The 112,987-nt window shown below is 72.8% G+C and carries 99 protein-coding genes (1 of these 99 cut by a window edge); 47 read left to right on the top strand and 52 right to left on the bottom strand.

Annotated elements, in window-relative coordinates; genetic code table 11:
- From ACIHAR_RS24820 to ACIHAR_RS24810, 3 genes are all read right to left on the bottom strand, one after another.
- Window positions 1-726: the 5' portion of an aromatase/cyclase gene (locus ACIHAR_RS24820; RefSeq protein ID WP_365462235.1), read on the bottom strand. It extends 234 nt beyond the left edge of the window; 726 of the gene's 960 nt are visible here — the first part of the coding sequence; the start codon lies at window positions 724-726; its stop codon lies off the left edge, out of view.
- 428 nt (window positions 727-1,154) lie between these two features.
- Window positions 1,155-2,636: an FAD-dependent monooxygenase gene (locus ACIHAR_RS24815; RefSeq protein ID WP_365462233.1), complete on the bottom strand. Its 1,482-nt coding sequence runs from the start codon at window positions 2,634-2,636 to the stop codon at window positions 1,155-1,157.
- 154 nt (window positions 2,637-2,790) lie between these two features.
- On the bottom strand, window positions 2,791-3,819 hold the full coding sequence (locus ACIHAR_RS24810; RefSeq protein ID WP_365462231.1) for a methyltransferase: 1,029 nt from the start codon (window positions 3,817-3,819) through the stop codon (window positions 2,791-2,793).
- A 219-nt stretch (window positions 3,820-4,038) separates the two neighbouring features.
- On the opposite strand from ACIHAR_RS24810, the gene fabG reads away from it, so the two are divergent.
- Window positions 4,039-4,824, top strand: a complete 786-nt coding sequence (fabG, locus tag ACIHAR_RS24805) for a 3-oxoacyl-ACP reductase FabG (RefSeq protein WP_365462229.1) — start codon at window positions 4,039-4,041, stop codon at window positions 4,822-4,824.
- A 32-nt stretch (window positions 4,825-4,856) separates the two neighbouring features.
- On the top strand, window positions 4,857-5,474 hold the full coding sequence (locus ACIHAR_RS24800) for a DsbA family protein (protein ID WP_365462227.1): 618 nt from the start codon (window positions 4,857-4,859) through the stop codon (window positions 5,472-5,474).
- 9 nt (window positions 5,475-5,483) lie between these two features.
- Here ACIHAR_RS24800 and ACIHAR_RS24795 read toward each other — a convergent pair whose 3' ends face one another.
- From ACIHAR_RS24795 to ACIHAR_RS24785, 3 genes are all read right to left on the bottom strand, one after another.
- Window positions 5,484-6,362, bottom strand: coding sequence for an NmrA/HSCARG family protein (locus ACIHAR_RS24795; protein WP_365462225.1), 879 nt, complete (start codon window positions 6,360-6,362; stop codon window positions 5,484-5,486).
- Between the two features lie 90 nt (window positions 6,363-6,452).
- Complete coding sequence (locus ACIHAR_RS24790; RefSeq protein ID WP_365462223.1) at window positions 6,453-6,722, bottom strand: acyl carrier protein; 270 nt, start codon at window positions 6,720-6,722, stop codon at window positions 6,453-6,455.
- A gap of 34 nt (window positions 6,723-6,756) precedes the next feature.
- Window positions 6,757-7,503, bottom strand: a complete 747-nt coding sequence (locus ACIHAR_RS24785; protein ID WP_400021897.1) for an SDR family oxidoreductase — start codon at window positions 7,501-7,503, stop codon at window positions 6,757-6,759.
- 245 nt (window positions 7,504-7,748) lie between these two features.
- On the opposite strand from ACIHAR_RS24785, the gene ACIHAR_RS24780 reads away from it, so the two are divergent.
- The 3 genes from ACIHAR_RS24780 (at window position 7,749) to hemG (ending at window position 12,339) form a co-directional block, all read left to right on the top strand.
- Complete coding sequence (locus ACIHAR_RS24780; protein WP_365462353.1) at window positions 7,749-9,233, top strand: FAD-dependent monooxygenase; 1,485 nt, start codon at window positions 7,749-7,751, stop codon at window positions 9,231-9,233.
- A gap of 41 nt (window positions 9,234-9,274) precedes the next feature.
- Window positions 9,275-10,741, top strand: coding sequence for an FAD-dependent monooxygenase (locus ACIHAR_RS24775; RefSeq protein WP_400021895.1), 1,467 nt, complete (start codon window positions 9,275-9,277; stop codon window positions 10,739-10,741).
- 119 nt (window positions 10,742-10,860) lie between these two features.
- Window positions 10,861-12,339, top strand: coding sequence for a protoporphyrinogen oxidase (hemG, locus tag ACIHAR_RS24770; protein WP_365462217.1), 1,479 nt, complete (start codon window positions 10,861-10,863; stop codon window positions 12,337-12,339).
- 185 nt (window positions 12,340-12,524) lie between these two features.
- On the opposite strand, the gene ACIHAR_RS24765 is transcribed toward hemG, so the two are convergent.
- The 9 genes from ACIHAR_RS24765 to ACIHAR_RS24725 form a co-directional block, all read right to left on the bottom strand.
- Entirely contained in the window at window positions 12,525-14,276 is a 1,752-nt protein-coding gene (locus ACIHAR_RS24765; RefSeq protein WP_400021893.1) for an FAD-dependent monooxygenase, read from the bottom strand.
- Between the two features lie 152 nt (window positions 14,277-14,428).
- A complete protein-coding gene (locus tag ACIHAR_RS24760; protein ID WP_365462212.1) occupies window positions 14,429-14,884 on the bottom strand; it encodes a pyridoxamine 5'-phosphate oxidase family protein in 456 nt (151 codons plus the stop codon).
- Window positions 14,885-14,900: 16 nt separating this feature from the next.
- Complete coding sequence (locus tag ACIHAR_RS24755) at window positions 14,901-16,001, bottom strand: threonine aldolase family protein (protein WP_400021890.1); 1,101 nt, start codon at window positions 15,999-16,001, stop codon at window positions 14,901-14,903.
- Between the two features lie 6 nt (window positions 16,002-16,007).
- Window positions 16,008-17,987, bottom strand: a complete 1,980-nt coding sequence (locus tag ACIHAR_RS24750) for an aldehyde dehydrogenase family protein (protein ID WP_400021888.1) — start codon at window positions 17,985-17,987, stop codon at window positions 16,008-16,010.
- Window positions 17,984-19,084 (bottom strand): hypothetical protein, encoded by a 1,101-nt coding sequence (locus tag ACIHAR_RS24745; protein ID WP_400021886.1) that lies wholly within the window; start codon window positions 19,082-19,084, stop codon window positions 17,984-17,986. Before ACIHAR_RS24745 ends, ACIHAR_RS24750 begins: the two co-directional genes overlap by 4 nt.
- A complete protein-coding gene (locus ACIHAR_RS24740; protein WP_365462204.1) occupies window positions 19,023-20,867 on the bottom strand; it encodes an asparagine synthase-related protein in 1,845 nt (614 codons plus the stop codon). Before ACIHAR_RS24740 ends, ACIHAR_RS24745 begins: the two co-directional genes overlap by 62 nt.
- On the bottom strand, window positions 20,855-21,868 hold the full coding sequence (locus ACIHAR_RS24735) for an alpha/beta hydrolase-fold protein (RefSeq protein WP_400021884.1): 1,014 nt from the start codon (window positions 21,866-21,868) through the stop codon (window positions 20,855-20,857). Before ACIHAR_RS24735 ends, ACIHAR_RS24740 begins: the two co-directional genes overlap by 13 nt.
- Window positions 21,865-23,271 carry an MBL fold metallo-hydrolase gene (locus ACIHAR_RS24730; protein WP_365462200.1) on the bottom strand — a complete coding sequence of 469 codons (1,407 nt, stop codon included), beginning with the start codon at window positions 23,269-23,271 and terminating at the stop codon, window positions 21,865-21,867. Before ACIHAR_RS24730 ends, ACIHAR_RS24735 begins: the two co-directional genes overlap by 4 nt.
- Window positions 23,271-24,593, bottom strand: coding sequence for a formylglycine-generating enzyme family protein (locus ACIHAR_RS24725; RefSeq protein WP_400021881.1), 1,323 nt, complete (start codon window positions 24,591-24,593; stop codon window positions 23,271-23,273). The genes ACIHAR_RS24730 and ACIHAR_RS24725 overlap by 1 nt, the downstream gene beginning before the upstream one ends.
- A gap of 371 nt (window positions 24,594-24,964) precedes the next feature.
- Between ACIHAR_RS24725 and ACIHAR_RS24720 the strand changes: the two genes are divergently transcribed.
- Entirely contained in the window at window positions 24,965-25,762 is a 798-nt protein-coding gene (locus ACIHAR_RS24720) for a phytanoyl-CoA dioxygenase family protein (protein WP_400021880.1), read from the top strand.
- A gap of 37 nt (window positions 25,763-25,799) precedes the next feature.
- Here ACIHAR_RS24720 and ACIHAR_RS24715 read toward each other — a convergent pair whose 3' ends face one another.
- Entirely contained in the window at window positions 25,800-27,041 is a 1,242-nt protein-coding gene (locus ACIHAR_RS24715; RefSeq protein ID WP_400021976.1) for an ATP-grasp domain-containing protein, read from the bottom strand.
- Window positions 27,042-27,077: 36 nt separating this feature from the next.
- On the opposite strand from ACIHAR_RS24715, the gene ACIHAR_RS24710 reads away from it, so the two are divergent.
- Together ACIHAR_RS24710 and ACIHAR_RS24705 are read left to right on the top strand one after the other, a co-directional pair.
- Window positions 27,078-28,355, top strand: a complete 1,278-nt coding sequence (locus ACIHAR_RS24710) for an MFS transporter (protein WP_400021878.1) — start codon at window positions 27,078-27,080, stop codon at window positions 28,353-28,355.
- A gap of 74 nt (window positions 28,356-28,429) precedes the next feature.
- Window positions 28,430-29,749, top strand: a complete 1,320-nt coding sequence (locus ACIHAR_RS24705; RefSeq protein ID WP_400021876.1) for a nucleotide disphospho-sugar-binding domain-containing protein — start codon at window positions 28,430-28,432, stop codon at window positions 29,747-29,749.
- Window positions 29,750-29,803: 54 nt separating this feature from the next.
- Here ACIHAR_RS24705 and ACIHAR_RS24700 read toward each other — a convergent pair whose 3' ends face one another.
- Window positions 29,804-31,345, bottom strand: coding sequence for an alpha/beta fold hydrolase (locus ACIHAR_RS24700; protein ID WP_400021874.1), 1,542 nt, complete (start codon window positions 31,343-31,345; stop codon window positions 29,804-29,806).
- 162 nt (window positions 31,346-31,507) lie between these two features.
- On the opposite strand from ACIHAR_RS24700, the gene ACIHAR_RS24695 reads away from it, so the two are divergent.
- From ACIHAR_RS24695 to ACIHAR_RS24680, 4 genes are all read left to right on the top strand, one after another.
- Window positions 31,508-31,864, top strand: coding sequence for a VOC family protein (locus tag ACIHAR_RS24695; protein WP_365462186.1), 357 nt, complete (start codon window positions 31,508-31,510; stop codon window positions 31,862-31,864).
- 205 nt (window positions 31,865-32,069) lie between these two features.
- Window positions 32,070-34,469: an ATP-binding cassette domain-containing protein gene (locus ACIHAR_RS24690; protein ID WP_400021872.1), complete on the top strand. Its 2,400-nt coding sequence runs from the start codon at window positions 32,070-32,072 to the stop codon at window positions 34,467-34,469.
- Between the two features lie 191 nt (window positions 34,470-34,660).
- A complete protein-coding gene (gene rfbB, locus ACIHAR_RS24685; protein WP_400021870.1) occupies window positions 34,661-35,641 on the top strand; it encodes a dTDP-glucose 4,6-dehydratase in 981 nt (326 codons plus the stop codon).
- Complete coding sequence (locus ACIHAR_RS24680; protein ID WP_365462180.1) at window positions 35,638-37,026, top strand: NDP-hexose 2,3-dehydratase family protein; 1,389 nt, start codon at window positions 35,638-35,640, stop codon at window positions 37,024-37,026. Before rfbB ends, ACIHAR_RS24680 begins: the two co-directional genes overlap by 4 nt.
- A gap of 157 nt (window positions 37,027-37,183) precedes the next feature.
- Here the strand turns inward: ACIHAR_RS24680 and ACIHAR_RS24675 are convergent, their stop codons facing one another.
- Window positions 37,184-37,636 (bottom strand): carboxymuconolactone decarboxylase family protein, encoded by a 453-nt coding sequence (locus ACIHAR_RS24675; protein WP_365462179.1) that lies wholly within the window; start codon window positions 37,634-37,636, stop codon window positions 37,184-37,186.
- Between the two features lie 112 nt (window positions 37,637-37,748).
- Window positions 37,749-38,516, bottom strand: coding sequence for a gamma-glutamyl-gamma-aminobutyrate hydrolase family protein (locus ACIHAR_RS24670; RefSeq protein ID WP_365462177.1), 768 nt, complete (start codon window positions 38,514-38,516; stop codon window positions 37,749-37,751).
- A gap of 227 nt (window positions 38,517-38,743) precedes the next feature.
- Here ACIHAR_RS24670 and ACIHAR_RS24665 point away from each other — a divergent pair, with 227 nt between their 5' ends.
- The 3 genes from ACIHAR_RS24665 (at window position 38,744) to ACIHAR_RS24655 (ending at window position 41,841) form a co-directional block, all read left to right on the top strand.
- Window positions 38,744-39,670 (top strand): ATP-binding cassette domain-containing protein, encoded by a 927-nt coding sequence (locus ACIHAR_RS24665; protein ID WP_365462175.1) that lies wholly within the window; start codon window positions 38,744-38,746, stop codon window positions 39,668-39,670.
- Complete coding sequence (locus ACIHAR_RS24660) at window positions 39,667-40,506, top strand: ABC transporter permease (protein ID WP_365462173.1); 840 nt, start codon at window positions 39,667-39,669, stop codon at window positions 40,504-40,506. Before ACIHAR_RS24665 ends, ACIHAR_RS24660 begins: the two co-directional genes overlap by 4 nt.
- Before the next feature lie 147 nt (window positions 40,507-40,653).
- Window positions 40,654-41,841, top strand: a complete 1,188-nt coding sequence (locus ACIHAR_RS24655) for a nuclease (protein ID WP_365462171.1) — start codon at window positions 40,654-40,656, stop codon at window positions 41,839-41,841.
- Between the two features lie 10 nt (window positions 41,842-41,851).
- On the opposite strand, the gene ACIHAR_RS24650 is transcribed toward ACIHAR_RS24655, so the two are convergent.
- Together ACIHAR_RS24650 and ACIHAR_RS24645 are read right to left on the bottom strand one after the other, a co-directional pair.
- Window positions 41,852-42,709, bottom strand: coding sequence for a helix-turn-helix domain-containing protein (locus ACIHAR_RS24650; protein ID WP_365462169.1), 858 nt, complete (start codon window positions 42,707-42,709; stop codon window positions 41,852-41,854).
- 191 nt (window positions 42,710-42,900) lie between these two features.
- Window positions 42,901-43,656 carry a 4'-phosphopantetheinyl transferase family protein gene (locus tag ACIHAR_RS24645; protein WP_400021866.1) on the bottom strand — a complete coding sequence of 252 codons (756 nt, stop codon included), beginning with the start codon at window positions 43,654-43,656 and terminating at the stop codon, window positions 42,901-42,903.
- A gap of 106 nt (window positions 43,657-43,762) precedes the next feature.
- Here ACIHAR_RS24645 and ACIHAR_RS24640 point away from each other — a divergent pair, with 106 nt between their 5' ends.
- Complete coding sequence (locus tag ACIHAR_RS24640; protein WP_365462165.1) at window positions 43,763-44,605, top strand: alpha/beta hydrolase; 843 nt, start codon at window positions 43,763-43,765, stop codon at window positions 44,603-44,605.
- Window positions 44,606-44,647: 42 nt separating this feature from the next.
- Here the strand turns inward: ACIHAR_RS24640 and ACIHAR_RS24635 are convergent, their stop codons facing one another.
- Window positions 44,648-45,028 (bottom strand): S-adenosylmethionine decarboxylase, encoded by a 381-nt coding sequence (locus ACIHAR_RS24635; RefSeq protein WP_365462163.1) that lies wholly within the window; start codon window positions 45,026-45,028, stop codon window positions 44,648-44,650.
- A 483-nt stretch (window positions 45,029-45,511) separates the two neighbouring features.
- On the opposite strand from ACIHAR_RS24635, the gene ACIHAR_RS24630 reads away from it, so the two are divergent.
- The 4 genes from ACIHAR_RS24630 (at window position 45,512) to ACIHAR_RS24615 (ending at window position 49,297) form a co-directional block, all read left to right on the top strand.
- The gene (locus ACIHAR_RS24630) at window positions 45,512-47,344 is read left to right on the top strand and encodes a GNAT family N-acetyltransferase (RefSeq protein WP_400021862.1); all 1,833 of its coding nucleotides are present in this window, start codon (window positions 45,512-45,514) and stop codon (window positions 47,342-47,344) included.
- Window positions 47,341-48,522, top strand: a complete 1,182-nt coding sequence (locus ACIHAR_RS24625) for an HAD-IIIC family phosphatase (protein WP_400021860.1) — start codon at window positions 47,341-47,343, stop codon at window positions 48,520-48,522. Before ACIHAR_RS24630 ends, ACIHAR_RS24625 begins: the two co-directional genes overlap by 4 nt.
- Window positions 48,519-48,824 carry an acyl carrier protein gene (locus tag ACIHAR_RS24620; protein ID WP_384655717.1) on the top strand — a complete coding sequence of 102 codons (306 nt, stop codon included), beginning with the start codon at window positions 48,519-48,521 and terminating at the stop codon, window positions 48,822-48,824. Before ACIHAR_RS24625 ends, ACIHAR_RS24620 begins: the two co-directional genes overlap by 4 nt.
- A 137-nt stretch (window positions 48,825-48,961) precedes the next feature.
- On the top strand, window positions 48,962-49,297 hold the full coding sequence (locus ACIHAR_RS24615) for a chaplin (RefSeq protein ID WP_400021858.1): 336 nt from the start codon (window positions 48,962-48,964) through the stop codon (window positions 49,295-49,297).
- A 111-nt stretch (window positions 49,298-49,408) separates the two neighbouring features.
- Here the strand turns inward: ACIHAR_RS24615 and ACIHAR_RS24610 are convergent, their stop codons facing one another.
- From ACIHAR_RS24610 to ACIHAR_RS24575, 8 genes are all read right to left on the bottom strand, one after another.
- Window positions 49,409-50,275 (bottom strand): tyrosinase family protein, encoded by an 867-nt coding sequence (locus ACIHAR_RS24610; protein ID WP_400021856.1) that lies wholly within the window; start codon window positions 50,273-50,275, stop codon window positions 49,409-49,411.
- Window positions 50,259-50,723: a tyrosinase cofactor gene (locus ACIHAR_RS24605; protein WP_400021854.1), complete on the bottom strand. Its 465-nt coding sequence runs from the start codon at window positions 50,721-50,723 to the stop codon at window positions 50,259-50,261. Before ACIHAR_RS24605 ends, ACIHAR_RS24610 begins: the two co-directional genes overlap by 17 nt.
- A 118-nt stretch (window positions 50,724-50,841) precedes the next feature.
- On the bottom strand, window positions 50,842-51,363 hold the full coding sequence (locus ACIHAR_RS24600) for a hypothetical protein (protein WP_400021852.1): 522 nt from the start codon (window positions 51,361-51,363) through the stop codon (window positions 50,842-50,844).
- A 126-nt stretch (window positions 51,364-51,489) separates the two neighbouring features.
- Window positions 51,490-52,074, bottom strand: coding sequence for a vitamin K epoxide reductase family protein (locus tag ACIHAR_RS24595; protein WP_400021850.1), 585 nt, complete (start codon window positions 52,072-52,074; stop codon window positions 51,490-51,492).
- Window positions 52,074-52,574, bottom strand: a complete 501-nt coding sequence (locus ACIHAR_RS24590; protein ID WP_400021849.1) for a DUF5949 family protein — start codon at window positions 52,572-52,574, stop codon at window positions 52,074-52,076. The genes ACIHAR_RS24595 and ACIHAR_RS24590 overlap by 1 nt, the downstream gene beginning before the upstream one ends.
- Window positions 52,575-52,751: 177 nt before the next feature.
- Window positions 52,752-53,042: a hypothetical protein gene (locus ACIHAR_RS24585; RefSeq protein ID WP_400021847.1), complete on the bottom strand. Its 291-nt coding sequence runs from the start codon at window positions 53,040-53,042 to the stop codon at window positions 52,752-52,754.
- 205 nt (window positions 53,043-53,247) lie between these two features.
- A complete protein-coding gene (locus tag ACIHAR_RS24580; protein ID WP_400021845.1) occupies window positions 53,248-54,120 on the bottom strand; it encodes a hypothetical protein in 873 nt (290 codons plus the stop codon).
- Window positions 54,121-54,366: 246 nt separating this feature from the next.
- Window positions 54,367-54,606 carry a chaplin gene (locus ACIHAR_RS24575; protein ID WP_388759082.1) on the bottom strand — a complete coding sequence of 80 codons (240 nt, stop codon included), beginning with the start codon at window positions 54,604-54,606 and terminating at the stop codon, window positions 54,367-54,369.
- A gap of 539 nt (window positions 54,607-55,145) precedes the next feature.
- Between ACIHAR_RS24575 and ACIHAR_RS24570 the strand changes: the two genes are divergently transcribed.
- From ACIHAR_RS24570 to ACIHAR_RS24535, 8 genes are read left to right on the top strand one after another with little or no spacing between them, the layout of a single operon-like run.
- Window positions 55,146-56,336 (top strand): glycosyltransferase, encoded by a 1,191-nt coding sequence (locus ACIHAR_RS24570; protein ID WP_400021843.1) that lies wholly within the window; start codon window positions 55,146-55,148, stop codon window positions 56,334-56,336.
- Window positions 56,333-57,757, top strand: a complete 1,425-nt coding sequence (locus ACIHAR_RS24565; RefSeq protein WP_400021841.1) for an exopolysaccharide biosynthesis polyprenyl glycosylphosphotransferase — start codon at window positions 56,333-56,335, stop codon at window positions 57,755-57,757. The genes ACIHAR_RS24570 and ACIHAR_RS24565 overlap by 4 nt, the downstream gene beginning before the upstream one ends.
- An 8-nt stretch (window positions 57,758-57,765) precedes the next feature.
- The gene (locus ACIHAR_RS24560) at window positions 57,766-59,079 is read left to right on the top strand and encodes an O-antigen ligase family protein (protein ID WP_400021839.1); all 1,314 of its coding nucleotides are present in this window, start codon (window positions 57,766-57,768) and stop codon (window positions 59,077-59,079) included.
- Entirely contained in the window at window positions 59,076-60,869 is a 1,794-nt protein-coding gene (gene murJ, locus ACIHAR_RS24555; RefSeq protein ID WP_400021837.1) for a murein biosynthesis integral membrane protein MurJ, read from the top strand. Before ACIHAR_RS24560 ends, murJ begins: the two co-directional genes overlap by 4 nt.
- Complete coding sequence (locus tag ACIHAR_RS24550; protein ID WP_400021835.1) at window positions 60,853-61,593, top strand: polysaccharide deacetylase family protein; 741 nt, start codon at window positions 60,853-60,855, stop codon at window positions 61,591-61,593. Before murJ ends, ACIHAR_RS24550 begins: the two co-directional genes overlap by 17 nt.
- Window positions 61,590-62,756, top strand: coding sequence for a glycosyltransferase (locus ACIHAR_RS24545; protein WP_400021833.1), 1,167 nt, complete (start codon window positions 61,590-61,592; stop codon window positions 62,754-62,756). The genes ACIHAR_RS24550 and ACIHAR_RS24545 overlap by 4 nt, the downstream gene beginning before the upstream one ends.
- Window positions 62,753-63,409, top strand: a complete 657-nt coding sequence (locus tag ACIHAR_RS24540) for a lipopolysaccharide biosynthesis protein (RefSeq protein WP_400021831.1) — start codon at window positions 62,753-62,755, stop codon at window positions 63,407-63,409. The genes ACIHAR_RS24545 and ACIHAR_RS24540 overlap by 4 nt, the downstream gene beginning before the upstream one ends.
- Window positions 63,406-64,557, top strand: a complete 1,152-nt coding sequence (locus ACIHAR_RS24535; RefSeq protein ID WP_400021829.1) for a GNAT family N-acetyltransferase — start codon at window positions 63,406-63,408, stop codon at window positions 64,555-64,557. Before ACIHAR_RS24540 ends, ACIHAR_RS24535 begins: the two co-directional genes overlap by 4 nt.
- A 40-nt stretch (window positions 64,558-64,597) precedes the next feature.
- Here the strand turns inward: ACIHAR_RS24535 and ACIHAR_RS24530 are convergent, their stop codons facing one another.
- The gene (locus tag ACIHAR_RS24530) at window positions 64,598-65,800 is read right to left on the bottom strand and encodes a glycoside hydrolase family 26 protein (protein ID WP_400021827.1); all 1,203 of its coding nucleotides are present in this window, start codon (window positions 65,798-65,800) and stop codon (window positions 64,598-64,600) included.
- A gap of 197 nt (window positions 65,801-65,997) precedes the next feature.
- Between ACIHAR_RS24530 and ACIHAR_RS24525 the strand changes: the two genes are divergently transcribed.
- Window positions 65,998-67,281 carry an ATP-grasp domain-containing protein gene (locus tag ACIHAR_RS24525; protein WP_400021825.1) on the top strand — a complete coding sequence of 428 codons (1,284 nt, stop codon included), beginning with the start codon at window positions 65,998-66,000 and terminating at the stop codon, window positions 67,279-67,281.
- Window positions 67,282-67,341: 60 nt separating this feature from the next.
- Here ACIHAR_RS24525 and ACIHAR_RS24520 read toward each other — a convergent pair whose 3' ends face one another.
- On the bottom strand, window positions 67,342-68,271 hold the full coding sequence (locus ACIHAR_RS24520; RefSeq protein WP_400021823.1) for a chaplin family protein: 930 nt from the start codon (window positions 68,269-68,271) through the stop codon (window positions 67,342-67,344).
- 345 nt (window positions 68,272-68,616) lie between these two features.
- Window positions 68,617-69,027 carry a rodlin gene (locus tag ACIHAR_RS24515; RefSeq protein ID WP_400021821.1) on the bottom strand — a complete coding sequence of 137 codons (411 nt, stop codon included), beginning with the start codon at window positions 69,025-69,027 and terminating at the stop codon, window positions 68,617-68,619.
- Between the two features lie 226 nt (window positions 69,028-69,253).
- Between ACIHAR_RS24515 and ACIHAR_RS24510 the strand changes: the two genes are divergently transcribed.
- Window positions 69,254-69,655 (top strand): rodlin, encoded by a 402-nt coding sequence (locus ACIHAR_RS24510; RefSeq protein ID WP_400021819.1) that lies wholly within the window; start codon window positions 69,254-69,256, stop codon window positions 69,653-69,655.
- A gap of 201 nt (window positions 69,656-69,856) precedes the next feature.
- Window positions 69,857-70,267: a rodlin gene (locus ACIHAR_RS24505; RefSeq protein ID WP_400021817.1), complete on the top strand. Its 411-nt coding sequence runs from the start codon at window positions 69,857-69,859 to the stop codon at window positions 70,265-70,267.
- Between the two features lie 45 nt (window positions 70,268-70,312).
- Here the strand turns inward: ACIHAR_RS24505 and ACIHAR_RS24500 are convergent, their stop codons facing one another.
- The 5 genes from ACIHAR_RS24500 to ACIHAR_RS24480 all read right to left on the bottom strand — a co-directional run bounded on the left by ACIHAR_RS24500 (window position 70,313) and on the right by ACIHAR_RS24480 (window position 78,993).
- Window positions 70,313-72,235 carry an AMP-dependent synthetase/ligase gene (locus ACIHAR_RS24500; RefSeq protein WP_400021815.1) on the bottom strand — a complete coding sequence of 641 codons (1,923 nt, stop codon included), beginning with the start codon at window positions 72,233-72,235 and terminating at the stop codon, window positions 70,313-70,315.
- Window positions 72,236-72,304: 69 nt separating this feature from the next.
- Window positions 72,305-73,819, bottom strand: a complete 1,515-nt coding sequence (locus tag ACIHAR_RS24495; RefSeq protein WP_400021813.1) for a von Willebrand factor type A domain-containing protein — start codon at window positions 73,817-73,819, stop codon at window positions 72,305-72,307.
- A gap of 147 nt (window positions 73,820-73,966) precedes the next feature.
- Window positions 73,967-74,839 (bottom strand): ABC transporter permease, encoded by an 873-nt coding sequence (locus tag ACIHAR_RS24490; protein WP_365467957.1) that lies wholly within the window; start codon window positions 74,837-74,839, stop codon window positions 73,967-73,969.
- Window positions 74,836-77,481, bottom strand: a complete 2,646-nt coding sequence (locus ACIHAR_RS24485; RefSeq protein ID WP_365467960.1) for a CocE/NonD family hydrolase — start codon at window positions 77,479-77,481, stop codon at window positions 74,836-74,838. The genes ACIHAR_RS24490 and ACIHAR_RS24485 overlap by 4 nt, the downstream gene beginning before the upstream one ends.
- 111 nt (window positions 77,482-77,592) lie before the next feature.
- A complete protein-coding gene (locus ACIHAR_RS24480; RefSeq protein ID WP_400021810.1) occupies window positions 77,593-78,993 on the bottom strand; it encodes an APC family permease in 1,401 nt (466 codons plus the stop codon).
- Window positions 78,994-79,328: 335 nt separating this feature from the next.
- Here ACIHAR_RS24480 and ACIHAR_RS24475 point away from each other — a divergent pair, with 335 nt between their 5' ends.
- On the top strand, window positions 79,329-79,637 hold the full coding sequence (locus ACIHAR_RS24475; RefSeq protein ID WP_365467969.1) for a hypothetical protein: 309 nt from the start codon (window positions 79,329-79,331) through the stop codon (window positions 79,635-79,637).
- Between the two features lie 35 nt (window positions 79,638-79,672).
- Window positions 79,673-80,185: a hypothetical protein gene (locus tag ACIHAR_RS24470; RefSeq protein WP_400021808.1), complete on the top strand. Its 513-nt coding sequence runs from the start codon at window positions 79,673-79,675 to the stop codon at window positions 80,183-80,185.
- Between the two features lie 54 nt (window positions 80,186-80,239).
- Here ACIHAR_RS24470 and mmsA read toward each other — a convergent pair whose 3' ends face one another.
- Genes mmsA through iolC form a run of 5 tightly spaced genes read right to left on the bottom strand, consistent with a single transcriptional unit; the run spans window position 80,240 to window position 86,330 of the window.
- Window positions 80,240-81,742, bottom strand: a complete 1,503-nt coding sequence (mmsA, locus tag ACIHAR_RS24465; RefSeq protein ID WP_400021806.1) for a CoA-acylating methylmalonate-semialdehyde dehydrogenase — start codon at window positions 81,740-81,742, stop codon at window positions 80,240-80,242.
- Window positions 81,743-81,756: 14 nt separating this feature from the next.
- Window positions 81,757-83,640: a 3D-(3,5/4)-trihydroxycyclohexane-1,2-dione acylhydrolase (decyclizing) gene (gene iolD / locus ACIHAR_RS24460; RefSeq protein ID WP_400021804.1), complete on the bottom strand. Its 1,884-nt coding sequence runs from the start codon at window positions 83,638-83,640 to the stop codon at window positions 81,757-81,759.
- Complete coding sequence (iolB, locus tag ACIHAR_RS24455) at window positions 83,637-84,476, bottom strand: 5-deoxy-glucuronate isomerase (protein WP_400021802.1); 840 nt, start codon at window positions 84,474-84,476, stop codon at window positions 83,637-83,639. Before iolB ends, iolD begins: the two co-directional genes overlap by 4 nt.
- 7 nt (window positions 84,477-84,483) lie before the next feature.
- Window positions 84,484-85,365 carry a deoxyribose-phosphate aldolase gene (locus ACIHAR_RS24450; RefSeq protein ID WP_365467983.1) on the bottom strand — a complete coding sequence of 294 codons (882 nt, stop codon included), beginning with the start codon at window positions 85,363-85,365 and terminating at the stop codon, window positions 84,484-84,486.
- Window positions 85,362-86,330: a 5-dehydro-2-deoxygluconokinase gene (gene iolC / locus ACIHAR_RS24445; protein ID WP_400021799.1), complete on the bottom strand. Its 969-nt coding sequence runs from the start codon at window positions 86,328-86,330 to the stop codon at window positions 85,362-85,364. Before iolC ends, ACIHAR_RS24450 begins: the two co-directional genes overlap by 4 nt.
- 157 nt (window positions 86,331-86,487) lie before the next feature.
- Here iolC and ACIHAR_RS24440 point away from each other — a divergent pair, with 157 nt between their 5' ends.
- The 3 genes from ACIHAR_RS24440 (at window position 86,488) to ACIHAR_RS24430 (ending at window position 89,019) form a co-directional block, all read left to right on the top strand.
- Window positions 86,488-87,414: a sugar phosphate isomerase/epimerase gene (locus tag ACIHAR_RS24440; RefSeq protein ID WP_365467989.1), complete on the top strand. Its 927-nt coding sequence runs from the start codon at window positions 86,488-86,490 to the stop codon at window positions 87,412-87,414.
- 766 nt (window positions 87,415-88,180) lie between these two features.
- Entirely contained in the window at window positions 88,181-88,381 is a 201-nt protein-coding gene (locus ACIHAR_RS24435) for a helix-turn-helix transcriptional regulator (protein ID WP_400021797.1), read from the top strand.
- A 74-nt stretch (window positions 88,382-88,455) separates the two neighbouring features.
- Window positions 88,456-89,019, top strand: coding sequence for a GNAT family N-acetyltransferase (locus ACIHAR_RS24430; RefSeq protein WP_400021795.1), 564 nt, complete (start codon window positions 88,456-88,458; stop codon window positions 89,017-89,019).
- Here the strand turns inward: ACIHAR_RS24430 and ACIHAR_RS24425 are convergent.
- Window positions 89,000-90,043: a zinc-dependent alcohol dehydrogenase family protein gene (locus ACIHAR_RS24425; RefSeq protein ID WP_365467998.1), complete on the bottom strand. Its 1,044-nt coding sequence runs from the start codon at window positions 90,041-90,043 to the stop codon at window positions 89,000-89,002. The two genes, ACIHAR_RS24430 and ACIHAR_RS24425, sit on opposite strands and share 20 nt — an antisense overlap.
- A 50-nt stretch (window positions 90,044-90,093) precedes the next feature.
- Window positions 90,094-92,397 (bottom strand): MMPL family transporter, encoded by a 2,304-nt coding sequence (locus ACIHAR_RS24420; protein ID WP_365468001.1) that lies wholly within the window; start codon window positions 92,395-92,397, stop codon window positions 90,094-90,096.
- A 169-nt stretch (window positions 92,398-92,566) separates the two neighbouring features.
- On the opposite strand from ACIHAR_RS24420, the gene ACIHAR_RS24415 reads away from it, so the two are divergent.
- The 3 genes from ACIHAR_RS24415 to ACIHAR_RS24405 all read left to right on the top strand — a co-directional run bounded on the left by ACIHAR_RS24415 (window position 92,567) and on the right by ACIHAR_RS24405 (window position 95,899).
- Window positions 92,567-93,235, top strand: a complete 669-nt coding sequence (locus ACIHAR_RS24415; protein WP_400021792.1) for a TetR family transcriptional regulator — start codon at window positions 92,567-92,569, stop codon at window positions 93,233-93,235.
- Window positions 93,236-93,322: 87 nt separating this feature from the next.
- Window positions 93,323-93,562, top strand: a complete 240-nt coding sequence (locus tag ACIHAR_RS24410) for a heavy-metal-associated domain-containing protein (protein WP_400021790.1) — start codon at window positions 93,323-93,325, stop codon at window positions 93,560-93,562.
- 90 nt (window positions 93,563-93,652) lie between these two features.
- On the top strand, window positions 93,653-95,899 hold the full coding sequence (locus ACIHAR_RS24405) for a heavy metal translocating P-type ATPase (protein WP_400021788.1): 2,247 nt from the start codon (window positions 93,653-93,655) through the stop codon (window positions 95,897-95,899).
- Window positions 95,900-96,557: 658 nt separating this feature from the next.
- Here the strand turns inward: ACIHAR_RS24405 and ACIHAR_RS24400 are convergent.
- The 3 genes from ACIHAR_RS24400 to ACIHAR_RS24390 all read right to left on the bottom strand — a co-directional run bounded on the left by ACIHAR_RS24400 (window position 96,558) and on the right by ACIHAR_RS24390 (window position 100,714).
- Window positions 96,558-97,847: a citrate synthase gene (locus ACIHAR_RS24400; RefSeq protein WP_365468012.1), complete on the bottom strand. Its 1,290-nt coding sequence runs from the start codon at window positions 97,845-97,847 to the stop codon at window positions 96,558-96,560.
- Between the two features lie 241 nt (window positions 97,848-98,088).
- Complete coding sequence (locus tag ACIHAR_RS24395; protein WP_365468015.1) at window positions 98,089-100,329, bottom strand: ATP-dependent RecD-like DNA helicase; 2,241 nt, start codon at window positions 100,327-100,329, stop codon at window positions 98,089-98,091.
- Between the two features lie 61 nt (window positions 100,330-100,390).
- Window positions 100,391-100,714: a hypothetical protein gene (locus tag ACIHAR_RS24390; RefSeq protein ID WP_365468018.1), complete on the bottom strand. Its 324-nt coding sequence runs from the start codon at window positions 100,712-100,714 to the stop codon at window positions 100,391-100,393.
- Window positions 100,715-101,003: 289 nt separating this feature from the next.
- Between ACIHAR_RS24390 and ACIHAR_RS24385 the strand changes: the two genes are divergently transcribed.
- The 5 genes from ACIHAR_RS24385 to rbsD all read left to right on the top strand — a co-directional run bounded on the left by ACIHAR_RS24385 (window position 101,004) and on the right by rbsD (window position 106,916).
- The gene (locus tag ACIHAR_RS24385) at window positions 101,004-102,020 is read left to right on the top strand and encodes a LacI family DNA-binding transcriptional regulator (protein WP_400021784.1); all 1,017 of its coding nucleotides are present in this window, start codon (window positions 101,004-101,006) and stop codon (window positions 102,018-102,020) included.
- On the top strand, window positions 102,017-103,588 hold the full coding sequence (locus ACIHAR_RS24380) for a sugar ABC transporter ATP-binding protein (protein WP_400021782.1): 1,572 nt from the start codon (window positions 102,017-102,019) through the stop codon (window positions 103,586-103,588). The genes ACIHAR_RS24385 and ACIHAR_RS24380 overlap by 4 nt, the downstream gene beginning before the upstream one ends.
- Complete coding sequence (locus tag ACIHAR_RS24375) at window positions 103,578-105,524, top strand: substrate-binding domain-containing protein (protein ID WP_400021780.1); 1,947 nt, start codon at window positions 103,578-103,580, stop codon at window positions 105,522-105,524. Before ACIHAR_RS24380 ends, ACIHAR_RS24375 begins: the two co-directional genes overlap by 11 nt.
- Before the next feature lie 103 nt (window positions 105,525-105,627).
- A complete protein-coding gene (locus ACIHAR_RS24370; protein ID WP_400021778.1) occupies window positions 105,628-106,530 on the top strand; it encodes a ribokinase in 903 nt (300 codons plus the stop codon).
- On the top strand, window positions 106,527-106,916 hold the full coding sequence (gene rbsD, locus ACIHAR_RS24365) for a D-ribose pyranase (protein WP_400021776.1): 390 nt from the start codon (window positions 106,527-106,529) through the stop codon (window positions 106,914-106,916). Before ACIHAR_RS24370 ends, rbsD begins: the two co-directional genes overlap by 4 nt.
- 185 nt (window positions 106,917-107,101) lie before the next feature.
- Here rbsD and ACIHAR_RS24360 read toward each other — a convergent pair whose 3' ends face one another.
- Window positions 107,102-107,383: a GntR family transcriptional regulator gene (locus tag ACIHAR_RS24360; protein WP_400021774.1), complete on the bottom strand. Its 282-nt coding sequence runs from the start codon at window positions 107,381-107,383 to the stop codon at window positions 107,102-107,104.
- A gap of 156 nt (window positions 107,384-107,539) precedes the next feature.
- Between ACIHAR_RS24360 and ACIHAR_RS24355 the strand changes: the two genes are divergently transcribed.
- Complete coding sequence (locus ACIHAR_RS24355) at window positions 107,540-107,854, top strand: hypothetical protein (protein WP_365468038.1); 315 nt, start codon at window positions 107,540-107,542, stop codon at window positions 107,852-107,854.
- The gene (locus ACIHAR_RS24350) at window positions 107,851-108,111 is read left to right on the top strand and encodes a hypothetical protein (RefSeq protein WP_365468041.1); all 261 of its coding nucleotides are present in this window, start codon (window positions 107,851-107,853) and stop codon (window positions 108,109-108,111) included. The genes ACIHAR_RS24355 and ACIHAR_RS24350 overlap by 4 nt, the downstream gene beginning before the upstream one ends.
- 65 nt (window positions 108,112-108,176) lie before the next feature.
- Here ACIHAR_RS24350 and ACIHAR_RS24345 read toward each other — a convergent pair whose 3' ends face one another.
- Genes ACIHAR_RS24345 through ACIHAR_RS24335 form a run of 3 tightly spaced genes read right to left on the bottom strand, consistent with a single transcriptional unit; the run spans window position 108,177 to window position 111,309 of the window.
- On the bottom strand, window positions 108,177-108,974 hold the full coding sequence (locus ACIHAR_RS24345; protein ID WP_400021974.1) for a sugar phosphate isomerase/epimerase family protein: 798 nt from the start codon (window positions 108,972-108,974) through the stop codon (window positions 108,177-108,179).
- A gap of 35 nt (window positions 108,975-109,009) precedes the next feature.
- Window positions 109,010-110,161, bottom strand: coding sequence for a dihydrodipicolinate synthase family protein (locus ACIHAR_RS24340; RefSeq protein ID WP_365468044.1), 1,152 nt, complete (start codon window positions 110,159-110,161; stop codon window positions 109,010-109,012).
- On the bottom strand, window positions 110,158-111,309 hold the full coding sequence (locus ACIHAR_RS24335) for a Gfo/Idh/MocA family protein (protein ID WP_400021770.1): 1,152 nt from the start codon (window positions 111,307-111,309) through the stop codon (window positions 110,158-110,160). The genes ACIHAR_RS24340 and ACIHAR_RS24335 overlap by 4 nt, the downstream gene beginning before the upstream one ends.
- A gap of 329 nt (window positions 111,310-111,638) precedes the next feature.
- On the opposite strand from ACIHAR_RS24335, the gene ACIHAR_RS24330 reads away from it, so the two are divergent.
- The gene (locus tag ACIHAR_RS24330) at window positions 111,639-112,685 is read left to right on the top strand and encodes a LacI family DNA-binding transcriptional regulator (protein ID WP_365468050.1); all 1,047 of its coding nucleotides are present in this window, start codon (window positions 111,639-111,641) and stop codon (window positions 112,683-112,685) included.
- The last annotated feature ends 302 nt before the right edge of the window (window positions 112,686-112,987 follow it).

The following is a 112,987-nucleotide window of genomic DNA, read 5'->3' as shown; positions in this document are numbered from 1 at the left end:
CGTCATCAGCGCGGGCAGGACGATCTGCTTGTAGACGATGGCCGACGCCGACCGGCACACGCGCACGGACCGTGTGGTGTGGGTGCTGCCGTCCTTCGTGCGGGTGTCCATCTCCAGGATCTGGAGACCGGGCTCGTCCTCCTCCAGCGACACCCGGGCGACGTGCGGCAGCCGCTCCTGCCAGAGGTGCGCCTCGTTGAGGAAGTCGTAGACGTCCTTGCCGCTTCCGTCGACCGTCACCGTGTCCTCGAAGGTGATGAGCTCGTCGGGGCCGGACGCCTCGGCGCTCGTCTTCAGCGCCCGGAGCTCGGACGTGCTGTTGCGGTCGACCGCCTCGCTGATCCAGTCGAGGTCGGCGGGGTCGCCGGTGGCCGCGTGGAACTCGTGCAGCAGCCGCACCCGGCACGAGGTCGCGGAGACGGGCTCCACCACCCACGCGCCCCACATGCCGCCGACCGGGTGCTGCGACCGCTCCTGGCGGAACGTGACGCTCATGCGCTCCGGTTCGTGCCTGCGCCGGGAGGTCCAGGTCTTGGCGGTGCCGTTCGCGGTGGCCCAGAGCCGGATCACCTCCGTGTCGCCGTCCTCCTCGACGACCTCGGCGTGCACGGTCGGCGGGAAGATCTCCGGCCATCTGGTGACGTCCGTGATCAGCGCGTACACCAGCTCGGCGGGGGCGGAGACATCGATCTCGTGTTCGGTTTCACGGACCGCGTTGTCGGTCACGTTCTTCTCCTCTCGAATACGGCAGCACCGGTGCGTGCCAGGGGACGGAGCCCGCAGGGGGCAGGGCCCGCAGGGGGCAGGGCCCGCAGGGGGCCGGAGCCCGCAGGGGGCCGGAGCCCACAGGGGCCGGAGCCCACAGGGGCCGGAGCCCACAGGGGCCGGAGCCCGCAGGGGGCCGGAGCCCACAGGGGCCGGAGCCCACAGGGGGCCGGAGCCCACAGGGGCCGGAGCCCACAGGAACCAGGGCCCGCAGGGGGCCGGAGCCCACAGGAACCAGGCCCCGCAGGGGGCCGGAGCCCACAGGAACCAGGCCCCACAGAGGACCAGGCCCCGCAGGGGACCACGGCCCGCAGGGGCGCGGGGAACTGCGCGACCAGCCACGACGGCGCCGCGGCCGAACGACAACCCATCGGCGCCAGGCAGAGCGCCTAGCGTTCCTCGCCGAACCAGCGCCGCAGCGCGTCGACCAGGTCGCCGCCGTGCGGCGCCACCCAGGCGACGTAGCCGTCGGGGCGGACGAGCACGGACTCCGTCGCGGCGCCGCCCTCCTCCGGTCCGGCGGGGAAGTCCCTGACCCGGACGAGGTCGACGCGGTCGGACCAGCCTGCGGCCGTCCGGCTCGTCGCGTCGGAGGCGTCGGCGGTGATCAGGACGCCCCGTGCCGCGTGCAGCAGCCGCGCGATCCGGTCGTGGCCGCCGTCGGCGAGTTCCAGCTCGCGGTCGGCCATCCGGGTGCCGAGCAGGGGGTGCGCCGGCCCGTCCGGGTCGGGACCGCCCAGGTCGTAGCGGATGTCGAAGCCGCTCACCATGCCGGACAGGTGCCGTGCCACCGCCGGGATCGCGATGAGCTCCGCCATGACGGTCCGCAGCGGCTCGACCGACCTGCCGGTGAGGTTGAGCGTCCCCTGGGCGAGCGTGTTGCGCAGGACGCGCGCCCCCACCGGGTGGCGCTCGGCGTGGTAGGTGTCGAGCAGGCCCTCGGGGGCCCGGCCCTTCACCGTCGCCGCCAGCTTCCAGCCGAGGTTGAAGGCGTCCTGCACGCCGACGCTCAGCCCCTGCCCGCCGGCGGGGAGGTGGATGTGCGCGGCGTCCCCGGCCAGCAGCACCCGGCCGCGCCGGTACTCCGTGGCCTGGCGGGTGGCGTCGGTGAACGCGCTCACCCAGCGCGCCTCGCCGTCGTGGATCGAGTCGCCGGTCAACCGCTGCCAGGCGTCGGCGACCTGAGCGAACGTCACCTCGCGGCCGCGGTCCGGCGGCGTCCCGTTCTCGCAGACGATGATGCGGGTGTACCCCTGCTCCAGCGGCGCCGCCATGACCATGCCGTTCGGCAGCAGTTCACCGATCATCCGCGGCTTGATGTCGCAGCCCCTGACGTCCGCGAGGTACATCTCGCGGGTGGCGTCGGAGCCGGCGAACTCGAAGCCCGCCAGGGGCCGGACGGTGCTCCGCCCGCCGTCGCAGCCCACCAGGTAGCGGGCGGAGCACTCCTCGGGGCCTTCCGGTCCCCGCACGATCGCGGTGACCTGGTCCCCGGTGTCGGTCAGGCCGGTGAGCTCGTAGCCGCGGCGCACGGACACGCCCAGCTCCAGCGCCCAGTCCTCGAGCATTTCCTCGATCTTGTACTGGGGGGCGCCGCGCACTCCGAAGTGCGAACCCTCCAGCACCCCGTAGTCGATGGGGATGCCGCCGAAGTGCCCCTGCCGGGTGACCTCGATGTTGTGCAGGCGGTCGAGGATCCCGCGCTGGTGGAACATCTCGGTGGCGCGCGCGGTGAAGCCGATGCCGCGCGACTCCCAGCTCCGCTCCGCCCGCTGCTCGAAGACGATGACGTCGGCGCCGCCGAGGCGGAGCTCGGCCGCGAGCGTCAGTCCCGCGGGACCCGCCCCGATAACAATGACATCGGTATCCATGTGTTTCCTGTCCTGAGCCTCGACTTCTGCGTGGGGACCGGCGGCACCCCGCCGGGAATCGGACCGGCGGCACCCGCCGGGAATCGGACCGGCGTCGTGCGCCGGACAAGGCACCGGCGGCACCGCCGCCGGGAAGCGGACCGGCTCCGCCGGATCAGACCGGGATCGCCTCGATGATCGAGATCGGCGCGCTGGTGGGGACGGCCCTGGTGACCTTGAAGCCGGCCTTGGCGAACAGCTCGGTGTACTCAGCCAGCGTGCGGTCCTGGGCGCCGAGCATGAGCATCAGCCAGAGGTCGATGGTGTGGCCGAGGTGGCGCTCGTTGTTCTCGGGCAGCACGTATTCGATGACGAGCAGCTTGCCGTCGGGGCTGATCGCCTCGCGCGCGTTGCGCAGGGCCGTCACGGCGTCGGCCTCGGAGAAGTCGTGGATGATGTGCTTGAACAGGTAGGCGTCACCGCCCGAGGGCAGCTTGTCGAGGTAGCCGCCGTGCTCGATCGTGAGCCGGTCCGCGACGCCGGCCGCCTCGAAGAGCGCGGGCGAGTCCACGGTCGCGACCTCGGAGTCGTACAGCACGCCCTTGACGTTCGGCGACTGCTTGAGGATGCCCGCGAGGAGATGGCCGCGGCCGGCGACGACGTCCACGACCGTCTGGAACCCGGAGAAGTCGTAGGCGGCCAGGATCGGGTCGGTCTCCGACTCGGAGATCTTGCCGAACGCGTGGAAGAACACGGCCGCGTACTCGGGGTTGGCGTGGAAGAAGTCCAGCGCGCCCATGCCGCGCAGCTTCGGCAGGTTGGGCTCGCCGGTCTCCACGGTGGTGAGCAGGTGGCCCCACTCCTCGTGCAGCAGGGGGTGGCTCATCAGCAGGGCGAAGCCGCGCATCGAGTCCGGCGCGTCGTCGCGGAGCTTGTCGGACAGCGGCGTGTGCTCGTACCGGCCGTCCGGGCGGACCGCGAACACCCCGTGGCCGCAGAGCAGGCGCAGGATCCGGTGGGTCGCCCTGGGGTCGGATCCGACCCGCTCGGCGATGTCCTCCGCGGACAGCGGGCCGCCGGCGAGGACGTCCGCGATGCCGAGCCTGGCCGCGACGGAAATCGCCTGGGTGATCACGGCACCCTGAATAAGATCGAGCAGCGCATATGCGTCGGACTGGTCACGGACCTCGGGCAATGCGGACATGACTTTCCTCTCGGAGCGCCTTTTGTCGTGGATTCCAGACGATAGGTGGGCGCTTCTCGGACCCGCAACTCCCGAATTTTTGGAATTGTTGACCTGAACGTTCGACCGAAGAATCGGTGCGGTTGAACGGATGCACCTCCACCGGCGCTCGACCGGGAATCCGGCCCCTCTTGTCAGGTTGTTCCGGCCTCAGATACACCCCGAGAAGGAGCAGGCGGAATGGCGGACAAGGGACAGCAGGTGGCGCTGATCACCGGCGGAACGAGCGGAATCGGCCTGGCCATCGCCGAGAACCTCGCGGGCCAGGGTCTCAGAGTATTCCTCTGCGCGCGGAACCCCGAGACCGTCCGGGAGACGGTCGAAAAGCTCCGGGCGGACGGCCACGACGTCGACGGCCTGGCCGCCGACGTCCGGAAGCCGGACGACGTCGACCGCCTCGTCGGCACGGTCGTCGAGCGGTACGGGCGGGTGGACGTTCTGGTCAACAACGCCGGCCGCAGCGGTGGCGGTACGACCGCGGAGATCGCGGACGAGCTCTGGTACGACGTGATCGACACCAACCTCAACAGCGTCTTCCTGATGACCCGCGCGGTGCTCAGGGCGGGGAAGCCGGTCGAGCGCGGCTGGGGCCGGATCATCAACATCGCCTCCACCGGCGGCAAGCAGGGCGTGGTGCTCGGCGCCCCCTACTCGGCGTCCAAGCACGGTGTCGTCGGCTTCACCAAGGCGCTCGGGCTGGAGCTCGCGAAGACGGGCGTCACGGTCAACGCCGTCTGCCCCGGCTATGTGGAGACCCCGATGGCGCAGCGGGTGCGGCAGGGTTACGCCGCCCACTTCGACACGACCGAGGCGGAGATCCTCGAGCGTTTCGAGGCCAAGATCCCGCTCGGCCGCTACTCCACCCCCGAGGAGGTGGCCGGCCTCGTCGCCTACCTGGTCTCCGACGCGGCGGCGCCCGTGACCGCGCAGGCGATCAACGTCTGCGGTGGCCTCGGGAACTACTGACCGCACCCCACGGACACGCGAGGAGACCGACGTTGCCGCACGACACCCCCGCCCCGGTGGATTTCTGGTTCGACCCGACCTGCCCCTGGGCGTGGCTGACCTCCCGCTGGATCCTCGAGGTCGCGCGGCGACGGCCCCTCGAGATCCGCTGGCATCTGATGAGCCTGACCGTGCTCAACGAGGGGCGCGCCGACCTGCCCGAGCGCTGGCACCGGGACCTGGCCCTGCGTCTGGAGCCGGTGCGGGTCTGCGCCGCCGCCGAGGAGGCGTACGGATCCGGGGTGCTGGGCCGGCTCTACACCGAGCTCGGCACCCGGTTCCACCTCGGGAAGGCGCCCAAGGAGCGGTCCACCTACGAGGCGGCCCTGGCCGCCTCGGGCCTCGATCCCGCCCTGGCCGACGCGGCCGGGTCCGACGCGTTCGACGCCGCGGTGCGCGCGTCGCACGACGACGGCATCGGCCGCGTCGGCACCGATGTGGGCACTCCCGTCCTCGCGGTGGGCGACGTCGCGTTCTTCGGTCCCGTGGTGACACCGACCCCGCGCGGCGAGGCCGCGGTGAGGCTCTGGGACGGTGTTCTCGCCGTGGCCGGGACCGACGGGTTCTTCGAACTCAAGCGCACCCGTACCCGCGATCCGCTCTTCACCTGAGATCCGCGGTCAACGTCGTGACGCGACCACGGGGGCGGTCCAGTTGTCGCTCAGCCAGGTCTCCAGGGAGACGAGGTCCGGCCTGCTCCGGCGGAGTTCCGGCAGGTCGGCGTGGTAACCGTCCCGCTCGAACCAGTCGAACATGTTGGCGAGGTCCGGACGGGCCGCGCGCAGCGGCTCGATGGGCAGTTGCTGGAAGCGGGTCGGGACGCCGGACACCGCCTCGAACGCGGCGGCCATCTGCGGTCCGGTCAGGTCGTCGCCGGCGATCTCGACCACCCTGCCGATCCAGGCGTCCGGGTGGTCGAAGGCGTCCGCGGCGAACGCGCCGATGTCGCTGGTCGCGATGAGCTGCACCGAGGTCCGAGGGTCCAGCCACATGGACAGGACGAGCTCGCCCTCCACCGGGCGCGGGGCGATGTCGAGGAGGATGTCGTGGAACATGACCGGCCGCAGCACCGTCGTCGGCAGATCGAGCGTCCGCAGATGCCGCTCGACCCTCAGCTTGCTCTCGAAGTGCGGGACACGGGTGTCCCGGTCCGCGCCGCCGACCGAGCTGTAGACGAAGTGCCCCACCCCGGCCCGGACCGCGGCGTCGGCCACCGCCCTGCCCTGCCGTTCCTCGGCCTCGACCCCGCCGGGGCCCCGGAACGTCTGGACGCTGAACACGCCGTGGACGTCCTTCATCGCCGCCAGGAGCGAGGCCTCGTCGTCCATGTCACCGCGGACCAGGACCGCGCCCGCCTCCTCGAGCGCCCGCGCCTCCTCCTTGCCCGGGTCGCGGACCAGGGCGTGCACGGTCCGCCCGCGCCTGAGCAGTTCGCGGGCCACCGCCCCGCCCTGCCGGCCGGTGCCGCCCAGCACCAGGATCGTTCCTTCAACCGCCACTGTCTGTCTCCCTGTCTTGTGCCCGCCGGGTTCCCGCCCGGCACGGCGATCGGATGTGATGGCCGCGACCGGCCGCGGTGCGCGTCGGAGTCAGGCCGCCGTCATCACCTTGAGCTGGAGCAGCGAGTTGACGAAGTCGACGAGCTCCCGGGCGGTGTTGATCCCGCCGACCTCCTCCTCGCAGAGCTCGATGCCGTAGTCCCGCTCGATCCTGCTGTGCGTCTCGAGCAGCGCGAGGGAGTCGTACCCCAGCTCCTCGAAGGGACGGTCGGGCGCCTGCTCGAGCGGCAGCGCGTCCTCGGCCTCGCCCGCGCACTGGCGCATGATGGTCTGGAGGTCGCTGATCGTTATCTGCAACAAGGCCGTTCCTCTTCCTCTGTTGTGGCGTTCCGCGCTACCACGGAACGGGTCCGTCGTCCGCCAGGCACGCGCCCGACGGGCCGGCCTCGTCCAGCAGGGCGAGCCGGACCGCGATCACCGCTCCTTCGGCGGGTGTCCGGTGACCGCGGTGGTGGTTGATGTCCGTGGCCACCACTCCGGGGAGGGCGGCGTTGACCTTGATGGGGGTCCCGCGCAGCTCTTTCGCGTACGCGACCGTGACCGCGTTCAGGGCGGTCTTCGAGGACTGGTAGGCGATCATGTTGACGCCCGCCAGCGGGGAGCCCGGATCCGAGTTCAGGGTCAGCGAGCCCACGTGGCTGGACAGGTTGACGACGCGGCCGGCCGGGGAGCGGCGCAGCAGCGGCAGCATCGCGTGGGTCACGGTGACCACGCCGAAGACGTTGGTCTCGTAGACCTCCCGCAGGTCGGCGGCGGTCGCCTCACCGGGCGCCCCGGTGAAGCGGCCCGCGATGCCGGCGTTGTTCACCAGGATGTCCAGGCGTCCGTAGCGCCGTTCGATCTCTCGGGCGGCCTCGGCGACGCAGGCCGGGTCGGTCACGTCGAGCCGCAGCGGCAGCGCCGTGACGCCGCCGGCGGCCAGGGCGTCGGCGGCCTGCTTGCCGAGGACCTCGTCCCGCGCGCCGACGAGGACGACGATCCCCCGCTCGCCGAGCTGGCGCGCGACGGCGAATCCGATGCCCTTGTTGGCGCCCGTGACGAGCGCGATCCTCTCCATCGGCACGTCTTTTCCTTTCGTCATGGGCGTTCCGATTCCGGCGCGCCGACGAATTACTCACGTATTCAAAGTAGTAAGACCCGAACTCCGGAGGCACCTCCTACATTGCCGTGCATTGCTCCGCGTTCAAGCGTTCAAATGCGCGTTCAAGCGGGCTCGATCCACAGTTGAACGCCCGACCGGCGCGCGCATTCCCGCGCATTGCCGTCGAACATGGCGCTGGGTAGCTTCACAACGGCCAACCATTGCCACAGCGCAGAGGCCTGATGATGAAAACCAATGACGTCATAGTGGTCGGAGCCGGGCCCGTCGGCCTGATGCTGGCCGGAGAACTCCGCCTGCACGGCGTGGACGTGATCGTCTACGACAGGCTGCCCGCACCGACCGGGGAATCCCGTGCCCTCGGCTTCAACAGACGGGCCGCCGAGACCCTGGGACAGCGCGGGCTGCTCCCCCGGCTGGGCGAGTTCCGGTGGGGCCCGATGGGGCACTTCGGCGGGATCCGCTTCGACCTCGGCATGCTCGACGAGGATCACAGCGGCGTGCTGGGCCTGTCCCAGGCCAGGACCGAGGAGGCGCTGAGCGGCTGGCTGGCCGGGCTCGGGGTCCCGGTGCGCCGCGGCCACGAGGTGACCGCGCTGCGCGAGACCCCCGAGGGCGTCGTGGTCTCCTTCGCCGGCCCCGACGGCCCCGGCGAGGAGACCGCGGCCTACGTGGTCGGCTGCGACGGCGCGGGGAGCACCGTGCGCGCGCTGGCCGGCATACCGGCTCCCGGCTGGGAGGCGACCCGGGGCATGTACACCGCGGAGATCACCGGCGTCGCCCCGCGGCCCCGGCCCATCGGGGAGCGCCTTCCCGGCGGCAGCATGGTGGTGTGCACGCCCCTGGGCGGCGGCCGCTTCCGCATCGTCATCCACGACCCGGCCCTGCCCGCGCGCCCGGACCCGGGGTCCCTGACGTTCGATCAGGTCGCCGCCGCGTGGCGGCGGTTGACCGGTGAGTCCATCGACACGGCGGAGCCCCACTGGCTGTGGGCCTGCGGCAACTCGGCCGCGCTGGCCGAGGAGTACCGGCGCGGCCGGGTGCTCCTGGCCGGCGACGCCGCGCACGAGATACCCCCGCTGGCGGCGTGGGGGCTCAGCGCCGGGCTCCAGGACGCCGCGAACCTGGGCTGGAAGCTGGCGGCGACCGTCAAGGGGTGGGCGCCGGAGGGCCTGCTGGACACGTACCACGCCGAACGCCACCCGGTCGGCCGCGCGTTGATCCGCAACGCCCGGGCGGCGGCGAAGATCTACCTCGGCGAGGCGGCCATGGACCCGGTCCGCGAGGTCATGGGCGAGTTGCTGGCCCACAAGGCGGCGGCGGAGCAGGTCGCCGGGATCGTGAGCGGCCTCGGCATCCGCTACGACGTCGGCAAGGGCGACCACCCGCTCCTCGGTCTGCGCATGCCGCCCCACCACGAACTCACCCTCACCGACGGCACCCGCACCCGCGTCGCCGACCTCCTCCACACCGGACACGGCCTGCTCATCACCACCGACCCCGCCCTCGCACACCCCGCCCACGACCTCACCGACCGCCTCCACATCGCCACCGGCACCTGGACCACCGACCCCGACCCCGCACTCCACGCGGTCCTCGTCCGCCCCGACGGCTACGTCGCCTGGACCTCACCCGGCACCACCGACGACCTCACCACAGCCCTCGACCGCTGGTTCGGCACCGCGAACGCCCCCCAGCCCGCCGGCCGGTGACCGGCCACATCGACGGAACCCATCGGAAGAGGAGCATGCACATGGCCAGGGATGTGATCGTCGTCGGCGCGGGCCCGGTCGGCCTGATGACGGCGGGCGAACTCAAGCTCCGCGGCGTGGACGTCGTCGTCTACGAGCGGCTTCCCGCCCCGCCGCGGGAGTCGCGCGGCGCCAGCTTCACCCGACGCACCGCCGAGTGCTTCGACCAGCGGGGCCTGCTCGGACGCCTCGGTGAGACCGAGCCCGCCGACAGCCACTTCGGCGGGGTGCCGATCGATCTCGGCATGCTGGCGGAGAACCACTACGGGCACCGGGGGATCTCCCAGTTCCGCACCGAGCGGATGCTGGAGGGCTGGGTGACCGAACTCGGTGTGCCGATCCTGCGCGGCTACGAGGTGACCGGCTACGACGAGAGCCCCGACGGCGTCGTGGTGACCCTCGACGGACCCGACGGACCCGGCGAGGACAGCGCCGGCTACCTGGTCGGCTGCGACGGCGGCCGCAGCTCCGTCCGCAAACTCGCCGGGATCGGCTTCCCCGGCTCCGAGGGCCGGCGCGGCTTCCTCACCGCCGACGTCACCGGGATCGACACCCGTAAGCGGCGCATCGGCGAGAACCTGCCGGGCGGCAGCATGGTCATGGCGATGGACCTGGAGAACGGCGTCACCCGGGTCGTCGTCCACGAGGCCGGGACCCCGCCGCGCGACCGCGACTCCCTCACCTACACCGACCTCGCCGACGCCTGGCAGCGGCTCACTGGCGAGTCCATCCACCACGGGCAGTGCCGCTGGATCAGCTGTTTCACCGACGCCTCACGGGCCGCAGCCGCCTACCGGCGCGGCCGGGTGTTCCTGGCCGGCGACGCCGCGCACGTGCAGCCCCCGGCCATGGCACAGGGACTGAGCGTGGGCGTCCAGGACGCGGTGAACCTCGGCTGGAAGCTGGCCGCGACGGTCAACGGGTGGGCGCCCGAGGGTTTGCTGGACACCTACCACGCCGAACGCCACCCCATCGGCAGGCAGTTGGCGCGCAACGCCCGCGCGGCGATCGAACTGCGGCTCACCGGCGAGGACATGGACCCGGTCCGCGCCGTCATGGCCGAGCTGGTCTCCCACCAGGACGCCGCCGAGCACCTGGCCGGCATGCTGAGCGGCCTCGGCATCCGCTACGACGTCGGCAAGGGCGACCACCCGCTCCTCGGTCTGCGCATGCCGCCCCACCACGAACTCACCCTCACCGACGGCACCCGCACCCGCGTCGCCGACCTCCTCCACACCGGACACGGCCTGCTCATCACCACCGACCCCGCCCTCGCACACCCCGCCCACGACCTCACCGACCGCCTCCACATCGCCACCGGCACCTGGACCACCGACCCCGACCCCGCACTCCACGCGGTCCTCGTCCGCCCCGACGGCTACGTCGCCTGGACCTCACCCGGCACCACCGACGACCTCACCACAGCCCTCGACCGCTGGTTCGGCACCGCGAACGCCCGCCCCTCCTGAGATCCAGCCGCCCTCGACCGGGGTTCCGGGGCGCCCCGGCAGACTGCCGGAGCCTGTCCCCGTGCCGACCCGGCGCCGGGCGGGATCTACGACACCGTAACCATGAAGGAGCTGGTGGAATGGCTGGCAGTGAACGGGATCAGGTGAGCGGCAAGCCCCATGTGGTCGTCGTCGGGGGCGGGGTCGCGGGACTGGCGGCGGCGTTCCATCTGCGGAACGAGCCGGTCCGGGTGACGCTCCTGGAGGGATCGTCCCGGGTCGGCGGGAAGCTGTCGGTCTCCGAGGTGGCGGGTGTCGCGGTCGACGAGGGCGCCGAGTCGCTGTACGCCAACCGCCGCAAGACCACCGGGCTGATCAAGGACGCCGGGCTCGGTGACCGGATCATGCCGGCGGGCGTCACCGCGTCGGCGATCTGGACCAGGGCCGAGATCCGGCAGCAGCCCGACCGCCAGTTCATGGGCGTGCCCTGCGACATGGACGACCTCGCCAGGTCCGGCGTGCTGTCCGCGGCAGGGCTCGACCGGGCGCGGCAGGACCTCACGCTGCCCTCGTTCGACCGGGACGGCGACGTCTCGGTCGCGGCGTACGTCGGAGGGCGGCTCGGCCAGGAGGTCGTGGACCGCCTCGTCGACCCGTTCCTCGCCGGTGTGTTCTCCGGCCGCGCCGAGGACCTGTCGTTCGAGGCCACGCTGACCCCGCTGGCCATGGCGTCCCGCGACCACGTCTCGCTGGCGGACGCGGCGGGCTCGCTGACGCCGCGGCTCGCGGAGGGGGAGAAGCCGCCGCCCGTGAGCGTCGCGACCCTCGAGGGCGGGTTCGGTTCGCTGCCTCCCGTGCTCGTGCGGGAGGTTCTGGCCGCCGCTCCGGACGCGTCGATCCGCACCGGGGCACCCGTCCGGGAGCTCGCGCGCGGCGCGGGCGGCTGGCGGCTGACCGTGGGCCCGGTCACCGACCCGGAGTACATCGACGCGGACGCCGTCGTCGTCGCCGTTCCGGCCGGCCCCGCGAGCAGCCTGCTCGCCGGGGTGCCCGGGACCGCCTCCGCCGTGTCGGCGCTCGCCGAGGTGCCGTACTCGAGCGTGGCGATGGTCACGCTCGCCTACCCCCGCGCGGCGTTCCCCGGCGGGCTCTCCGGCCGGGGGTACGCCGCCTACCGGGTGCCCGCGGTGGAGGGGAAGGCGGTCAAGGAGGTCACGTTCACGACCGTGAAGTGGCCGCACCTGGCGGGCGAGGTGGAGATCGTCCGCTGCTCGCTCGGGCGGTTCGGCGAGGAGCACCTGCTGCGGCGCGACGACGCCGATCTCGTCGCGCTGGCGGCGGCCGAACTCGCCGAGGCCACCGGGGTGACCGGCGGGCCGGTGGCGACCCGGGTGAGCCGCTGGAACGACGCCCTGCCGCAGTACACCGTCGGCCACCTGGACCGGGTGCGGCGGATCCGCGAGGCGGTGGCGTCCCAGCCCGGACTCGCGGTGTGCGGCGCCCTGTACGACGGCGTGGGCGTCGGTGTCTGCATGGCCACCGCGCGCAAGGCCGCGGACCAGGTCCTCGCCTGGCTGAAGAAGGACGCCGCCGCCCGTTCGGTCGCGGTCGGGGTCTGAGCGGCCCGGCCGGGGCGGCTTTCGTCGCGGACACAGAGAAGTGGGGGGGGGGGGGGGGGGGGGGCGGGGGCCGCCGGGCGGGGGGGGGGGGGGGGGGGGGGGGGGGGGGGGTGGGGGCCCCCCCCCCCCGGGCGGGGCCCCCCCCCCCCCCGCCCCCCCCCCACTTCTCGTTCCCCGTCGCGGGGTCAGCGCTCCAGGAGGGCGGCGAACACCTCCGCCAGGACCTGCTCGGGGTCCTCGCTGCCGTCCGTGCTGCGCCAGGCGACGTGCTGGTCGGGGCGCACCACGAGCGCGCCAGCGTCCGTGATCTCCCGGACGGCCTCCCACCCGCCGTCCACGTCGGCGAACTCGGCGCCGGCGCCGATGCGGGACGTGACGATCGGGACCGCGAACTTGTCCGCCACCCGCGCGGCCGCCTCGCACCACGGCGTCCCCTCCGGTCCGGTGATCAGCGCGAAGCCGGTCGTGCCGGTGAGGTCGAGCGTGGACAGGCGGCGGCCGTCGCGGGTGATCCAGGCGTGCGGCAGCCGGTGCCCGGGGCGGGACGTCGGCCGGTGCTCGTTGCGCATGGGGACGCGGGCCGGCGGCTCGCTGCCGTCGGGGACGAGCGCGCCCGCCTCGTAGTGGAAGCCGACCTCCATGTCGAGCGACTGGCATCCGCCGCGGTGGGTGTGGAAGATCTCCAGGGCGCGCGCCCGCACCGTGTCGCCGAGCGGGGACGGGTCGAAGTACGCCTCGAGCCGCTGCCTGCGGCGCCCCGCCGGGATGTTGTGGCCGGCGCCGACGGCGTCGATGACCGCCTGGTGGTGGGTGGCGGCGGACACCGCCCAGTCGACGTTCTCCCGGCCCACGGGACGGCGCTCGGCCTCGTAGGTGTCGATCAGGCTGTCGGGCGCGCGGCCGCTCAGCACCGCGGCCAGCTTCCAGGCGAGGTTGTGCGCGTCCTGGATGCCGGTGTTGAGGCCGAGTCCGACGGCGGGCGGCTGACGGTGCGCGGCGTCACCGGCGATCAGGACCCGGCCGACCCGGTAGCGGTCGGCGAGGTGGGCGTGCACGATCCAGTCCGTCACCTTGTGCACGGTCACGTCCAGGTCCGGCAGGCGCAGCAGCTCACGGATCCTGGGGACGACCGTCTCGGTGTCCCAGCGGCCGGGCGGGCCGGGGGCGAAGTGCAGACCCCACTGCTCGCAGGCCTTCCCCCAGCTCGGTCCCATCTCGATGAGGTTGCTGGAGAGGTCGGGGTCCTCCGGGCTGAGGAAGTGCGTGATGAGCGTGCCCTCCTCCCACCACTGCGACAGGTCGGCGGAGAAGTACACGGTCGTGGTGTTGACCAGCCCGGGCGGGCCCTGCATCTCGATGCCGACCGCGGGTCCGACCATGCGGCCGCCGTCGGCGCCGATGAGGTACTGCGCCCGGACCGTGGTGAGCTCACCGGTCTCGGTGTTCCGCACCTCGGCGACGACGTGGTCGCCCTCGTCGGAGAAGGTGGTCACCTCGTGGTGGAAGAGGATCCGCCCGGGATTGCGCTGTTCCGCGTGGCGGCGCAGGATCGGCTCCAGCCACATCTGCGGCAGCTTGGCGGGCAGGACGGGCCCCACCGCCTCGTAGCTCTCCCGCAGCGCACCGCCGCCGAAGGCGTCCATCTCGTGGATCAGGCGCCGGTCCAGCGGCCCGTCACCCGCGAGCGTGGTCTGCCAGCGGACCTTGCCGAACATCTCCAGCGGCGCCGCCTCCGCGAGCACGTCCTCGGCGACTCCGTGCTGCCGGAAGATCTCCATCGTGCGCTGGTTGAGGTAATGCGCCTTCGGAATTCTCGACGTGTCCGGATGCCGCTCCACCAGCAGATGATCGACACCCTGGTCCGACAGGAAGACGGAGGCGGACAGGCCGCATCCGCCGCCGCCCACGATCAGGACCGGAACCTCGATTGCTCCCATGTTCGCCCTTCCAGAATCGGCAGATGCCTTGCCCGCGCAGCCTGGCAAGGCGCTCTGCAGCGCCGGTCAAGAACGACTGGACTCCGTCCCGCGCCGGCCGGTCACGCGGGTGACCGGCCGGCGCGGGCCGTGCGGGCCCGGTGCCGAGGGGGTCAGCCGAGCCAGGCGCCGTCGCGCATGAGGCCGCGTCCCGCCAGCTCGTTCGCCTCCCGCCAGGCCTGGACCCGCCGGGGCCGGATCCGGAAGTACTGGTAGTCCTCGTCGAGCTTGCGCGGGTCGAACCCGGTCTTGGCCGCGAAGGCGTCCCCGGCCTCCGGGCCGAGCTCGTCGATGTCCACCGGCTCCGCGACACCGTCGATCATCACGACGTCGCGCGTCGGTCCGAGACCGAGGCGCACCCGGCCGTCCGCCAGCAGATTGCGGCCGGTGACCGAGGCGCGTGGCGTCGAGACGACGATCGCGGCTCCGTCCCAGAGGTACGAGAGCGGGATGAGGTGGACACCGCCCGAGGCGCCCGACGTCGCGACCCAGAGGTCGACGTCGTTCTCCAGCCTCGCGCGGGTGTCCCGCAGCCTCTCCTCCAGTCCACGCGGTGGCACGTCCGTCACGGTTCCTCCATCGATGTCAGGGAGAGTCCCCGTCCGGGGCGTCTCCGTCGGTTGTCGGCCGGGCCACGGAAACCGTGGCCGCCACGGCCGCCAGCGCTCTGACGGCCTCGCGCACACCGATCATGTCGTGTGCGCGGTGCGTCACGAAGCGCACGTGTCCGTTCGGCAGCGGCAGGGCGCGCACCCCCTGGCCGGCGAGGCGGTCGGCGCACTCGCCCGGGGTCAGCCCGGCGATCCGCGCCATGACCATGTTGGTCGGCCGCGGCGGGCGCATCAGCTCGACGCCGGGCACCGACGCGAACCCGGAGGCGAGCGCCGCTGCCGTCTCGTGGTCGGCGGCCAGCTCGGACAGACGGTCCAGCGCGACCAGCGCGGGCGCCGCGACGACTCCCGCCTGGTGCAGGGAGCCGCCCAGCAGGCCCCTCAGCTCGCGGGCGCGCGCGACGTGGTCGCGTGACCCGCACAGCAGCCCGCCGACCGGCGCGCCGAGCCCTTTGGAGACCGAGAAGGTCACGGTGTCCGCGGGCTCCGCCAGCTCCGCGAGGGGCACCCCGAGCGCCACGGCCGCGTTCGCGAGGCGGGCGCCGTCGAGGTGGAAGTGCGCGCCGTACCGGTGGGCCAGCGCGGCCACGGCGCGCGTCGCCGCGGCGTCGAGGGCGTTGCCGGAGCGCATCATGCTCGTGTTCTCGAGACAGACCACGGTCGGCGCGCCCGCCGCGGTGGAGAGCAGCGCGGCCAGGGCGTCGAGGTCGGGCAGGCCGTCGGGGCGCTGCTCCACCGGCAGCAGCTGCACCCCGCCGAAACGGCGCAGGCCCTCGGCCTCGAGGAACGCCATGTGCGTGTCGGCGCCGGCGATCAGCCGCGGCGCGGGCGATCCCGGCGGACCGGACGCGGCGAGCGGCGCGAGCAGGTTCGCCATCGTGCCGGTGGGGGTGAGCAGCGCGGCCTCGGTGCCGAGCAGCGCGGCGACCCGTTCCTCGAGGAGGGCGACCGTGGGGTCGTCGCCGTACACGTCGTCGCCGACCTCCGCCGCGGCCGCCGCCGCGCGCATCCGCGCGTCCGGCACCGTGCGGGTGTCGCTGCGGAAGTCGAGCCGGGGGGAAACGGCCGGTGCCATGGCCGCCTACCTTCCCCGCCGGTGGGCCACCCAGACGGCGCGGGGCCTGGTGTAGCCCTCCACCGCGTGGATTCCCAGCTCCCGGCCGTACCCGGACCGGCCGAGGCCGCCGACGCTGACCGTCTCCTCGGTGTCGCCCCAGGTGTTGACCCACACCATGCCGGCGCGCAGGGCGCTGCTGAAGCGCTCGACCCGGTCGGCGTCCGACGTCCAGACCGAGGCGGACAGGCCGTACGCGGTGTCGTGGGCGAGCGCCAGGGCTTCGGCGTCGGTGTCGAACGACGCGACGGCCAGCACCGGGGCGAAGATCTCCTCGCGCCAGGCCCGGCCGTCGGCCGGCGCGCCGTCCACGACGACCGGGTGGACGAAGAACCCGCCGTCGAGGTCGTGCCGTACCGCGGAGCGGCCGGGTGGCAGGATCACCTCCGCGCCCCGCGCCGCCGCCTCCTCGACCACCGCGGCCGCGCGGTCGGCGGCCGCCCGGCTGATCAGCGGGCCGAGATCGGTGCCCGCGTCCTGCGGCCGGCCGACCCGCAGGGCGGCGGCCAGTTCGGCCACGCGGCCGACGAAATCGTCGTGCACGGCCCGGTCCACGACCAGGCGTGTCCCGGCCACGCACATTTGGCCGGAGTTGCCGGTGAAGCCCGTGACGACCGCCCGCGCGGCCGCGTCGAGGTCTGCGTCGCGGAAGACCACCACCGGGCTCTTGCCGCCCAGCTCCAGCGAGACGGGCTTGAGGCCGTCGGCGCAGCGCCGCGCGACCTCGCGCCCCGCCGCCGTCGAGCCGGTGAAGGACACCATGCCGACGGCCGGGTGGTCGCAGAGCAGCCGGCCGGTCCCGGCGCCGCCGTACACGGCGGTGAGCACGCCCCCGGGCAGGACCTCGGCGGCGCGGCCGACGAGGCGGCGGATCGAGAGCGGCGTCTCGGGCGCCGGCTTGACGACGACGGTGTTGCCGTACGCGAGCGCCGCGGCGATCTTCCACACGGCCAGCAGGAGCGGGTAGTTGTTCGGGGCGATCGCCGCGCACACCCCGACCGGCACCCGGTCGGTGTAGGTGCGCATGCCGGGGGCGGCCGGATGGGTCTCCCCCACCGGGTACCGGGCCGACGCCGCGAACCAGTCGACCACCTGGGCGGCGAAGTCCACCTCCCCGAGGGCGCGTGCCGTGGGCTTGCCCGCGTTGCGCCGCTCCAGCGCCGCGAACTCGTCGCGGTCGTCGCGCAGCAGGTTCGCGAGCTCGCGCAGGAGACCGGCCCGGTGGGCCGGCGAGGTGCCGGCCCAGACCTCCCGGAACGCCTCGTCCGCCCGGGCCACGGCGTCGGCGACACCGGCCTCGTCGGTGTCCGGCACACGCGTGACGACCCGACCGGTGGACGGATCGAGAACCGTCCGCCCCACCGAGCCCCCATCCTCCGACAGCCACCCACGGTCCCGCTCGGCGACCGCATGCGCGGCGGGCGAGACGGCCGTCCCCGGCAGCCGCCCGACGGCACGGTCCGCGACCGCATCCACGACAGGCCGACCCGGCGAGACGGCCGTGCCCGGCAGCCGCCCGACGGCATCTCCGGCGGCCGGGCCGCTGACCGCCCGCCCCGCCGACCCTGCGGCCTCCGGCAACCCCCTGTCAGCACCGCCGGTGGGAGCCGGATCCAGCCCCGACCGGCCCACCACACCATCACCGGCACCCGGCCCCGGGACCAGCCGATCCACCGGACCCTCCGCACCCGGCAACCGCCCGACGGCACGCCCGGCGGCCGCATCCACGCCGGGCTGACCCGGCGGGACGGCCGGGTCCGGCAGCGGTCCGACGGCGTGTCCGGTGGCGTGTCCGGCGGACGGGGCGCTGAGTGCCGGGGTCGCCGGGTTGCCGGCCTCCGGCAGCCGTCCGGCGGTTCCGGCCGTGGTCGGCCGGGGTGGCGCGTCGGTCGGGGTCGGGAGGTGGGTGGGGGTGTGGGTGAGGGGCGGTCGGTGCGGGGCGGTCATCCCAGCACCTCGGCGTGGCCGGCGAGGCGGAGACCGGCGTCGATCTCGGCGACCAGGGCGAGGAAGTGCTCCCGGCCCATGCCCGTTCCCGCGCTGCCGAGCAGTCTGAGGTCGTAGCCGTCGGGATGCTGCCACCAGGCGTCGCAGGCGCCGAACTCGGCGCTGAGGTGGCCGAGGTGCAGCGGGCGGCCGTCGAGGTCGTGGAGTTCCTCGGTGGCGGGGTGCTTGTCCCGCTCGGGCGGGAACGCGAGGCGCCCGCCACCGGTGCGCTGCGCCGTGAGGCGCAGTTCGCCGCCCGCGGCGGAGGCGTAGACGACGTCCAGCTCGCGGACGGCGGAGCCGTCGCCGAACGTCGCGGCGCTGTCGGCGTGGAACGCACCGGCCGACACCGGCACCCCCTGCCCGGTGAGGAAGGCGGTGACCTCGCCCGACGGGATCCAGTCGCCCTCGTGCTCCCGCCCCTGCCGGTGGAAGCGGAAGACGCCGGTGGGCACGGACACCATCTCGGCCGGGTGCCTGGCCCAGTAGCTCAGTTCGGAGAACGGGGTGGCCAGGATCCTCGGCAGCGCCTCCGGCACGGCCGGCCGCAGCGCGGCGAAGAGCGCGACGATCTCCTCGCCGGTGAACTCCCCCTCCAGCACCGAGAGTTCGACCGTGGTCCGGCCCAGCCGGGCGCTGCCGGCCCGGTGGCCGAGGTAGTCGGTCCCGAGCCAGACCACCCGGCCCTCGCCGATCTCGTACGGCCGGGTCTCGCTGCCCCACAGGCAGGGGTGGTCCGCGGCGGGGAAGGCCCAGTCGTACAGGAACTGCTTGAGGCGCAGCCGCCGTCCGCCGCCGGAGATCTCGGTGCGGTAGCCGGACGGATTGGCGTCGCTCCACGGGCTGCGGCCCACGGCGTCCACGCGCCCGGGGGGAGCCTCGCGGCGGATCGTGCCGACGACGGCGTCGCAGCCCTCGGGCAGCTCGGACGGCCGCCACACCACGAAGTTGCACCAGTCCTGGGCCGGTTCCTCCGCGATCACGGGGGGCACCGGATCAAGGCCGGCCGCGCTGTCCAGGATCTGCCAGCGCCACCGGGGGACGGAACTGCTCACCATGACTCCTCGGGTCGGTTCTGAGCTCCGCGAGGTGGTCGAGCCAGGCGGAGGTCGATGCAAGGAACATCCATTCGCCGACGCCCAGTTCCGCCCGGAGCGCGGCCGGCAGCGGCGGCAGCCCGAAGGGGGTGCCGAGCCCGTCGGCGAGCTCCGCGAGCTGCCGGACGTATCCGGGGTCGGTGGGGGTCGGGAAGCCCTGTTTGGGGCGGTGCCGCACCGAGTCGGGCAGCAGGTCGGCGAGCGCCTCCTTGAGCAGCCCCTTGTGGCTGGTGCCGGGCTCGCCGGAGTCCTTCAGGTGCTCGGGGCAGCGGAAGGCCAGCTCGGCGAGGGCGACGTCCTGGAAGACGGGCCGGTCCTCCAGGGTGAAGGTCGCCGACGTGGCGTCCACCATGTCGTTGACGTAGACCAGGAAGCGCCGCAGCAGGTGGTGCCTGCCGCGTTTGAGCGGGGACGCCGTCTTGATCGCCCGGTACTCGTCCAGGGTGCGCTCCCAGACCAGGTCGGTCACCGCCGTCATGTCGACGCCGAGTTCGCGCGCCATCCAGGTGACGAGCCGCGCCCAGACCGGCCGCTCGTCGGAGTACAGCTGGTTCGTCAGGTAGTGGCGCCCGTGGATGTATGTGGGGGCGAAGGGGTCGACGACGGGGAAGTAGCGGCCGGCCTGGTATCCCCAGAGCTCGTCGGCCCCGTGGCCCGAGTAGACGACCACGTTCCGGTCGCGGGCGATGGCGCCGTAGAGGTGGTGCATCGCCAGCTCGGCTCCGTGCAGCAGCGGCCGCATCAGCCGGGTGGGCAGGACCGGTACGAGTTCGGCGGCGCGGTGGCGGTCGAGGTCGCAGACGGTCAGCGGCACGCCGAGCCGGTCGGCGGCCTCGGCGGCGTGGACGACGTCGTCGCCCGAGCCGCCGATGCCGTCCTGGTAGCGCAGGACGTACCCCTCGACGGGCACGCCCGCCGCGGTCAGGCCCGCCACGGTCGCCGTGCTGTCCACGCCGCCGCTGAGCACCGCCGCCCGCGGGACGTCGGACACGGCCCGCTCGGCGATCGCCCGGTCGAAGGCGGCCCTGATCTCCTCGGGGCCCACCACGCCGTCGACCGGCGTGGGCTGCCAGTAGCGGTGGGCGCGCGTACGGGGCCGGTCGATCACCAGGTACTCGGCGGGCTGCAGCGCCCTGACACCGCGCAGCCAGGTCCGGTCGTCGGCCGCGTCCATCCGGATCCAGGAGCGCAGGACGTACTCCTCGGGGTCCACCTCGGGCGTCACCAGGCCGGTGCGCAGCAGCACCCCCGCCTCCGAGGCGAAGAGGAGCCCGCCGTGGGCGTGGGCGTAGAACAGCGGCTTCACGCCGAAGTGGTCGCGGGCGAGGACCACGCGGCCGGTCCAGGTGTCGTGCCAGGCGAGCGCGAACATGCCGGACAAGGGCCGCAGCGCGTCCGCGGGGTCCTCCTCGCGGCAGACCTGCTGCAGCACGAACTCGGTGTCGCAGGTCGTGCGGCGGGGCCACAGCGGTGGCTTGGGCGAACGCGAGCCGTAGACCTCGCCGTTGTGCACCAGGACGACCCGCCCGGTGGGGTCGGTCATCGGCTGGTCGCCCGCCTCGGTGCGGTCGCGGATCGCAAGGCGCGTCGCGCACAGCATGACGGTGCCGCACGGCGAGACGTACGGGGCGCAGGCGCCCTCGCCCCGGTGCGCCATGGCGTCGGTCATCGTCCGGCCGAGCGCGTCCATCCAGTCGGGATCGCGCCGGCCCTCGAAGCTGATGAAGCCCGCTATGCCGCACATGCGCCGGCCTCCGGTTCCCTCCACACCCGCCACAGCTCCGCGAGGGCCTCGGCGAAGACGTACTCGATGCCGTGGTGTCCGCCCTCGTGCTCCCGGTGGAGGTGGGGGACGCCGTGCGCGTCGAGGGCCGCGTGCAGGGCGCGGACGCCCCAGTGCATGCCGTAGTCGTCGCGTTCGCCGACGCTGAGGTGGAGCAGGCCGAGTCCGGCGAGCCGGCCGGCGTGGGCGGGGAGCATCCGCACCGGGTCGTGGGTGAGCCAGCGCTGCCACACGTCGTCGCGGAACAGACCCGTGCGCGGGTCGCACGGCAGCGCGTCCGACGGGGTGGTCCGGGGGTCGTCGGCGTAGCACATGCCCATGGCGACGATGCTCATCGCCACCATGAAGGGCACGTCGTGCGGGCCGCTGTCCCGGCGGGCCAGCAGCCCCTCGACGCCGCCGGCCGCCCTGACGGTGTCGAGCGCGGCGGGGAGCAGCGGCAGGTAGCAGTGCTCGAACCCGGCGTCGGGCGAGAAGGCGATCACCGCCCCGAACAGCTCGGACGTCATGCCCGCGACCAGTGCGCCGTAGCCGCCGCTGGACTTCCCGGCGACGGCGCGCCACGCCGGTTCGGGCCGGGTCGCGAACCGCCGGTCCACCTCCGCGACGACCTCGGCGAGGTAGGAGGCGTACCGGCCGGAGGCGGCGGAGTCGAGGTACTGGGAGCCGCCGTAGGCGGTCGTGCAGTCCGGCACGGCGAGCAGCGCGGGCGGCACCCGGCCGTCCGCCATCGCGCGGCGGAGGCGGTCGGCGACGGATCCGCCGAAGGCGAGGGCCCGGCCGGCGAGGCCGGGGTGGGCGCCGAATCCCGGCAGCCAGTACACGACCGGGAACCGGCGGACGCCGTCGTACCCCGGTGGCAGGTGCACCTCGATGCGGCGGTGGTGCGGGTCGCCCAGCGGGTTGCCGCGCAGGCAGGCGCTGTCGTGGTCGATCAGGACCGCTGCGGGGGCGTCGTTCACGGTCCGCTCGCCTCCCGCAGGGCGCGTTCCACGTGGCGTGTGTAGAACGAGGGGTGGTGGAAGACCGCGGAGAGCAGGACGCCGTCGCTGGCCCACAGGCCGAAGCTGCTGCCGAACAGCAGGTCGGCGTCGAGCATGGCCTCCAGCGTGCTCGCCGCCATCTCGGTCCAGCCCTCGCCGCCGGCGAGGTGGCTGCGGGCCGGCCCCGCGCCGAGCCGCGTCACGCGGGCCGCCACCGGGTCGAGCAGGTAGGAGGTCTCGGACCCGTCGTCCTCGTACAGCGAGACGACGTGCCGTCCGGCGCCGTCGTCCAGGGCCCGGTACCAGTAGTCGGTCGCGACCAGCCGGTCCAGCAGCTCGCGGAGCATGTCCTCGCAGCCGCGGGTCTGGCGGCCGTACCGGTCGAGGGAGGCGTCGAACGGCGGGACCGGTGTGTCCGGGTCGAGGGTCACCTCGGAGTAGACCTGGTCGAAGTCGTACGCGCCCGGCGGCACCGGCCCGTCGGCGAGGGCGGCCTTGCCGTCCGCCACCTCGATCACCTGGCCGGGGCCCCACAGCAGGCCGTCGCGGCCCAGCTCGTCCAGGCGCCGCAGGGCCTGGGTCGGGGTGAAGGGGAAGATCGTCCGGTTGCACCAGGAGTAGTCGCGCTCGCCGTCGCCGCTGATGCGCCAGCCGAACGAGGAGGGAACCGTCAGGGCCGCGGGGATCGACTCGACGTACCGGTCGAAGTTCGCGACGGCGCGGGCGCGGGCCGCGTCCGGGTCGGTCAGCGGGCGGCGCTCGGTGAGCACGCCGGGCGGCGAGATGCTGTGCGCGGGCACGAACACGGCGTCGAGCCGTGGCGCGTCGTCGCGGCGGAAGGCGGCCACGGTCGCCTCGTGCAGGAGCGCGTCCCCGCACAGCATGACGGCCGCGTCGGCCGTCTCCACCAGCACGCTCATCTCGGGGAACGACACGGCTGAGGGGAACGTCCGCAGGGTCGCCCCGCCCAGGGTGATCGTGTCGCCCGGCGTCACCGGGTGCAGCCGCTCGAAGCCGAAGCGACGGAGCGTCCAGGCGATCGCCTGGTGCCCGAGCCCGGAGGCGGTCAGCTGCGGCGGCACGGGGCCCGCGGGGTACACGCAGGTGACCCCGGAGCTCTGGCGGGGGCTGTCGTCGAAGTCCACGTCGGCGCCGTCGACGAGGCGCAGCAGCGAGGGGAAGTGGTGGTGGTCGAAGTGGTGGTGGCTGAGCACCACGTAGTCGACGCCCTCGTCGAGCACCTCCCGGACCAGGTCGTCCGGCAGCGGCGGGTGGTGCTCCCAGAAGCGGTCCAGGCGCTGGGTGAGCCACGGGTCGAAGAGGATCCGCTCCGTCCCCGTCTCGACGAGGACCGCGGCGTGGCCGAGCGATGTCAGACGCATCAGTCGGTCACCTCGTACACGCAGCGGAAACCGACCTCGTTGTGCCGGTCGGTGATCAGGTCCTTGCCGCGGTAGAACGTGGTCAGGCAGGTCGGCGGCGACGTCCAGGTGCCCCCGCGCAGGACGTGGAAGGCCTCCTTGCGGTTCATGAAGTCCAGCGGGTGGCGCCCCTTGAAGAAGGGGTCCATGTCCTCGCCGGTGTAGAAGTTGGTCCGGGTCAGCTCCCAGACGTTCCCCGACATCTGCAGGACGCCGTACGGGCTGGCGCCCTGCGGGAGGGCGTCCGCGGGCAGCACGGGGTGGGCGGGGTTGTCCCCCTGGGAGATGGTGACGAGCAGCGCCTCGAGGGAGTCGAGGTCGGCGACGGACTCGCCGAACGACCGCTCGACGTAGTTCACGCGATCGGGGTCCCAGTCCTCGCCCCACGGGTAGCGGCGGCCGTCCACGCCGCGCGCGGCCTTCTCCCACTGGACCTCGCTGGGCAGCGAGCCGCCGGCCCACTTCGCGAAGGCGTAGGCGTCGTACCAGTCGACGCCGACGACCGGGAGGTCGGGTGCGTTGAAGCGGGGGTCGTGCCAGTGGGCGGGGCGGTGCGACCGCTCGAGCGGCTGGTCGGGGTGGTCGAACTCACCGGAGTCGCCGACTTCGTCGAGGAACTCCCGGTAGCGCGCGTTGGTCACGGTGGTGCGGTCGATGAGGAACGCGGGCACGTCCACGGCGCGCAGCGTGGTGTCGTCCTGCGCCATGCGGAAGGCGTCGGGCTGCGCGTCGGCGCCGATGATCGCGGGGCCGCCCGGCACCAGGACGACGTCGGTGGTGCGCCGGGGGCGCTTGCGCGCGGTCTCGATCCGCGCCCGCATGTCCGTGAAGTACTCGTCCTCGAGCCGGCGCAGTTCGGCGGGGTCGCGGGTGCCGAAGACGGCGATGAGGGCGCGCTTGGTGAGCGCCGCGCCGCAGCCGACGGGCTTGCGCGCCCAGTCGGGCCGGGTGAAGTTGCTGGGCCAGCCGGAGATGCGGATGAGGTCGGGCACGGCGGCGGCGATCCGGTGCTCCGCGATGACCTTGAGCGCGGTGAACGCGACCCAGTCGACCGTGTCGTGCGTCGCGGCGGCCACGGCGGCGTCGGCGGCGGGGTCGCCCGCGTGCCGGGCGGCCAGCAGCCGTACCGCGCCGGCGCGCACCGGCCACTCCGGATGCGCGACCACGAGGCTCGCCAGCAACGGCACCCCGTCGGCGGTGCGGCCCTTCTCCTCGGCCAGGCCGACGACGCGCTCCACCGATGCCCAGTAGCGGTCGTCGGTGGAGTCGTCGATCACCAGCATGTCGGAGGGAATGTCGATGACTTGTGAAACGCGATTTCCTACCATCTCAACCTCTCTCGGACGACGAGCCGCCCGCACGGAATGCGATTCCGTACGGGCGGCGCATTTCGCTGGTCAGCGGATCACCACTTGCTGGTCTCCTGCTGAGCGTCACGGGTCTCGATAAAGTCACGGTCGGTCATTCGTAACTCCCTCCGTCGTATCTGTTTTTTATGCGGCCGAATGGCCTCACGGTCCGGAAGCATACGCACGGCACGGAAAAGGCGGCAACGGCCACGGATCGCGGACGTTGAACACGGGCATTCGGCGGCGTGTGCCGGTAGGTTCCCTTGGTTCCGACGTCGGCGATCCATCGGGAGAGGGAGAAAAGAATGGTTGACAGCGATTCCCGCGCCCTGCGGGAGAACGGGTTCGTGCGGCTCCCCGCGCTCGCGACCGGCGACACGCTCGCCCGGCTCCGGAGGGCGGTGGGCCGACTGGAGGAGCTGGCCCGCGACCGTACGGCCTCGACCGGGGACTTCGTCCTGGAGGCGCCCGGAATCGGCGGCTGGTCGGCCTGGCAGCAGGGGGCCGGCGCCCTGACGGGGGTGCTCCGGTCGGCCGAGCGCATCCACGTGCACGTCCCCGAGTTCGACGCCGTGCAGGGGGCGCTCGGCCTGGCCGAGGGGCCGGTCGCCCGGGCCGTCGGCGCACCGGGCACCCTGGTCAACGCCTTCCTGTGGGCCAAGCCGCCCGTGGTGGGCTCGGCGAAGCCCTGGCATCAGGACATGGCCTTCGCGCCCCCCGGCTTCGGCACGGAGGAGCACGGCATCGTGACGATCTGGGTGGCGCTGGAGCCCGCCACCCCGCGCAACGGCTGCCTGGAGTTCATCCCCGGCTCCCACCTGCTCGGGCTGTTCCCGCACACCGGGGACCGTGAGCGCCTTCCGGGCGAGCCGCCGCTGGAGCGGGCGGTCGAGCCGCACGTCGCGGACGAGGACCTGCCGCGCGCGGCGGCACCGGTCGCGGTGCCCCTCGAGGCCGGTTCGGCCGTCATGTTCGACGGCATGGTGCTGCACCGCTCGGCGCCCAACACGACGGCGGCGGAGCCACGCACCGCCGTCAGCTTCGTCTACAAGGTGCCGCTGCCGTCCTGGACGCGGCGGGAGCCGGCCGCCGCCCGCCGGTGACGTTCGACCGCGGCAGGTCGGCGGTTGAACGGCGTGTTCAGGAGCGGGCCCCGCGGTCGAGGGCGTAGAAGCCGGTGCCGTCGAGGTGGCGGATCGTGTTCAGGTCGCGCTGCACGACCTCCTCGAGGTCGTGCAGCAGCGTCACGATGACCGGGTAGGTGAGGTCGTCGACCGTCCGTCGGATCTCCTGGCCCGGTTTCACCAGGGTCGCCAGGGTGTGGAAGCTCTCCAGCCCCTCGATCTCCTCGATGCCCCGGTACTCGCTGAGCACGCCCTCCACCGGCGAGACCATGCCGGCGATGGCGCAGTACCGCCGCACCTCGTACGGGACGCCGGCGCGGGCGTGGAACCGCTCGGGACGTGTGTAGGCGTCGACGGTCCACTCCAGCTGGGACTCGCCGATGCCGAGCCCGGCGCTGGCCGGGATGCCGCCGCCGGCGATCCGGGCGCCCACCTCGACCAGGCACGGCCCGGCCGGGGTCATCCGGATCTCCAGGTGCGCCGGGCCGTGCCGGATGCCCAGGGCGTCCAGGACCCGGAACGCGTAGTCGGTGAGGGGCCGCACGACCCGGCTCCCCGAGTCGATCAGCGAGAGGGCGTCGCAGAGGTCGACGATCCCGTTGGCGCTGACGCGGCTGGTCCGCCAGACGTCGCACACGTGGTGGCGGCCGTCCCGGCTGACGGTGTTCACCATGTACTCGGTGCCGGGGAGGTACTCCTGCGCCACGGCCCCGTTGTTGGGCTGGGAGAAGACGTCGTCGGCATCGGCCAGCGACCGGAAGGCCGCGACCGACTCCTCGGGTGTGTCGCAGAAGGAGACTCCCTGGCTGCCCGCGCTGCGCGGCGGCTTGACGACGACGCGTCCGCCCAGTTCGCGGTGCCAGGCGGCGAGCTCGTCCGCGTCGGTGGCCCACAACTGCCGGGCCGCGCGCAGCCCGGCGGCGCGCACGGTCTCGACCATGAGGTGTTTGTCGCGCCGCGCGGCGCTGAGGGCGGTTCCGTTGCCGGGCAGGCCGAGTCGCTCCGCGAGCAGGTCCGCGAACTCCACCCCGACCTCGCCCCCCGAGACGACCGCGACCGGCGCGAACGCCGCGACCGCGTCGGCCGTGGCCGCCAGGTCGCCGTCGTGAATGATGTCGGCGACGAAGTCGTCGGGAACGAAAGGCGCCGACCGGTAGACGAACGGAACGTCCCGAGTGCTCTGCACACGGACGACGGAGCACCCTTGCTCCCGGAATTCCAGAACGAGTGAACGGACCGCGGCGTAGGCATCGACCATCACGATGCACGGGCTACCCTGAATGGCTGCTGTCATATGTTCAACGATAGACAGACTTTCCCCTCGCTGAAATGCGTTCACCTCTGCCATCCTCCAGCCCTGGAGGAGTACGTGATGACCTTGTTTCCCGCGAATTTTCGCTCACCGCATTTCACTCCCGTATTGCTGTTCGTCAACGCGTGCGGGAGTTTTCTGGTTCTTGTGAGCCTGTCCACGCACGTGGGGTCGGTCACCGGGTCCGGGCTGCTGGCCGGGGCCGTGCTGAGCGCGCCGTGGCTGCCCGCGCTGCTGCTGGCCGCACCGCTCAACCGGCTGCTCGGCCGCGGCGCCCCGGAGCGGCTCGTCCGGCTGGCCGAGGGGGCGAGCCTGATCCTGACGGCGGCCGCCCTCGTGGCGCCGGGTCACGCGCTGCCGGCGGTCGCCACCGCCCTCGTCCTCGCCCGCGGGTTCTTCGAGGCGGTCACCCGTTCGGCCACGTCGGTCGTGCTGCGCGGGACGGTCCCGCCGGAACGGCTGGACCGGGCCAACACCGCCGCCGAGATCGGCAAGCTGACCGGCCTCAGCGTCGGCGCGGCGCTGGCCGGGCCGGCCGCGGCGGTCCTGCCGCTCCGGGGTCTGATCGCGGTGAACGTGGCGACGCTGGTGCTCTCCGCGCTGCTCGCCTGGGCGTTGCCGTCGCCTGGCGAGGGCGCCCCCGCGGGCGCCCGGGACGGTGCGGGCTCCGCGGCCGGCACGCGCCTGCGCGTCGACGACCCGGTGCTGCGCAGGCTGTTCGCCCGTTTCCTGCTGGTGGCCTTCTGGCAGGGCTTCCACACCGTGGCCGTCACCGTGATCCCGCTCCACGTGCTGGGCGGCGGAACCCGCCTTGTGGGGGTGTTCGTGGCGGTCTCGTCGGTCGCCCTCTTCGCCGGTTCGCTCGCCGCGCTGCCGGCCCAGCGGTACCTCGACCGCCTCCCCTCGGCCGCGTGGGCCCTGCTCCCCATGCCGCCCCTGCTGGCGGCGGTGCTCGCCGGCCGCACGGTGCCGACTCTCGTGCTGTACGCGCTGTTCCTGGTCCTCTTCGAGGTCGCCTACGTCCACTACAACAACCGGCTGCTGGCCACGGCCTCCGCCGGGGAGCTCTCGTCGGTGGTGACGCTCCGGGCCACGCTGCTGCCCTCGGGTGTGGCCGTCTCCATCCTGGCCATGGGCGCGCTCTGCGACCTGGTGGGCCCTCTGCCCACGGCTTTCGTGGTGGCCGCCGTCACCCTCCTCGTCACCGCCGCGACCGGCACGACCGGGCAAGCCTGGAGAAGACCTGTACGGGATGCGTGATCACGATGGCAGGGGCCGGAAAGTGCGGCGTTCGCCCCCGAACACCGCCGCCCCTGAAGCGAAGGACGTCCGTCGTGCGGGTTCTCATCGTGCCGTTCCCCTGGAAGACGCATCTGTTCAACCTGGTTCCGCTGGCGTGGTCGCTGCAGACGGCGGGGCACGAGGTCCGCGTGGCCGGGTGGCCGGACCTCCTCGACGCCGTGGCCGGGGCCGGGCTGATGGGCATGGGCGTCGGCCCCGGCGAGACGGCCGAGGAACGCGGGCGGCGTGACCGGCGCGGAGCGTCGGGCGCGCCCGACGCGGGCGGGCCTGCCGCACAGGGGGACCTCGGCCCGCTGTTCGACCTGCGGCCGGATCGCGAGCGGCTGAGCCGGGAGGACGTCTCCCGGCTCTTCGACACCCTGGTGCTTCCGCAGGCCCGGCGGTTCAACGACCCGGTGATGGAGGACCTGGTCGGACTGGCCCTCGATTGGCGGCCCGATCTCGTGCTCTGGGGCGCGAAGGCGTTCGCGGGAGCGGTGGCCGCCGCCGCGGTGGGCGCGGTGCACGCCCGGGTGCTGTACTCGGTCGACGTCTACACCCGCATGCGGGAGGACTACCTGTACGCCCAGGCCCTGCGGCCGCCGGAGGAACGCGTCGACGGCCTGCGCGACTGGCTGGCGGGCTGGGCCGGGAAGTACGGCGCGGAGTTCTCCGAGGACCTGGTGAACGGACAGTTCACGATCGCCCCGCTCCCGGAGGCGTTCCGTCCCGATCCCCGGCCGACCACGCTTCCCATGCAGTTCGTCCCCTACAACGGGCCGGCCCTCGTGCCCGGGTGGCTCGCCCGGCCGCCGCGGGCGCCGCGGGTCCTGATGACGTTCGGCGACTCGGTGAACGACGGGCCCGTGCAGCACCTGCTGCCCGTCGAACGCGTCCAGGAGATCCTGGACGCGGTGGGCGACCTGGAGATGGAGCTGGTCCTCACCCTGCCGAGGGACTCCCGGGAAAGGCTGCGCCGGGTGCCGGCCAACACGCGCCTCGTGGAGTCCGTGCCCCTCTCCGAGGTCCTGCGGACCTGCGCGGCCATGGTGCACCACGGCGGGACCTGGTCGTTCGGCTGCGCTCTGCGCTACGGCGTCCCCCAACTGCTCATCAGCAGGGCCTTCGACGTTCCGCTGAAGCTCCGGTGCCTCGACCGGACGGGTGCGGGGCTCTCCATGAGACCCGCCGAGGTGGACGGGCCCGGCGTCCGCGCCGCGCTCGTCCGTCTGCTGGAGGACGACGGCATCCGGGCGAACGCCCGGCGGCTGCGCCAGGAGGTGCTCGCCATGCCCACGCCCAACGAGCTGGCGCGGACCCTGGAGGAACTCGTCGTCGCCCACCGGGCCGGAGCGGTCGGCGCCCTCCGCTGACGCGGAGCGGGCGGGCCCCGCGCGATGCTCGCGCGGGGCCCGCCCGGTGGCGGATCAGGACGCCGGCACGGGGTCCGCGGCCGCCTGGCAGGTGGCGTCGGCGCCCGCCCTGGAGGCGGGGCGGGTGCCGTCCCTCAGGTAGTCGCTGACGTAGGCGTTGAGGCAGGTGTTGTTGTTCGCCGACAGCGCGGCGCCGACGTTGTGGCCGCCCTCCTCCAGGATGAGCCGGGAGTTCGGGAAGAGCTGGTGCGTCTCGTAGGCGCCGGAAACGCCGTGCGCGGTGTCGAACTCCGGCTGCACCAGCAGGACGTTCACCCCGGCCTTGCCGATCTTCTGCGGCGTCTGCGCGGGCACCGGCCAGAAGGCGCACGGCGCGCTGTACCAGGCGTTGGTCCAGGTCAGGAAGCGGTTCCCCGCGGCGTACTGGGCGGAGTAGTCCGTGTGCCAGCGGTTCCAGTCCCGCGGCCAGGGGGCGTCGAGGCACTGGACCGCGTTGGTCATCGCGTGCCGGTTCTGGTGCGGGAAGCCCGGGTCGGAGTAGTTGGCCCGCAGCGACGTGGCGTCACCGCGCACCACCCAGTCGGCGAGCACCTGCGCGCGGGAGAGCCAGGTCCAGCTGCGGTAGACGACCGGCTCGAAGACGTCCGCCCACTCGGCCGGACCGATCCTGCCGTCGACCGGCGCCGCGCGCAGCGCGTCCTGCCCCTTGTAGTAGTTCGCCTCGACCTCGGCCGCGGTCGTGCCCAGGTGGTAGACGTCGTCGTACCGGGCGACCCACGCGAAGAAGATCCGGGCGTTGTGCTCGGACGTCACGTTCTTGTCGAGGTTGTTCCGGTACCACGCGCCGCTGGGCCGCACGACGCTGTCCAGCAGCATCCGCTGCACCCGGTTCGGGTACATCGAGGCGTAGACCGAGCCGAGGTAGGTGCCCCAGTCGGTGCCGAAGTAGGTGATCTTCTGCTGGCCGAGCGCGATCCGCATCTGGTCGAGGTCGCGCGCCGCGTCCTTGGTGCTGAGGTGCTCCAGCACGTCGCCGTACAGGTCGCCGCAGCTCTCGGCGTACGCGCGGGCCCGGTCGACCCACTCCTGCTCGGCGGCGGGCGTGCCGGGCACGGGGTCCGGCTGCGCGTGGCCCGGGCTGACGTAGTCGCTGTCGCAGACGACCGCCGGCTCGCTGGCGCCGACGCCGCGCGGGTCGAAGCCGATCCAGTCGTAGGCGGCGCCGACGTCCTGCGCCAGTCCGGTGGTGCCCTTGGCGTACCGGGTCGGCAGGTCGCGACCGATGCCGCCGGGCCACTGGCCACGGTTCAGCACCACGACGCCCTTGTACTCGGCGTCCGGGACGGTGTGCCGGGCCCTGGTCATCGCCAGGGTGATCTTCCGGCCGCCGGGATCGCCGTAGTCGAGCGGCACCTGTATGGATCCGCACTCCAGGCCCTTGAGCATGGAGCCGAGGACCGGGTCGTTGTCCGGGCACGGTGACCAGGCGACCGTGGCGACGGGCCGCGCGGCCGCGTCCTCGGCCGTCGCCGGGGCGACGGCCGATCCCAGCAGACCGGCCACGATCACCGATGTGACCAATGCGAGCTTTTTCACGTGATTCCCCTATCTGAATACAACGCGCTCGCACCCTGACAAGGTCCTCTTTAATTCCGGTCAACGATGGCTGGAAACCCCCTGGAGTGAGCAGGAACGAAGAAGCGCCGCGTCCGGGCATTTCCCTAGCATGAAAAAACAACCCCAACCCCAGGAGTGATCATGGCTGACTCTGCCGTCCAGGGAATCAAGACGGTGCTGCATCCCGTGACGGATCTGGCGAAGGCCAAGAAGGTCTACAGCGCCCTGCTCGGCATCGAACCGCAGACCGAGGGGGACTTCTACGTCGGCTTCGATGTCGCAGGTCAGCACATCGGTCTGGTGCCGGGAGCCGGGACGCAGGGCATGGACGCGCCGGTCGCCTACTGGCACGTGCCCGACATCGAGTCGAAGCTGGCGGAGGTGACCGCCGCGGGGGCCACGGTGCAGAGCCCCGCGGCCGACGTCGGCGGCGGCCGCCTGGTGGCCACCGTCACCGACATCGACGGCAACGTGCTCGGACTGATGCAGGATCGCTGAGGCGGGAGCATCCCTCGCGTCCCGCTCGAGCCCCGCTCGAGCCCCGCTCGCGTCCCCCTCGAGTCCGCCTCGAGTCCCCTCAGCCCCCCTCGAGTTCTCTTCGAGTGCTTCTCGAGGGGGAATCGAGGTGGATTCGAGGGCGGCGCCCCACGCTCGCCGGACGGGACCGGGCGAGGGTGGTCCCCGCCGGAGGGATGGAGACAGGATGAGCAAGGACACCAGGGCGGACGCGCGCTCGCCCGAGCCGCACGCCGCCGACCGGCACGACGTGATCCGCGTGCACGGTGCCCGCGTGAACAACCTCAAGGACGTCAGCGTCGAGATCCCGAAGCGCCGGCTGACGGTGTTCACCGGGGTGTCCGGCTCGGGCAAGAGCTCTCTGGTCTTCGGCACGATCGCCGCGGAGTCGCAGCGGCTGATCAACGAGACGTACAGCGCGTTCGTGCAGGGCTTCATGCCGACGCTCGCACGTCCCGAGGTCGACGTCCTGGAAGGACTGACCACCGCGATCATCGTCGACCAGCAGCGGCTGGGCGCCGATCCCCGCTCCACGGTCGGCACCGCCACCGACGCCAACGCCATGCTGCGCATCCTGTTCAGCCGGCTCGGGCAGCCGTACATCGGCCCGCCCAGCGCGTTCGCCTTCAACGTCCCCAAGCGGACGGCGAGCGGGGCCATGAACGTCGACAAGGGCAAGGGCAAGCGGATCGTGGTGCGCAAGGCCGTCTACCACGGCGGCATGTGCCCGCGCTGCGAAGGCCGCGGCACCACCTCCGACATCGACCTCACCCAGCTCTACGACGACTCCAAGGCGATCGGCGACGGCGCGTTCACCATCCCCGGCTGGAAGCAGGACAGCTTCTGGACCACGCGGGTCTACGCCGAGTCGGGCATCCTCGACCCGAGGAAGCCGATCCGCGATTTCTCCGAGAAGGAGATGCGGGACTTCCTCCACGGGGAGCCGACCAAGGTGAAGGTCGACGGCGTCAACCTGACCTACGAGGGCCTGATCCCGAAGATCCAGAAGTCGATGCTGTCCAAGGACAGGGAGTCGCTCCAGCCGCACGTCCGGGCGTTCGTGGACCGGGCGGTGACCTTCACCTCGTGTCCCGAGTGCGGCGGCACCCGGCTCAGCGAGGAGGCCCGGTCGTCGAAGATCGGCGGGCTCTCCATCGCCGACGCCTGCGCGATGGAGATCAGGGACCTGGCCACGTGGGTGCGCGAGCTGGACGAGCCGTCGGTGGCGCCGCTGCTGGCCAAGCTGGGGCACACACTGAACGCGTTCGTGGAGATCGGGCTGGGCTACCTCTCGCTCGACCGCCCCGCGGGCACCCTGTCGGGCGGTGAGGGACAGCGCGTGAAGATGATCCGCCACCTCGGCTCCTCGCTCACCGACACCACCTACGTCTTCGACGAGCCGACCACGGGTCTGCACCCCCACGACATCCAGCGGATGAACGACCTGCTGCTGCGGCTGCGCGACAAGGGCAACACCGTCCTCGTCGTGGAGCACAAGCCGGAGGCCATCGCGATCGCCGACCACGTCGTCGACCTCGGCCCGCAGGCCGGCTCCGGCGGTGGCGAGGTGATGTTCGAGGGTTCCCTCGACGGACTGCGGGCCAGCCGCACCGTCACCGGCCGCCACCTCGACGACCGGGCCGCCGTGAAGAAGACGGTGCGCAGGCCCCGGGGACACCTGGAGATCCGCGGCGCCGCGACGCATAACCTCCGCGACGTCGACGTCGACATCCCCCTCGGCGTGCTGTGCGTCGTCACCGGGGTGGCCGGCTCCGGCAAGAGTTCGCTGATCCACGGCTCGGTGGCGCGCCGGGACGGCGTGGTGGCCGTCGACCAGTCGCCGATCAAGGGGTCACGCCGCAGCACCCCGGCGACCTACACCGGCCTGCTGGACCCGGTCCGCAACGCCTTCGCCAAGGCCAACGGCGTGAAGCCCGCCCTGTTCAGCGCCAACTCCGAGGGCGCCTGCCCCACCTGCAACGGCGTCGGCGTCCTCTACACCGACCTCGCGATGATGGCGGGCGTCGCCACCACCTGCGAGGACTGCGAGGGCAGGCGCTTCCAGCCCTCGGTCCTGGTCCACCGGCTGGGCGGCCGCGACATCAGCGAGGTCCTCGCCATGCCGGTCGACGAGGCCAGGGAGTTCTTCGGCGCCGGCGAGGCGCGCGTCCCCGCCGCCCACCGGATCCTCGAACGCCTCTCCGACGTGGGCCTCGGCTACCTCGACATCGGGCGGCCCCTGACCACGCTGTCGGGCGGCGAGCGCCAGCGGCTCAAGCTGGCCGCCCACATGGCGGGCAAGGGCGGCGACGGCGTCTACGTACTGGACGAACCCACCACCGGCCTCCACCTCGCCGACGTCGAGAAGCTGCTCGGACTGCTCGACCGTCTCGTCGACGGGGGCACGTCGGTGATCGTCGTCGAGCACCACCAGGCCGTGATGGCCCACGCCGACTGGATCATCGACCTCGGTCCGGGCGCCGGCCACGAGGGCGGCCGGGTCGTCTTCGAGGGCACTCCGGCCGAGCTCGTCGAAGCCGGTTCGACCCGCACCGGCGAACACCTCGCCGCCTACGTCGGCCGGTAGGACCTTTTCCGGGGGTGGTGGCGGGGTGAGCCCCGTCACCACCCCCGACGTTTTTCAGCGGTTGAACCGGCAATCTGAAAGATGCCCGGAATCAGGCGATTCCCTAGCGTGAATCACACGGTATCCATCCCCCCTCGCGAAAGGGAAAGTCACATGTTCCGAGCGTGGAATTCCACCTGCGATGTGATCTCATGAGAATCCTCGTCACCGGCGGAGCCGGATTCATCGGCTCGCATTACGTGCGGACCATGCTCGACGGCGGATATCCGGGTTTCGAGGACGCGCACGTCACGGTTCTGGACCTGCTGACCTACGCGGGAAACCGTGACAACCTCCCCGCCTCCCACCCGCGGCTCACCTTCGTACGGGGCGACATCCTCGACCGGGAACTGCTGCGGACCGTACTGGACGGTCAGGACGCGGTGGTGCACTTCGCGGCCGAGAGCCATGTGGACCGTTCGATCGCGAGCGGGGCGGCGTTCGTCCGGACCAACGTGGAGGGCACGCAGGCGCTGCTCGAGGCCTGCCTGGCGGTCGGCGTCGAGCGGATGGTGCACGTCTCGACGGACGAGGTGTACGGGTCCATCGAGGAGGGCTCCTGGACCGAGGAGTCCCCCCTCCTGCCCAACTCGCCCTACGCCGCGTCCAAGGCCTCGTCCGATCTCATCGCGCTGGCCTACGTCCGCACCCACGGGCTGAACGTCTCGGTCACCCGCTGCTCCAACAACTACGGCCCCTACCAGCACCCGGAGAAGTTCATCCCGCTCGCCGTCACGCACCTGCTCGAAGGACGCCCCATCCCCGTGTACGGCGACGGCCGGCAGGTCCGCGAGTGGCTGCACGTGGACGACCACTGCCGGGCCGTGCACCGGGTGCTCACCGGCGGCAGGGCGGGCGAGGCCTACAACATCGGCGCCGGCACGGCCGTGCCGAACCTGACGCTGGCCCACCGGCTCGCCGAGCTGTGCGGAGCGGGTCCGGACATGATCCGGCACGTCACCGACCGCAAGGGCCACGACCGGCGCTACGCCCTGGACCAGACAAAGATCGAGAAGGAGCTCGGCCATCTGCCGCTCGTCCCGTTCGAGGAGGGTCTGGCGGAGACCGTCGCGTGGTACCGGGACAACCCGCAGTGGTGGAAGCCGGTCAAGGAGAGCGGTGGTCGCCCGTGAGCGCACCGGCACGACTGGTTCCGCGTTCCCGGGCCGGGATCTCCGAGCGGCTCGCCCTGTCCGCCGCCACGGCCGAGGGCGTCCACATCGCGACGTCCGACGTCCCGGGCTGGCTGGACTTCCACCGGTCGTCCTGCGGGACGGCGATCCGGCGGATCCCGTTCGCCGAACTCGACCACTGGTCGTTCGCGCCGGAGACCGGCGACCTGCGCCACCGCAGCGGACGGTTCTTCACCGTCGAAGGCCTGCACGTCGTCCGTCCGGAGGCCGAGTGGCAGCAGCCGATCATCGTGCAGCCGGAGATCGGCATCCTCGGCATCCTCGCCAAGGAGTTCGACGGCGTCCTCCACTTCCTCATGCAGGCGAAGATGGAGCCCGGCAACCCCAACCTGGTGCAGCTCTCCCCCACCGTGCAGGCCACCCGCAGCAACTACACGAAGGCCCACGGCGGGGCGGCGGTGAAGTACCTGGAGCACTTCCTCGACCCGGACAGGGAGCGGGTGCTCACGGACGTCCTGCAGTCCGAGCACGGCGCCTGGTTCTACAAGAAGCGCAACCGCAACATGATCGTCGAGGTGGACGGCGACGTACCCGCGGACGACGCGTTCCGCTGGCTCACCCTCGGACAGATCGTGGCGCTGCTGCGCCGGGACAACGTGGTCAACATGGACGCGCGCACCGTGCTGGCGAGCGCGCCGACGGCCCCTCCCGAGCGCGAGGCGCTGTCGTCCGACTCCGACCTGCTGGCCTGGTTCACCGGGGAGCGGGCCCGTCACGACGTCAGCACCCGCCGCATCCCGCTGCGGGAGGTCGCCGGGTGGCGGCGCGACGAGCACTCCGTCCGCCGTGCCGACGACCGGTTCTTCCGGGTGGTGGCGGTGTCCGTGGAGGGCGCGGGCCGTGAGGTGGCCGGCTGGACCCAGCCGATCCTCGAACCGGTGGGCCCCGGGATCGTCGGCTTCGCCCATCGGGTCTTCGACGGCGTCCCGCACGTCCTCGTGCACGCGCGCGTGGAGGGCGGCTTCCTCGACACCGCCGAACTCGCGCCGACCGTGCAGTACGCACCGGAGAACTACGCCCATCTGGCGGCGGAGCACCGGCCGCCGTTCCTGGACCTGATGCTGAACGCGTCCCCCGACCGCGTCCTCTACTCGGCGGTCCACTCCGAGGAGGGCGGCCGGTTCCTCAACGCCGAGAGCCGCTACCTGATCGTCGAGACCGACGAGGCCACGACGCCCACCCAGGCGCCCCCGGGGTTCCACTGGGTCACGCCCGGCCAGCTGAACTGGCTCGCCGGGCACAGCCGGTACGTCAACGTGCAGGCCAGGACCCTGCTCGCCGTCCTCAACACCGGCGCGGCCGCCCGCACCCACCTGTCCGTCTGAGCCGCCGCACCGTGTCCTCGCACAGCGCCCTTGCACGATCCCCCCGTACAGCACCAGGCTCCGAGTCCGTGACCACCACAGGGCTCGGAGCCCGGTGCACGACAGAAGGCCCTGTCCGGTGGATCCTCCACCGGACAGGGCCTGAGAACGAGAGGGACTACTTGGCCGCCGCGAGCCGCGTGGTCATGGGGGTCCACTTCTTGGGGTTGACGCGCCAGTCCACCGGCTCCTGCTTGGTGGCGACGTTGACGCGGTTCCAGAGGTTGACCAGGCCGATGTGGAGCACTATGGCGCCGAGTTCCTGCTGGTTGAAGTGCTTGGCCGCCTCGTCCCAGACCTCGTCCGGCACCGGGTCCTCCCGGTCGTTGATGCGCGTGGCGGCCTCGGCCAGCGCCAGCACGGAGCGCTCGGCGTCGGTGAAGCAGGTCTGCTCCCGCCAGGTCGCCACCAGGGGGAGGCGGTAGTCCTCTTCCCCCGCCTCCTCGAACTCGCGCTTCTTCACGGGGATCTGGACCGGGCGGCCGTTGATCTGGCTCACCCGCAGATGGATGAGCACAAGCGTCTGCAACGGCACACCAACATTGTTGATGGCCTTGACCAGCCCGCGCATAGGCGGCAGAACATCGGGAACGACCAACGACGGGTTAGGCATCCGCGGCGACATCTGTATTTCTCCTTCGGATTGGGACTGGATAACAGCCTGCCTTCAGGGCCGCCTTTTCTCAAGTTTCCAGAATTGCGGCGGCCGGCTGCCTTTTCGAGCGTCCGGCGGCTTGGGCGAGTGCTTGGTGAAGTCGTTTGTCGGCCGTTTGCCCGGATTCCCATTGCACACCGATCGCGAAGGGGTGGTCCGTGACCTCCACGGCCTCCACGGTGCCGTCCTGCGCCCAGGCGGTGGCGGTGAGGCCGGTGCCGAGCCGGTGGACGGCCTGGTGGTGGTGGCAGGCCGACACGGGCGCCTCCTCGTCGAGGACGCCGGCGATCCGGCTGCCCGGCCGCAGTTCCAGCCGGTGCTCACCGAGGGTGAAGGAGGGCGTCCGCGGGCGGTGGCCGTCGTGGCCGACGACGTCCGGCAGGTGCTGGTGGAGGCTGCCCCCGTGCAGCACGTTGAGCAGCTGCATGCCGCGGCAGATGGCCAGAACCGGCAGCTCGGCGTCGAGTGCCGCCCTGACCAGGGCGAGTTCGGCGCGGTCGGCGTCCGGGCTCATCGGCCGGGTCACCGGGTGAGCGGCCTCGCCGTACAGCGCCGGATCCAGGTCGGGGCCGCCCGGCACCAGCAGGCCGTCGAGCCGGCCGACCAGGTGCTCGACACCGGGCAGCAGCGGAAGCAGCAGGGGCGTGCAGCCCGCCGCGGACAGGAAGGCCACGTGCGACTGGAGCGCGAGGCTGACGACCATGTCGCTGCCCTGGAGCGTGACCGGCGCGGTCCGCGCGCAGATCCCGACCACCGGCCGCCCGGCGATCGCCTGACCGTTCACGACTGCATTCATGACCACCCTCATGGGTTCCGGGTTCAACTGAGGAAAACGAGCAGATGAAACAACCGCTTCCGCGGACAGCCATCGCCGTCAAAATAGTCAGGTGCGTGAAGCGGAGGCCATCGTTCAATATCCGGCCTGCCTGCCCTACTGAACGGAATCCCACTCCTGATACCACAGACGGGTGGGGAGTGCTTTGTCCCCGTGAATCTCCCGCAGCCCATTCAACCGAGGTATCCATGATCGAGGCGAAGAACCTCACGAAACGCTACGGCGACAAGACCGCCGTGAACGACCTGTCGTTCACGGTCGCCCCCGGCCGGGTCACCGGCTTCCTGGGCCCCAACGGCGCGGGCAAGTCCACCACCATGCGGCTGCTGCTGGGGCTCGACCGGCCCGACAGCGGCGAGGCCACCATCGACGGCGTGCCCTACCGCGATCTCGCGCAGCCCATGCGGGTGGTGGGCGCGCTGCTCGAGGCGCGCGCCGTCCACACCGGCCGCAGCGCCTACGACCACCTGCTCTGTCTCGCCCAGACCCAGGGCTACGGCAAGCGCAGGGTCGAGGAGGTCATCGAGCAGGTCGGACTGGCGTCGGTGGCCCGCAAGCGGGCCGGCGGCTTCTCGCTCGGCATGGGGCAGCGGCTCGGCATCGCCGCCGCGCTGCTGGGCGACCCCGCGGCGCTGATCCTGGACGAACCGGTCAACGGCCTGGACCCCGAGGGCATCCTCTGGATCCGCAACCTGATGAAGTCGCTGGCGGCGGAGGGCCGTGCCGTCTTCGTCTCCAGCCATCTGATGAACGAGATGGCCGTCACCGCCGACCACCTCATCGTCATCGGCCGCGGCCGACTGGTCGCCGACTGCTCCACCGAGGAGTTCATCGAGCGCAGCACCGAGCAGTGCGTGCTGGTCAAGACACCCGACCGGGAGCAGCTCGCCGAGCTGCTGAGGGCCGAGGGCGCCACCGTCACCGGCGCCGAGGACGGCGACCTGGAGGTCACCGGGCTCGAGGCCCCGCGCATCGCCGAGCTCGCCGCGGCGAGCGGCCTGGTCCTGCACGAACTCGCGACCCGACGCGGTTCGCTCGAGGACGCCTTCATGGAACTGACCAAGGACGCCGTCGAATACGACGCCGGCGTGCCCACCGCCGGAGGTGTGAAGTGACCACCGTGACCGCGTCCGCCCCCACGTCCGTGGCCGTCGCCGAGGGGCACAGGCCGAGCTTCGGGCGGCTGATGCTCTCGGAGTGGACCAAGATCCGTTCCGTCCGCTCCACGATCTGGTCGCTCGCCGTCCTGGTCGTGCTCACCCTGGTCTTCACCGCGCTGTTCATGCAGATGGGCGTCGCGAACTGGGACAAGTCCAGCCCGTCCCAGCAGGCCGAGATGAGGCTCGACCCGACCGGCACCATCCTGGGCAGCGGCATCCTGCTCAGCCAGCTCGCGGTCTGCGTGCTGGGCGTGATGGCCATCGCCTCGGAGTACTCCACCGGCATGATCCGCGCCAGCCTGCTCGCGGTGCCCAGGCGGGTGCCGGTGCTGGCGGCCAAGGGCGCGGTCTTCGGGCTGCTGGTCCTGGCCGTGGGCGAGCTGACCGCGTTCTCCTCCTTCTTCATCGGCGCGCCGATCCTCGACAGCAAGGCGCCGGTCGCGATCGGCGACCCGGGCGTCCTGCGGGCCGTCGCCGGCTGCGGTCTCTACCTGTCCCTGCTCGGCCTGTTCGCGCTCGCCGTCGGCGCGATCATCCGGCACACGGCCGCGAGCATCACCGTCGTCATCGGCTTCGTCCTGGTGATCACGCCGATGGCGGGTCTTCTGCCCGGCAGCGTGGGCAAGCACGTCCACGCCTACCTCCCCACGGAGGCCGGGTTCATGATCACCCAGCAGCACGCCCGGGCCGGCGACCTGCTGGGGCCGTGGCAGGGCCTCGGGGTGCTCGCGCTCTGGACGGCCGTCCTGCTGGTCGTCGCGGCGGCGCTGCTGCGCCGCAGGGACGCCTGACGGCCCTCCCCGCCCACCGCGGGTGCCCGCCTGATCGGCGGACACCCGCGGTGTCGTGTTTCCAGGGGGCGTCCACCTGCCCTCGACTACAGCTAAAGACCCCCCTGCGACGCTCGTCGACAGCGGCAGCAGAGAGGGAGTAAAGGAATGGCTCAGAGCAATGCGCAAGCCGTCTTGATAACGAGTGCATTCAGCCCCGCCAGGACGGAGACCGCAGAATCTTCGCGCAGTGAATTCGATCTGAAGAATTTCGAGAAACTGCCGGCGCGCGATGTCCCCATCAACGCGCTGTCGCCCGGGGTGTCCCTGCGCCAGGGCGGCACGGACGCCGCCCACATCCAGCTTCTCGTCGACGCGGCGGGCTCGGCCGAATTGCCGCCCATTCTGGTCCAGATGGACGGATGTCGCGTCATCGACGGACTGCACCGGCTGGAGGCCGCCAAGCTCCGGGGCGACGACAGCATCAAGGCGCGCTTCGTCGACTGCTCGAATTCCGAGGCGCTGGTCATCGCCATGAAGGCGAACGGCTCGCACGGACTGCCGCTGTCGAAGGCCGACCGCGTGTCCGGCGCCCGGCGTGTCCTCGGCTCCCACCCCGACTGGTCCGACCGCGCCATCGCCGGCATCACGGGCCTGAGCGCGAAGACGATCGCGTCGCTGCGCGTCCGGTCGGCGGATGCGGCGCCGCTCGACGGCAAGCGCATCGGCCGGGACGGACGGCGGCGTCCGGTGGACCCGGGCGAGGGCAGGCGGCGCGCCGCCGAGTACATCGCCGCCCATCCGAACGCCCCCCTCCGTCAGGTCGCCAAGGAGACCGACGTGTCGCTGGGCACGGTCCACGACGTGAGCGCGCGGCTCCGGCGGGGCGACAGCCCCGAGCGGGACGGCCGCCGGACGGCCGCGGCGCAGCACGTCCGGCCCCTGCAGTCCGTGCAGTCGTTGCAGTCCGTGCCGGCCGCGGCGGGGCAGGCCGACGAGGCGGCGAGGCCCGCCGCCTCGGTTCCCGGCGGCGTCACCGCCCGGGTGCCGTTGCGGGTGGCCCCGAGCGCCGACGCCGCGCCGCACCGCAGGAACCACACCGACGCGCCGCCCACCTGGGCGACGGTGGCGGCCAAGATGGCCGCCGACCCCGCCATCCGTTACACCTCGGGCGGCAGGGATTTCCTCCGCTGGATGCAGCAGCACGCCACCGACCCCGACGAGAACTGGCGGGAGCTCGTCGACGCCGTCCCGCCGCACTGGCTCGGCGTCGTCGCCCCGATCGCCGAGCGCATCGGCAGGGAGTGGAGCCTGCTCGCCGAGCGGCTGAGGACCAGGCAGGACCTCGCGCCGTGATCCCTCGCGCTCACGACCGTGACGGCACCGGTGCCGCGGACGCCACCCGGAGGTGGCCCGCGGCCTGGCGCCGTCCGGCGGGAGCCGGAAGCGGGGTGACGGAGGCGCACCCGGGGCGCGCCCTGACGTCGGCCGGGGGTTCGAGCGCGGGCAGCGCGAGCAGGACCGGCGGGTCGGCCGGTCCGCTCGGGCGCAGACGCACCGCCGCGCTCGTGATGCCGTCGGCGGTCACGGTCACGGTCCTCGACCCGACGAGCGAGGTTCGCCGCGCCCGCGGGTCGGGCCCGACGCCGTCGGCCACCGCCACGGCGAGCAGGTGCCAGGTCCCCTCGGGAACGTTCTCCAGGGAGTAGCAGGACGGACGGCCGCCCGGCACGTCGACGACGGCCGAGGCTGCGGACGGATGCTGGACGACGGGCGTGCGGAAGGCGCCCAGGTACACGCGCGCGTTCCCGTGCCCCTCCGGCAGGCTGATCGTCCCCGCGACCGTGCCCCGTCCGGGCCCCGCGTCCGGCTCCGGCTCCGGTCCCGGCAGGCCGTCCCCGCCGTCCCGTGACAGCCGGCGGAACCGGCTGGGGGACACTCCGACACTGGCCGTGAAGGTGTTGGTGAACGAGCCCATGCTGTTGTATCCGACCGCGAAGGATATCTCGGTGATGCTCATCGAGGTGCTCTCGATCAGCCGCTTGGCCTGGTGAATGCGGATCGCGGACAGGAATCTGCCGGGAGTGAGGCCGGTCTCCTCTTTGAAAAGCCGTGTGAAATAGAAACGGCTGAGCGAAGCACTTTCGGCGATGTCGGTGAGAGTCAGGGGCTCTCCGTAGCGCTTCCGGATGCACTCGATCGCCCTTTCCACTGCCTTGTCCATATGCACCTCACTACGTCTCGACGCAGTCAGCAAAATAGCGTGGCAGCGTCGCGCTGAACTCGAGTGACGCTAGTGATCTGTTCACCTGTGTTCACCGGTTGCGGTGCAGCCGCTGAATGCCGTTGAATAACGGAAGCGTCCGCTTGGGCGTGGAAAGGCGCGGAAAGGCGTGGGGCGGGAGCCGCACCGCCTCAGGCTCCCCCGCCGTAGGCGGCCACCGCCGCCGACGCGTCGCGCCGGTCGATCCGGTCGATCCGCACCGTCCGCGCCCCCACCACCGCGACGGACGCCGGGTGCGCCCCGTCGACGACCATGTCCGCCAGGGCCGCTGTCGGCCGGGGGGCGGCGAGCCGGTCCGGCCAGGCGAGGACGGCCGGCGGGGCCTGCGGAGCGGACACCTCGAGCTCGCGCAGCGGCAGGCGCAGACCCACACCGAGCGCCTTCAGTACGGCTTCCTTCCGTGTCCAGGTGCGCAGGAAGGCGGAGTGCCGTTCGGCGGACGGACGGGCGTACAGAGCCGTCAGCTCCGTGGGGGTCAGGGCGCTCGTCGCCGCCGTGCCGACGTCGAGGCCGCCGGCGTACTCCTCGACGTCGAGGCCCACCGAGGCGCCCCGGCAGACGGCCACCCCGATCACGTCACCGCTGTGGGTGACGGAGAAGTCGACGTCGGCGTAGGCGGACGCCGGCGGCACCGCCAGGGCGACCTTGCCGTGCGGGCCGCCGCAGCGCGGGCAGACCCGGCGCAGGGGGACGTCGGCGGGCGGCACCCCGAGCAGGTCGCCCAGCGCGAGGCGGCTGAGCGCGCAGCCGAGCAGGAACCGCTCCTTGTCGGCGGGGGCGACGGTGGCCTCGTACCGGGCGCGCTCCACGGGGTCGAGCAGCGTCAGGAGCCCGGGGTGGCCGTCGTCCCGGCGCGCCCACCACACCTGTACCGCCTGTCCGGTCACACGCCCTCGCCCTGGTCGTCGTTCGGCCCGCGGCCCACCGTCACGGCCTACACTCCTGCTCGCCCCGCACGACGACCACCCATACCAAGACAAAGGGGAAAGCCGGATGCGCCTGCACACACGGGAGTGGGGAACGGGTGAACGCGTCGCCGTCCTCGTCCACGGCATCATGGCCGACCACCGCACCTGGCACGACCTGGTGCCGGTCCTGACGGACCGGGGGTACCGCGTGCTCGCCGTGGATCTGCGCGGCCACGGAGCCAGCGCCCGCGGGGCGTACGCTCCCCGGCTCTTCGCCGAGGACCTGCTGGACACGCTCCCCCGCCGTCCCGAACTGGCGCTGGGCCATTCGCTGGGCGCGCTGGCCCTGGCGCTGGCGGTGGAGGAACTGGCGCCGGCCCGTGCGGTCTACTCGGAGCCGGCCTGGCGGCTGGCCGGGTCCGACGGCCGGCTGGACCCGGCCCTCTTCACGCTCTTCAAACGCTCTCCCCGGCTTCTCACCAGCTTCGCCCGCCCGGCGGTGACCGCCCGGCGGATCAGCGACCGGGCGGCGAACGACCCACTGCCGAGCGGCGGACGCGCGAACGGCGGATCGGTGATCGGCGGCGGGGAGGGCGGCGCCGACGGCGGCGTCCTCGGTGTGGGCGGCGGCGTCTTCCGCCGGGTCGGCGAAGCCGATCGCATCGCCCTGGAACAACAGGCTCTCGGCTGCTGGGACGAGACCAGCGCCCTCGCCCTCTCCTCCCACCGGCTCGTCGACCACACCCCGGACACGGCCCTGGTGCCGTCCCTGGTCCAGGTGTCCGACCCGAGCCTGCTCGTCAGCGCGGAGATGAGGGCGGACCTGGTGCGACGCGGCTTCGAGGTGCGCACGGTGCCCGACGCGCCGCACGCCATCCACCGCGACCGTTTCGACGCGTTCGTCGAGTCCCTGTCGGGGTGGCTGTGACGGAACGGCGTGCCGGCGCACCGCGCGTCGGTGGATCCGGTGTCAGTGAACGGCGCGCAGCATGCGCGTCACGTTGATTTTCGTCGGCGACAGACCGAGCTCCACGCTCTGCATCATCCGCTCGCCGTTCAGCCGGCCGTAGGCGAGGAGGTCGACGTTGGCCAGGCTGAATTCCGGCCAGGTGTGAATACTGAGATGCGAAGCGGAAAGCAGCAGAATGGCGGTGACGGCGCCATTCGGGAACACGTGCGAGGCTTCACCGAGAACCTGGGCGTTTCCCTTTTCGGCGGCCGTGCGCAGCACCTGCAGGAGGCGCTGTTCGTCGGTCAGGATGCTGTGATCGCTCACCCATACGTCGACGGCGTAGGAGCACAAATCGTCGACGTTTATGCCCTCGGTGGCGAGGCTGGCGGGATTGGTCATGGGGAACCGGGGGTCGCAAACCGCTGCCCCCGTCTCCTTTCACATAGATGTGCGCTGGTCCGCGCGGCCGAAGCGGAAGGTGGCGAGGCCGACAAACGGCGCTCGGTGATGCCCAGGGTAGCATCCGGGCCACTCCCCGGCCCTCGCGCGCACGGCGTCGGGGCCGGGCGTCGGGATCCGCTCCGGGGCCGACGGCAAAGCGGGACGGAACCCGCACCCTCAATGTTCGGCGAGCGTCTCCCCGACTTCCGGTCTGAATTTCCTGGAATTCCCCGGCCGTGACCCCTGAAGGAATTTCGGGAAACTCCCCGAAAAACCACGTCGCATTCCTTCCCGCCGTTCCCGGACTCCGCATCGCCGCACCGATTCGGGTCGACCCACCGCCAGCCCGTATACTCGATACTCCTGGATTCCGTACAGCCCGCCCGGAGCAGCATTGTGAAAAACGCGCCTCGACACCGCAGGAGTACCACCGTCGATCAAGTGCTCGCGGACGTCGCGGACGCCGTTCGGCTCCAGGAGGGCCCGCCCGGGGTGCGGTCCGTCCTTCGCGCCCTGCGCCGCCTGGCTCCCGCCTCCACGAAGGACCTCAGCCGCGCCACCGGCCTGCCCGTCCCCATCGTGGCCGCCGTGGGCAACGAGCTGCGCCGCCGGGACCTGGTCACCAAGGAGCGCCCCTCCCGGCTGACCCCGGCGGGGCTGGACGTCGTGGCCCAGCTCGGCATGGACCTGGTCCTCGACGCCACCTGCACCACCTGCGACGGCCGCGAGCTGGTCATCCCCTCCGTGCTGGACGAGGCCGTACGCCGGCTGCGTTCCGTCATGGAGTCCGGTCCCGCCGCCGACATGGCGATCGACCAGTCCCACTGCACGCCCGAGACCAAGGTGCGCCGGGTCCTGGCGCTGCTCGCGGCGGGCGCGCTGCCGGGCGGTTCCCTGCTGCTGGTCGGGGACGACGACCTCGTCTCCCTGGCCGTGGCCGTCGTGGGCGACGTCCTCGGCTCCCCGATCGTCGAGCGGGTGACCGTCGTGGACATCTCGCCCGAGATCCTCGCCTACATCAGGAAGGTGTCGGCCGGACTCGGCACCCGCGTCGAGACGGTCGAGCACGATCTGCGCCGGCCGCTGCCCGCCGAGCTGCACGGCGGCTTCGACGTGGCGATGACGGACCCGCCCTACACCCCCGAGGGCGCCCGGCTGTTCCTGTCACGCGCCGTGGAGGGGCTGCGGCCCGGACCCGCGCACAGCATCTTCTTCTCCTTCGGCGGCAAGAGCCCCGACGAGATGCTCGAGGTGCAGCGCGAGATCATGGCCCTCGGCCTGGTCACCAACGGCTACATCCGCAACTTCAACGAGTACGAGGGCAGCGGCATCCTGGGCGGGGTCGGCTTCTTCCAGCACCTCCTCACCACCACCTCGACCGCCTCCCGGCAGGGCGACTACGGCGGCCCCCTCTACACCGGCGACAAGCGCACCCGGCAGCGCGAGTACGAGTGCGTGGCCTGCGGCGCCCAGGTCCGCGTCGGCCCCGGCGCCCGCTGGACCGCGGTCGCCGCGCTGCGCGAGGAGGGCTGCCCCCGGTGCGGCAAGGGCCCCTTCCGTCCCGGCCGCCTGGTCGCGGCCGAGGAACCGGCCGCCCCGGTACCCGCATCCGCACAGACGCCCGCGGCGCCCGCTCCCGCACCGGCACCCGCGCAGGCGCCCGCCCCCGCACCCGCCGTGTCCGCACCGGCCGCGCCTGCGTCCCCCGCGCCCACGCCCGCCGCATCCGCCGCCCCGTCCGCCCGGCGACCCGGCTGGCACCCCCCGACGCCCGAGGACCGCGCGGCCCTGGAGGAGCGGGCCGAGCCCTACCGCACCCGCCAGGCCGACGAGCGGGACCTGCCGGCCATCGGCGCGTTCGAGGCCGAGATCGCCCGTGTCTCCTTCGGCGAGGACGCCGTCGACGACCCCGCGCGGTGGGCGTCCCGGCTGGGCCGTGCCATGGAGAAGTCGAAGGAGGGCATGATCGTCGCCCACCGCCCCGGCGAGGAGGCCGTCGGCTGGCTCTGGGTGAGCATCAACCAGAACGCGATGACCGGCGACCGCTACGCCAACTTCCGCTCCCTCGCCGTCGCCCCGCTGGACAACCGCGGCGACGTGGCGGAACTGCTGCTCACCGCGGGCCTGGAGTTCTGCATGGCGAACGGCATCACGGAGGTGGTCGGCCGCGTCCACGTCGGGAACGTGCCGATGCGCACGGTCTACCGCAAGTTCGGCTTCGACCCCGCCACCCTGACGATGAAGCTGCGCCTCCCGGAGGAGGGCACCCGATGACCGGCAGCACGAGCACCACCGGGGAGACGGCCGTGACGGGCGCGAGCGGGTTCGACCCCGACCGGGTCAAGTGCGTCGTCTGGGATCTGGACGGCACGCTGTGGGACGAGATCGCGGTGGAGTCGCCCACCGACGACCTGCCCGTCCCCCGGCCCGCGATGCTGGCCGCGATCGACGCGCTGGCGGCGCGCGGCGTGCTCAGCAGCCTCGCGAGCCGCAGCGCGCCCGCGGTCCTGGACCGGCTGAACGCCGTACCGGAGCTGCGCGAGCGCTTCCTCGCGCCGCAGGTGTCCTGGCAGGACAAGAGCGAGTCCCTGCGCCGGATCGCCGAGAACCTCGGGATCGCGGTGGAGGCACTGGTCCTGGTCGACGACTCGCCGTACGAGCGTGCCGAGGTGGAGGCCCTGCTGCCGGGCGTGCGCACGCTGGACCCGCAGGACGTGCCCGCGCTGCTGTCCGCGTTCGAGGGCCGGGAGGTCACCCCGGAGTCGCGGGAGCGGGTGCGCCGCTACCGCACCGAGGAGACCCGCCGGGCCGAGGGCGAACGGTTCCGGGGCACCCGGGAGGAGTTCCTGCGCTGGTGCGGGATGCGGCTCACCGTCGGCGCGGCGGCGGCGCGGGAGGTCCCCCGCGCTCTCGAACTGGCCGCCCGCACCCACCGTCTGAACTCCTCCGGCCTGAGCCCGGAGCGGCTGCGCGCGCTGGCCGCCTCGGAGGGACACGAGCTGTACACCGCCCGGATGACCGACCGCTTCGGCGAGTACGGGATCATCGGGGCCGCGCTGGTCGACCGCGGCGCCCCGGGCACCTGGTCGGTTCCGCTGCTGGCGCTGTCCTGCCGGGTCGCCGGGCGGGGGGCCGCCGCCGCGTTCCTCTTCTGGCTGATGGGACGGGCCCGCGAGGCGGGCGCCGAGGAGTTCCGGGTGACCCTGCGCCCGACCGACGCCAACCTGGAGATGCGGATCCTGCTGCGCCAGGCGGGCCTGCGCCGCACGGACGCCACCGCGGGCCCGGAGGCCACGACCACCCCGGAGCCCGGCGGCACCACCCGAACCACCGCCGCGGCCGCCCCCGCCCCCACCGCGCGACCGGCGGTCCTCGGCCGGAGCCTCCACGGCGACCTGCCGACGCCCCCCGCGTGGCTGCACGTCTCCACCCGAAAGGACGCCGAAGCGTGACGGACCTCCCGGCTCCCGCCCCCACACCCTCCTCCGCAGACCGGGCATCGGTGGAACGGGAGCTCCGCGCGATGATCGCCGAGGCCGCGCGCCTGGATCCCGTCGTCGTCGCGGAACTCCCCGCCGACACCGACCTCTTCGGCCCGGAGATCGGACTCACCTCGCTCGCCGGCGTGACCCTCCTCGGCACGATCGACAAGCGGTACGGCGTCGACGTGGCCGCCCTGGACCTGAGCCTGGACAGCCTGCAGTCCGTCGCCACCCTCACCGACTTCGTCACGGCGCACCTCCCGGCCCGCTGACCAGCGGCGCAGCTCCTCGTGTGCGCCGAGGGTGATCCGCGCGGCACCGCCGTGACCTGCCAGGACACGCGGCGTTGAACGGGAAGTGCGGCGGCGCCCCCTGCCGCCGCGCGAACCGATTCACTAAGGAGAACGTGATGTCTCGCATCGCGAAGGCAGCCGCCGTCGCCATGGGAACCGGCGCCGTGGTGGTCAGCGGGGCCGGCGTGGCCATGGCGGGCACGGGCGCGCAGGGCGCGGCCGTCGGGTCGCCGGGCGCCGTGTCCGGCAACGTCGTCCAGGTGCCGGTGCACGCGCCGATCAACATCTGCGGCAACACCGTCAGCATCATCGGTCTGCTGAACCCCGCCTTCGGCAACACCTGCGTCAACGCCGACAAGCACGACAAGGGCCACGACGAGGGTCACGACAAGGGCGACGGCGAGGACAAGAACGGCGGCGACCACTCGGGCGACGGCGGCTACGGCGGCTGACGTCCGTACGCGAACACCCTGTGAGGAGAGCCCCGGCACCTCGAGCGCCGGGGCTCTCCCCTGTTCGGCCCCGCCCGGGCGGCCGTACCGCCGGAGCGGGGCCACAAGGGCTCAGGCGTACCGGTAGATCCGCCCGATGTACTGCATCTCGTCCGGTGTCACGTCCCACGGCGGCATCTTCTCGTGCCGGGCGACGACCCGGCCGTGCTGCGAGGTGCCCGGGTCCGGCGGTTCGGCGGGCAGGTAGTGGTGGTCGCGGTGGCGGTGCTGCCAGCGCGACCAGAGCATGTCGATGAAGGCGTGGTGCAGCCAGAACACCGGGTCGTTGACGGAGGCGCCGCCGACCATGGCCCCGCCGACCCACCGGTGCACCCGGTTGTGGTTGCGCCACGCGGCGCTGCCCTGTCCGCTCCCCCATCCCTCCAGCCTGTTGCGGAAGCCCCGCGCCGAGGTGGAGTTCCAGGGCGAGACGTCGTAGACCGGGTCCTTCATCGCCCACTCCAGGTCGTCCCTCGTGGGCAGGTCGATGGGGCCACGGGAACGCCCCAGGTCCCGGGTGAGGAACTCCGTGTCGGTCACGCCCTCCCTGAGCGTCCAGTTGCCGGTGGCGTACGCGAACGGCCCGGTCGTCACCTGGCGGTCGGAGCGCCGCCCGTTGCCGCCGAGGAGGTCCTCGGTCCAGGGCGCCGAGGTGGTGGTGCGGTCCTTGGTCCAGTCCCAGTACGGCAACGTGACCAAGGAGTCGACCCGCCGCAGCGCGTTCTCCAGATCCAGCAGGAAGCGGCGGTGCCAGGGCAGGAAGGAGGGCGCCATGTGGGCCGTGCGCAGGCGGCCCTCGCCGTCGGACACGTAGTAGTCGATGTGCGTGCGCACGAACTCGTCGTACTCGCCACGCCGTTTGACCTCCAGCATCGCCATCACGAACCGGCGCCGCTCGCCCTCGGTGAGGGTGCTGACGTTCTTACGGGTGTAGACCATGGTGTCCCCCCGTGTGCGTGCGGCCGCCCGCGGAACCGAGGTCGCGCAGCATCTCCCCGGGGCCCAGCTCGTCGACGGCGGCGCGGGTCGCCTCGAGCGGGGTGGCGTAGGAGGCGTAGTGGTCGACCATGCTCAGCCAGGTGCCGTCGGCGCGGCGCATGAGGTGCAGCGGACGGCCGTCGACCGTGACCTCCCAGCGGGCGCCGTCGCCCGAGCGGACCGACGGGAGGAGGACGCCGCGGAGGCGCCGGCCGCGGTAGGTCTCGTCGAAGGCGGCGTCGGCCCGGCCGCCCTGGGTGGGTCTGGGCCGGGAGGCGGCGACGACCGGGGCGAGCGCCAGCGCGGCGGCCGCGCCGAGCAGCCCCCTCACCACGTCCCTGCGGCCTCTGCGTCTCCCCACGCTCACCTGCACGGTGTTCACGGCTGTTCCGTCGTCACTCACGACCATGATGTCTCCTCGTCCGGTTCGGATCTTCACAGCGGTAACCGCCCGGCGGCCTCCCTGGTCACGGAAAGCGACAGGCCCGGACCGCCGTCCGGGCCTGTGTCGTCCGTGCGTGGCCTGACTACCGCCCCGGACCCCTCACGACGTTCACTCCGCCCGGCACCGCCTGGACCGCCGGGGACTCCAGGCCGGCCTGCGGCAGTTTCAGGGCGGGCAGGCCGGAGTTGTCCGGGTGGGGCGGCGTGAGCGGGGCGTCCGGCCCGAGGCCGGGACCGAGGGTGCGCAGGTCGGAGGCGGGGGCGCTGACGCCGACGTGGCCGTGGTCGTCCCCGAGGACCTCCGGCACGGGCGCGCGCACGGTCGCGCCGGGCAGCCCCGCCTCGAGCGGGAGCTGCGGGACGGTGCGCTCCGGGAGGAGCCGGCCCTCGACGTACCGCGGACCCTCGTACGTGCCCGGCGCCGGCACCGGGATCTCACCGCGGATCTCGGGCAGCTCCATGTGGAGGGACTTCTCGGCGGCGTCCAGCGGTACGGGGACGGGAACCGTGCCGACCGCGGCGGCGGGGGTCGCCACGGCGGCGCCGGCCGCGGCCGCCACACACGTGAGCACGGCGGCAAGGGTTCCTCGGATGGTCGGCTTCATCGGTACGGGCCTTTCTCGGTGCGGAGGGATGCGGTGCGTGCGTACCGGGTAACGAGCCGGGAATCGCCATCAGACCGTGTCGGCGCGCAATTCGCCCGGGTGCAGCAGTAGTCCGACCGATGAAGGTCAGCTCGTCCAGAAATCCCACCAGCGGGTCAGGACCAGCACGGCGACGACCCCGAGGTGCGCCACGGGGAGGACCCAGGTGAACCCGGAGAGGAAGGCGCGCAGCCCCGGCGGCGCGGGCAGGAATCCGTTGCGCACGCCGAAGGAGACGACGTACCAGAAGAGGACGGTGGTGGCGATCCAGGCCAGGCAGCACCACAGGCACAGGGCGTTGATCCGGTACAGCGACTCGAACTGCAGCCAGGACACGAACCCGACGCCGAAGAGACAGCCGGCGGTGAAGGTCAGCCAGTACCAGCGGGGAAGGACGGCGCCGGCCAGCAGGTCGACGCCGACGCAGACGACGATTCCGTAGGCCACCAGGCCGAGCATCGGGTTGGGGAACCCGAATGCCGCGGCCTGGTCGCTCTCCATGACGCTGCCGCAGGACAGCACGGGGTTCAGACTGCATCCCGGGGTGAAGCCGGGGTCCTCCAGCAGCTTGAACTTGTCGAGGGTGATGACCCAGGAGGCCAGCAGCCCCGCCGCGCCCGTGAGGACGAGCAGCAGGGCGAGTCCGCGTCCGGCGCCCGCGGCCGGCCGCATCAGCCGCGCAGGCCGCGGGCGGGCAGGATGACGTGCGCGGCGTCGGCGAGGGTCTCCTCGGCGCCCGCGAAGGCGGCCAGGGCCTCCGGCGCGACGGGCTCGCCGGGGGCGGCCTCGGGCCACGGGCGGGTGGTGAAGACGAGGTAGGCGTAGCCGCGCTGCCGAGCCGCGGCGAGCCACTCGGGCGGCGGCGCGCACTGGGCGCTGAGGCCCGGCAGGGTCAGGACGGCCCGGCCGGCCTCGACGAGCAGGCCGACCGGCAGGCTCGGCCGCTCGGTGCCGTCGATCAGGTCGCCGCCGACGGGCAGGCCGTTCGTGCGGAGCAGGCGCTCGACGGCGGCCGCCGAGGCCTCGGGGCCGCCCGCCGCGTCGCCGAGGGAGTAGGCGAGGAGGTAGGGCATGTCGCCGCCGTCGGAGGCCTCGCCGCTCCACGGCAGCACGACGAGTGTGCCCAGGTCGGACACGCCGAAGGGGCGGGTTGCGCTTGAGGTTGAGGTCACCGCGCGACCTTACCGGCGTGTGCGGAGCCGTCCGGGTGGCTTCTCACCCGGGCGGAGGACCCTCCGCGGGTGCTCCACACGAACGAGGGACGCGCGCCGTGGGACCGCCTCGAACAGCGCCGAGGGCCGGTCCGTTCGGTACGGAGCCGGCCCTGCGGAATGCCTTCGAACGGGGCGTCAGCCCTGCAGGGGCAGCCCGCCGAGCAACGGGGCGTGGGCCTCGTTGAGCGTGCCCGTCGTCTCCTTGACGGTGCTGAGCACGGAGTCCTCGTTCTCGGTGTCGAGCGCGTCCGACTGCTGCTGCAGCGGCATCGCCTCGAGGGAGTAGCCGCCCTCGGTGAGCTTGTTCAGGGCGCCGTTGAGGCTGGTGGGCGTCAGGTCGGCGGAGTCGTGGGCGAACGCGGGTGCGGCGGCACCGGCGATCACCAGGGATCCTGCGACGACGACGGCGGCCTTCAGGGACTTCATCGGGTTCCTTTCCTCGGCGGCTGGGCGGCTCGGCGCCTCGGCGCCGCCGGTCACCTGGACTTTCTGACGCCGTGCCTAACGATCCCCCTCGGGTGCGGAAACCCCGTGGCGGAAAATTCCCGCACCCCGGCGAGGCCCCCGGACGAGGGGGAGGGGGCGCGTGCGCCGGAGTGCGGAACCGAGGCCGGGGAAAGGGACCGGGCCGTCAGGAGGCGGGGACCGCGGTGGTCGGCGCCTGCGGCGGGGTGACCGGCTGCGCGGACGCCACCGGGGCGGTGGGCAGCTTCGGCAGGCCGGGCAGGTCCGGGGCGGGCAGGCCGCCGTCCAGCACCGTCGCGGCGAGCAGGTTGACCAGGCCGGTCACCACGGCCGTGGCCGCCGGGAGGACCTGGTCGGCGCCGCCGGAGGTGGCGGCCGCGAGCAGCTTGTCGAGCGCCTCGCGCAGGTCGGTGAGCGCGTCGGCCCGCAGGTCGGCGACCGGGGTCGGCTTCTTGGCGTCGTCACCGTCGCGCGTGAGCGTGGGCAGCGTGCCGGCGGGGAGGGTGCCGGTCGCCGCCACGGCCGTGTCGGTCGCGGTCGCACCGGTGCCCGTCGTGGTCGTCACCGACGTGTTCGTCACCGTCGCGTCGGACGTGTTCGACACCGCCGTGCCGGTGGCCGCCGTGGCGGGGTCCGTCGCAGCCGTGTCCGGGGCGGCGGCGTCCGAAGCCGTCGTGTCGGTCGGGGTCACGGGGGCGGCCGGCGTGGTCACCGGGGCAGCCGGCACGAGTTGGGCGACGGCTTCCTCGACGGCCTCGCTGAGCTGCTGCGCCTGCGCGGCGCTCAGCTGGCCGTCGTCGGCCTTCAGCGCGGTGTCGAGGAGTTCGGTGACCGGGGCGAGGACGGCCCCGAGGTCGCCCAGCCCGTCGAGCTGGGTGAGGAGCGCGTCCGCGCCGGGGACGGGCGTCCGGGAGGCCGCGTGGGTGCGCTCACGGCTCGTGTCGCCGTCGACCGCGAGGGCGGTGGGGACGGCGGCGCCGAGGACGAGGGCGGCGCAGAGAGCGGGGGAAGCGAGACGCCGAACGGGCAGGCCGCGCATGGGGTTCCTTTCGCTGTGGGTCAGGTCGCTGAACCACCGTGGAAGCCGGTGTTACCCGTCGCAACCGATCGACGGCGCGGAGCGCCGGGCGTCGGCGCCGTACTCCCTTCACAGGGCCGCCGGTTGGACCGCGCCGGGCCGGGCCGCCGCGCGTGCCCCATTCGTGGCGACCGCCGAACGGCCGCCCTCCTGGCGGGAGGGCGGCCGTTCGGCGGTCGGGACGTCGCGACTTCGGTCGGGTCGAGGTCAGACGTTGGCGCAGCTGTTGCCGAACGCCGGGTTCAGCAGGCCGACCAGGTTGACGGTGTTGCCGCAGACGTTGATCGGGACGTGCAGAGGAATCTGGACGACGTTGCCCGACACCACGCCCGGGGAGTGCTCGGCGAGACCGTTCGCGCCACTGTCGGCGGCGGCGATGCCGGAGGTGCCGGCAACGGCCGCGGCGGCAACGGAGGTCAGGGCCAGGCCCTTCGCGATACGCGACATGGAGAGGTGCTCCTTGGAGATGTGACACAACACCTGGGCGGGGATGCCCGGCGCTGGGTCAACGCGCGACGCCGCCCGGGGTTGTGCCGCCGAGCGAGTGATGTTCCGGTGCATCGGGTTTACATTCCGGCCTGTTCGCCGGAAATCGCCGGTCGGCGCGTCGGCCGTCAATCGGGGGGCCACGGACGGCTGCGGCCGTTCGGGTGATTCGCGCGTTCCTTCGACGGGTCCCCGAGGCCCCTGCGGCGGTCCGCCGGCGGTGCCCGTCCGGGGGCTGACGCGGCGAATCCCAAGATCAGCGCCCCGGGGGCGGCTCCGGCGGCGCGCGTCCCGGCGTGCGCGCGGGCCCTCGGCCGCCGCTCCCGTTTGTTCGAACCCGGCGCGAGTTTGCGGCTCGGCGGTGACCAGCCGGGCTCCCGGCTCGTTCCCCGGCGGGACGCGGCGTGGGCCGGCGCACAGTTCGTCGCCGTCGACACACGGAAGGCACCAGGCGCGTTCCCGCCCGTCCCGAGCGACACCGTGAGCGAGGAAACCGCGCGATGCACCAGCCAGAGCCCGACGTCGGGTCCCGGGTCCTGCACCTCACCCAACCCGTGGACGGCGGAGTCGCCCGCGTCGTGACCGACCTGGCGCGGGCTCAGCTCGCCGCCGGGCTGCACGTCACCGTCGCCTGCCCCGACAGCACGCTCGCCGGAGACCTGCGGGCCCTGGGCGCGGACGTACGGCGGTGGGAGGCCACGCGCGCCCCGGGGCCCTCGCTGCCGGGCGAGGTGCGGCGGCTGGCGCGGGTGCTCGCACGGGTGAGTCCCCACCTGGTGCACGCGCACAGCGCGAAGGCCGGGCTCGCCGGACGGCTCGCGGTGCGCGGGCGGATCCCGACCGTGTTCCAGCCGCACGCCTGGTCCTTCGAGGCGGTCGGCGGGACCACCGCGGCCCTGGCCCTCTCCTGGGAGCGGTTCGGGGCGCGCTGGACCGACCGTGTGGTGTGCGTGAGCGAGGCCGAGCGCGCGACCGGCGTGCGCTCCGGGATCGCCGGGCGGTGGAGCGTCGTCCCCAACGGCATCGACACCGGCCGCTTCCGGCCGGCGCCCGCCGCCGGCGTGCGCACCGCGCTCCTGCCGGACGCCGACCCCGCCGCCCCGCTGGTGGTGTGCGTGGGGCGGCTGTGCCGGCAGAAGGGGCAGGACGTGCTGCTCCGGGCGTGGGAGGCCGTCGCGGGCAGGGTGCCCGGCGCCCGGCTCGTGCTCGTGGGGGACGGGCCCGACCGCGCGGGGCTGCGCTCCCGGGCCCCCCGGTCCGTGGTGTTCGCGGGGGCCGTCACCGATGTCGTCCCCTGGTACCAGGCCGCCGATCTGGTGGTGCTGCCCTCGCGCTGGGAGGGCATGGCCCTGGCCCCGCTGGAGGCGCTGGCCTGCGGGCGGCCCGTGGTGGTGACCGACGTGGACGGCGCCCGGGAGAGCCTGCCGGCCGCGCTCGCGGCGCCCTGCCTGGCGCCTCCGGAGGACCCGGCGGCACTGGCCGCGGCCGTCACCCGCCTGCTGCTCGACCCCGCGCTGCGTGAGTCGCTGGGCGACCAGGGGCGCCGCCACGTGCTGTCCACGCACGACGTGCGGCGCACGGCCGCGGCGATCGCGGACGTCTACCGCGAAGTGCTCGGGCGGCGGTCGGCCGCGGCCGGAGCGACGGCATCCGTCACGCCCACCGAGAGCAGGGAGTCCATCCACTCGTGACTGCGGAAAGCACCGTCCCCTCCCCCGGCGCCGACCCCGGATACTCACCGGTCTCGGTGATGCCGCGGAGCGGGAGCGGAGCGGAGTTCCCGTTCCCGGCGAGGCGGCCCCCGGCGCGGCCCGCCTCGCCGCTGCCCCTGCTGCTCGCCGACGGTCTCGCCGCCCTCGTGGGCGCGCTGGCACTGACCGCGGCGCAGCGCCATCCGCTGCTGGTCGTCCTGCTGGTGGTGGCGGCGACGTCACCGCTCCTGCGCCGGTCACGGCCGGTCCACGGAGTGCTGGACGAGCTGCCCGCCGTCTGCGGCCGGACCGCGGTGTGCTGGCTGGCACTGGGGGCGCTCGTCGCGGCGTACGCGCCCGCCCACGCGCTCTCCGCGCGGACCCTGGTCCTCGGTTGCGCGGTGCAGACCGTGACCGCCTGCTCCGGCCGCGCGGTCGTCCACCTGCGGCGGCGCCGGGCGCTGCTGCGCCGCCCGCGCGCCGCGCTCGTCGTCGGCCCGGCGGCCACCGCACAGCGCGTGGCGGCCGCCGTCCTGCGCCACCCGCGGTACGGGGTGCGGCCGGTGGGCGTCGTCGCGGAACGCCCCGACCACCTGGCCGGGGGCGAGGGACTGCCCGTGCTCACCACCGGCGAGGAGGTGCAGCGGGCGCTCATCCAGAACGGCGTGCAGGACGTCCTGTGCGTGCACCCCTCGGTGCGCACCACGCAGGGCCCGCTGCTGCAGGCGCTCGCCGAGTCGGGGTGCACGGTGTGGGAGGTCGACGCCGACGGCCCCGCGTGCGCGAGCCACGAGCAGCTCGCCGGATTCGCCTGCCGGCGCCTGGACCCGGGGCTCCGGCGCCGGGACGGCTTCGGCAAGCGGCTGCTGGACATCGTGGTCTCCGGGACGCTGCTGCTGCTGGTCAGCCCGCTGCTGCTGGTGTGCGCGGTGGTCCTGCGGCTGACCGGCGGGCCGGGCGTGGTGTTCCGGCAGGAGCGCATCGGCAAGGGCGGACTGCCGTTCACGCTGCTGAAGTTCCGCACCCACCGCCCGGCCGACGAGCACGAGTCCGCGACCCGGTGGAGCGTGGCCGGAGAGCAGCAGATGAACCCCTTCTGCCGCTTCCTGCGCCAGACCTCGCTGGACGAGCTGCTCCAGCTGTGGAACGTCCTGCGGGGCGACATGAGCCTGGTCGGGCCACGGCCCGAACGCCCCTACTTCGTCGGGCAGTTCAGCCAGACCTACCCCGGCTACGCGGCCCGCCACCGCATGCGCACCGGGATCACGGGCCTCGCCCAGATCCACGGGCTGCGCGGCGACACCTCGATCGAGGACCGGGCCCGCTTCGACAACGCCTACATCGACAACTGGTCGCTGTGGCAGGACGTCTGCATCCTGCTGCGCACCGCGGCCGCCCTCGTGCGACCGACCGGGAGCTGAACCGTCCGATGAGCCTCGCCGCGCCCCCGCCCCGCGCCCGGACCCTGTCGCCGGTGCTGCCCGTCGTCGCCGTGGTCGCCCTGCTCGCGCTGCCGGTCTCCCCCGGCGGCGAGGGCGGCGCCGGTCCGGCCGACGTGCTGTCCGCACTGGTCGTGCTGTTCTGCGCGGTCCGCCTGCTGCGGCAGCGGCGGCGCCCCCTGTCCCGTACCGCCGCCGTGATCCTCGGGCTGCCCGTCGCGGGCCTCGCGCTCGCCGCGATGGGCTCGACCTCGCCGGGCGCCGGTATCACCGGCCTGGGCCGCTACCTCCAGGTCTTCGTCCTGGTACCCGCGGCGGTGCTGCTGCTGATCCGCGACCGTGCCGACTTCCGCCTGCTGGCCTGGTCGTTCGTGGGGCTCGCGGGGTGGCAGGGGGCGGTCGGCGTCCACCAGTACGTCACCGGGACCGGCGCGTCCTACCAGGGGGAACAGATCCGGGCGGTCGGCACCTTCGGGTCGCAGGACGTGATGGGCATGGCGACGGTCGTGTCCTTCGGCCTGGTCTGCGCGGTGGGGCTGGCCCTCGGCCGCTCCCCCCTACGGCAGCGGATCGTCGCCACCGCCTGCGCCCTCGCCCTCCTCCTGCCGCTGGCGCTGTCCTTCAGCCGGGGCGCGTGGATCGCGACCGCGGTGACCTGCTCGGTGCAGCTCGCGCTGGCCGGGATGCGGCGGGCGCTGCGGGTGGGCGCGGCCGTGGCGGCCGCCGGGGTGGTCCTGGTGGGCGGCTTCGGCGTCGGCACGGCCATGCTCCAGGAACGGGTCGGCAGCATCACGCAGGTCACGGACGCCCCCGACCGGTCGGTCACCGACCGGTACACCATGTGGGCGGCGTCGGTCGGCATGTGGCGCGACCAGCCGCTCACCGGAGTCGGGTTGAAGGGCTTCCCCGAGCACCGTGACGCGCACGCCTCGCTGGCGTTGTCGGCGGGCAGCGACACCGACGGCGCCGGCGCCGGTTTCCGCAGGCAGCCGTTGCTCTCCCCGCACAACATGTACCTGCTGGTCCTCGGCGAACAGGGCCTCGCCGGCCTCCTGGCGCTGGCGGGCGGCTGGCTGGCGCTGCTGGTGTGCGCCGTGCGCCGGCTGGTGCTGACGCGCCGGCTCCGGGCGCCGGGCCTCGACTGCGCCCTCGTCGCCTCCGGACTGCTGGTCTGGCAGCTCACCGACTTCCTGTACGCCGACATCGGCGGGCCCTCGACCGTGCTGACCGCGGTGAGCCTGGGGCTGGCGGCCTGGTGGGCGCTGGCCGGAGGCGGCGGGCGCGAGGAGGAGCTCACCCGATGACGGTGACGCCTTCCCGGACCCCTCGCGCGGACGGCGACGCGGCCGATGCCGCGGGCGGCGACGCGAACGGCACAGCGGACGACGGCACGGGCGGCGGCACGCGCGACGGCGCGGACGACGGCGCGGACGACGGCACGGGCGACGGGACGGACGGCGGGACGGGCGACGGGACGGTCACCTCGCCGGTCCGGTCCGCCGCGCGGTCCGAGGAGGCCGGCGAACTCCCCCCACCGTCCCGCCGGTTCCTCGCCAGGGCGGCTCTCGTCACCGCCGCCCTGTCGGTCGCCGGCTCCCTGCTCGGGCTGGTGCGCGACCAGGCGCTGGCCCGGCTGTTCGGCGCCGGCAGCGACACGGACGCCTTCCTCGTGGCGTGGACCGTGCCCGAGTTCGCGGCCACGCTGCTCATCGAGGACGGGCTGGCGTTCGCCCTCGTCCCGGCGTTCAGCGTGGCGCTGGCCCGGCGCTCCCAGGGCGCGCCGGGCGACCCGGTCCGCGCCCTGGTCGCCGGGACGCTGCCGCGCCTGTCGCTGGCCTTCGTCGCGGTCGGCGTCCTCGTCGTGCTCCTCGCCCCGTACCTCGTCGAGGCCCTGGCCCCCGGCCTGCCCGACCCCCGACTCGCCGTGGACTGCACCCGGCTCACCGCGACCTGCGTGGTGAGCTTCGGGCTCGCCGGGTACTGCAGCGCGGCGCTGCGCGCGCACCGGCGGTTCGTGGCGCCCGCGGCGATCTACGTGGCGTACAACGTCGGGATCGTCACCGGGATGTTCGTCCTCGCCGGACGCTGGGGGGTGCGGTCGGCGGCGGTCGGGGTCGCCGTCGGCGGGTTGCTGATGGTCGCCGTGCAACTGCCCTCGCTGCTGCGGCAGCTGCGCGGGCGGTCGGCCGGTGTCCCGGCCGCGGTCGCCACGGAGCCGCGGCCGCTCGGCGCCGCCGTCGTGGCGACCGTGCTGCTGTTCGCGCTGTGCCGGCAGTCGCAGGTCCTCGTCGAACGGTTCCTCGCCTCGCACCTGCCGTCCGGGGCGATCTCGCACCTGAACTACGCGCAGAAGGTCGCGCAGATGCCGATGATCCTGTCGCTGATGCTGTGCACGGTGACGTTCCCGGTGGTGGCCCGGGCGCTGGCCGAGGGCGACACCGAGCGGGCCCGGGCGCGGGTGGAGCGGGATGTGGCGCTGGCCGCGTGCGTGGTGCTGCTCGGCACGGCCACGGTCGTCGCCTGCGCGCCGCAGATCATCGAACTGCTCTTCCAGCGGGGCGCGTTCACCGCGGGGGACACGGCGGCGACGGCGGGCGTGATGCGGGTGTACGCACTCGGCCTGCTCGGCCAGACCCTGGTCGGCGCGCTGGCCCGCTCCTACTTCTCGGGGGCGCGCCCCTCCTGGTACCCGTTCGGCGCGATGGCCGTCGGGATCGTCGTCACCGCCGTGCTGGGCGCGCTCGGCGTGCGGGACTGGGGGGTGTACGGGATCGCCGCCGCCAACGCGGCCGGCATCACCGTCACCGCGCTGGTGCTGCTGGCCGGCATGGGCCCGCGCAGCGTGCCGATCCGCGTCCGGCCCGTGCTGCACGAGCTGAGCAGGCCGCTGCGGGCGGCCGTGGCCGCCACGCTCGCCGGGACGCTCGCGGCGGCCCGGTTCGCCGACCCGGTGCCCGGCCTGGCCGCCGGGACGCTCACCGTGACCGCCGTCTTCGTCCTGCTCGGCTGGGCCCTGGGCGACCAGGGCGTCGACACCGCACTCCGATCCGTACGTTCCGCGACCCGAAGGCTGCCGTATGTCCGTTCCCGTTGAGACCGCGCCCGGCCCCGTCCCCTGGGTGGCGATGTACCACTCCGTGGGCGACCCCACCGACGACCCGTACCGCATCACGGTCACGCCCGAGCGGCTGGAGCGGCAACTCGCCTGGCTCGCGCGGCGCGGGCTGCGGGGCGTCTCCGTGGCCGAGCTGCTCGCCGCGCGCGCCCGGGGCGAGGGCCGGGACCTGGTCGGTCTCACCTTCGACGACGGGTACGCCGACTTCCTCACCGGCGCCCTCCCCGTGCTGCGCCGCCACGGCTGCAACGCCACCCTGTTCGTGCTGCCCGGCCGGCTCGGCGGCGACAACGCCTGGGACCCGCTGGGCCCCCGCAAAGCGCTGCTCACCGCCGACGGCATCCGGCGGGCGGCCGCCGAGGGCGTCGAGGTCGGCTCGCACGGCATGACCCACGTCGACCTGACCGAGGCCGACGACCTCACCCTGAAGACGGAGACCGTCGACAGCCGGGCCGCGCTCGCCGAGCTGCTCGGCACCGAGCCCGCCGGCTTCTGCTACCCGTACGGGACGCTCGACCGGCGGGCCGTGGACGCCGTACGCGACGCCGGATACACGTACGCCTGCGCGATCGACCCCGGTCCGCTCAACGGCCTGCACGCCCTGCCGCGCGTCCACGTCGGGCAGAACGACACCTCCGTCCGGCTGCTGCTGAAGTACCGGCTGCACCGGCTGCGCCGACGTCCCGTGGAGGGGCTGCGGTGAAAGCGCTGCACATCATCACGGGGCTGGGCGTGGGCGGTGCCGAGCAGCAACTGCGGCTGCTGCTGCGGCATCTGCCGGTCGACTGCGACGTCGTGACGCTGACCAACCCGGGGGCGGTGGCCGACGGACTGACCGAGGACGGGGTGCGCGTCGTCCACCTCGGCATGACGGGCAACCGCGATCTGTCCGCCCTGCCCCGCCTGGTCCGGGTGATCCGTTCCGGCGGCTACGACCTCGTCCACACGCACCTGTACCGCGCGTGCCTCTACGGCCGTGTCGCCGCGCGGCTCGCGGGCGTGCGCGCGATCGTCGCCACCGAACACTCCCTCGGCGACTCCCAGCTCGAGGGCCGCCGGCTCACCGCGGGGGTCCGCGCGCTCTACCTCGCCGGTGAGCGTTTGGGCCGCGTGACGGTCGCCGTCTCCCCCACGGTCGCCGGCCGCCTGCGCCACTGGGGCGTGCCGGCCCCGCGCATCGAGGTCGTCCCCAACGGGATCGACCTGGCCCGCTTCCGCTTCGACCCGGTGCGGCGCCACCGCACCCGCCGGCGCCTCGGCCTGCCGGACCACGCCTACGTCATCGGCGGCGTCGGCCGTCTCCACCCGGGCAAGCGCTTCGACGTCCTGATCCGCGCCCTGGCCGAACTCCCGGAGGACCACTGGCTGCTGCTCGTCGGCGGCGGCCCGGAGGAGACCGTGCTGCGCCGCACCGCGCACGAGAGCGGGGTCGCCGACCGCGTCCTGTTCACCGGCGAACGCCCCTGTCTCCCGGACGGCGGCCCCGGCCCGGACCTGCCCTCCCTCGCCTCCGCGATGGACGTGCTCGCCTCCCCGTCCCCGGAGGAGGCGTTCGGCCTGGCGATCGTGGAGGCCCTCGCCGCGGGCCTGCCCGTGGTGTACGCCTCCTGCCCCGCGCTGGAGGACCTGCCCGCGCGCGCGGCACCCGCCGCCCGGCGCGTGCCCGGCGGCCCCGGGGCGTTCGCCGCGGCACTGGCCGAGACCCGCGGCCGGGGCCCCGGCCCGCGCACCGCCCCGGAAGCCGCCCACCACTACGCCATCACCCGCAGTGCCGCCCAGCTCATGGACGTGTACGCGGCCACCGTCTCCCCACAGCCCCGGTCGGCCCCGTCGTCCCCGTCATCCCAGGAAGTCACCACCTCATGACCGACAACCTCCCCCGGCCGCACCGGCGGTCCGGTGTCCGGCCCCGCGTCAAGGCGCTCCCGCCGTGGTCCCTGCTCGCCGCCGGCGCCCTCGCGGGCGGCCTCCTGGGCGGCGCGTACGGCGCCGTCAAGCCGCCCGTCTACTCGGCCACGGCCTACGTCGTCGCCGTCCCGACGGAGAAATCCGACCCGGCGACCGCGCTGGGCTTCGCGCAGGCCTACGGCCGCGTCGCCACCCAGCTCGCGGTGCTCGGGGACGCGCAGGTGTGGGCGGGCGTGCCGGTGCGGACACTGCGCAGCAGTGTGCGGACGGCGACCTCGCCGGACGCGCCGATGGTCGCGATCACCGCGACCTCCACGCGCGCCGACACGGCCGCCGACATGGCCAACGCGGTCTCCCGCGCGCTGACCCGGCACGCCGAGGACTCCCAGGCCACCACCGACGTCGAACTCCAGCAGTTCGCCCGTGCGGTCACGCCGGCCGAGCCCTCGTCGGCGTCATGGACGGTGACCGGGCTGGTGGGCGCGAGCGCGGGCGGGCTGCTCGGCGGACTGGCGCTGCTGGTGCGCCCGAAGGGCGACCGCCAGGAGGACGGCCGCCCGGCCGCCGTGCCGGGCCCCGCCGTCGCCGCGGACGCCCGCGGAGCGCTGTGAAAGCGGCGTACACGGCGGAACTCCTCACGTCGGAGAGGGACTTCGCCGACCTCGCGCCCGCCTGGGGGCGGCTGTACCGGCGGTGCGCGACGGCCACCCCGTTCCAGAGCCACGCCTGGCAGTACTCGTGGTGGCTGTCGTACGGCAGACGCGGCCGGCTGCGGCTGCTGCTGGTGCGGGCCGGCGGTGACCTCGTCGCCGTCGCGCCGCTGATGGCCGTGCGCCGTCCGCTGCCCGCGCTGGTGCCGCTCGGCGGCGCGATCTCCGACTACGGGGACGTGCTGGTCGACGACGAGCACGGGGAGCGGGCCGTCGCCGCGCTCACCGAGGGGCTCGCGGCGGCCGCCCGCACCGCGCTGCTCGACTTCCGCGAGGTCCGGCCGGGCGGAGCGGTGGAGCAGGTGTACGAGCGCTGGCACGGGCCGCGGCGGCGGATGAGCGACTCGGTGTGCCTGGAGCTGCCGGCCGTCCCGATGGACGAGCTGGTGGCCCGGCTGCCGTCGGCGAAGGCCCAGCGGGTGCGGGCCAAGCTGCGCAGGCTGACCGCGCTCGGCGTCGAACGCCGCGTCGTCCACGCCGACGAGGTGGACGGCGCCCTGCGCCGCCTCCTCGAACTGCACCGGCTGCAGTGGCAGGGGCGGAAGGTGACCGGCGAGCACCTGCAGTCGCGGTTCTGCGAGCACCTGGTGCGCTCGGTCGGGCCGATGGTGCGCTCCGGGGACGCGGTGGTCACCGAGTTCCGGCTCGACGACGACGTGGTGGCCGTCGACCTGACCCTGCTCTCCCGCCGTCTGGCGGGCGGTTACCTGTACGGCGCCCATCCGCGGCTGCGCGAACGCAAGGCGGACGTGGCGGTGATGCTGCTCGACGCCTGCTCCGAGCACAGTCGCGGCGCCGGGCACGGCACGCTCAGCCTGCTGCGCGGCAACGAGCCGTACAAACATCACTGGCGTCCCGAACCGGTCGTCAACCAGCGGCTGCTGCTGGCCCGCCGGCCCACCGCCCCGCTGATGTCGGCGGTGGTCTGCGACGTGGCCGTGCGGCGGCGCGGCAAGGAGCTGCTGCGCCGCTGGGAGGAGAACAAGGAGCGCGGCGAGCGCCGGGGGCGTCGGGGACGTGAGAGGCGTGACGGTGGCGGCGGGTCCTGACGGGGGCCTGCCGCCACCGCGGGCGTGCCGGGCCGTGCGGTCACCGGCCGCGCGGCCACCAGTCCAGGCGGACGCACGGCTTGTCGCCGAGCCAGTGCTCGAGCCAGTCGCCGAAGTGCACCGGTGCGCAGGTCTCCGAGGGCTGCGGGACCGGCGGGGTGCTGGGCTGGGGTTTCGGCGGCCGGGGCACCGGCTCGCCGGGGCGGCCGGAGAGCACCGAGCGGTAGACCTCCGAGGACCGCGGATTGCGCGCGCACTGCCACACGCCGTGCGGGCAGTAGTCGGTCAGCGTGTGGTACAGCGGCCGGTGTTCGTCCATCCAGGCGAGCATCCGCCGCATGTACTCGGGGTTGTCGCCGTTGCGGAACAGTCCCCATTCCGGGTAGGAGACGGCTTTCCCGCGGCTCTTCGCGAAGTCCACGTGGAACCGGAGCCCGTACGGCTCCGTGACCTGCTCGTCGAACGAGACACCGGCCGGCTGGTCGTAGGAGTCCATGCCGACGATGTCGACCGTGTCGTCCCCCGGGTAGCAGTAGGTCCAGGGAACGGCGTCCCGGCCGCGGCTCGGCGCGAAGTCGAACTTGAACCTCTGGCCCGGCACCGCGCGCATCGTGGTGACGATCCGCTTCCAGTACGCCTTCCAGGCCACCGGATCGGGCCCGCAGCGATGGGTGTACGTGACGCCGTTCATCTCCCAGCCGAGCACGACCACCGTGTCCGGCACCCGCAGGGCGACCAGCCGCTCGGCCAGCGCGCGGAAGTGGTGGTCGAACCGCCCGGCCGCGCCCTGTCGCAGCAGCGCCCGCACCTCGGCGTCGGGGACGCCCTCCTCGTTGCGCTCCATCATGGGGACGTTGAGCACGAACATCCGGTTCTTCTTCTCGTTGCGCCAGTCGGCCCACACGTCGAGGAACCCGGACCGGCCCTCGATGTTGCTCCAGCGGTCGCCCGGCAGGTAGGTGTGACCGACCCGCAGTTCGGCACCGCCCAGCCACTCGCTGAGCCGGGCGATCCTGGCCACCCCCCGGGCGCCGTAGTCCAGGTAGGCGCCGAAGGCGGGACGGTCCCGGGCGGGCGGCGCCGGGGCCGGAACGGCCGGCGCGGGAGCGGGCGCCCCGGCGGCGCGCACCACCTCCGGGCCCGCGGCGAATCCAGGGCCGGACGCGAGCGCCGCCGCCGTCGCGACGGCCGCCGCGACGACCGCCGGCCGCCGGGATCTGGCACGTCGTTGCTGTGGGGCCATGCCTGCTCCTTCCTCCGCTCTCGCGCTGTCAGGCACAGCCCCGCGCCTGCGCACGGGCACGCTCGGGGGCGCCGCCCCTCCGCATGACTGACAGTCAGTCTCATGAAAGTCACACGAACAGGAGTCACGCGACCGCCACTACGGCTTTCGAGTGCCCTGATCGCCCGCACCGGTGAACCGACCCGAAGGAACATCCCGTGTCCCAGCTCGACACCCGCGTCCCCGCCGTACTGCTGCGGATCGACCGGAACCCCTTCCACCACGGAACGCTGGGTGCCGTGCGCTCGCTCGGCAGAGCCGGGGTCGACGTCCACGTGGTCGCCGACGTGACGGGAAGCCCGGTCCGCAGGTCACGCTTCCTCCGCCGGCTGCACCCCCCGCCGGCGCCCGGCGCCACCCCGGCCGACATCGCCGCCGTACTGCTGGGGGTGGCCGCCCGGATGGAGCGGCCCGCCGTGCTGATCCCGATGGACGACGCGGGCGCGATCGCGGTGAGCCGGCTGCGAGCGGACCTGGCGGACGCCTACCTGCTGCCGCAGCAGCCCACGGAGCTGCCCGAACGGGTCGCCGACAAGGCGGAGTTGGCGGGCCTGTGCGCGGCGGCGGACGTGCCGCACCCGGCCACGGTGGTCCCGGAGAGCGCCGCACAGGCCGCCTCCGCCGCCTGGCGGTTCGGCCTGCCGGTGGTGGCGAAGTGGAGCCGGCCCTGGCTGCTGCCGGCGGGTTCCGGCCTGCGCAGCACCGTGGTGGTGCGCTCCACGCGGGAGGCCCGCGACCTGTATCTGCGCTCCGAGGAGGCGGGCAGCCGGCTGCTGCTCCAGGAGTTCCTGCCGCCGGGCCCCTACCGCGACTGGTTCTTCCACGGCTACGCCGACCGCTCGGGCGCGGTCCGCGGTGGCGGCTCCGGCCGGAAGCTGTGTTCCTGGCCGCGCGGCGCCGGTCTCACGGCGGTGGGCGAGTGGTCCCCGAACACGCAGGTGCGGGCGCTGTCCGAGCGCCTCACCGCCGCACTGGGCTACCGCGGCGTCCTCGACCTGGACTACCGGCGCTGCGGCGACACCGGCCGCTACCACCTGCTCGACTTCAACCCACGTCCCGGCGCGCAGTTCCGCCTCTTCGCCGACACCGCCGGACTGGACGTCGTACGGGCCCAGCACCTGGACCTGACGCACCGCCCCCTGCCGGAGGGCTCTCCGCGGCCCGGGCGGTCCTTCGTGGTGGAGAACTACGCCCCGCCGGCCGCCCTGCGCCCGGCACCGCACGGCCGCGAGCTCGCCTGGTACGCCGCGGACGACCCGGCCCCCGGCCGGGCGATGTGGGGCCTGTGGGGTCTCCACGTCGCCCGCCGGCTGCTGGGACGCCTGCGCCGGCCCGGCCCGGCGGTCACCCCCAGCGGCCCGCCACGGATCGTCCACCAGGTGCCGCCGCCTCCGTCGCCTCTGCCCACCCCGGCCGACGAGGACGCGGCGAGCAGGCGCTGACGCGGGGCCGGGCGACGCTGGGCACGGATGCCGGGCGGGAAGGCTCCGGCACCCGTGGGTTCACCGACGGGAGGCGGTCCTGCCTCGCCGGTACAGGACGGCTCCGGCCGTGATCAGCGCCGCGCTGAGGCCCGACGCGGCGATCAGGCCCTCGCTGCCGGTGTGCGGCAGCTGGGGCTGCTTGCCGTCGGTACGGGACGGGGCGGTGTTCCCGCCGTCGTGCGGAGGCGGGCCGGCCTGTCCGCCGCCGTTGGGGGTCGTGGACGTGTGTCCTCCGTCGCCGTCCGGGGGCGGAGTGGTGTGGCCGCCGTCGGGAGGCGTGGTCGTGTGTCCTCCGCCGCTGCCGGGAGGCGGAGTGGTCTCTCCCCCGCCGTTCGGAGGCGGGGTCGTGTGACCGCCGTCGTCCGGAGGCGGGATCGACCCGTATCCCGAGTCGTCGTCGCCGTATCCCGAGTCGTCGTCACCGTGACCCGCATCGTCGCCGTATCCCGAGTCGTCGTCACCGTGACCCGCATCGTCGTCGTAATCCGAGTCGTCGTCACCGGGATCTGTATCGTCGTCGTGTCCCGAGCCGTCGTCACCCAGATCGCCGTAGTCCGCATGGCCGTGCACGGACTCCCCGTCATCGGCACCGCCGTCGCCCGGGTCGTCATGGCCGAGGTCCTCATGGCCGGAGTCGTCATGGCCGGCGTCGTGATCGTCGTGGCCGTCGGGTGCGCTGTGCCCGTCGCGGTCCCCGTCGGCATCGGCGATGGCGGCGCAGCGATCACCGAAGGCCGGGTTCAGCGCGGCGAGCGCGTCGACCGAGTTGCCGCAGACGTTCACCGGGACGCTCACCGGGACCTGGATGTCGTTGCCGGAGGCCACGCCGGGCGCGCTCCTCGCGGCCCCTTCCGCCTGTGTGCCGGCGAAGACGGTGCCGCCGCCCAGCGCCAGAATGCCGGTCGCGGCTGCCGCCGCGACCACTCCCCTGCTCAGGGTCTGTCGCAATCTCGTGGTCTTCCTGCTTGAAGAAGTGGGAAAAGCCGGCCTCGGAAGGCGGAATGGCCGCCGTCCGAGGCCGGCACAGGTCCGGCGCGCGGCCAGACGCGCACACCATGACCTGCGGGCTGCAAACGAGAGATAGACGGCCGAAGAAAACCGTGAACGGGCGTCGCGTGGGAATTCACGCGAACGCCCGCACGGAATCGACACATCGGCCCCGGCCAAGGGCCGCTCGAGAGGAAACGCTTCGCCCGGGTGACAGCGGGGGCATTCACCGAGCGCCGGAAAACGCGCCGGACGGCCCACCCGTCGTATCGGGGCGGACCGTCCGGCGTCCGACGGCGGCGGACCTCAGTCGCCGACCGAGGACTCGCGTGAGAGAACCGAGATGTCGTCCAGGATGTGCGACAGCGGCTCGTCGCCCTTGGCCTGGGTGGAGTTCTCGGCGCACTGCTGGTTCTGCGGGGACGACAGGACGTTGACGTCCTGCACCGCGATGGGCACCACGCCGACGAGCGATCCGGCGTTGACCTTGGCCGGCAGACCGACGCAGGGCTTGTTCAGCGAACCCTGGACCAGCGAGAGCTGCGGGCTCTTGTCGCCCTTGGTCACCGAGTTGCCGAACCTCTGGCTGGCGCCGTTGCCGCTGGCGGAGGTGGTGCCGCTGTCGTCCCCGATGGCAAGCGCCTGGGGGGCGGCCGCCGCCGACATACCGACGACGGAAACGGCGGCCGCCGCCGCGGCCATTGCCTTCTTCAGCATTTCGCTCTTCCTTTCCCTGTCCCGGCCTCAGCGCCGGGACCGTGTGCCTGCCCCCGATCAACCCGGTGTGCCAGGAATGGTTGCGGCGCTTCACCCGATAGAAGCGCAGCCCTTCCCGTCCCCGCATTCCTCTGAGCCGTTGGAGTGAACAGGAGCAACCAAACACGGTGGGGGAAGTTGACCAGAGCGCTCCGGTGCACGGGGTTTTTCCAGAGAGGACTAGCAAGTGATCAAGAAGGTACTGGCCACCGCCGCGGTCGCCGCTTCCGCCGTCGGCGTCGCCGCCGCCCCCGCGCTCGCCATCGGCAACGACAGCGGCACCACGTCGGCCAGCGGCAACGGCGCGCACCAGGCGTTCGGCAACTCGGCCACGTACGGCCACATGAGCCCGCAGATGGCGCTCATCCAGGGTTCGCTGAACAAGCCCTGCGTCGGTCTGCCGGCCAAGGTCAACGCCGGATCGCTCGTCGGTGTCGTCCCGATCCAGGTCACCGACATCAACGTTCTCTCCTCCCCGCAGAACCAGCAGTGCGTCGAGAACTCCACCCAGGCCAAGGGCGACGAGCCGCTGTCGCACATCCTGGACGACATCTCCGTGCTGGCCAGCGAATCGACGAGCACCGAGTGAGTCGTGGCACAAGGGTTCGTCACTGAGCCCAGGGGTGGTTCCTCCGCCCCGTCAGCGGGCCGCCGGATCACCGGCGGCCCGCCGCTTTGCGTGGGCGCCGGCGCGCTGGGCCGAACGGGGCACAGGCCGCAACCCCCACCGGGCGTGCGGCATTAACAGGGCAACTCCTGTCCCGGAGTCCGCTTCTCGAAGGGAACGACCATGAAGAAGCTGTGGGCGACCGCGGCTGTCGCCGCGTCGCTGGCCGGTCTCGCGCTCACGTCCGCGTCGCAGGCCCTCGCCATCGGGGACGACAGCGGCACCACCTCCGCCAGCGGCAACGGCGCCAGCCAGAGGTTCGGCAACTCGGTGACCAAGGGCGACATGAGCCCGCAGCTCTCGCTGGTCCAGGGTTCGCTGAACAAGCCCTGCGTCGGTCTGCCGGCCAAGGTCAACGCCGGATCGCTCGTCGGCGTGGTGCCCATCGCGGTGCAGGACGTCAACGTCCTGTCGTCCCCGCAGAACCAGCAGTGCGCCGAGAACTCCACCCAGGCCAAGGGCGACGAGCCGCTGTCGCACATCCTGAACGACATCTCGGCTCTGTCGCGCGAGAGCACCGGCGGCAACGGCTGAGGTCGTCTCCCCCCCGGACTTCCCGGGTGACCCGCCGTCCGCGTGTCACGTGCGGTACAGCTCCTCGATCTGCTCGCCGTAGTGGGCCGTGACCTCGTGGCGCTTGACCTTGAGGGAGGGGGTGAGCATGCCGTTGTCCTCGGTGAACTCGCCCTCGACCAGGGTGAAGGCGCGGATCGACTCGGCCCTGGAGACGGCCTCGTTGGCGTAGTCGACGGCCTTCTGCACATCGGCCAGCATCCGGGGATCGCGGGCCACTTCGGCGAACGGGGTGTCGGCGGGGAGACCGCGTACGGCGAGCCAGTGGGCGACCGCGTCGGGGTCGAGCGTGATCAGGGCGGCGACGAACGGGCGGTTGTCGCCGACGACCAGGCACTGGCCGACCGGGGTGCGGCTGCGCAGGCGGTCCTCGAGGACGGCCGGTGAGACGTTCTTGCCGCCGGAGGTGACGATGAGGTCCTTCTTGCGTCCGGTGATGGTGAGGTAGCCGTCCTCGTCGAGGGAGCCGAGGTCGCCGGTGGCGAACCAGCCGTCGGTGAGGACCGCGTCCGTGGCGGCCGGGTTGTTCCAGTAGGCGCCGAAGACGACGCCGCCCTTGACGAGGATCTCGCCGTCGTCGGCGATGCGGACGGCGGTGCCGGGGACGGGCTGGCCGACGGTGCCGGGGCGGGGCTTGAGCGGGGGGACGAGGGTGGCGGCGGCGGTGGTCTCGGTGAGGCCGTAGCCCTCGTAGACGATGATGCCGGCCGCGTAGAAGAAGAGGTTGAGGGTGCGGTCGAGGGGGGAACCGCCGCTGATGGCGTAGCCCATGCGGCCGCCGAGCTCCTTGCGGATACGGCGGTAGACCAGCAGGTCGTACAGGGCCCAGGCGGCGTAGAGGCCGGGGGTGGGGCCCTTGCCGGTGCCGAGAAACCTGTCGAGGTGGGCCTGTCCGAAGCGGACGGCGATGCGTTCGGCGCGGTCGAAGGAGGCGCCGCGGCCGATCTTCTCGGCGGTGGCGCGGCCGGTGTCGTGGATGCGCTCGAAGAGGTAGGGGACGCCGACGATGAAGGTCGGGCGGAACTCCTTGAGGGCGGGGCGGAGTTCGTCGGGCTTGACGCTCGGGAAGTGGCCGATCTCTATGCGGGCCATCAGGCAGGCGATCTGGAGCGTGCGGCCCATGATGTGGGCGAGGGGCAGGAACAGGAGGGTGGAGGCGGTCTGGCCGGTGACCTCCTTGAAGATCGGGTGCAGCAGCTCGACGGTGTTGGCGGCTTCGGCGTGCAGGTTGGCGTGGGTGAGGACGCAGCCCTTGGGCCGGCCGGTGGTGCCGGAGGTGTAGCAGAGGGTCGCGGCGGTGTCGGGGGTGAGGGAGGTGCGGCGTTTGGTGACCTCCTCGTCGGGGAGGTCGCGGCCGAGGGTGGTGAGGTCGGCGATGCCCTGTGCGTCCAGCTCCCAGACGCGGGGCCGGTCCTCGTGGCCGGCCGTGCCCGCGGTGACCGTGGCGGTGTTCCCGGGGGTCTCGGTGACGACGAAGCGGGCGCCGGAGTCGCGGACGATCCACTCCACCTGGTCGGCCGAGGAGGTGGCGTAGACGGGGACGGTCTGGCCTCCGGCCGCCCAGATCGCGAAGTCCAGGACCGTCCACTCGTAGCGGGTGCGGGACATCACCGCGACCCTGCCGCCCGGTTCGAGGCCCGCGGTGATCAACCCCTTGGCGACGGCGGTGACATCACGGGCGAAGGCGGCCGCCGTGACGGGCGTCCAGGTGCCGTCCTGCGCCCGGCGGCGCAGGATCACGGCGTCGGGCGCCTCGGCCGCGTTGGTGAAGGGCAGGTCCGCGATGCTGCCGGTGGTGAGGACCGGGGCGAGGGGGGCGGAGCGGGCCTCCCGTACGGTGCCGTGCTCGTCCCGGACCACGTCGACCTTGGTGCGGGCGGTCAGGTCGGTGCGGTTCTTCGCCCGTTTCAGGTCCTTGCGCATGCCCATGGCGGCTCCCGTCGGCGAGTGTGGCTGGCAGGCGGTGGGTGGCAACTTACTCAAGAGTAAGGAATTGCACTAGGCCTCCAGACGGCTCGCCCGACCGATGGACTCCGCGAGGGCGCTCACCTCCGCGTCCTGCGTCCTGCGCGCCAAGTCGTCGGCACGCGCCTTCAGTTCGCCCAGGGTGGGGGTGTCCGGCAGGGGGCTCTCCCCGCCGAGTCCCCTGCGCAGGGCGTCGGCGAAGCAGGCGGCGGTGACGGTGACCTGGAAGTACGGGGACGCGTCGGTGAGGTCCTCGTGCAGGGCGTCGGTCTCCAGGCGGCCCGTCGTCTCGTGCGGGATGCGGGTGACGGGGTCGAGCCAGCGGACGGTGGCGGTGGCGAGGTGCCCCTCGGCGCCGGGCGTGGTGCGGACGGCGTAGAGGGCGGTGACGGTGTGGCCGGGGCCGACCTCGCCGCCGTCGACCCGGTCGTCGCGGAAGTCGTCGTCGGCGACCCGGCGGTTGTCGTAGCCGACGAGGCGGAACTCGGCGACGGTGCGGGGGTCGAAGGCGACCTGGGCCTTGGCGTCGCGTGCGGTGAGCTCGATGTGTCGCGGGAGTTCCTCGGAGAAGACCTTCTCGGCGTCCTGCTCGTCGGACACGTAGGTGGTGTGGCCGTCGCCCCTGTCGGCGAGGCGTTCCATCAGGGCGTCGCCGTAGTCGCTGCCGACACCGACGCCGAAGAGGGTGATCCCGTGGTCGCGGCGGGCCGTGGAGACGCGTTCCAGGATCGTGTCGGCGTCCGTGTCGCCGGTGTTGGCGAGGGCGTCGGAGACGAGGACGACCCGGTTGGTGGCGCCCCGGCGCAGGCCCTCGACGGCGGTGGCGTAGCCGGTCTCGACGCCGGCGCCGAGGTTGGTGGAGTCGGCCGGTTCCAGGCCGTCGACGGCTTCTCGGACGCGGCCGCGGTGGTCGCCGAGGCGGGTCATCGGCAGGACGGTCTCGGCCTCGTCGCTGAAGGTGACGATCGCGACGGAGTCGTCGGCGCGCAGGCGGTCCGTCATGGTGGCGAGGGACCGCCGGGCGAGGTCGAGGCGGCCGGGTTCGGCCATCGAGCCGGAGACGTCGACGACGAAGGTGAGGGCGGCGGGCGGGCGTTCGCCGGTCGGCTCGGATCCGCGGGTGGCGAGGCCGACGCGGAGGAGGGACCAGTTCTCCTCGCCGGTGCGGGCGCCGTCGACGGTGACCGAGAAGCCGTTGCCGTCGGGGCGTTCGTAGTCCTGGCGGAAGCTGTTGACGAACTCCTCCGGGCGGATCGACGTCGGGTCGGGGAGCCGTCCGTCGGCGAGGGCGCGTCGGGCGTAGCCGTAGGAGGCGGTGTCGACGTCGAGGGCGAAGGTGGAGAGGTGGTCCGGAGACCCTTCCTCGTCCTCCGGCCCGGCGTACGGTGCGCCGGTTCCCGGCGGCTGGTCGGGGGCGGGGAGGCCCCCGCCGTGCTGCGCGCTGTCGGTGGCGCTGTCCTTCGAGCCGCCGCCCGCGCCGCAGCCGGTGACCAGTACGGCCGCGGCGGCGGCGAAGGCGAGCAGTCGTCGTGTCGGGTGGCTGTCCATCTGCCGGTCCCCCTGCGTTCGTTGGCGTCGACGTACGTGACGATGACGGCGCAGGGGGTGGAAACGTGCGGCACGGGATGTTGCGGGCGGGTCTCGGTCAGGACACGGCGGGTGGCCGCCGAGACCGGTGGGTGATCCTCCGTCGGCCTACGACACCACGTCCTTGCGGGCGAAACCGCGGAAGGCCAGGGCGAACAGCACGAGCGCGTACGTCACCGACAGGGAGGTGCCCTGGATCATGTCCGACCACTGGAGCCGGGGCTGGACGGCGTCGAGCCAGGCGTACTGCCAGTGCGCGGGCAGGAAGTCGCGCCAGTCGCCGAGGGCGGTCACCTCGTCGAGCACGTTGCCGACGATGGTCAGGCCGACCGCGCCGCCGACCGCGCCGAGTGGTGCGTCGGTCCTGGTGGAGAGCCAGAACGCGAGGGCCGCCGTGACCAGTTGGGACACGAAGATGTACGCCACCGTGATCGCCAGGCGCTGGGCGGCGGTGCCCGCGGGCAGCGTGCCGCCGGTGGGGAGTTCCAGCGGGCCCCAGCCGTAGGCCGCCGTGCCGACGGCGAGGGCGACGAGCGGCAGCAGGATCATCGCCGCCAGGCTCAGGCCCAGCCCGACGACGAGCTTGGACCACAGCAGGCGGGCGCGGGGCACCGGGGCGGCGAGGAGGTAGCGCAGGGAGGACCAGCCGGCCTCCGAGGCGACCGTGTCACCGCAGAACAGCGCGACCGGGATGACCAGCAGGAAGCCCGCGGAGGCGAAGAGGTTCACCGCGGCGAAGTTCGCGCCGGACAGGGTGGCCGTGTCCATCAGGTTCACCCGGTCGTTGCCCGAGCCCGGGCCACCGCCCACCTGGAAGGCGATGAGCAGCACGAACGGCAGGGCGAACAGGATGCCGCCCATGACGAGCGTGCGGCGTCGCTTCAGCTGGCGGACCAGTTCGACCCGGAGGGGCAGTGTGCGGCCCGCGCGGTAGCCGTCGGCGACCTCGACGGACTCGGCGCGTTCGGTCACCGTGCTCATGCGGAGTCTCCGATCAGGGTGAGGAAGGCGTCTTCGAGGCGGCGGTGCGGGCCGACCGACTCCACGGCGACCTCCAGGCGCACGAGCTCGGCGACCAGGCCCGGGGTGCTGCCGTCGGCGTCGAGGCGGATCAGCAGACCGGCGTCGGTGCGGACGGCCGAGGCCACGCCGGGGAGCGCGCCGACCTTCTCGACGACGGGCTCCTCCACGGGCGTCGCCGTGCCCACCAGCAGGGTGTCGCCGGAGCCGACGATCTCGCCGACCGGGCCCGCCTGGACGAGCTGCCCGTGGTCCATGACCACCAGGTGGGTGCAGGACTGCTCGACCTCGGACAGGAGGTGGCTGGAGACGATCACCGTGCGGCCGGCCGCCGCGTAGCGGATCATCACCTCGCGCATCTCGCGGATCTGGGGCGGGTCGAGGCCGTTGGTCGGCTCGTCGAGGATGAGCAGGTCGGGCAGGCCGAGCATGGCCTGGGCGATGGCGAGGCGCTGGCGCATGCCCTGCGAGTAGGTGCGGACCGCGCGGGCGAGGGCGTCGCCGAGGCCCGCGATCTCCAGGGCCTCGTCCAGGTGGGCGTCCTGCGGCGGGCGGCCGGTGGCCCGCCAGTACAGCTCGAGGTTCTCGCGGCCGGAGAGGTGCGGGAGGAAGCCCGCGCCCTCCACGAAGGCACCGACGCGGGACAGCACCGGGGCGCCGGGCGCGATGGCGTGGCCGAAGACGCGGATCTCGCCGCCGTCGGGCTTGATCAGGCCCATCAGCATGCGCAGGGTGGTCGTCTTGCCCGCGCCGTTCGGACCGAGCAGACCGAGGACCTGGCCCTTCTCGACGCGGAAGGACAGGTCCCTGACCGCGTACCGGTCGGACGACTTCGCGTACCGCTTGCTCAGGTCCGTGATCTGCAGGGGGACGTCGGCCAGGGCCGGATCGGGGGCGGCGGGGGCCGTCGTGCGGCGGCGGGCGGTCAGCAGCAGGGCGAGGGCGACGCCCGCGCCGGCGAGCGGCAGCCACCACACCCAGGCCGGCAGCGGGGCCCGCGCGTTCGTGCCGCTGAGGGCCGTCGGCACCTTCAGGTCGCTCTTCACAGACACCGTGTACGTCGCCGGGGCCGCCGGGGAGGCGTAGCCGAGGTCCGTGGAGGCGAGGACCAGGCGCAGCCGGTGACCGTCCTCCACCTCGTGGTCGATCGCGGGCAGGGTGATCGTGACGTCCTTGCCCGCCTTCGCGCCCTCCACCCTGACGGGCTGGACGAGCTGGGAGGGCAGCACCTGCCGGGCGCCGCCGGGGCCGACGTCGTACACCTTGGCGAAGAGGACGGCGTCGTCGGTCGTTGACCTCACGTGGACGGTGACCGTGGGCGAGCCGGTGATCTGGACGTCGTCGCGGACGGGGGCCGACTCGAAGGCGGCGAACTGGCCGGGGAAGTCGAGGGAGACGCCGACGCCGAGCGTCGAGAGCTGGGAGAGGCCGCCTCCGCCGATGCCGGGCAGGGCCGACACGGCGGGCGGGGTGGCGCCGGCCGGGTTGTCGACGGTCTGCTCGCGGCCGGTGAGGGCGAAGGAGCGGGGCTCGCCCCCGAGGCCGGGGTAGGCGTCGGCGGTCACGCCGCTCAGGCGGGGTTCGCCGTCGCCGGTGCCGGTGCCGAGGGTGCGGGTGACCCGGAAGGCCGGGCCGGTGTCGGCGGCCTCGTCGTCCTTCAGGTAACGGTCGAACCAGGACGCCACGCGGGCCTGTACGCGGCCGCTCTCCATGTCGCCGCCGTCGTGGCCGCCGGCGATCCAGTCGACGTCGACGGGGGCGCCGTTGGCACGGATGGTCTTCGCGGCCGCGTCGGACTGGGCGAGGGTGAAGAGGGAGTCGGTCTGGCCCTGGATCAGCAGGGTGGGGACCTTGATGCGGTCGCCCACGGCCGACGGCGACCGCTCCTCCAGCAGCGTGCGGGCGGCGGTGTCGGGGGTGCCGGACTCGGCGACCCGCTCGTACATCGCGCACAGCGTGGGCTCGAACTTCGCGCAGCCGCCGCCGGTGTTGAAGAAGATGCCGGTCCACAGCTTCTTGAAGACGCCGTCGGGGAAGAGGGCGTCCGCGAGGTTCCAGTAGGTGATCGCCGGGGCGACTGCGTCGACCCGGTCGTCGTGTCCCGCGGCAAGCAGGGAGATCGCGCCGCCGTAGGAGGCGCCGGCCATGCCGACGCGCGGGTCGCCCGCCTTGTCGAGCCGGACGTCGGGCTGCTTCGCCAGCCAGTCGATCAGCCGGGAGACGTCGGCGACCTCGCCCCGCGGGTCGTTCAGCCCGATGCGGCCGGTGGAACGGCCGAAGCCGCGCGCCGACCAGGTCAGCACCGCGTAGCCGTCGCGGGCCAGGTCCTCGGCCTGCTGCCGGACGTCGCCCTTGCTGCCGCCGAAGCCGTGCGCCAGGAGGACGGCGGGGCGGCGTCCGTCGGAGCCGGAGGTGAAGTACGAGGTGTCCAGACGCACCCCGTCCACGGCCATGACCCGGTCGGTGCGGTGCACCGGGGGCGGGTCGTCGGAGGCGACGGCCGTCCATGTCCCGGCACCCGCGAGTACGACGACGGCGGCCGCGGCGGCCAGGGTCCGTCGCGGCCGCCGCAGTCCTCGCAGCCGGGGCAGTCGAAGATCCATGCTTCAACGGTACGGGGTGAACCTGTCGGCGAGATGTCGACCGGAGAGCGAACCGGCCGACCTCCCGTGGGTGTACGGCGGGCGGGTCGTGTACCGCGCCCGCGGTACGTGTCAGGCCCGCGCGTCCTCCGGGATCGACACCAGCCAGCGGGTGTCGCGGCGGGGGCGGAGGTAGAGGAGCCAGTAGAGGGTGGCGGCGGCGGTGATGCCGCCGGTCCACAGCAGGTAGGCGGTCTCCTGCTGGGTGAGGATGTAGGCGAGGACGGCGATCAGCAGGGCCGGCACGACCGGCCACAGGGGCATGCGCCATGCCGGGGTGTGGCGGTGGGCGCCGCGGCGGGAGAGCAGGGCGGCGATCGCGACGAGCAGGTACATGCCGGTCACGGAGACGCCCGTCACGCCGTACAGCGTGTCCAGGTTGACGAAGCAGAGGGCCGCGCCGGGGACGCCGACGGCGAGGGTGGCGACCCACGGGGAGCCGAAGCGGCCGAGCTTGGAGAAGACGTGGTTGACGGGCTCGGGCCAGGCCTTGTCGCGGGCGGAGGCGAACAGGACGCGGGAGTTCTGGATGACCATCACGATGCCGGCGTTGACGATCGCCAGGGCCACGCAGAGGCTGACGAAGGTGCCGACCGCGGAGTTCGACCAGGCGGCGACCATGGCGCCGATGTCGCCGCCGGTGAGCTCGGCGAGGTCGGAGGCGCCCAGGGTGATGGCGACGACCGGCACCAGGATGATCGCGGCGGAGATGGCGAGGGTGGCGAGGACGGTGCGGGCGACGTTGCGGCGCGGGTTCTCCATCTCCTCGGAGAGGTAGACGGCGGTGGAGAAGCCCTGGGTGACGAAGAGGGCGATGGCGAGGCCGGAGACGACGAGGAGGGCGGTGACGGTGTCGGCGTGGCCGTCGGCGCCGGCGACCTCCATCGACACCAGGCTGCCCGGGCCGCGCTCGGCGTGCGCGAAGCCGAGAACCGCGACGACGGCCGCCGCGATGACCTCCAGCACCAGGAAGACGCCGGTGATCCAGGCGTTGGCCCGCAGGTCGAGGAGGCCGGCGAGGGTGGCCAGCAGCATGACGCCGGCGCCGGCCATCGACGGGTCGAGGTGGACGATCGGGGCGAGGTAGTCGGCCGTGCCCATGGCGATGACCGGCGGGACGATCATCACGACCAGGAGGGACAGGACGAAGACCAGCCAGCCCGCGAGGCGGCCGGCCATCGTCGACACCATGGCGTACTCGCCGCCCGCGCTGGGGATGAGGGTGCCCAGCTCCGAGTAGCAGAACGCCACGGCGATACAGAGCAGCGAGCCGACGGCGATCGTGAGGGCGGTCGCGGTGCCGAGCGAGCCGAACAGGTCGGGGACGACCACGAAGAGGGTGGAGGCGGGGGTGACGCACGAGAGGGTGAGGAGGGTGCCGCCGACGACACCGATGGAGCGCTTGAGCTTCTGGGGACTGTCGGGCGCCTGGGGAAGGGCGGGCTCGACAGGGGGGCGGAGCGTGTCGGTCATGCGGCGGTTCCGATCGACTCGTGCGGCAAGGGTGGGACGGGAGCGCTATCGCCTCCGGCGGCTTGGTTCGTACGTGGTTCGCCCGCTCCCGGCGCTGCATGGAACCCCGACGAAAACCGACACGTCAATAGGTCCATGACTACGGAATTCGTAGCTCAGAGCCGCCTGGAACAACGTTTCCGGCAGTTTCCCTCAGGCCGTTCCGCGTCGTTGGGGCGTGCGGGAACCGCAGGGCGGGCGGCGGAAAAACGCGAGCCCGTTCGACATACGGACGTGTCGGTGGGGGTCGCTGGAGTCGGGGCGCACAGCCGGTTCACAGCGAGGGGTGGGGACGGATGAGACTGAGGTACACCGCTGCCTGGGTGGGGTGCACGGCGGCGGCGATGCTCGCCGTGACGGCGTGCGGCGGCAACCCGGTGCGGGACACCGCGGAGAAGGCCGCCGAGGTGGCCGACGACGCCGAGGCGATCAGGGCGGCGCTGACACGCGCGTCGGACCGGACCGAGCAGCTCGGCTCGGCCGAGGTGGAGACGACGACCGTACTGGACGCCGTCGGCGGCCGGCCGATCTCCATGGAGGCACGTACTCCTGGGGCGACGGGGCCGCCCTGGACGTCGAGAAGGACACGGCCGCGGCGCAGCTGAGCAGCCTGCAGGACGATCCGACGACCCAGGTCAAGATGGTCGACGGCGCCTACTACTACGGCATCGACCCGCAGCCCAGCGGCCCTCTCGAGGGCAAGCACTGGATGCGCATCGACGTCTCCGCCGTGGCGGGCGAGGCGGGCGCGGCCAACATGGCGGACAATGCCGACCCGACGGCGGGCCTGCGCTACATCGGTACCTCAGCGAACGTGAAGGACCTCGGCGAGGAGACGGTCCTCGGCAACAAGGTCACGCACTACCGGGGCAGCGTCGGCCCGGAGGCGATCAACGGCTCCAAGCTCACCGACGCGGAGAAGAAGGCCGCCCTCAAGGCCCTGCCCGCGGGCGGCGGGAAGATCACCTACGACATCCGGGTCGACGGCGAGGACCTGCCCGTGCGCCTGAAGCAGCGCGGCGCCGGCGCGACCGTCACCATGGACTTCCTGAAGTTCGGCGCCACCAAGCCGATCACGGCGCCGCCCGCCGCCGACACCGGCGACCCCACCGAGCAGGTCGAGAAGCAGCGCGACGAGGCGATCGGCCGGTGACGCACCGGTGCCCTGCCTCCCCGAGGGGAGGCAGGGCACCGTACGGGCCGTCGCTCAGTGGTTGCGCGGGAAGCCCAGGTCCACTCCTGCCGGGGCCTCGGACGGGTCCGGCCAGCGGGTGGTGACGACCTTGCCGCGGGTGTAGAAGTGCGTGCCGTCGTTGCCGTAGATGTGGTGGTCGCCGAAGAGGGAGTCCTTCCAGCCGCCGAAGCTGTGGTAGCCGACGGGGACCGGGATCGGGACGTTCACGCCGACCATGCCGGCCTCGATCTCCAGCTGGAAGCGGCGGGCGGCGCCGCCGTCCCGGGTGAAGATCGCGGTGCCGTTGCCGAACGGCGAGTTGTTGATGAGGGTCACGCCCTCCTCGTAGGTGTCGACGCGCAGGACGCACAGGACCGGGCCGAAGATCTCGTCCTGGTAGGCCTTCGCCGACGTGGGCACCTTGTCGAGGAGCGAGATGCCGATCCAGTGGCCGTCCTCGAAGCCCTCCACCGTGTGGCCGGTGCCGTCCAGGACCACCTCGGCGCCCTCGGCGGCCGCGCCCTCCACGTACGACGCCACCTTGTCGCGGTGGACCTTCGTGATGAGCGGGCCCATCTCGGAGGTGGGGTCGTTGCCGGGGCCGATCTTGATCTTTTCGGCGCGCTCGCGGATCTTGTCGACCAGCTCGTCGCCGATGGAGCCCACGGCGACGACCGCCGAGATGGCCATGCAGCGCTCGCCCGCCGAGCCGTACGCCGCGGACACGGCGGCGTCGGCGGCCGCGTCGAGGTCCGCGTCGGGCAGGACCAGCATGTGGTTCTTGGCGCCGCCGAGGGCCTGGACGCGCTTGCCGTTCGCCGAGGCGGTGGTGTGGATGTAGCGGGCGATCGGGGTCGAGCCGACGAAGGAGACGGCCTTGACGTCCGGGTGCTCCAGCAGGCGGTCCACCGCCACCTTGTCGCCGTGGACGACGTTGAACACGCCGTCCGGCAGACCGGCCTCGGCCAGCAGCTCGGCGATCCTGACGGACGCCGACGGGTCCTTCTCGCTCGGCTTCAGCACGAACGTGTTGCCGCACGCGATGGCGATCGGGAACATCCACATCGGGACCATCGCCGGGAAGTTGAACGGCGTGATGCCCGCGACGACACCCAGCGGCTGCCGGATCGAGGAGACGTCCACCCGGCTGGCGACCTGCGTCGACAGCTCGCCCTTGAGCTGCACGTTGATGCCGCAGGCCAGGTCGACGATCTCCAGGCCGCGCGCGACCTCGCCGAGCGCGTCGGAGTGCACCTTGCCGTGCTCGGCGGTGATCAGCTCGGCGATCTCGTCGCGGTGGGCGTCGAGCAGCGCGCGGAACCTGAACAGGATCGAGGTGCGCTGGGCCAGCGAGGACTGGCCCCAGGTCGCGTAGGCGTCCTTCGCCGCCGCCACCGCCGCGTCGACCTCGTCGACCGTCGCGAACGCGACCTTCGTGGTGACCGCGCCGGTCGCCGGGTCGGTGACCGGCCCGAACGTACCCGACGCGCCTTCGACGGTCTTGCCGCCGATCCAGTGGTTGACGATCTTCGTCATGCCCAGTTACTCCTTCACAGATGGCGGCGTCGGGTGGAGACGTGCCGTTCGTAGAGCTCTCGTGCCTTGACCGCGGACGCTCGGGTCGCGGTCTCGGCCACGGGTACATCCCACCAGGCCTGCGCCGGAGGCGCGCCCGACACTGTGTCTGCCGTTCGGGTCTCGACGTAGACACATGTGGGAGTGTCGGCCGCCCGGGCCTCGGCGAGGGCCGCGCGCAGGTCGCGGACGGTCTTCGCGCGCAGCACGCGCATACCGAGGCTCGCCGCGTTGGCGGCCAGGTCGACGGGGAGCGGGGCGCCCGTGAACGTGCCGTCCTCGGACCGGTAGCGGTAGGCGGTGCCGTACCGCTCCCCGCCCGTCTCCTCCGACAGCCCGCCGATGGACGCGTACCCGTGGTTCTGCACCAGCAGGATCTTGATCGCGACGCCCTCCTGCACGGCGGTCACGATCTCCGTCGGCATCATCAGGTAGGTGCCGTCGCCGACCAGCGCCCACACGGGCCGGTCGGGCGCCGCCAGCTTCACGCCGAGCGCGGCCGGGATCTCGTAGCCCATGCAGGAGTAGCCGTACTCCAGGTGGTACTGGTCCCGCGAGCGCGCCCGCCACAGCTTGTGCAGGTCGCCGGGGAGCGACCCGGCCGCGTTGATGATGACGTCCGTCTCGTCGACGATCGCGTCCAGCGCGCCCAGCACCTGCGGCTGCGTGGGGCGGACGTCGGGCTCGTCGGCCTCGTAGCAGGCGTCGACGCGCTGCTCCCAGCGCTCCTTGTCGTCGGTGTACTCGGTGACGTACGCGTCCGGGACCCGGTACTCGTGCATGCCCAGGGACTGGGTCAGCTCCGTCAGCGCGATGCGCGCGTCCGCGACGAGCGGGAGGCCGGCGAGCTTGTGGCCGTCGTAGGCGGCGATGTTGAGGTTGAGGAAACGGACGCCCTCGCCCGTGAACAGGGTGTTGGAGGCGGTCGTGAAGTCGGTGTACCTCGTCCCCACACCGATCACCAGGTCCGCGGTGCGGGCGAGTTCGTCGGCCGTCGCCGTGCCGGTGTGGCCGACACCGCCCACGTCCTGGGGGTGGTCATGGCGCAGGGAGCCCTTGCCGGCCTGGGTGGAGGCTACCGGGATGCCGGTGGCCTCGGCGAACTCGGCGAGGGCCTCCTCGGCACGGCTGTGATGGACGCCGCCGCCGGCGACGACCAGCGGGCGCCTGGCCGCCCTGATCGCCCGGACCGCCTCGGCCAGCTCGGTCGGGTCGGCGCCGGGGCGGCGGACGACCCAGGTGCGCTCGGCGAAGAACTCCTCCGGCCAGTCGTGGGCCTCGGCCTGGACGTCCTGCGGGAGGGCCAGCGTCACCGCGCCCGTCTCCACCGGGTCCGTCAGCACGCGCATCGCCTGGAGCGCGGCCGGGATCAGCGCCTCCGGACGGGTGACGCGGTCGAAGTACCTCGAGACCGGGCGCAGGGTGTCGTTGACGGACACGTCCCCCGCGTAGGGGACTTCGAGCTGCTGGAGCACCGGGTCCGCCGGGCGGGTGGCGAAGATGTCGCCGGGGAGGAGGAGGACCGGGAGGTGGTTGATGGTGGCGAGGGCGGCTCCGGTGACCAGGTTGGTCGCGCCGGGGCCGATCGACGTCGTCACCGCGTGGGTGGACAGGCGGTTGGACTGGCGGGCGTAGCCGACGGCCGCGTGGACCATCGACTGCTCGTTGCGGCCCTGGTGGTACGGCATCACGTCGGCGTACTCGACGAGCGCCTGCCCGAGGCCGGCGACGTTGCCGTGGCCGAAGATGCCCCAGGTCGCGCCGATCAGCCGCTGTCGTACGCCGTCGCGTTCGGTGTACTGGGCGGCGAGGAAGCGGACCAGCGCCTGTGCGACCGTCAGCCTCGTCGTTGAGGTCATCGGTACCCCTCCGTGTGCTCTGGGTGGAAGCAGATCCGCCATTCCCGCGTCTCGCCGGGGCCGGCCATGACGTTCAGGTAGTACATGGCGTGGCCGGGCTGGGCGATCGACGGGCCGTGCCATCCGTCGGGGACGAGGACGGCGTCGCCGGAACGGACCTCGGCGAGGACGTCGGATCCGCCCTCACGGGAAGGCGATACGCGCTGGTATCCGAACCCGTTCGGTCCGTCGATCTCGAAGTAGTAGATCTCCTCGAGCTCCGACTCCTCGCCCGGCCGGTGCTCGTCGTGCTTGTGCGGCGGGTACGAGGACCAGTTGCCGCCGGGGGTGATCACCTCGACCGCGATCAGCTTGTCGCAGTCGAAGGCGTCGGCGGAGGCGAAGTTGCGGACCAGGCGGGCGCAGGTGCCGCTGCCGCGTTCCTCGACGGGGACCTCCGGCGCGGGGCCGTAGCGGGCGGGGAGTCGTCGCTCGCACTTCGCTCCTGCCAGGGCGAAGCGGCCTCCCGCGCCGGAGGCGATCTGTGCCCGGGTGTCCCGGGGAACGTACGCGAAGTCGGTGACCGACGCGAAGACGCTCTCCCGGCCCAGGAGTTGGAACTCTTCATCCGCCGTTCGCACGGTACATCCGCCTTCCAGCGGAAGCACGATCCACTCGCTGTCGCCGGTGGTGAACGTGTGTGTGCGACCGGGCGCCAGCTCGACGATCCGCAGACTGCTGTGGGTCCAGCCGGCCCGCTCGGGATCGATGTCCAGCACGTGGTTCCCGTCGGCAGTCGACCCCTTGGGGACGTACAGGTCGCGGCGTGCCACGGTGTGCGGCTCTGTGTTCGTCATGCGGCCCTCACAGCAGTCCTACAGCGGTGTCCACGGCGGCGGCCACGTCCCCGTCCGCCGGGTACAGCAGCGAACGGCCGACCACCAGGCCGCGCACGGTCGGCAGGTGCAGCGCGCCGCGCCACTTCTCGTACGCCCCGTCCTGGTCGTCACCGACCTCGCCGCCCAGCAGCACGGCGGGCAGCGTGGAGGTCTCCATGACCGCCGCCATGTCGTCGGGGTTCTCGGTGACCGGCACCTTCAGCCAGGTGTAGGCCGAACTGCCGCCCAGGCCCGAGGCGATGGCGATGGACTTGGTGACCGCCTCGGCGGACAGGTCGTTCCGGAGCCTTCCCCCGGGGTCGCGGCGGGAGATGAACGGCTCGACGAAGACGGGCAGCCGGCGGGCGGCCATGTCGTCGATCGCGCGGGCGGTGGACTCCAGGGTGTTGAGGGAGCCCGGGTCGTCGTAGTCGATCCGCAGCAGCAGCTTGCCCGCGTCGAAGCCGAGGCGCTCTATGTCCTCGGCGCGGTGGCCGGTGAAGCGGTCGTCGAGTTCGAAGCGGGCTCCCTGGAGGCCGCCGCGGTTCATCGAGCCCATGACGACCTTGCCGTCGAGGGCGCCCAGCAGGAGCAGGTCGTCGAGGATGTCGGCGGTCGCCAGGACCCCGTCGACGCCCGGCCGGGAGAGTGCCAGGCAGAGCCGTTCGAGCAGGTCGGCGCGGTTGGCCATGGCGAGCTTGCGGTCGCCGACGCCGAGTGCGCCCCGCGCGGGGTGGTCGGCGGCGACGATCATCAGACGGCCGGCGGCGTTGAGCAGCGGGCGGCGGGTGCGGCGGGCGGCTGCCTCGGCGACCGCCTCGGGGTGGTGGGTGCGGGTGTGCACCAGCTCCGTGATGTCGACGGTCACCGGACGGCTCCTGCAGTGAGCGCCGCCTCGACCTCGTCCGGGGTCGGCATGGCGGAGGAGCACTCCAGGCGGGAGGCGACGATGGCGCCGGCGGCGTTGGCGTGGCGCATGGTCTTCTCCAGGTCCCAGCCCGCGAGCAGGCCGTGGCAGAGGGAGCCCCCGAAGGCGTCTCCGGCGCCCAGGCCGTTGAGGACGTTCACGGGCAGGGGCGGGACCTCGGCCGAGCCGCCGCTCCGGTCGACGGCCAGGACGCCCTTCGGGCCCTGCTTGACGACGGCGAGCTCGACTCCGGCGTCGAGGAGCGCGCGGGCGGCGGCGTGCGGCTCGCGCACTCCGGTGGCGACCTCCACCTCGTCGAGGTTGCCGACCGCGACGGTGGTGTGCTTCAGGGCCTCGGCGTAGAAGGGGCGGGCGGCCGCGACCGGGTCGGACCAGGCTGTGTTTTCCCAGAACATGGGGCGCCAGTCGAGGTCGAAGACGGTGGTGCCGGCCTTGGCGCGGTGGGCGAGGGCCGCCAGCGTCGCCGTACGGCTCGGCTCCTCGCTCAGGCCGGTGCCGGTGACCCAGAAGATGCGGGCGTCGCGGACGGCGTCGAGGTCGAGCTCGTGGGCGTCGATCTCCAGATCGGGCGCCTTGGGCTGCCGGTAGAAGTACAGCGGGAAGTCGTCCGGGGGGAATACCTCGCAGAAGGTGACGGGGGTCGGCAGGCCGGGGACCGGGGTGACCCAGCGGTCGTCCACGCCGAAGCCGCGCAGGGCCTCGTGCAGGTAGGCGCCGAAGGGGTCGTCCCCGGTGCGGGTGATCACCGCGGTGTGCCGGCCGAGGCGGGCCGCGGCGACGGCGACGTTGGCCGCCGAGCCGCCCAGGAACTTCCCGAAGGACGTGACCTGCGGGAGCGGCACGCCCGTCTGCAACGGATAGAGGTCCACTCCGATCCGCCCCATGGTGATCAGGTCGTACGCCATCGAGTTCCCTTCGTGTCGGCCTGCCCGCGTCCCGGCGGCGCCGCCGTATCGGCTCTCCACGGCTTTCTAGTCCGGTTCGGCGGGCCCTGTCAATGTTTTGTCCAGACATTCGGACCAGCTCTTGACACCCTTCCGGGGAGGCCGCACGCTGACGCCCATGACGTCGTTGTCACCTCAGTCCTCAGGATCCGGCTCCTCCCGCATCCGGATCGGCTCGGCCCCCGACAGCTGGGGCGTCTGGTTCCCCGACGACCCGCGGCAGGTGCCCTGGCAGCGCTTCCTCGACGAGGTCGCCCTCTCCGGCTACGAGTGGATCGAGCTCGGCCCCTACGGCTATCTGCCGACCGACCCGGCCGTCCTCACCGAGGAGACGGCGAAACGCGGCCTGAAGGTGTCCGCGGGCACGGTCTTCACCGGGCTCCACCACGGTGAGTCGGTCTGGGAGAAGACCTGGGCGCACGTGGCCGACAACGCGGCGCTGGCCCAGGCGATGGGCGCCCGGCACCTCGTCGTCATCCCGTCGTTCTGGCGGGACGACAAGACCGGAGAGGTGCTGGAGCCGGACACCCTCACGCCCGAGCAGTGGCGCAACCTCACCTCGCTCACCGAGCGGCTGGGGCGGGAGGTACGGGAGCGGTACGGGCTGCGGATCGTCGTCCACCCGCACGCCGACACCCACATCGACAGCGAGGAGAACGTCGTCCGGTTCCTGGACGGCACGGACTCCGACCTGGTGTCGCTCTGCCTGGACACCGGGCACTACGCGTACTGCGGCGGCGACAGCGTCAAGCTGATCGAGACGTACGGGGAGCGCATCGGATACCTGCACCTCAAGCAGGTGGATCCGGAGATCCTGGCGGACGTACGGGCCAACGGGACCCCGTTCGGGCCGGCGGTCGCCCAGGGCGTGATGTGCGAGCCGCCGGCCGGGGTGCCCGCGCTGGGGCCCGTGCTGGACGCCGCGCGGAAGCTGGACGTCGACCTGTTCGCGATCGTGGAGCAGGACATGTACCCGTGCGAGCCGGACGCTCCGCTGCCGATCGCCCGGCGGACGCGGGCGTTCCTGCGCTCCTGCGGGGCGTAGGGGCCGCCTCCCGACGCGCGCCGGGGTCCGTGCGAGGGCGGGTGCGGGGGCGTCCGTCGCCGGTCGCGCGGTTCCCCGCGGCCCCTTGGCGTGCCTCACCCGGCGTAGGAGCATGGGTCCCCTTCGGCTGAGTGCGGAGGGCGGATGGCTGCGGGCCGGGTGCGCGTCCGGGCCGGGCGAGGGCCCGGCGGGTCCTGGGAGTTCGCCACACCGGCGCCCCACCCCCGGCTGCGGCCCGGTGTGCTCGGTTACCGGGGGATCCGGCTCGCCCTCGACCGTCCCCGGCGCCGGCTGGAGACGCCGATCGGGGCCGTCGCTGCTGTTCGGGTTCGAGGGGCCCGTCCGCATCTCCGGGGCGGGGCGGCCCACCGTCTCGCTGGTCTCGGTGTACTCCGGGTTGACCACGACCGCACGGCCGACCCCCGACCATCCCGGACTCCGCCCACCCCGCGCACACGGCCGGCCGCCGACCGTCCGAACCCCGGCCACCCCGCACGCACGGCCGACCGCCGACGATCCGGAGTCCGGTTGTCAACGCGCCTCGCCCACGGACCCGTGCGCGCCTTCGCGCCACTTCTGTCACGAACAACACCCTTTCGTCACACAGGTCGCGTGCCTGCGGCTTTCCCGTCACACGCGCTCCACAGCCGCTTCCACGCGGTCACGCGGCGTCGTTGACGGGGCAGTGGACTGGTGATCGCCAGCGCCCGCCGGGCTCCCCCGGGCGGCCTCCCGGCCGCCGCCCGTGCGCGCAGGAGGTGGAATCGTGACCGACCAGAGGCTCTGGTCCTACAAGGAGATCGCGGCACACATCAACGTGCAGCCGGACACCGTACGGTCCTACCGGAAACACGGGCTGCTCCCCCCGCCCGACCACGTCGAGGGCGGCAAGCCCTACTGGCGCCCGGACACCGTCCGCGCCTGGGTCGCCTCCCGGCCGGGCAACCGGGGCCGCAGACAGGAGTGACCACCTGTCGCCGGGCGGCCACGAGCCCGGAAAAACATCTGTGCCCCACCGCCGCGTGGGGCACAGTGCTGCGCATGGACTTCTCCGTCAAACCCCGCCTCACCGGCGAGAAGACAGTGCTGCGCCCCTTCACGGAAGCCGACGCCGAGACCATGGGGGAGATCATCGGCGACCCGGAGGTCATCCGCTTCACCTTCCCCGCGAGCGGCGACCTCACCTTGCCGCGCCTGCGTTCCTGGTACGGCACCCGCTCCGCCCGGCCCGACCGCCTCGACCTCGCCGTCACCGACCGCGCCACCGGTGAACTTGTCGGCGAGGTGGTCCTGCACGAGTGGGACCCGCACGCCCGCAGTTGCACCTTCCGCACGCTGATCGGCCCTCGGGGCCGCGGCCGGGGCCTCGGTACGGAGGCGACCCGGCTCATCGTCGGCCACGGCTTCGAGCAACTGGGCCTGCACCGGATCCAACTGGAGCTGTACGGCGACAACGCCCGGGCCCGGCGCGTCTACGAGAAGGTCGGCTTCGTCGTGGAGGGCGTGCGGCGGGAGGCCGCGCTGCGCAACGGGGTCTGGGTGGACGAGGTGCTGATGGCACTCCTGGACCGCGAGTGGGCGGCCCTCACCGCCACGGCTCGATGACCGTCGCCCCCGCTCCCAGTGCCGTCCCCATCGCCGCCAGCGCGTCCGGTACGGCGTCCAGCGTGATCGTCGACGTCACCAGCAGGTCGGGGCGCAGCACGCCCGCGCGGACCAGCTCGAGCATGCCGGGGTAGGTGTGGGCGGCCATGCCGTGGCTGCCGAGGAGTTCGAGTTCCAGGGCGATGGCGCGGGCCAGGGGGACGGGGGTCGTACCGTCCGCCGAGGGCAGCAGGCCGACCTGGACGTGCCGGCCGCGGCGGCGCAGCCCGTTCACCGAGGCGGCGCAGGTGGCGGGCGAACCGAGGGCGTCGAGGGAGAGGTGGGCGCCGCCGCCGGTCAGGTCATGGACGGCCGCCGCCGTGTCGGGCGTGTTGCGCGCGTCCACGCACTCCGTCGCGCCGAACGTCCGCGCCAGCTCGAGGGCGCGCGGCGACACGTCCACGGCGACCACCCGCGCGCCCGAGGCCGCGGCGATCATCACCGCCGACAGGCCCACCCCGCCGCAGCCGTGCACGGCCACCCACTCCCCCGCCGCGACCCGGCCCTGCTGCACGACCGCCCGGAACGCCGTGGCGAACCGGCAGCCGAGGGAGGCGGCGGTGGCGCAGGAGAGGCCGTCGGGGATCGCGACCAGGTTCACGTCGGCGTGATCCAGCGCGACGTACTGGGCGAAGGAGCCCCAGTGGGTGAAGCCGGGCTGGGTCTGGCGCTCGCACACCTGATGGTCGCCGGCCGCGCAGGACGGGCAGCTGCCGCAGCCGCACACGAAGGGCACGGTCACCCGGTCGCCGGGCTTCCAGCGGGTGACCTGGGCGCCCGTCTCCTCGACGACTCCGGCGAGTTCATGGCCGGGGACGTGCGGCAGGGCGATGTCCGGGTCGTGGCCCATCCAGCCGTGCCAGTCGCTGCGGCACAGGCCGGTGGCGTCGACGCGCACCACCACCCCGTGTTCCGCGGGCCGCGGGTCCGCCACCTCCCGCACCTCGGCCGGCTCCCCGTACCGCTCGAACACCACAGCCCGCATGCGTCGTCGCCCTCGTCTCTCGTCCGGCCGTCTGGAGATCAACGCGAACGCTATCCCCGTGCCCCCACCTTGTCCCGCTCCCGGTCCGCCTCCGGCACGGGGGCCGGTTCTCCCTCGCTGAGGCCGAAGCGGGCGTGGAACCTGCGCAGGGGCGCCGGCGCCCACCAGGTGGCCCGGCCGGTGAGCCGCATGATCGCGGGGACGAGGAGGCTGCGCACCACCATGGCGTCCATCAGGACCGCCAGCGCGATGCCCAGACCGAGCATCTTGGTGTTGGTGACGCGGGAGGTGCCTATCGCCACCATCACCACGGCCAGGATGACGGCCGCCGCGGTGATCAGACCGCCCGTGCGCTGCAGGCCCACGCGGACCGCCCGCTCGTGGTCGCCGTCCCCCACCGCCCCGGATCCGCGCAAGGTGCCCCCACGGTCGTACTCCTCCTTGATGCGGGAGAGCAGGAAGACGCCGTAGTCCATGGAGAGGCCGAAGGCCACGCAGAACATCAGGACCGGCAGGGTCGTCTCGATGGAGCCGGGACTGGTGAAGCCGAGCAGGCCGGAGAGGTGTCCGTCCTGGAAGACCCAGACGACCGCGCCGAACATCGCCGTCAGACTGAGCGCGTTGAGCAGGACCGCCTGGAGCGGTATCAGCACGCTTCCGGTCAGCAGGAAGACCAGGAAGAGGGTGACGATCGCGATGAAGGCGGCCGCCCAGGGGAGGCGTTCGGCTATCGCCTGCTTGGAGTCGACCAGGACGGCCGCCGCGCCGGTCACCTTGGTGTCGAAGGGCGCCTCGGTGGCGCGCAGGTCGCCGACCAGGCTCTGGGCGGGCTCGTCCACGGCCTCGCCCTCGGGCAGCACGGTGAAGTACGCCGAGTCGCCCTTCACCAGCGGGCCGTCGACCCGGGCCACCTCGGGCAGGGCGGCCACCCGCTCCTTGTAGGCCGCGTACTGCGCCGGGGTCGCCTTCCCCTCGGCGAGGACCTCCAGGCCGCCGCCGGGGCTGCCCGGGAAGCCGTCCCTGATGTGCTGCTGCACGACGCGGGACTCGGCCGAGGAGGGAAGTTGGCGGTCGTCCGCGGTGCCGAACCTCACGCCCAGGAAGGGCAGTCCGAGGAGGACGAGCACGGCCGTCGTCGCGAGGGCGAAGAAGGGGGCGCGGCGCATGACCAGGGTCGCCGTGCGCGCCCAGGCCGTGCCCTTCTCGCCGGCGGGGGCCGCCGCGCCGGAGGCCTTCCCGCCCGGGGCGGCCTGTGCGGAGGTCCGCGCACCGGACGCCTGCGGCCGCCTGCGCCTGCGGAACAGGCGGCGCAGGTCCAGCGAGTCGACCCGGTGGCCGAGCAGGATCAGGGCGGCCGGGAGCAGGACGAGCGCGGCCGCGGCGGCCAGCAGGACCACCGCGATCCCGGCGTAGGCGAAGGACCGCAGGAAGTACTGCGGGAAGAGGAGCATCGCCGCCAGGGAGACCGCCACGGTGAGTGCGGAGAACAGCACGGTGCGGCCCGCCGTGCGCAGGGTGGTGGCGACGGCCGCCAACGGTTCGGCCCCGCCGTCGAGTTCCTCACGGAAGCGGCGGACGATGAACAGGGCGTAGTCGATGGCGAGGCCCAGGCCCAGGGCCGTGGTGAGGTTCATCGCGAAGATGGAGACGTCGGTGAAGGCGGCGAGGCCGCTGAGGACCGCGTTGGTGCCCAGGATCGCGACGATGCCGATGCCGAGCGGCAGGAGAGCGGCGACCGCGCTGCCGAAGACCATGACGAGCAGCAGGAGGGTGATCGGCAGGGCGATGATCTCGGCGCGGGTGAGGTCCTCCTGGATGATCGTCTGCATCTCGTGCCGCACGGCGACCATGCCGCCGAGCTTGACCTCCACCGGGCCGTGGGCGCCCCGGTAGGAGGGGGCGATGCGGTCGAGTGTCTCGCCCGCCGTCTTCTCGTCACCCGTGATGCGGGCGGCGATCAGCGCCTCGTGGCCGTCCTCCGCGCGCAGGGCGGGCGCCTTGGTCTGCCAGTAGGACCCGATGCCGACGACACCCTTCTCGCCGGCCAGGCGCTCGGCGAGCCGGGCGGCCTCGGCGGCGACCGCCGGGTCGTCGACGGAGGCCCGCCCGGCGTCCACGAGCAGCAGGAGGTTGGGCTGGGAGTCGGGGAACTCGCGTTCCAGGGCCTTGGTCGCGTACGTGGACTGGGCGTCCGGGTCCTCCCAGCCACCGCTGCCCAGGCGGTCGGCGACCCCGCTGCCGGCCAGCACCGCGAGGACGGTGAGGACCAGGGCGGCGAGCAGCGTCAGCCGGGGGCGGGCGGTGACGAAGCGGGTCCAGGCTCCGACACGCGGCGGGCTGTTGACTTCGGTCATCGTGCGGTGTCCCCTCCACCATGATTCACCGTGACCCGTGCCGACCGGACAGGCAGCATGGGTCTGCCATTGCCATAGACTGACAAACACGACAGATCGCTCGCGTTTCACAAGAATGCGAGCGGTGACTCGTGTTTGTCAATCGCGTTCTGAGAGCTGGGGATAACGCGTGCCCGAGACCGTCGAGAACCAGGAGAAGGGTCCGGAGAAGGAGCAGCCGCGCCGCCGCCAGGCGCGCGGCGAGCGCCGCATCGCCCAGCTCCTCGAAGCCGCCGCGTCCGTGTTCTGCACCACCGGCTACACGGCCGCCAGCACCAACGCCATCGCCCGGGAGGCCGGCGTCTCGCCGGGTACCCTCTACCAGTTCTTCCCGAACAAGGAAGCGATCGCGATCGAGCTGGGCAGCCGCCTCATGCACGAGATGCGCGAGACCTACGGCGAGGTGCTCGCACCGGTCGACCCCGCGACCCCGCTGGAGGAGGCGGTCGGCGCCGCCGTCGACCGGTTCATCATCTTCAACTGCGAACACCCGGTGTTCTTCGCGCTGATGCACGGCCCGGACATCCCCGGCCGCATGGCCGAGGAGCACGACGCGCTGCACGCCACGCTGCTCACCCGGATCGAGGGCCTGCTCTCCTCGCTCCTGCCCGGGACACCGCCCGCCGACCTGACCCGCACCGCGCACATGTGCCTGGGGATCTACAAGGCGGGCCTGGAGCTGATCCTCGCCCACGAGGGCGCCGAGCGCGACGCGTACGCGCGGGAACTGAAGGACGCCCTCATCCGCTACCTGGACCCCCTCGCGGGCGATCGCCCCGACCCGGGCGCGGCTCTTTGAGAAGTACCCCCTAGGGGTATAATCTGCCGGGGAGTGGAGGCCCCTCTCGGACCCCCCGCCCCACCCGCCTCGACGAGGAGTAACGACATGACCGCCCAGACCGACACCGCCGGTTCCGTCACCACCGTCTACAAGGTGAGCGGGATGAGCTGCGGCCACTGCGAGGGCGCCGTCTCCGGCGAGATCTCCGGCGTGCCCGGCGTCAGCTCCGTACAGGCCGTCGCCACCACCGGCGAGGTCACCGTCGTCTCCGTCACCCCCCTCGACGAGGAGGCCGTGCGAGCCGCCGTCGACGAGGCCGGGTTCGAACTGGTCGGCCGCGCCTGAGCCACCCGTCCCCGGCATCGGGCCGCACCGACCGGTCGACCCCGGTCAGGTGCGGCCCGTTCTGCTCCCCGGACCTCCTGGAGTACGGACATGTCCAGTACCACCGCCACAGCGCCCATAAGCGGCCGCACCGCCGAGACCTCTGAGGTCGAGCTGCTCATCGGCGGGATGACCTGTGCGTCCTGCGCGGCCCGGGTGGAGAAGAAGCTCAACCGCATGGAAGGCGTCACCGCGACCGTCAACTACGCGACGGAGAAGGCGCGGATCACCTTCCCCGCGGGGACCGAGGTCGCCGACCTGATCGCGACCGTCGTGAAGACCGGTTACACGGCCGAGGAACCCGTGCCCCCGGCCCCGGAGGAGGAGACGCCGGCCGGCGCCGACCCCGAGCTTTCCGCGCTCGAACGCCGCCTGCTGGTCTCCGCCCTGCTCGCGGCGCCCGTCGTGCTGCTCGCGATGGTCCCGGCCCTGCAGTTCGACAACTGGCAGTGGCTGTCGCTGACCCTCGCCGCGCCCGTCGTCGTCTGGGGCGGCCTGCCCTTCCACCGGTCGGCCTGGACGAACCTGCGGCACGGCGCCTCGACCATGGACACGCTCGTCTCGGTCGGCACGCTGGCCGCGTTCGGCTGGTCGCTGTGGGCGCTGTTCTTCGGCGACGCGGGCATGCCCGGCATGCGGCACCCCTTCGAGCTCACCGTCTCCCGCACGGACGGCGCGTCCACGATCTACCTGGAGGTCGCCGCCGGCGTCACCGCCTTCATCCTGCTCGGCCGCTACCTGGAGGCCCGCTCCAAGCGGCGCGCGGGGGCGGCGCTGCGGGCGCTGATGGAGCTCGGCGCGAAGGAGGTCGCCGTACTCCGGGACGGCCGTGAGGTGCGGATCCCGCTCGACCGGCTGGCGGTCGGGGACCGGTTCGCCGTACGGCCCGGAGAGAAGATCGCCACCGATGGGACCGTCGTCGAGGGCGTCTCCGCGGTGGACGTCTCCCTGCTGACCGGCGAGTCCCTGCCGGTCGACGTCGGCCCGGGCGACCCCGTCACCGGCGCGACCGTGAACGCCGGCGGCCGGCTCGTCGTCGAGGCCACCCGGATCGGCGCCGACACCCGGCTCGCCCGCATGGCGAAGCTGGTGGAGGACGCGCAGAACGGCAAGGCCGAGGTGCAGCGGCTGGCCGACCGGGTCGCCGCGGTCTTCGTCCCCGTGGTGCTGCTGATCGCGTCCGCCACCTTCGGCGCCTGGCTCGGCCTCACCGGCGACACCGTCGCCGCCTTCACGGCGGCCGTCGCGGTCCTGATCATCGCCTGCCCGTGCGCCCTGGGCCTGGCCACGCCGACCGCCCTGCTGGTCGGGACGGGCCGGGGCGCGCAGCTCGGCGTCCTCATCAAGGGCCCGGAGGTCCTGGAGAACACCCGCCGCGTCGACACCGTCGTCCTGGACAAGACCGGCACGGTCACCACGGGCCGGATGACCCTCCAGGAGGTGTACGCCGCCGAGGGCACCGACGAGAAGCGGCTGCTGCGGCTCGCGGGCGCCGTGGAGCACGCCTCCGAGCACCCGGTCGCCCGCGCGGTGGCCGCCGGCGCCGAGGAGCGGACCGGGGAGCTGCCGCCGCTCGAACACTTCGAGAACGTGCCCGGGCGGGGCGTGCGCGGGCGGGTGGAGGGCCGGGACGTGGCCGTCGGGCGCCTCTTCGACGAGCCGCTCCCGGCGGAGCTGGCCCGCGCCAAGGAGGAGGCCGAGCGGGCCGGCCGTACGGCTGTCGTCGTGGGGTGGGACGGGGCGGCGCGCGGAGTGCTGTCCGTCGCCGACGCGGTCAAGGAGACCAGCGCCGAGGCGGTGCGGGACCTGCGCGCGCTGGGCCTCACGCCGGTGCTGCTGACGGGGGACAACCGGGCGGTGGCCGAGGCGGTGGCCGCCCGGGTCGGCGTCGACGAGGTGATCGCCGAGGTCCTGCCCGAGGAGAAGGCCGGCGTCGTCAGGCGCCTCCAGGGCGAGGGGCGCGTCGTCGCGATGGTCGGCGACGGCGTCAACGACGCGGCCGCGCTCGCCACCGCCGACCTGGGCCTGGCCATGGGGACGGGGACCGACGCCGCGATCGAGGCGGGCGACCTGACGCTGGTGCGGGGGGACCTGCGGGCCGCCGCCGACGCCATCCGGCTGTCCCGGCGGACCCTCGCGACGATCAAGGGCAACCTCGTGTGGGCCTTCGGCTACAACGTGGCCGCGCTGCCACTGGCCGCCGCCGGGCTGCTGAACCCGATGCTCGCGGGGGCGGCGATGGCCTTCTCGTCGGTCTTCGTGGTGACGAACAGTTTGCGGTTGCGGACGTTCCGGTGACCCGTAGTGAAGCCGGACAAAGTTACCGGCGGTTAGGCGAATCCGAAACAACAACCCCCCTGGAGTCCGGCGCGCGGCTCACATAAGCTCTTCACAAGGCTCGCGCATCATCCTTACGCATGGGCCTCGATCGCTGTATCCGGGCCCTTGCGTATCTAACGGGACATATGCAAGAGACACAGATCACAGTGATGTGAACGTAACCATCGAAGGGGTTCGACGGTCTAAGTTGGCGATGTCAGCAAGCGTCTTGGGGGGCGCGAACTGGCGTCTGGGGATGTCTTGGGGGACCTCCTCAGAGATGCGTTGCCGGGGCACGTACACCGGGAAGCTTTGAGCGGCCCTCCCGGCGTGCGTTGTCCCGGCAGATCGCACACGGCGGGAGTACGGCGAGTCCGGCTCGTCCTGCTCAACTCCTGCCGGATCGACAACCGCATATGGCATCAGCGATTCAGGCGCTGTGTCCTCACAAGCGCCCGGCCGGATCCCGTGGGGGGAATCCGCACCGGGACATGGGAAGGCGCCCTGGTCGTCGGCCCGTGGGGGGACCGGCGCACCAGGGCGCCTTCTGCTGCGTCCGATGCCTCGACCGCGCCGTCGACGTGCCACAGGGCTGCCCTCGCGGGCAGCCCTCACGGCTGTCGGGGTACTGCCGCGCTCAGCGCTCCTCGACCGGGACGAAGTCGCGCTCGACGACCCCCGTGTAGATCTGGCGCGGACGACCGATGCGGGAACCCGGCTCCTTGATCATCTCGTGCCACTGGGCGATCCAGCCCGGCAGGCGGCCGAGAGCGAACAGGACCGTGAACATCTCGGTCGGGAAGCCCATGGCCCGGTAGATCAGGCCGGTGTAGAAGTCGACGTTCGGGTAGAGGCTGCGCGAGACGAAGTAGTCGTCGGAGAGCGCGTGCTCCTCCAGCTTCAGGGCGATGTCCAGCAGCTCGTCGGACTTGCCGAGGGCGGAGAGGACATCGTGGGCCGCCGCCTTGATGATCTTGGCGCGCGGGTCGAAGTTCTTGTAGACCCGGTGGCCGAAGCCCATCAGACGGACGCCGTCCTCCTTGTTCTTCACCTTGCGGATGAAGGAGTCGACGTCACCACCGGAGTCGCGGATGCCCTCCAGCATCTCCAGCACCGACTGGTTGGCGCCGCCGTGCAGCGGACCCCAGAGGGCGTTGATGCCGGCGGAGATGGAGGCGAACATGTTCGCCTGCGAGGAGCCCACCAGGCGGACCGTGGAGGTCGAACAGTTCTGCTCGTGGTCGGCGTGCAGGATGAGCAGCTTGTCCAGGGCGGCGACCACGGTCGGGTCGAGCTCGTACTCCTGGGCGGGGACCGAGAAGGTCATGCGCAGGAAGTTCTCGACGTAGCCGAGGTCGTTGCGCGGGTAGACGAACGGGTGGCCGATCGACTTCTTGTACGCGTACGCGGCGATCGTCGGGAGCTTGGCGAGCAGCCGGATCGTGGAGAGGTTGCGCTGGCGCTCGTCGAACGGGTTGTGGCTGTCCTGGTAGAAGGTCGACAGCGCGGAGACCACCGACGACAGCATGGCCATCGGGTGGGCGTCGCGCGGGAAGCCCTTGTAGAAGTTCTTGACGTCCTCGTGCAGCAGGGTGTGCTGCGTGATGTCGTTCTTGAAGGAGGCCAGCTCGTCGACGGTCGGCAGCTCGCCGTTGATCAGCAGGTAGGCGACCTCCAGGAAGGTGGAGCGCTCGGCCAGCTGCTCGATCGGGTAGCCGCGGTACCGCAGGATGCCCGCTTCGCCGTCCAGGTAGGTGATGGCGGATTTATAGGCGGCGGTGTTGCCGTATCCGCTGTCCAGGGTCACGAGACCGGTCTGGGCGCGGAGCTTCCCGATGTCGAAGCCCTTGTCACCGACGGTGCTGTCGATCACCGGGTAGGTGTACTCGCCGTCGCCGTACCGCAGTACTACAGAGTTGTCGCTCACGTCATCCCTCACCGACGTTGTGCCTCTTCTTCGAGGTTGCCCTGACTGTCTCTACCATCCCCCATTTGGCGCAGGTGAGTGCACTCGGGGTCGACCATTGGGCTTATCGACGGCACTCAGTGCCGCCAACTTGCTCATCCTGCCGCCTTCGTCCCGCTTCCGGAAGAGCTCTGTGACCTTCACGACTCATTTGATCGATCATTTCTTGTGACGCCTCGGCGCCGGGGAGCCGAAGGGCAGGTCAGGAGCCGGAGAGCCGGAAGTCGAGGGCCGTGCAGCGCCGGCCGGCCGACACGGTGCGCACCGCCTGTCCGATCGCCTTGCGCGAGCCGACGAGAACGACGAGCTTCTTCGCGCGGGTCACCGCCGTGTACAGGAGGTTGCGCTGGAGCATCATCCACGCCCCCGTGGTGACGGGGATCACCACCGCGGGATATTCACTTCCCTGTGAACGGTGGATCGTCACCGCGTACGCGTGGGCCAGTTCGTCCAGTTCGTCGAAGTCGTACGGCACCTCCTCGTCCTCGTCGGTCAGGACCGTGAGCCGCTGGTCGACCGGATCGAGCGAGGTGACCACGCCCACGGTGCCGTTGAAGACACCGTTCTCCCCCTTCTCGTAATTGTTGCGGATCTGGGTGACCTTGTCGCCGACGCGGAAGACGCGGCCACCGAATCGCTTCTCGGGCAGGTCGGGACGGCCCGGGGTGACGGCCTGCTGGAGGAGTCCGTTGAGGGTGCCGGCGCCGGCCGGGCCGCGGTGCATCGGGGCGAGGACCTGGACGTCCCGGCGCGGGTCGAGGCCGAACTTCGCCGGGATGCGCCGGGCCGCCACGTCCACGGTGAGCCGGCCGGCCTCCTCGGTGTCGTCCTCGACGAAGAGGAAGAAGTCCTTCATCCCGTCGGTGACGGGGTGCTGACCGGCGTTGATCCGGTGGGCGTTCGTCACCACGCCGGACTGCTGGGCCTGGCGGAACACGCGCGTGAGGCGGACCGCCGGGACGGGGCTGCCGTCGGCGAGCAGGTCGCGCAGGACCTCTCCCGCGCCGACACTCGGCAACTGGTCCACGTCTCCCACGAAGAGCAGGTGGGCGCCGGGGGGTACGGCCTTGACGAGCTTGTTGGCCAGCAGCAGGTCCAGCATGGACGCCTCGTCGACGACGACCAGGTCGGCGTCGAGCGGGCGGTCGCGGTCGTAGGCCGCGTCTCCGCCGGGCTTGAGCTCCAGCAGGCGGTGGACGGTGGAGGCCTCGGCGCCGGTCAGCTCGGCCAGGCGCTTGGCGGCGCGGCCCGTGGGGGCGGCGAGTACGACCTTGGCCTTCTTGGCGCGGGCCAGCTCCACGATCGAGCGGACCGTGAAGGACTTGCCGCAACCGGGGCCGCCGGTGAGCACGGCGACCTTCTCGGTCAACGCCAGCTTGACGGCGGCCTCCTGCTCGGGCGCGAGATCCGCCCCGGTACGGTCCTTCAGCCAGGCCAGTGCCTTGTCCCAGGCCACCTCGCGGAAGCCCGGCATGCGGTCCTCGCCCGTGCGCAGGAGGCGCACCAGCTGGGAGGCCAGGGAGAGTTCGGCGCGGTGGAAGGGGACCAGGTAGACGGCCGTGACCGCTTCCCCGCCGTCCGGGCCCGGCACCTTCTCCCGTACGACGCCGGGGTCCTCGCCCTCCTCCGGGGGCGCCGCGAGTTCGGCGAGGCAGTCGATGACCAGCCCGGTGTCGACCTGGAGGAGCTTGACCGCGTCGGCGATCAGCCGCTCCTCGGGGAGGTAGCAGTGGCCCTGGTCGGTGGACTGCGACAGGGCGTACTGCAGGCCCGCCTTGACGCGCTCCGGGCTGTCGTGCGGGATGCCGACGGACTGGGCGATCTTGTCGGCGGTGAGGAAGCCGATGCCCCAGACGTCGGCGGCCAGCCGGTAGGGCTGGTTCTTCACGACCGAGATCGAGGCGTCGCCGTACTTCTTGTAGATGCGGACCGCGATCGACGTGGAGACCTCGACGGTCTGGAGGAAGAGCATGACCTCCTTGATCGCCTTCTGCTCCTCCCAGGCCTCGGCGATCTTCTTGGTGCGCTTGGGGCCGAGACCCGGAACCTCGATGAGCCGCTTGGGCTCCTCCTCGATGATCTTCAAGGTGTCCAGGCCGAAGTGCTGGGTGATGCGGTCGGCGAAGACCGGGCCGATGCCCTTGACCAGGCCGGAGCCGAGGTAGCGGCGGATGCCCTGGACGGTGGCCGGCAGGACCGTCGTGTAGTTCTCCACCGTGAACTGCTTGCCGTACTGGGGGTGCGAGCCCCAGCGGCCCTCCATGCGCAGGGACTCCCCGACCTGCGCGCCGAGCAGCGCGCCGACGACCGTCAGGAGGTCGCCGCCGCCGCGGCCGGTGTCGACGCGGGCGACCGTGTAGCCGTTCTCCTCGTTGGCGTACGTGATGCGCTCGAGCACGCCTTCGAGCGTGGCCAGTCGCCGCTCCCCCGCCTGATCGGTCATGGTCCGACCGTACCGCCCGGCACCGACAACGCAGGCTGCCCGCCGGTGCCGGGAGCCCGGGTCAGTTCTGCGTGATCGTCACGCAGGTGCCGACCACGTAGCCGGTGACGCCGCTCCTCGTGACCTTCACCCAGCGCTTGCTGATGATGCCGCACTTCTCGTACGAGGACGTGCCGTAGTACATCGTGCAGGACGCCGGCGCGCTCTCGCCCTTGTTGAGCTGGGCGAGGGCCGTGCCGCCGGTGCTGGTGGTGGACCGGATGATCACGGTCTCCAGGGCCTTCGCCGTACATCCGGCCGCGGCCGCCGGAGCGGCGACGACGAACGAGGTCCCGACCAGGGCGGCGGCCCCCACGGTCGCCCCGAGTATCCGCGATGCGCGCATGTCTGTGTCTCCCCTGTTGATTGGCGCGGGCATGTCACCCGCTGCGGTCAGGGGCAGCCTAGATGTCCACCCGCGGCGGGCTTCGCCGAATTCCGCGCTCCGCTCGTCCCGGAAGACGATCTCCACACGACGTCCACCTGCCCCCGCTTACCCGAGCGCGGTTCATCACGGTTCGGTTTCGGCCACCGGAGAGGCTTGATTAACACCCGTGTAATCGATTCCAATCTCCCGTACAGGTCGATGTAATCGATTCCATGCACTGCGCGTTCCGAAAGGAGGTGGACCTGCGATGGCGAGCATCAAGGACGTCGCCGCCGCGGCGGGGGTCTCCGTCGCCACGGTCTCGCGCGTCCTGAACGACCGCCCGTCGGTCAGCGCCGACGCGCGCACGCGCGTGCTGGCCGCCGTCGAGACGCTGGGCTACCGCCCGAACGCCGTCGCCCGGTCCCTGCGCACCGACCAGACGCACACCCTCGGCCTGGTCATCAGCGACGTGCTCAACCCGTACTTCACGGAACTGGCCCGCTCCGTCGAGGAGGAGGCCCGCGCGCTCGGCTACAGCGTCATCATCGGCAACGCCGACGAGCGGCCCGACCTCCAGGACCACCACGTACGGAACCTGCTGGACCGCCGCATCGACGGCCTCCTCGTCTCCCCCACCGACGGCGGCTCCCCGCTGATGCTGGACGCCGCCCGCGCGGGGACGCCGATGGTGTTCGTCGACCGGTGGATCCCGGGCGTGGACGTGCCGGTGGTCCGGGCGGACGGACGGGCGGCCGTACGGGACCTGGTCGCGCACCTGCACGGGCTGGGACACCGGAAGCTCGCCATCATCGCGGGGCCGGCCGCCACCACCACCGGCAGCGAGCGCGTCGAGGCCTTCCGGGCAGCCATGGCCGAACACGGACTGCCCCTGCCCGACGCCTACATAGGGCAGGGCGACTTCCAGGCCGAGAGCGGGCGGCGGGTCACCGAGGGCTTCCTCGACCTGCCCGACCCTCCCGAGGTCCTCTTCGCCGCGGACAACCTGATGGCCCTGGGCGCGCTGGACGCCGTACGCGCGCGCGGGCTGCGCGTTCCCGACGACATCGCGCTCGCCGCGTTCGACGACATCCCGTGGTTCGTGCACACCGATCCGCCGATCACGGCGATCGCCCAGCCGACGGGCGAGCTGGGGCGCGCCGCCGTGCGCGCGCTCGTCGACCGCATCGAGGGGCGGCCCCCCGAGTCCGTCACCCTCCCCGCCCGTCTCGTCGTACGCCGCTCGTGCGGCGAGAACCCTGCAAGGAACAGGAGCCAGTCGTGAGCAACGCGGACGAGTTGCTGCGCATCGAGGGCATACGGAAGACCTTCCCCGGGGTGGTCGCGCTCGACGGCGTCGACTTCGACCTGCGCCGGGGCGAGGTGCACGTACTGCTCGGCGAGAACGGCGCGGGCAAGAGCACCCTCATCAAGATGCTGTCCGGCGCCTACCGCCCCGATGCCGGCCGGATCCTGGCCGGTGGCGAGGAGGTGCGCATCCACGGGGCGCAGGACTCCGAGCGCCTCGGGATCGCCACCATCTACCAGGAGTTCAACCTCGTACCCGACCTCACGGTCGCCGAGAACATCTTCCTGGGGCGGCAGCCGCGCCGTTTCGGAATGATCGACCGCAAGCGGATGGAGGCCGAGGCCGCCGTCCTGCTGGAGCGGGTCGGCGTGCACGTCTCGCCCCGCGCGCGCGTGCGGGAACTCGGCATCGCGCGCCTGCAGATGGTCGAGATCGCGAAGGCGCTCAGCCTGAACGCCCGCGTGCTGATCATGGACGAGCCGACCGCCGTGCTCACCTCCGAGGAGGTCGACAAGCTCTTCGCGATCGTGCGCAGGCTGCGCGAGGACGGCGTCGGGATCGTCTTCATCACGCACCACCTGGAGGAGATCGCCGCCCTCGGTGACCGCGTCACCGTCATCCGCGACGGGAAGAGCGTCGGCCAGGTGCCCGCCTCCACGCCCGAGGACGAGCTGGTTCGGCTCATGGTCGGCCGGTCGATCGAGCAGCAGTACCCGCGTGAGCGTGCCGACCGGGGCGCCGCCCTGCTGTCCGTCGAGGGGCTCACCCGCGACGGCGTCTTCCACGACGTCAGCTTCCAGGTGCACGCGGGCGAGGTCGTCGGCATCGCCGGGCTGGTCGGTGCCGGCCGTACCGAGGTCGTACGGGCGGTCTTCGGGGCGGACCCCTACGACCACGGAGCGGTGACGGTCGGGGGCGCGCGGCTGCCCCGGTACGACGTGAACGCGGCCATGGCGGCCGGGATCGGGCTGGTACCGGAGGACCGCAAGGGCCAGGGCCTGGTGCTGGACGCCTCCGTCGAGGAGAACCTCGGGCTGGTGACCATGCGCTCGGCCACCCGGGCCGGACTCGTCGACCTCAAGGGACAGCACGAGGCCGCCGGCCGGATCGCGCGGCAGCTCGGGGTGCGGATGGCGGGCCTCGGCCAGCACGTGCGCACGCTCTCCGGCGGCAACCAGCAGAAGGTCGTCATCGGCAAGTGGCTGCTCGCGAACACCAAGGTGCTGATCCTCGACGAGCCGACGCGCGGTATCGACGTCGGCGCCAAGGTCGAGATCTACCAGCTGATCAACGAGCTGACGGCCGCCGGCGCCGCCGTCCTGATGATCTCCAGCGACCTGCCCGAGGTGCTCGGCATGAGCGACCGGGTGCTGGTGATGGCCCAGGGCCGGATCGCCGGTGAGCTGCCCGCGCACGAGGCCACGCAGGACGCGGTGATGGCCCTCGCCGTGAGCACGCCCGCGGTCCCCGAGACCCCTTCCCCTACGACCCCCGCCCCTACCGCTTCTTCCTCTGACGACCTGGAGGCCGGCCGTGGCCGCTGACACGCTCAAGAGCTCGACGGGCGCCGGTGGCGCCGCGGCGGTGCGCCGCCTGCTGCTCGACAACGGGGCGCTCACCGCGCTCATCGTCCTCGTCATCGCCATGTCGGCGCTGTCGGGCGACTTCCTGACCACCGACAACCTGCTCAACGTGGGTGTCCAGGCGGCCGTGACCGCCATCCTCGCCTTCGGCATGACCTTCGTGATCGTCTCGGCGGGCATCGACCTGTCGGTCGGCTCGGTGGCGGCCCTGTCGGCCACCGTGCTGGCCTGGAGCGCCACCCAGCAGGGCGTGCCCGTCGTGATAGCGGTCCTGCTGGCCGTCGTCACCGGCATCGCGTGCGGCCTGGTGAACGGCTTCCTCATCGCCTACGGCAAAGTGCCGCCGTTCATCGCGACGCTCGCGATGCTGTCGGTGGGACGCGGTCTGTCGCTGGTGATCTCCGAGGGCTCCCCCATCGCCTTCCCCGACTCGGTCTCGCACCTGGGCGACACGCTGGGCGGCTGGCTGCCCGTGCCCGTGCTCGTCCTCATCGTCATGGGTCTGCTCGCGGCGTTCGTGCTCGGCCGGACGTACATCGGCCGCTCGATGTACGCCATCGGCGGCAACGAGGAGGCCGCGCGCCTGTCCGGTCTGCGGGTGAACCGGCAGAAGCTCGCCATCTACGCCCTGTCCGGCGTGTTCGCGGCCGTCGCGGGCGTCGTGCTCGCCTCCCGGCTGTCGTCCGCGCAGCCGCAGGCCGCCGACGGTTACGAGCTGGACGCGATCGCCGCGGTCGTCATCGGTGGCGCGTCCCTCGCGGGTGGTACGGGTAAGGCCTCCGGCACGCTGATCGGCGCGCTGATCCTCGCGGTGCTGCGCAACGGCCTCAACCTGCTGTCCGTGTCCGCCTTCTGGCAGCAGGTCGTCATCGGTGTCGTCATCGCGCTGGCCGTGCTGGCGGACACCGCGCGCCGCAAGGCCGGGGCGACCCCGGTGGCGGCCGGCACGGGCGACGGCAAGCGGAAGCAGGCGGTGACCTACGGGCTCGCGGCCGTGGTCACCGTGGCGGTCGTCGGCGCGACGTCCCTCCTGCACGGCGGTTCCTCCTCGACCGCGAACCCGAAGGTCGGCCTGGCCCTGTCCACCCTCAACAACCCGTTCTTCGTGCAGATCCAGTCCGGTGCGCGGGCCGAGGCGAAGAAGCTGGGCGTGGACCTGACCGTCACCGACGCGCAGAACGACGCCTCCCAGCAGGCCAACCAGCTGCAGAACTTCACCAGTTCCGGCTACGACTCGATCATCGTCAACCCGGTGGACTCCGACGCGGCCGGCCCGGCCGTGCGCGCCGCAGACAAGGCGAAGATCCCGGTCATCGCGGTCGACCGCGGTGTCAACAAGGCGACCACCGACGCGCTCGTGGCCTCCGACAACGTCGCCGGCGGCGAGCTGGCCGCCAAGACCGTCGCCGAGAAGCTCGGCGGCACCGGCAAGATCGTGATCCTGCAGGGCCAGGCGGGCACCTCCGCCGCCCGGGAGCGCGCCGAGGGCTTCGCCAAGGGGTTGAAGGCCTACCCCGGCATCCGGGTCCTGGCCCAGCAGCCCGCCGACTTCGACCGCACCAAGGGCCTCGACGTGATGTCGAACCTCCTCCAGGCCCACCCGGACGTCCAGGGCGTCATCGCCGCCAACGACGAGATGGCGCTCGGCGCGATCAAGGCGCTGGGCTCCAAGGCCGGCAAGTCCGTCCACGTCGTCGGCTTCGACGGCACCCCCGACGGCCTGAACGCGGTCAAGGGCGGCACGCTGTACGCGTCCGTCGCCCAGCAGCCGTCGCAGCTCGGCAAGATCGCCGTGGACAACGCGCTGAAGGCGCTGCGGGGCGAGAAGGTCGAGCAGACGGTGAAGGTGCCGGTGAAGGTGGTCACCGAGGAGAACGTGGCCGGCTTCAGCGGCTGACATCGGCGAGCGGGCGGGCGGCCGCCCGGGACACGGGGGTCCTGCGGGATCCGGGGATCCCGGCGGCCGTCCGCCCCACGTCACATACCAGGGGAGTTTCTTCATGTACGACTACGACCTTCTGGTCGTAGGGTCGGCCAACGCCGACCTGGTGATCGGCGTCGAACGACGGCCCGGGGCCGGCGAGACGGTCCTCGGTTCCGACCTGGCCGTCCACCCGGGCGGCAAGGGCGCGAACCAGGCGGTCGCGGCGGCCCGCCTGGGCGCCCGGACGGCCCTGCTGGCCCGGGTCGGCGACGACGCGCACGGCCGGCTGCTGCTCGACTCGCAGCGCGCGGCCGGGGTCGACACGGTGGGCGTGCTGGTGGGCGGGGCTCCGACCGGGGTCGCGCTGATCACGGTGGACCCGTCGGGCGACAACAGCATCGTCGTCTCACCGGGCGCGAACGGCCGGCTGACCCCGCAGGACGTGCGGGCCGCCGCGGGCCTCTGCCGCGCCGCGCGGGTGGTGTCGGCACAGCTCGAGATCCCGCTGGAGACGGTCGTGGAGGTCGTACGGAGCCTGGCGCCCGGCGGCCGCTTCGTCCTCAACCCCTCTCCTCCCCGCCCGCTGCCCGCCGAGGTGCTCGCGGCCTGCGACCCGCTGATCGTCAACGAGCACGAGGCGAGGGTGATCCTCGGGGACGCGGGCGTGGGCGACGCGCCCGAGGACTGGGCCCGAGCCCTGCTGGCGCAGGGGCCGCGCTCGGTGGTCGTGACGCTGGGCGCGCAGGGTGCGCTGGTGGCGTCCTCCGAGGGCGTCGCGCGGGTGGCGTCGGTGACGGTGGACGCCGTGGACACGACGGGCGCGGGTGACTCGTTCACGGCGGCGCTGGCCTGGAAGCTGGGCACGGGCGCGTCCCTCGCGGACGCCGCGGCGTACGCGGCGCGGGTCGGGGCGGTCGCGGTCACCCGGCGGGGTGCGCAGGAGTCGTTCCCGACGGCGGAGGAGGTCGAGGCCCTGTGAAGAAGGCGGGAATCCTGAACCGTCATCTCGCCGGCGCGCTGGCCGAGCTGGGGCACGGGGACGGGGTGCTGGTGTGCGACGCCGGTATGCCGATACCGGACGGGCCCCGGGTGGTCGACCTGGCCTTCCGGGCGGGGGTGCCGTCGTTCGCGGAGGTCGTGGACGGGCTGCTGGCCGAACTGGTCGTCGAGGGCGCCACGGCGGCGGAGGAGGTGCGGGCGGCCAATCCGGCGGCGGCCGGGCTGCTGCAGGCCCGCTTCGCGGAGCTGACGTACGTCTCGCACGAGAAGCTCAAGGAGCTGTCGGCGGGCGCGCGGCTGGTGGTGCGGACGGGCGAGGCGCGGCCGTACGCGAACGTGCTGCTGCGGTGCGGGGTGTTCTTCTGACCCGCTGACCCGGGGAAACTTCGAGGGGCCCGGTCCGACGACCGGGCCCCTCGGCCTGCCCCCTCAACGATCAGAACCCCGCGATCCCCCCGGATCCCCCTCCAAGAGTCCTGACGCCTTGTAGGACACGGGGAGGGCGGGGACAGTTGCACCGCCTCCGGGTGATTTTCCTGCCGGATCTTCGCCTAGGCGGGAGACCCCTGGGTCTCGGGGGTGGGCGGGAGGGGGTCGGAGACGAACCACCCCCGCTGCGGGACCGTGTACACCCAGCCTTCGTCGGCCAGCAGGCCGAGCCCTCGCCGGACGGTCGTTCGCGCGATCCCGTAGCGCTGCACGAGTTGGGCCTCACTCGGCAGCATCCGCCCGGGCTGCCAGTCCCCGCGCCGAATCTGCGCACGCAGGATCTCGGCCAGTTGCCGGTACGGGGTCAGAGGCGCTCCATGATCGATCTCAGCATCAGGATTCATGTGCTCGACGCTAAGCAAGTGCAGTGATACACGCTCTTTGGGATACGTATCGCGTCGAGTCGATACAAGGCGATACCATGACGCCCAAAGAAGCGCCCCGGCGGGAAGGTGCAAGCTTCCACGCCGGGGCTCAGCCGACTGAACGGGAGTCGACCTGTGCGCAGCCTACTGGCCGCGATCCTGAGCCTTTTCCTGCCTCCGCGCGGAGCGCACCGCGCGATCCACGCGCCCTCGGTGCTCGCCTTCTTCCCACCCGCCCCCGTGGACCGGCCCGCCCCGACGCGCCGCACGATGCCGTACCCCCCGGACATCGTCCCGGCCGACGGCCTGCCCCTGGTCCGGCCGTACCTCGCCGTATGGGAACGGGAGCGGGACGAACTCGACCGCCGGCGCCTCCAGCGGGAGCGGCGCCGCGCGGCGGTTCTCGCGACCCTGGGCCAGGACTACGCCCCGTCGGAGGCCGCCGCATGAGCGCGAGGCGTTTCCGCAGCGTGGGCGTCGACCCGGCCACCGGCAAGGAAGCGTTCGTGGAGGCTCGCCCGGGCGGTGCCCTGGAGGAACTGGCCGACGCTCACGCCCTGAAGGCCGCCGCCGTCCTGGTGACGGTCGTCGGCGCGGTACTGGAGGCGGGCAAGTCGTCGGACGCCGAACTCGCCGCCTTCGTACCGTCACTGCACGCGGCGCTCGAGGAGTGCGTCGGCATCATGGCGGCGGACAGGGAGCGGTGACGTAGAGGGCCGCCGGATGCTCCCCGGCATCCGGCGGCCGTCTGCGCGTTCCCATGGTTCGAGGGTCAGAGAGCGTGCTGGACGAACCTCTCCGCCGTCTCCGCCAGGACCTCGCGGCCGTCCCGGGCCCACAGGCCGTCGTTGAACAGCTCCACCTCGATCGCGCCCGTGTAGCCGGCCGCCTCCACGTACCCCTTCCACTCGCGCATGTCGATCGCGCCGTCGCCGATCTGGCCGCGGCCGTTGAGGACTCCCTCGGGGAGGGGCGTGGTCCAGTCGGCGAGTTGGAAGGTGTGGATGCGGCCGCCCGCGCCCGCCCGGGCGATCTGGGCGGGGGCCCGGTCGTCCCACCAGATGTGGTACGTGTCCACCGTGACGCCCACCTGGTGGGCCGGGAAGCGTTCGGCGAGGTCCAGGGCCTGGGTGAGGGTGGAGACCACGCAACGGTCGGAGGCGTACATGGGGTGGAGGGGCTCGATGGCCAGCTTCACGCCGTGTTCCTCGGCGTAGGGGCCGAGTTCCGCCAGGGCGTCCGCGATGCGTTCGCGGGCGCCGTGCAGGTCTTTGGAGCCCGCCGGGAGGCCGCCGGAGACCAGGACCAGGACCTCGGTGCCGAGGGTGGCCGCCTCGTCGACGGCGCGGCGGTTGTCGGCCAGGGCCGCCGCGCGTGCGTCCGGATCGATCGCCGTGAGGAAGCCGCCGCGGCACAGCGTCGTCACCGTCAGGCCCGCGTCGCGGACCAGCTTCGCGGTCTTCTCCACGCCGTACGCCTGCACCGGCTCCCGCCACAGGCCGACGTTGCCGACGCCGAGCTCGCGGCAGGCGTCGACCAGTTCGGGCAGGGACAACTGCTTCACCGTCATCTGGTTGATGGAGAAGCGGGTCAGGTCGGGGTTGCTCACTGGGGGACTCCGTACAGGGCGAGCAGGTTCTTCATCCGCTCCTCGGCCGACTTCGGGTCGGGGAACAGGCCCAGGCCGTCGGCGAGTTCGTAGGCGCGGGCGAAGTGCGGGAGGGAGCGGGCCGACTGCAGGCCGCCGACCATCGTGAAGTGCGACTGGTGGCCGGCCAGCCAGGCCAGGAAGACCACACCCGTCTTGTAGAAGCGGGTGGGGGCCTGGAACAGGTGGCGGGACAGCTCGACGGTGGGGTCGAGGAGGGCGCGGAAACCGGCCGTGTTCCCCGTGTCCAGGACGCGGACGGCCTCGGCCGCCAGGGGGCCCAGCGGGTCGAAGACGCCGAGCAGGGCGTGGCTGAAGCCCTTCTCGTCGCCCGCGATCAGCTCCGGGTAGTTGAAGTCGTCGCCGGTGTAGCAGCGGACCCCGTCGGGCAGGCGGCGACGCAGGTCGATCTCGCGCCGGGCGTCCAGGAGCGAGACCTTGATGCCGTCGACCTTGTCGGGGTGGGCGGCGATGACCTCGAGGAAGGTGTCCGTGGCCGTGTCGAGGTCGCTCGACCCCCAGTAGCCCTCCAGCGCCGGGTCGAACATCGGGCCCAGCCAGTGCAGGACCACGGGCTCGGAGGCCTGGCGGAGCAGGTGGCCGTAGACCTCGAGGTAGTCCTCGGGGCCTTTCGCCGTCGCGGCCAGCGCGCGGGAGGCCATCAGGATGGCCTGGGCGCCGGACTCCTCGACGACGGCGAGCTGCTCCTCGTAGGCGGCGCGGACCTCCTCCAGCGTGCCGGAGGCGATCTGGTCGGTGCCGACGCCGCACGCGATCCGGCCGCCGACCGCCTTCGCCTCGGCGGCGCTGCGGCGGATCAGCTCCGCCGCGCCCGCCCAGTCCAGGCCCATGCCGCGCTGGGCGGTGTCCATCGCCTCGGCGACCCCGAGGCCGTGCGACCACAGGTGGCGGCGGAAGGCGAGGGTGGCGTCCCAGTCGACGGCGGCGGGCGAGTCGGGGGTGACGTCGGCGTAGGGGTCGGCGACGACGTGCGCGGCCGAGAACACCGTACGGGAGGTGAAGGGGGCGCCAGGGGTGAGGGCGAGGGGCTCCGTGCGGGGTTCGTACGTCCGCAGGGCCCCGCCGGGGCCGGGGAGACGGATGGTCACAGCGAGATCTCCGGGACGTCGAGGCGGCGGCCCTCCGCCGAGGACCTCAGGCCCAGTTCGGCGAGCTGGACGCCACGGGCGCCGGCCAGCAGGTCCCAGTGGTAGGGGGCTTCGGCGTACACGTGCCTGAGGAACAGCTCCCACTGGGCCTTGAAGCCGTTGTCGAAGTCCTGGTTGTCCGGGACCTCCTGCCACTGGTCGCGGAAGACCTCGGTGGCGGGGATGTCCGGGTTCCAGACCGGCTTGGGGGTGGCGCTGCGGTGCTGGACGCGGCAGTTGCGCAGGCCGGCGACGGCCGAGCCCTCGGTGCCGTCGACCTGGAACTCGACGAGCTCGTCGCGGTTGACGCGGACGGCCCAGGAGGAGTTGATCTGGGCGATGGCGCCGCCCTCCAGCTCGAAGATGCCGTAGGCGGCGTCGTCGGCGGTGGCGTCGTAGGGCTTGCCGTTCTCGTCCCAGCGCTGCGGGACGTGGGTGGTGGCGATGGCCTGGACGGACTTCACGCGGCCGAAGAGCTCGTGCAGCACGTACTCCCAGTGCGGGAACATGTCGACGACGATGCCGCCGCCGTCCTCGGCGCGGTAGTTCCAGGACGGGCGCTGGGCGGCCTGCCAGTCGCCCTCGAAGACCCAGTAGCCGAACTCGCCGCGCACGGACAGGATCCGGCCGAAGAAGCCGCCGTCGATGAGGCGCTTCAGCTTGAGCAGGCCGGGGAGGAAGAGCTTGTCCTGGACGACGCCGTGCTTGACGCCGGCCTCGTTCGCCAGCCGGGCGAGCTCCAGGGCGCCCTCCAGGCCGGTGGCGGTCGGCTTCTCCGTGTAGATGTGCTTGCCGGCGGCGATCGCCTTCTTGATCGCCTCCTCGCGGGCGGAGGTCACCTGGGCGTCGAAGTAGATGTCGACGGTCGGGTCGGCGAGGACCGCGTCCACGTCCGTCGAGATGTGGTCGAGGCCGTGCCGCTCGGCGAGCGCCCTCAGCGCGTGCTCGCGTCGGCCGACCAGGATCGGCTCCGGCCACAGCACCGTGCCGTCGCCGAGGTCGAGGCCGCCCTGTTCGCGGATGGCCAGGATGGAGCGCACTAGGTGCTGGCGGTAGCCCATGCGCCCGGTCACGCCGTTCATGGCGATACGCACTGTCTTGCGTGTCACGTCGGTCCCTTCGTAGGCGTCGTACGCAGCGTTCGTGCGCGTCTCGTACGCGGGTGTGCGCGCCGCGTACGCCTCTTCCTGATCAGCGTGACAGCAAGCGCTTTCTATCCCCTGAGAAGCTAGCCTCTGACCAGCGGTCCGGACAAGACCGTGTCCAACCCGAGTTGTTCGAGGGGGCGAACAACCGGGCGCTGTGGCCTTAAGGTCGGCTCGACATGAAGGTCTGCTCGACAGATGCCCGTGCGCCGCTCGGAACCGTGACCGCGGCCGGCCTGTCTACGTGGACGTACGAGGACGTACGACGAGATGCGCGACCGGAGGACGAGGAAATGACGGTGACCCTGGCGGACGTGGCGGCCCGCGCGCAGGTCTCCCCCGCGACGGTGTCGCGCGTACTGAACGGCAACTATCCCGTGGCCGCGTCGACCCGGGAGCGGGTGCTGCGGGCCGTCGACGAGCTGGACTACGTGCTGAACGGCCCCGCGAGCGCGCTGGCGGCCGCCACCTCGGACCTGGTGGGCATCCTGGTCAACGACATCGCCGACCCCTTCTTCGGGATCATGGCGAGCGCGATCCAGTCGGAGATCGGGGGGCCGGGCGGCAGAGCCGGCGGCGAGCGGCTGGCGGTGGTGTGCAACACCGGGGGCTCGCCGGAGCGTGAGCTGACGTACCTGACCCTGTTGCAGCGGCAGCGGGCGGCGGCCGTGGTGCTGACCGGCGGGGCCGTGGAGGACGAGCCGCACGCGGCGGCGGTGGCGGCGAAGCTGCGGAAGCTGGAGGAGGCGGGGACGCGGGTGGTGCTGTGCGGGCGGCCGCCCGCGCCGGGCACCGGGGCGATCGCGCTGACCTTCGACAACCGGGGCGGGGGGCGGGAGCTCACCGAGCACCTCATCGGGCTGGGGCACCGGCGGCTCGGGTACATCGCCGGGCCCGAGGAGCGGACGACCACCCGGCACCGTCTGGAGGGCCACCGGGAGGCCCTGGCGGCCGCCGGCATCGAGGAGGACCCGCGCTGGACGGTCCACGGCCGCTACGACCGGCGGGCCGGGTACGAGGCGACGCTGGAGCTGTTGCGCCGGGATCCGTCGCTGACGGCCGTGGTCGCCGCGAACGACTCGGTGGCCCTGGGGGCGTGCGCGGCGCTGCGGGAGTCGGGGTTGCGCATCCCGGAGGACGTGTCGGTGGCCGGGTTCGACGACCTGCCCTTCAGCATCGACGCGGTGCCGGCTCTGACGACGGTGCGGTTGCCGTTGGCGGAGGCGGGGGCTCGGGCGGGGCGGATCGCCATGGGGCGGGAGGAGCCGCCGCCCGGGGGGATCGCCACGGTTCGGGGGGAGTTGATGGTGCGGGGGTCTTCCGGGGGGCCTCGGGGGTGAGGGGTGCCTGCGGCGCGGCCGGGGGTGGGGGTTCTGCGGGTGAGGGGTTGCCTGCGGCGCGGCCGGGGGTGGGGGTTCTGCGGGTGAGGGGTTGCCTGCCGCGCGGCCGGGGGTGGGGGTTCTGCGGGCGAGGGGTTGCCTGCGGCGCGGCTGGGGGTGGGGGTTTCTGCGGGCGAGGGGTTGCCTGCGGCACGCCCGAGGGTCGGGGGGTGGGTCGGGGGGGGGGGGGGGGGGGGGGGGGGGGGGGGGGGGGGGGGGGGGGGGGGGGGGGGGGGGGGGGGGGGGGGGGGGGGGGGGGGGGG

This window comes from Streptomyces sp. NPDC052016, assembly GCF_044548445.1.
Taxonomy (GTDB): domain Bacteria; phylum Actinomycetota; class Actinomycetes; order Streptomycetales; family Streptomycetaceae; genus Streptomyces.
The sequence above is the reverse complement of the archived record's forward strand: the minus strand, read 5'-3'. Positions and strand labels throughout refer to the sequence as shown.

Excerpts from the sequence above, each read along its gene's own strand:
- ACIHAR_RS24785 (WP_400021897.1), bottom strand. The coding sequence starts at position 7,503 with ATGACGAAAGGAAAAGACGTGCCGATGGAGAGGATCGCGCTCGTCACG.
- ACIHAR_RS24740 (WP_365462204.1), bottom strand. The coding sequence starts at position 20,867 with ATGTGCGGCATAGCGGGCTTCATCAGCTTCGAGGGCCGGCGCGATCCC.
- ACIHAR_RS24360 (WP_400021774.1), bottom strand. The coding sequence starts at position 107,383 with ATGAATCCTGATGCTGAGATCGATCATGGAGCGCCTCTGACCCCGTAC.
- ACIHAR_RS24475 (WP_365467969.1), top strand. The coding sequence starts at position 79,329 with ATGAGACTGAGGTACACCGCTGCCTGGGTGGGGTGCACGGCGGCGGCG.
- iolC (WP_400021799.1), bottom strand. The coding sequence starts at position 86,330 with ATGGCGTACGACCTGATCACCATGGGGCGGATCGGAGTGGACCTCTAT.
- ACIHAR_RS24385 (WP_400021784.1), top strand. The coding sequence starts at position 101,004 with ATGGCGAGCATCAAGGACGTCGCCGCCGCGGCGGGGGTCTCCGTCGCC.
- ACIHAR_RS24610 (WP_400021856.1), bottom strand. The coding sequence starts at position 50,275 with ATGGTCTACACCCGTAAGAACGTCAGCACCCTCACCGAGGGCGAGCGG.
- ACIHAR_RS24780 (WP_365462353.1), top strand. The coding sequence starts at position 7,749 with ATGAAAACCAATGACGTCATAGTGGTCGGAGCCGGGCCCGTCGGCCTG.
- ACIHAR_RS24720 (WP_400021880.1), top strand. The coding sequence starts at position 24,965 with ATGGTTGACAGCGATTCCCGCGCCCTGCGGGAGAACGGGTTCGTGCGG.
- hemG (WP_365462217.1), top strand. The coding sequence starts at position 10,861 with ATGGCTGGCAGTGAACGGGATCAGGTGAGCGGCAAGCCCCATGTGGTC.
- ACIHAR_RS24560 (WP_400021839.1), top strand. The coding sequence starts at position 57,766 with ATGAGCCTCGCCGCGCCCCCGCCCCGCGCCCGGACCCTGTCGCCGGTG.
- ACIHAR_RS24420 (WP_365468001.1), bottom strand. The coding sequence starts at position 92,397 with ATGACCGAAGTCAACAGCCCGCCGCGTGTCGGAGCCTGGACCCGCTTC.
- ACIHAR_RS24635 (WP_365462163.1), bottom strand. The coding sequence starts at position 45,028 with ATGACCAATCCCGCCAGCCTCGCCACCGAGGGCATAAACGTCGACGAT.
- ACIHAR_RS24755 (WP_400021890.1), bottom strand. The coding sequence starts at position 16,001 with ATGGCACCGGCCGTTTCCCCCCGGCTCGACTTCCGCAGCGACACCCGC.
- ACIHAR_RS24505 (WP_400021817.1), top strand. The coding sequence starts at position 69,857 with ATGAAGAAGCTGTGGGCGACCGCGGCTGTCGCCGCGTCGCTGGCCGGT.
- ACIHAR_RS24370 (WP_400021778.1), top strand. The coding sequence starts at position 105,628 with ATGTACGACTACGACCTTCTGGTCGTAGGGTCGGCCAACGCCGACCTG.
- ACIHAR_RS24595 (WP_400021850.1), bottom strand. The coding sequence starts at position 52,074 with ATGCGGCCGGCCGCGGGCGCCGGACGCGGACTCGCCCTGCTGCTCGTC.
- ACIHAR_RS24650 (WP_365462169.1), bottom strand. The coding sequence starts at position 42,709 with ATGGACAAGGCAGTGGAAAGGGCGATCGAGTGCATCCGGAAGCGCTAC.
- ACIHAR_RS24425 (WP_365467998.1), bottom strand. The coding sequence starts at position 90,043 with ATGCGGGCTGTGGTGTTCGAGCGGTACGGGGAGCCGGCCGAGGTGCGG.
- ACIHAR_RS24625 (WP_400021860.1), top strand. The coding sequence starts at position 47,341 with ATGACCGGCAGCACGAGCACCACCGGGGAGACGGCCGTGACGGGCGCG.
- ACIHAR_RS24730 (WP_365462200.1), bottom strand. The coding sequence starts at position 23,271 with ATGCGTCTGACATCGCTCGGCCACGCCGCGGTCCTCGTCGAGACGGGG.
- ACIHAR_RS24810 (WP_365462231.1), bottom strand. The coding sequence starts at position 3,819 with ATGTCCGCATTGCCCGAGGTCCGTGACCAGTCCGACGCATATGCGCTG.
- ACIHAR_RS24575 (WP_388759082.1), bottom strand. The coding sequence starts at position 54,606 with ATGTCGCGTATCGCGAAGGGCCTGGCCCTGACCTCCGTTGCCGCCGCG.
- ACIHAR_RS24350 (WP_365468041.1), top strand. The coding sequence starts at position 107,851 with ATGAGCGCGAGGCGTTTCCGCAGCGTGGGCGTCGACCCGGCCACCGGC.
- ACIHAR_RS24500 (WP_400021815.1), bottom strand. The coding sequence starts at position 72,235 with ATGGGCATGCGCAAGGACCTGAAACGGGCGAAGAACCGCACCGACCTG.
- ACIHAR_RS24725 (WP_400021881.1), bottom strand. The coding sequence starts at position 24,593 with ATGCTGGTGATCGACGACTCCACCGACGACCGCTACTGGGCATCGGTG.
- ACIHAR_RS24775 (WP_400021895.1), top strand. The coding sequence starts at position 9,275 with ATGGCCAGGGATGTGATCGTCGTCGGCGCGGGCCCGGTCGGCCTGATG.
- ACIHAR_RS24530 (WP_400021827.1), bottom strand. The coding sequence starts at position 65,800 with ATGGCCCCACAGCAACGACGTGCCAGATCCCGGCGGCCGGCGGTCGTC.
- ACIHAR_RS24710 (WP_400021878.1), top strand. The coding sequence starts at position 27,078 with ATGTTCAACGATAGACAGACTTTCCCCTCGCTGAAATGCGTTCACCTC.
- ACIHAR_RS24405 (WP_400021788.1), top strand. The coding sequence starts at position 93,653 with ATGTCCAGTACCACCGCCACAGCGCCCATAAGCGGCCGCACCGCCGAG.
- ACIHAR_RS24430 (WP_400021795.1), top strand. The coding sequence starts at position 88,456 with ATGGACTTCTCCGTCAAACCCCGCCTCACCGGCGAGAAGACAGTGCTG.
- ACIHAR_RS24750 (WP_400021888.1), bottom strand. The coding sequence starts at position 17,987 with ATGACCGCCCCGCACCGACCGCCCCTCACCCACACCCCCACCCACCTC.
- ACIHAR_RS24550 (WP_400021835.1), top strand. The coding sequence starts at position 60,853 with ATGTCCGTTCCCGTTGAGACCGCGCCCGGCCCCGTCCCCTGGGTGGCG.
- ACIHAR_RS24815 (WP_365462233.1), bottom strand. The coding sequence starts at position 2,636 with ATGGATACCGATGTCATTGTTATCGGGGCGGGTCCCGCGGGACTGACG.
- ACIHAR_RS24495 (WP_400021813.1), bottom strand. The coding sequence starts at position 73,819 with ATGGACAGCCACCCGACACGACGACTGCTCGCCTTCGCCGCCGCCGCG.
- mmsA (WP_400021806.1), bottom strand. The coding sequence starts at position 81,742 with ATGACGAAGATCGTCAACCACTGGATCGGCGGCAAGACCGTCGAAGGC.
- ACIHAR_RS24690 (WP_400021872.1), top strand. The coding sequence starts at position 32,070 with ATGAGCAAGGACACCAGGGCGGACGCGCGCTCGCCCGAGCCGCACGCC.
- ACIHAR_RS24665 (WP_365462175.1), top strand. The coding sequence starts at position 38,744 with ATGATCGAGGCGAAGAACCTCACGAAACGCTACGGCGACAAGACCGCC.
- ACIHAR_RS24540 (WP_400021831.1), top strand. The coding sequence starts at position 62,753 with ATGACCGACAACCTCCCCCGGCCGCACCGGCGGTCCGGTGTCCGGCCC.
- ACIHAR_RS24615 (WP_400021858.1), top strand. The coding sequence starts at position 48,962 with ATGTCTCGCATCGCGAAGGCAGCCGCCGTCGCCATGGGAACCGGCGCC.
- ACIHAR_RS24490 (WP_365467957.1), bottom strand. The coding sequence starts at position 74,839 with ATGAGCACGGTGACCGAACGCGCCGAGTCCGTCGAGGTCGCCGACGGC.
- ACIHAR_RS24715 (WP_400021976.1), bottom strand. The coding sequence starts at position 27,041 with ATGGTCGATGCCTACGCCGCGGTCCGTTCACTCGTTCTGGAATTCCGG.
- ACIHAR_RS24395 (WP_365468015.1), bottom strand. The coding sequence starts at position 100,329 with ATGACCGATCAGGCGGGGGAGCGGCGACTGGCCACGCTCGAAGGCGTG.
- ACIHAR_RS24675 (WP_365462179.1), bottom strand. The coding sequence starts at position 37,636 with ATGCGCGGGCTGGTCAAGGCCATCAACAATGTTGGTGTGCCGTTGCAG.
- ACIHAR_RS24745 (WP_400021886.1), bottom strand. The coding sequence starts at position 19,084 with ATGGTGAGCAGTTCCGTCCCCCGGTGGCGCTGGCAGATCCTGGACAGC.
- ACIHAR_RS24605 (WP_400021854.1), bottom strand. The coding sequence starts at position 50,723 with ATGGTCGTGAGTGACGACGGAACAGCCGTGAACACCGTGCAGGTGAGC.
- ACIHAR_RS24330 (WP_365468050.1), top strand. The coding sequence starts at position 111,639 with ATGACGGTGACCCTGGCGGACGTGGCGGCCCGCGCGCAGGTCTCCCCC.
- ACIHAR_RS24765 (WP_400021893.1), bottom strand. The coding sequence starts at position 14,276 with ATGGGAGCAATCGAGGTTCCGGTCCTGATCGTGGGCGGCGGCGGATGC.
- ACIHAR_RS24580 (WP_400021845.1), bottom strand. The coding sequence starts at position 54,120 with ATGCGCGGCCTGCCCGTTCGGCGTCTCGCTTCCCCCGCTCTCTGCGCC.
- ACIHAR_RS24570 (WP_400021843.1), top strand. The coding sequence starts at position 55,146 with ATGCACCAGCCAGAGCCCGACGTCGGGTCCCGGGTCCTGCACCTCACC.
- ACIHAR_RS24640 (WP_365462165.1), top strand. The coding sequence starts at position 43,763 with ATGCGCCTGCACACACGGGAGTGGGGAACGGGTGAACGCGTCGCCGTC.
- ACIHAR_RS24345 (WP_400021974.1), bottom strand. The coding sequence starts at position 108,974 with ATGACGGTGAAGCAGTTGTCCCTGCCCGAACTGGTCGACGCCTGCCGC.
- ACIHAR_RS24470 (WP_400021808.1), top strand. The coding sequence starts at position 79,673 with ATGGTCGACGGCGCCTACTACTACGGCATCGACCCGCAGCCCAGCGGC.
- ACIHAR_RS24600 (WP_400021852.1), bottom strand. The coding sequence starts at position 51,363 with ATGAAGCCGACCATCCGAGGAACCCTTGCCGCCGTGCTCACGTGTGTG.
- fabG (WP_365462229.1), top strand. The coding sequence starts at position 4,039 with ATGGCGGACAAGGGACAGCAGGTGGCGCTGATCACCGGCGGAACGAGC.
- ACIHAR_RS24695 (WP_365462186.1), top strand. The coding sequence starts at position 31,508 with ATGGCTGACTCTGCCGTCCAGGGAATCAAGACGGTGCTGCATCCCGTG.
- ACIHAR_RS24480 (WP_400021810.1), bottom strand. The coding sequence starts at position 78,993 with ATGACCGACACGCTCCGCCCCCCTGTCGAGCCCGCCCTTCCCCAGGCG.
- murJ (WP_400021837.1), top strand. The coding sequence starts at position 59,076 with ATGACGGTGACGCCTTCCCGGACCCCTCGCGCGGACGGCGACGCGGCC.
- ACIHAR_RS24515 (WP_400021821.1), bottom strand. The coding sequence starts at position 69,027 with ATGCTGAAGAAGGCAATGGCCGCGGCGGCGGCCGCCGTTTCCGTCGTC.
- ACIHAR_RS24670 (WP_365462177.1), bottom strand. The coding sequence starts at position 38,516 with ATGAATGCAGTCGTGAACGGTCAGGCGATCGCCGGGCGGCCGGTGGTC.
- ACIHAR_RS24390 (WP_365468018.1), bottom strand. The coding sequence starts at position 100,714 with ATGCGCGCATCGCGGATACTCGGGGCGACCGTGGGGGCCGCCGCCCTG.
- ACIHAR_RS24585 (WP_400021847.1), bottom strand. The coding sequence starts at position 53,042 with ATGAAGTCCCTGAAGGCCGCCGTCGTCGTCGCAGGATCCCTGGTGATC.
- iolD (WP_400021804.1), bottom strand. The coding sequence starts at position 83,640 with ATGACCTCAACGACGAGGCTGACGGTCGCACAGGCGCTGGTCCGCTTC.
- ACIHAR_RS24485 (WP_365467960.1), bottom strand. The coding sequence starts at position 77,481 with ATGGATCTTCGACTGCCCCGGCTGCGAGGACTGCGGCGGCCGCGACGG.
- ACIHAR_RS24410 (WP_400021790.1), top strand. The coding sequence starts at position 93,323 with ATGACCGCCCAGACCGACACCGCCGGTTCCGTCACCACCGTCTACAAG.
- iolB (WP_400021802.1), bottom strand. The coding sequence starts at position 84,476 with ATGACGAACACAGAGCCGCACACCGTGGCACGCCGCGACCTGTACGTC.
- rfbB (WP_400021870.1), top strand. The coding sequence starts at position 34,661 with ATGAGAATCCTCGTCACCGGCGGAGCCGGATTCATCGGCTCGCATTAC.
- ACIHAR_RS24655 (WP_365462171.1), top strand. The coding sequence starts at position 40,654 with ATGGCTCAGAGCAATGCGCAAGCCGTCTTGATAACGAGTGCATTCAGC.
- ACIHAR_RS24440 (WP_365467989.1), top strand. The coding sequence starts at position 86,488 with ATGACGTCGTTGTCACCTCAGTCCTCAGGATCCGGCTCCTCCCGCATC.